The organism is Synechococcus sp. PCC 6716, assembly GCF_022570815.1.
GTDB lineage: Bacteria > Cyanobacteriota > Cyanobacteriia > Thermosynechococcales > Thermosynechococcaceae > Thermosynechococcus > Thermosynechococcus lividus.
Genome location: NZ_JAKLTU010000004.1, coordinates 1 through 82,609 on the forward strand (window position 1 = coordinate 1; position 82,609 = coordinate 82,609).

At 52.7% G+C, this 82,609-nt stretch carries 78 protein-coding genes, 1 tRNA gene, 4 pseudogenes and 1 CRISPR repeat array; of the genes and pseudogenes, 37 read left to right on the forward strand and 46 right to left on the reverse strand.

Going from position 1 to position 82,609, the window contains the following annotated elements; translation table 11 throughout:
* Positions 1-92 (reverse strand): annotated as a pseudogene (locus L5220_RS04150) (DNA-binding response regulator); the annotation flags it as partial.
* Positions 93-350: 258 nt separating this feature from the next.
* Between L5220_RS04150 and L5220_RS04155 the strand changes: the two are divergent.
* A complete protein-coding gene (locus tag L5220_RS04155) occupies positions 351-1,547 on the forward strand; it encodes an RNA-guided endonuclease InsQ/TnpB family protein (RefSeq protein WP_499571815.1) in 1,197 nt (398 codons plus the stop codon).
* Positions 1,548-1,971: 424 nt separating this feature from the next.
* Here the strand turns inward: L5220_RS04155 and L5220_RS04160 are convergent, their stop codons facing one another.
* Entirely contained in the window at positions 1,972-2,181 is a 210-nt protein-coding gene (locus L5220_RS04160) for a hypothetical protein (RefSeq protein WP_499571817.1), read from the reverse strand.
* A 376-nt stretch (positions 2,182-2,557) separates the two neighbouring features.
* Between L5220_RS04160 and L5220_RS04165 the strand changes: the two genes are divergently transcribed.
* The 3 genes from L5220_RS04165 to L5220_RS04175 are packed head-to-tail and all read left to right on the forward strand — an operon-like array spanning position 2,558 to position 4,754.
* Positions 2,558-3,256: an MBL fold metallo-hydrolase gene (locus L5220_RS04165; RefSeq protein ID WP_499571819.1), complete on the forward strand. Its 699-nt coding sequence runs from the start codon at positions 2,558-2,560 to the stop codon at positions 3,254-3,256.
* 49 nt (positions 3,257-3,305) lie between these two features.
* Entirely contained in the window at positions 3,306-3,833 is a 528-nt protein-coding gene (locus L5220_RS04170) for a rhodanese-like domain-containing protein (protein WP_099797820.1), read from the forward strand.
* A 3-nt stretch (positions 3,834-3,836) separates the two neighbouring features.
* On the forward strand, positions 3,837-4,754 hold the full coding sequence (locus L5220_RS04175) for a sulfite exporter TauE/SafE family protein (protein WP_499571821.1): 918 nt from the start codon (positions 3,837-3,839) through the stop codon (positions 4,752-4,754).
* Between the two features lie 478 nt (positions 4,755-5,232).
* Here the strand turns inward: L5220_RS04175 and atpA are convergent, their stop codons facing one another.
* The 9 genes from atpA to L5220_RS04220 all read right to left on the reverse strand — a co-directional run bounded on the left by atpA (position 5,233) and on the right by L5220_RS04220 (position 10,810).
* Positions 5,233-6,744 carry a F0F1 ATP synthase subunit alpha gene (gene atpA, locus L5220_RS04180; protein ID WP_448514712.1) on the reverse strand — a complete coding sequence of 504 codons (1,512 nt, stop codon included), beginning with the start codon at positions 6,742-6,744 and terminating at the stop codon, positions 5,233-5,235.
* Positions 6,745-6,793: 49 nt separating this feature from the next.
* Positions 6,794-7,348, reverse strand: coding sequence for an ATP synthase F1 subunit delta (gene atpH / locus L5220_RS04185; RefSeq protein ID WP_499499657.1), 555 nt, complete (start codon positions 7,346-7,348; stop codon positions 6,794-6,796).
* Complete coding sequence (locus L5220_RS04190) at positions 7,348-7,878, reverse strand: F0F1 ATP synthase subunit B (RefSeq protein ID WP_448514713.1); 531 nt, start codon at positions 7,876-7,878, stop codon at positions 7,348-7,350. Before L5220_RS04190 ends, atpH begins: the two co-directional genes overlap by 1 nt.
* Before the next feature lie 11 nt (positions 7,879-7,889).
* Positions 7,890-8,306, reverse strand: a complete 417-nt coding sequence (locus tag L5220_RS04195; protein ID WP_099799786.1) for a F0F1 ATP synthase subunit B' — start codon at positions 8,304-8,306, stop codon at positions 7,890-7,892.
* 70 nt (positions 8,307-8,376) lie between these two features.
* The gene (atpE, locus tag L5220_RS04200; RefSeq protein ID WP_009767951.1) at positions 8,377-8,625 is read right to left on the reverse strand and encodes an ATP synthase F0 subunit C; all 249 of its coding nucleotides are present in this window, start codon (positions 8,623-8,625) and stop codon (positions 8,377-8,379) included.
* A gap of 72 nt (positions 8,626-8,697) precedes the next feature.
* The gene (atpB, locus tag L5220_RS04205; protein ID WP_099797832.1) at positions 8,698-9,456 is read right to left on the reverse strand and encodes a F0F1 ATP synthase subunit A; all 759 of its coding nucleotides are present in this window, start codon (positions 9,454-9,456) and stop codon (positions 8,698-8,700) included.
* Between the two features lie 40 nt (positions 9,457-9,496).
* Positions 9,497-9,844: an ATP synthase subunit I gene (locus tag L5220_RS04210; protein WP_448514714.1), complete on the reverse strand. Its 348-nt coding sequence runs from the start codon at positions 9,842-9,844 to the stop codon at positions 9,497-9,499.
* A 148-nt stretch (positions 9,845-9,992) separates the two neighbouring features.
* Entirely contained in the window at positions 9,993-10,427 is a 435-nt protein-coding gene (locus L5220_RS04215; protein WP_499571825.1) for a Mini-ribonuclease 3, read from the reverse strand.
* A gap of 50 nt (positions 10,428-10,477) precedes the next feature.
* On the reverse strand, positions 10,478-10,810 hold the full coding sequence (locus L5220_RS04220; protein WP_227517495.1) for an STAS domain-containing protein: 333 nt from the start codon (positions 10,808-10,810) through the stop codon (positions 10,478-10,480).
* 326 nt (positions 10,811-11,136) lie between these two features.
* Here L5220_RS04220 and L5220_RS04225 point away from each other — a divergent pair, with 326 nt between their 5' ends.
* The 5 genes from L5220_RS04225 to L5220_RS04245 all read left to right on the forward strand — a co-directional run bounded on the left by L5220_RS04225 (position 11,137) and on the right by L5220_RS04245 (position 15,041).
* Positions 11,137-11,439 (forward strand): hypothetical protein, encoded by a 303-nt coding sequence (locus L5220_RS04225; protein ID WP_499571828.1) that lies wholly within the window; start codon positions 11,137-11,139, stop codon positions 11,437-11,439.
* A 56-nt stretch (positions 11,440-11,495) separates the two neighbouring features.
* The gene (locus L5220_RS04230; protein ID WP_448526964.1) at positions 11,496-12,911 is read left to right on the forward strand and encodes an FAD-binding domain-containing protein; all 1,416 of its coding nucleotides are present in this window, start codon (positions 11,496-11,498) and stop codon (positions 12,909-12,911) included.
* Between the two features lie 78 nt (positions 12,912-12,989).
* Positions 12,990-13,817 (forward strand): type I methionyl aminopeptidase, encoded by an 828-nt coding sequence (gene map, locus L5220_RS04235; protein WP_099797840.1) that lies wholly within the window; start codon positions 12,990-12,992, stop codon positions 13,815-13,817.
* A gap of 2 nt (positions 13,818-13,819) precedes the next feature.
* The gene (locus L5220_RS04240; RefSeq protein ID WP_448514718.1) at positions 13,820-14,377 is read left to right on the forward strand and encodes an NUDIX hydrolase; all 558 of its coding nucleotides are present in this window, start codon (positions 13,820-13,822) and stop codon (positions 14,375-14,377) included.
* A gap of 85 nt (positions 14,378-14,462) precedes the next feature.
* Complete coding sequence (locus tag L5220_RS04245; protein ID WP_499571831.1) at positions 14,463-15,041, forward strand: GerMN domain-containing protein; 579 nt, start codon at positions 14,463-14,465, stop codon at positions 15,039-15,041.
* Here the strand turns inward: L5220_RS04245 and L5220_RS04250 are convergent.
* From L5220_RS04250 to L5220_RS04295, 10 genes are all read right to left on the reverse strand, one after another.
* Positions 15,011-16,288, reverse strand: a complete 1,278-nt coding sequence (locus tag L5220_RS04250; protein ID WP_499571833.1) for an APC family permease — start codon at positions 16,286-16,288, stop codon at positions 15,011-15,013. The two genes, L5220_RS04245 and L5220_RS04250, sit on opposite strands and share 31 nt — an antisense overlap.
* A 3-nt stretch (positions 16,289-16,291) precedes the next feature.
* Positions 16,292-17,287 carry a DMT family transporter gene (locus L5220_RS04255; RefSeq protein ID WP_499571835.1) on the reverse strand — a complete coding sequence of 332 codons (996 nt, stop codon included), beginning with the start codon at positions 17,285-17,287 and terminating at the stop codon, positions 16,292-16,294.
* 63 nt (positions 17,288-17,350) lie between these two features.
* Positions 17,351-17,686, reverse strand: a complete 336-nt coding sequence (locus tag L5220_RS04260) for a PH domain-containing protein (RefSeq protein ID WP_448514721.1) — start codon at positions 17,684-17,686, stop codon at positions 17,351-17,353.
* A gap of 4 nt (positions 17,687-17,690) precedes the next feature.
* Entirely contained in the window at positions 17,691-18,662 is a 972-nt protein-coding gene (locus L5220_RS04265; RefSeq protein WP_448526961.1) for a heme o synthase, read from the reverse strand.
* 20 nt (positions 18,663-18,682) lie between these two features.
* The gene (locus L5220_RS04270) at positions 18,683-19,648 is read right to left on the reverse strand and encodes a COX15/CtaA family protein (RefSeq protein WP_499571839.1); all 966 of its coding nucleotides are present in this window, start codon (positions 19,646-19,648) and stop codon (positions 18,683-18,685) included.
* Positions 19,649-19,775: 127 nt separating this feature from the next.
* On the reverse strand, positions 19,776-20,390 hold the full coding sequence (locus tag L5220_RS04275) for a slr1353 family protein (RefSeq protein WP_499571841.1): 615 nt from the start codon (positions 20,388-20,390) through the stop codon (positions 19,776-19,778).
* A gap of 98 nt (positions 20,391-20,488) precedes the next feature.
* Entirely contained in the window at positions 20,489-22,690 is a 2,202-nt protein-coding gene (locus L5220_RS04280) for a transglycosylase domain-containing protein (protein WP_499571843.1), read from the reverse strand.
* Between the two features lie 105 nt (positions 22,691-22,795).
* Positions 22,796-23,158 carry a single-stranded DNA-binding protein gene (locus tag L5220_RS04285; protein WP_448514726.1) on the reverse strand — a complete coding sequence of 121 codons (363 nt, stop codon included), beginning with the start codon at positions 23,156-23,158 and terminating at the stop codon, positions 22,796-22,798.
* A gap of 24 nt (positions 23,159-23,182) precedes the next feature.
* Entirely contained in the window at positions 23,183-27,361 is a 4,179-nt protein-coding gene (locus L5220_RS04290; protein ID WP_499571846.1) for an EAL domain-containing protein, read from the reverse strand.
* A gap of 237 nt (positions 27,362-27,598) precedes the next feature.
* A complete protein-coding gene (locus tag L5220_RS04295; protein WP_448524540.1) occupies positions 27,599-28,117 on the reverse strand; it encodes a DNA recombination-mediator protein A in 519 nt (172 codons plus the stop codon).
* A 154-nt stretch (positions 28,118-28,271) separates the two neighbouring features.
* On the opposite strand from L5220_RS04295, the gene L5220_RS04300 reads away from it, so the two are divergent.
* The 8 genes from L5220_RS04300 to L5220_RS04335 all read left to right on the forward strand — a co-directional run bounded on the left by L5220_RS04300 (position 28,272) and on the right by L5220_RS04335 (position 37,347).
* Positions 28,272-30,503, forward strand: a complete 2,232-nt coding sequence (locus L5220_RS04300; protein WP_499571849.1) for a glycoside hydrolase family 57 protein — start codon at positions 28,272-28,274, stop codon at positions 30,501-30,503.
* Positions 30,504-30,641: 138 nt separating this feature from the next.
* Positions 30,642-31,799, forward strand: a complete 1,158-nt coding sequence (locus L5220_RS04305; protein WP_499571850.1) for a DegT/DnrJ/EryC1/StrS family aminotransferase — start codon at positions 30,642-30,644, stop codon at positions 31,797-31,799.
* Positions 31,800-31,862: 63 nt separating this feature from the next.
* Positions 31,863-32,927 (forward strand): UDP-2,4-diacetamido-2,4,6-trideoxy-beta-L-altropyranose hydrolase, encoded by a 1,065-nt coding sequence (gene pseG, locus L5220_RS04310; protein WP_499571854.1) that lies wholly within the window; start codon positions 31,863-31,865, stop codon positions 32,925-32,927.
* A gap of 3 nt (positions 32,928-32,930) precedes the next feature.
* On the forward strand, positions 32,931-33,581 hold the full coding sequence (locus L5220_RS04315; protein WP_499571856.1) for a formyltransferase family protein: 651 nt from the start codon (positions 32,931-32,933) through the stop codon (positions 33,579-33,581).
* A gap of 124 nt (positions 33,582-33,705) precedes the next feature.
* Positions 33,706-34,737, forward strand: coding sequence for a pseudaminic acid synthase (gene pseI / locus L5220_RS04320; protein ID WP_499571858.1), 1,032 nt, complete (start codon positions 33,706-33,708; stop codon positions 34,735-34,737).
* Positions 34,738-34,857: 120 nt separating this feature from the next.
* Complete coding sequence (locus tag L5220_RS04325) at positions 34,858-35,796, forward strand: META domain-containing protein (RefSeq protein ID WP_499571861.1); 939 nt, start codon at positions 34,858-34,860, stop codon at positions 35,794-35,796.
* Positions 35,797-35,831: 35 nt separating this feature from the next.
* Complete coding sequence (gene rlmB, locus L5220_RS04330; protein ID WP_499571864.1) at positions 35,832-36,764, forward strand: 23S rRNA (guanosine(2251)-2'-O)-methyltransferase RlmB; 933 nt, start codon at positions 35,832-35,834, stop codon at positions 36,762-36,764.
* A gap of 25 nt (positions 36,765-36,789) precedes the next feature.
* Complete coding sequence (locus L5220_RS04335; protein ID WP_499571866.1) at positions 36,790-37,347, forward strand: 5-formyltetrahydrofolate cyclo-ligase; 558 nt, start codon at positions 36,790-36,792, stop codon at positions 37,345-37,347.
* Between the two features lie 3 nt (positions 37,348-37,350).
* On the opposite strand, the gene L5220_RS04340 is transcribed toward L5220_RS04335, so the two are convergent.
* From L5220_RS04340 to L5220_RS04350, 3 genes are all read right to left on the reverse strand, one after another.
* Positions 37,351-38,637 (reverse strand): ABC transporter substrate-binding protein, encoded by a 1,287-nt coding sequence (locus L5220_RS04340; RefSeq protein ID WP_499571944.1) that lies wholly within the window; start codon positions 38,635-38,637, stop codon positions 37,351-37,353.
* 10 nt (positions 38,638-38,647) lie between these two features.
* A complete protein-coding gene (mscL, locus tag L5220_RS04345; RefSeq protein ID WP_499571868.1) occupies positions 38,648-39,064 on the reverse strand; it encodes a large conductance mechanosensitive channel protein MscL in 417 nt (138 codons plus the stop codon).
* 75 nt (positions 39,065-39,139) lie between these two features.
* Positions 39,140-39,793: an ATP-dependent Clp protease proteolytic subunit gene (locus L5220_RS04350; RefSeq protein ID WP_099797869.1), complete on the reverse strand. Its 654-nt coding sequence runs from the start codon at positions 39,791-39,793 to the stop codon at positions 39,140-39,142.
* Positions 39,794-40,051: 258 nt separating this feature from the next.
* Here L5220_RS04350 and L5220_RS04355 point away from each other — a divergent pair, with 258 nt between their 5' ends.
* From L5220_RS04355 to uppS, 4 genes are all read left to right on the forward strand, one after another.
* Positions 40,052-40,891, forward strand: coding sequence for a prohibitin family protein (locus tag L5220_RS04355; protein WP_499571870.1), 840 nt, complete (start codon positions 40,052-40,054; stop codon positions 40,889-40,891).
* 122 nt (positions 40,892-41,013) lie between these two features.
* Positions 41,014-42,369 (forward strand): diaminopimelate decarboxylase, encoded by a 1,356-nt coding sequence (gene lysA, locus L5220_RS04360; RefSeq protein ID WP_499571873.1) that lies wholly within the window; start codon positions 41,014-41,016, stop codon positions 42,367-42,369.
* A gap of 18 nt (positions 42,370-42,387) precedes the next feature.
* Positions 42,388-43,272 (forward strand): diadenylate cyclase CdaA, encoded by an 885-nt coding sequence (cdaA, locus tag L5220_RS04365; RefSeq protein WP_099797876.1) that lies wholly within the window; start codon positions 42,388-42,390, stop codon positions 43,270-43,272.
* A 22-nt stretch (positions 43,273-43,294) separates the two neighbouring features.
* The gene (gene uppS, locus L5220_RS04370; protein ID WP_499571879.1) at positions 43,295-44,044 is read left to right on the forward strand and encodes a polyprenyl diphosphate synthase; all 750 of its coding nucleotides are present in this window, start codon (positions 43,295-43,297) and stop codon (positions 44,042-44,044) included.
* A gap of 33 nt (positions 44,045-44,077) precedes the next feature.
* Positions 44,078-44,794: direct repeats of the CRISPR family, unit length 29 nt; unit sequence CGGTTCACCCCCACAAGCGTGGGGACAAC.
* Between the two features lie 16 nt (positions 44,795-44,810).
* On the opposite strand, the gene cas2e is transcribed toward uppS, so the two are convergent.
* The 12 genes from cas2e to L5220_RS04430 all read right to left on the reverse strand — a co-directional run bounded on the left by cas2e (position 44,811) and on the right by L5220_RS04430 (position 54,910).
* A complete protein-coding gene (gene cas2e / locus L5220_RS04375) occupies positions 44,811-45,086 on the reverse strand; it encodes a type I-E CRISPR-associated endoribonuclease Cas2e (protein WP_448515114.1) in 276 nt (91 codons plus the stop codon).
* A gap of 1 nt (position 45,087) precedes the next feature.
* Complete coding sequence (cas1e, locus tag L5220_RS04380; RefSeq protein ID WP_448526943.1) at positions 45,088-46,005, reverse strand: type I-E CRISPR-associated endonuclease Cas1e; 918 nt, start codon at positions 46,003-46,005, stop codon at positions 45,088-45,090.
* Positions 46,006-46,103: 98 nt separating this feature from the next.
* Positions 46,104-46,724: a type I-E CRISPR-associated protein Cas6/Cse3/CasE gene (gene cas6e / locus L5220_RS04385; RefSeq protein ID WP_448527320.1), complete on the reverse strand. Its 621-nt coding sequence runs from the start codon at positions 46,722-46,724 to the stop codon at positions 46,104-46,106.
* Positions 46,706-47,350, reverse strand: a complete 645-nt coding sequence (gene cas5e, locus L5220_RS04390; RefSeq protein ID WP_448527319.1) for a type I-E CRISPR-associated protein Cas5/CasD — start codon at positions 47,348-47,350, stop codon at positions 46,706-46,708. Before cas5e ends, cas6e begins: the two co-directional genes overlap by 19 nt.
* A 1-nt stretch (position 47,351) precedes the next feature.
* Complete coding sequence (gene cas7e / locus L5220_RS04395) at positions 47,352-48,488, reverse strand: type I-E CRISPR-associated protein Cas7/Cse4/CasC (RefSeq protein WP_448527318.1); 1,137 nt, start codon at positions 48,486-48,488, stop codon at positions 47,352-47,354.
* A gap of 116 nt (positions 48,489-48,604) precedes the next feature.
* Positions 48,605-48,814 carry a DUF2283 domain-containing protein gene (locus tag L5220_RS04400; protein WP_448527317.1) on the reverse strand — a complete coding sequence of 70 codons (210 nt, stop codon included), beginning with the start codon at positions 48,812-48,814 and terminating at the stop codon, positions 48,605-48,607.
* Positions 48,811-49,074, reverse strand: coding sequence for a DUF4258 domain-containing protein (locus tag L5220_RS04405; RefSeq protein ID WP_448527316.1), 264 nt, complete (start codon positions 49,072-49,074; stop codon positions 48,811-48,813). Before L5220_RS04405 ends, L5220_RS04400 begins: the two co-directional genes overlap by 4 nt.
* The gene (gene casB, locus L5220_RS04410; protein WP_499571885.1) at positions 49,071-49,622 is read right to left on the reverse strand and encodes a type I-E CRISPR-associated protein Cse2/CasB; all 552 of its coding nucleotides are present in this window, start codon (positions 49,620-49,622) and stop codon (positions 49,071-49,073) included. Before casB ends, L5220_RS04405 begins: the two co-directional genes overlap by 4 nt.
* A gap of 11 nt (positions 49,623-49,633) precedes the next feature.
* Positions 49,634-51,184 (reverse strand): type I-E CRISPR-associated protein Cse1/CasA, encoded by a 1,551-nt coding sequence (casA, locus tag L5220_RS04415; RefSeq protein WP_499571887.1) that lies wholly within the window; start codon positions 51,182-51,184, stop codon positions 49,634-49,636.
* A gap of 16 nt (positions 51,185-51,200) precedes the next feature.
* Positions 51,201-53,936, reverse strand: a complete 2,736-nt coding sequence (cas3, locus tag L5220_RS04420; RefSeq protein ID WP_499571890.1) for a CRISPR-associated helicase Cas3' — start codon at positions 53,934-53,936, stop codon at positions 51,201-51,203.
* Positions 53,933-54,226 (reverse strand): WYL domain-containing protein, encoded by a 294-nt coding sequence (locus tag L5220_RS04425; protein WP_499571892.1) that lies wholly within the window; start codon positions 54,224-54,226, stop codon positions 53,933-53,935. Before L5220_RS04425 ends, cas3 begins: the two co-directional genes overlap by 4 nt.
* A gap of 69 nt (positions 54,227-54,295) precedes the next feature.
* Complete coding sequence (locus L5220_RS04430; RefSeq protein WP_499571894.1) at positions 54,296-54,910, reverse strand: helix-turn-helix transcriptional regulator; 615 nt, start codon at positions 54,908-54,910, stop codon at positions 54,296-54,298.
* 150 nt (positions 54,911-55,060) lie between these two features.
* On the opposite strand from L5220_RS04430, the gene L5220_RS04435 reads away from it, so the two are divergent.
* Positions 55,061-55,336 carry a hypothetical protein gene (locus tag L5220_RS04435; RefSeq protein WP_499571896.1) on the forward strand — a complete coding sequence of 92 codons (276 nt, stop codon included), beginning with the start codon at positions 55,061-55,063 and terminating at the stop codon, positions 55,334-55,336.
* Between the two features lie 87 nt (positions 55,337-55,423).
* Here L5220_RS04435 and acnB read toward each other — a convergent pair whose 3' ends face one another.
* The gene (acnB, locus tag L5220_RS04440; protein WP_499571898.1) at positions 55,424-58,030 is read right to left on the reverse strand and encodes a bifunctional aconitate hydratase 2/2-methylisocitrate dehydratase; all 2,607 of its coding nucleotides are present in this window, start codon (positions 58,028-58,030) and stop codon (positions 55,424-55,426) included.
* A gap of 249 nt (positions 58,031-58,279) precedes the next feature.
* Here acnB and L5220_RS04445 point away from each other — a divergent pair, with 249 nt between their 5' ends.
* From L5220_RS04445 to L5220_RS04470, 6 genes are all read left to right on the forward strand, one after another.
* Positions 58,280-58,771 (forward strand): hypothetical protein, encoded by a 492-nt coding sequence (locus L5220_RS04445; protein ID WP_448527309.1) that lies wholly within the window; start codon positions 58,280-58,282, stop codon positions 58,769-58,771.
* A gap of 234 nt (positions 58,772-59,005) precedes the next feature.
* Positions 59,006-59,671, forward strand: coding sequence for a type II toxin-antitoxin system HicA family toxin (locus L5220_RS04450; RefSeq protein ID WP_499571902.1), 666 nt, complete (start codon positions 59,006-59,008; stop codon positions 59,669-59,671).
* 4 nt (positions 59,672-59,675) lie between these two features.
* Positions 59,676-60,020 (forward strand): hypothetical protein, encoded by a 345-nt coding sequence (locus L5220_RS04455; RefSeq protein WP_448514146.1) that lies wholly within the window; start codon positions 59,676-59,678, stop codon positions 60,018-60,020.
* Between the two features lie 277 nt (positions 60,021-60,297).
* A complete protein-coding gene (locus L5220_RS04460) occupies positions 60,298-61,500 on the forward strand; it encodes a sigma-70 family RNA polymerase sigma factor (RefSeq protein WP_499571905.1) in 1,203 nt (400 codons plus the stop codon).
* A 15-nt stretch (positions 61,501-61,515) separates the two neighbouring features.
* Positions 61,516-62,892, forward strand: coding sequence for a DUF1822 family protein (locus L5220_RS04465; RefSeq protein WP_499571907.1), 1,377 nt, complete (start codon positions 61,516-61,518; stop codon positions 62,890-62,892).
* A gap of 38 nt (positions 62,893-62,930) precedes the next feature.
* Positions 62,931-65,288 (forward strand): CHAT domain-containing protein, encoded by a 2,358-nt coding sequence (locus L5220_RS04470; RefSeq protein WP_499571909.1) that lies wholly within the window; start codon positions 62,931-62,933, stop codon positions 65,286-65,288.
* A 246-nt stretch (positions 65,289-65,534) separates the two neighbouring features.
* Here the strand turns inward: L5220_RS04470 and ald are convergent, their stop codons facing one another.
* The 4 genes and pseudogenes from ald to L5220_RS04490 form a co-directional block, all read right to left on the reverse strand.
* Positions 65,535-66,626: an alanine dehydrogenase gene (gene ald, locus L5220_RS04475; protein WP_499571913.1), complete on the reverse strand. Its 1,092-nt coding sequence runs from the start codon at positions 66,624-66,626 to the stop codon at positions 65,535-65,537.
* A gap of 4 nt (positions 66,627-66,630) precedes the next feature.
* Positions 66,631-67,491: a prephenate dehydratase gene (gene pheA, locus L5220_RS04480; protein WP_448527303.1), complete on the reverse strand. Its 861-nt coding sequence runs from the start codon at positions 67,489-67,491 to the stop codon at positions 66,631-66,633.
* On the reverse strand, positions 67,488-70,469 hold the full coding sequence (locus tag L5220_RS04485) for an ABC transporter ATP-binding protein/permease (RefSeq protein ID WP_499571916.1): 2,982 nt from the start codon (positions 70,467-70,469) through the stop codon (positions 67,488-67,490). Before L5220_RS04485 ends, pheA begins: the two co-directional genes overlap by 4 nt.
* Positions 70,470-70,692: 223 nt before the next feature.
* A pseudogene (locus L5220_RS04490) lies at positions 70,693-70,809 on the reverse strand (IS200/IS605 family transposase); the annotation flags it as partial.
* Positions 70,810-71,040: 231 nt separating this feature from the next.
* On the opposite strand from L5220_RS04490, the gene L5220_RS04495 reads away from it, so the two are divergent.
* The 6 genes from L5220_RS04495 (at position 71,041) to L5220_RS04520 (ending at position 76,728) form a co-directional block, all read left to right on the forward strand.
* Entirely contained in the window at positions 71,041-71,298 is a 258-nt protein-coding gene (locus L5220_RS04495; RefSeq protein WP_448514152.1) for an IS630 transposase-related protein, read from the forward strand.
* Positions 71,285-73,024: an Rqc2 family fibronectin-binding protein gene (locus L5220_RS04500; RefSeq protein ID WP_499571919.1), complete on the forward strand. Its 1,740-nt coding sequence runs from the start codon at positions 71,285-71,287 to the stop codon at positions 73,022-73,024. Before L5220_RS04495 ends, L5220_RS04500 begins: the two co-directional genes overlap by 14 nt.
* 102 nt (positions 73,025-73,126) lie before the next feature.
* Positions 73,127-73,375 (forward strand): hypothetical protein, encoded by a 249-nt coding sequence (locus tag L5220_RS04505; RefSeq protein ID WP_499571922.1) that lies wholly within the window; start codon positions 73,127-73,129, stop codon positions 73,373-73,375.
* A gap of 169 nt (positions 73,376-73,544) precedes the next feature.
* A complete protein-coding gene (locus L5220_RS04510; protein WP_499571947.1) occupies positions 73,545-73,895 on the forward strand; it encodes a zinc ribbon domain-containing protein in 351 nt (116 codons plus the stop codon).
* Between the two features lie 60 nt (positions 73,896-73,955).
* A complete protein-coding gene (locus L5220_RS04515; RefSeq protein WP_227517501.1) occupies positions 73,956-75,116 on the forward strand; it encodes an anion transporter in 1,161 nt (386 codons plus the stop codon).
* A gap of 304 nt (positions 75,117-75,420) precedes the next feature.
* Positions 75,421-76,728: an RNA-guided endonuclease InsQ/TnpB family protein gene (locus L5220_RS04520; RefSeq protein ID WP_499571926.1), complete on the forward strand. Its 1,308-nt coding sequence runs from the start codon at positions 75,421-75,423 to the stop codon at positions 76,726-76,728.
* An 80-nt stretch (positions 76,729-76,808) separates the two neighbouring features.
* Here L5220_RS04520 and L5220_RS04525 read toward each other — a convergent pair whose 3' ends face one another.
* Both L5220_RS04525 and L5220_RS04530 read right to left on the reverse strand, forming a co-directional pair.
* Positions 76,809-77,021, reverse strand: coding sequence for a DUF433 domain-containing protein (locus tag L5220_RS04525; RefSeq protein ID WP_499571930.1), 213 nt, complete (start codon positions 77,019-77,021; stop codon positions 76,809-76,811).
* 203 nt (positions 77,022-77,224) lie between these two features.
* A complete protein-coding gene (locus tag L5220_RS04530; protein WP_499571933.1) occupies positions 77,225-77,557 on the reverse strand; it encodes a hypothetical protein in 333 nt (110 codons plus the stop codon).
* Positions 77,558-77,744: 187 nt separating this feature from the next.
* Between L5220_RS04530 and L5220_RS04535 the strand changes: the two genes are divergently transcribed.
* From L5220_RS04535 to pgl, 3 genes are all read left to right on the forward strand, one after another.
* Positions 77,745-77,861, forward strand: coding sequence for a photosystem II reaction center protein I (locus L5220_RS04535; RefSeq protein WP_499571937.1), 117 nt, complete (start codon positions 77,745-77,747; stop codon positions 77,859-77,861).
* 65 nt (positions 77,862-77,926) lie between these two features.
* The gene (locus L5220_RS04540; RefSeq protein ID WP_499571939.1) at positions 77,927-79,885 is read left to right on the forward strand and encodes a DUF3769 domain-containing protein; all 1,959 of its coding nucleotides are present in this window, start codon (positions 77,927-77,929) and stop codon (positions 79,883-79,885) included.
* 14 nt (positions 79,886-79,899) lie between these two features.
* Entirely contained in the window at positions 79,900-80,631 is a 732-nt protein-coding gene (gene pgl / locus L5220_RS04545) for a 6-phosphogluconolactonase (RefSeq protein ID WP_499571941.1), read from the forward strand.
* Positions 80,632-80,637: 6 nt separating this feature from the next.
* Here pgl and L5220_RS04550 read toward each other — a convergent pair.
* The 3 genes and pseudogenes from L5220_RS04550 to L5220_RS04560 all read right to left on the reverse strand — a co-directional run bounded on the left by L5220_RS04550 (position 80,638) and on the right by L5220_RS04560 (position 82,527).
* Positions 80,638-80,719: transfer RNA gene (locus L5220_RS04550), tRNA-Leu, on the reverse strand.
* Between the two features lie 56 nt (positions 80,720-80,775).
* Positions 80,776-81,339 (reverse strand): annotated as a pseudogene (locus L5220_RS04555) (phosphate ABC transporter ATP-binding protein); the annotation flags it as partial.
* Between the two features lie 23 nt (positions 81,340-81,362).
* Positions 81,363-82,527: pseudogene (locus L5220_RS04560) on the reverse strand (ISL3 family transposase).
* Positions 82,528-82,609: the final 82 nt, after the last annotated feature.

Consider the following 82,609-nt stretch of genomic DNA (forward strand, 5'->3'; position numbering starts at 1 on the left):
TGCCGAAATGTGGTTAGAGCTTCCTCGCCATCAGCCGCCGTAACCACGGTGTAACCAATCATGGATAGGCGGGTTTCGAGGATGTGATGAATACTCCCTTCTCAAGAGGACAGGATTTACAGCAGTTTAAATGGGAATTTTTTGTACTCTATCATTTTTGTGCCAGCTCCAGAAAGCCCTCTAGCTCTTCCTGAGCGCCGATTTTAAGATTTTTCTACAAATGTCGCAAGAAGTCGATCTATTCTACCGCAGGTGAATCGTGGGATGAATGGCGACCCATAAATCAACGTGCGTAGCACATCCTCTTTGCTATCTGGTAGGATATTATCAGTAACATCTAAAGACGCTAAATGTTGCAAGCGTACAAGTTCAGAGCCTATCCAACCCACGAGCAGAAATTAGCCCTAGCCAAGAGCTTTGGCTGCTGCCGCTGGTACTGGAATTACTCGCTCAACTTGTGCCAAGAAACCTACAAATCAACTGGGAAAGGGTTGTCCCGCTCAGCTATTCAGGGATTACTCCCTGACCTGAAAAAGGAGCACCCGTGGCTGAAGGAGGCTTACTCTCAATGCTTGCAAGTCGTGGCTCTGAATTTGTCTACGGCTTACAAGAACTTTTTTGAAGGGAGAGCGAAGCTGCCGAGGTTCAAGTCCAAAAAAGGTCGTCAATCGATTACTTATCCTCAAAACGTCAAAGTAGAAGGAGATTACGTTAAACTCCCTGGAAACGTTGGGAAGTTATCCTGCCGTCAGCACCGAGAATTTGAGGGACAAATCAAATCGGCTACGGTTTCTCTCAATCCAGACGGGAAGTATTATGTGTCCCTTCTAGTTGATGATGGTCAAGAGCAACCTATTCCCAGTGCTGAGGGGAAAGCGATAGGAATTGACCTGGGGTTGACCCACTTCGCAATTACTAGCGATGGCTCGAAGTTCGACAACCCTCGGCATTTAGCCAAACATGCTCGTAACCTAAAGCGCAAACAGAAGAAGCTTTCTCGCAAACAGAAGGGAAGCAACAATCGAGATAAAGCTCGAAAGCGAGTCGCTCGCGTTCACCATAAAATAGCTCGCTGTCGTGAAGATTTTCTGCACAAGCTATCCCGCAAGATAGTCAACGAAAACCAAGTGATTGCTGTAGAAAATCTGCATGTGAAAGGGATGGTGCGAAATCCCAAGCTAGCCAAAGCGATTAGTGGTGCTGGCTGGGGGATGTTTTGTACCATGCTCAAGTACAAAGCTGAAAGAGCAGGGAAGATATATATCGAAGTCAATCGTTTCGTTCCTTCCTCAAAAACCTGTCATGTTTGCCTCAATCAAGTGGGTAACCTACCGCTTGATGTTCGCAATTGGACTTGTGATGTTTGTAATACAGAGCATGATAGGGATATAAATGCTGCAATCAACATAAGAAATGAAGCCTTGCGGGTATTGGAGTTAGGAACTAGCTCTACTGCCTTTGGGAGGGGACGTAAGACATCTGGTAAAACTTCGGTTTTGCTAGATGCTGTCCCCGTTGAACAAGGAAGCCGCTTATCTATCGCGTAGCGATGATGAGCGGTAGTTCACGCACCCTTTAGCATATAACTGCAAGAATCCTCTGCTTCAAATCGTTGATTGAAGCGTGAGATGAATTGCGGTAATAAACTGTGCAGTGTTGCTGAATGTGGCTATGAATTGCCCTCACCCTCGCCCTCTCCCAAAAGAGAGGGCGGCAAAAGACTCAAATCCGAAAATCATACGTCTATTCAGCAACGCCAACTGTGCTATAGTCCTCATCGTGTGGCAACGCCGCACACTAAACTAGTATATTGCCGGAAGAATGTCCTGCACCAGCTATCGCGTAGGATGGCTGACGAACGCCAAGTCATTGGTGTAGAGTCTTCCAAGCTGGCAACTTTAACACAGGCATTTCCCTTCCCTCTGTTGGGTAGGAAGCTGCTGTTGTAATCGTTGATTCAATAGCGGTAAGTCACGTGGGCGGTGTTTGATCGTTATTGGCGTGGGTTGGCAGCTTTAGGGGAGATAACCCCATGGGATTGGGGGTGGCCATGGGGAGGGGGGCATCACTGATGGTGACCCCTGCAGTGGCTCGTAAGCGTGCTCGCAGGAGTTGGCTGACGGCTTGGCGTTGAATGACATCTTGTTCCGTCAAGGATTGAACTGAAGGCTTAACGTCCATAGCTTGCCTGCGCTAAATTATTGGTTATGGTGGGATACCTAAGCTACGTTCACTCCCTACACGCAATTGCAGGACATTGTTGCATTGCTGTCCTGCATTTTTATCTGCTATTTTCAATTTTAAGGGCGATCGCCCCCTCGCTCATAGAGGTACTCTTGTTTTGCCGTCCTTTTGTTAGCTTCTGCTGACAATGTTACAGCTTCGACATTTCAGGTTCACATCGGGACGGTAGTTAGGTCTAGCTGCCATGGCCGCTTATGGGTTGGAGCGTCCCCTCTACGCCTTGACATTATTCAACTATTTGGTTATATAATCATATTAGTTATCCTTGCACAGGATCGCTTAAGATTTACCGAGGGTCTATAGGGAGTTGCACATGTTATTCCGGCAATTATTTGACCAAGCCACTTGGACCTATTCTTACCTGATTGCTGACCCAGCCACGAGCGAAGCAGCGCTGGTGGATAGTGTTTTGGAGCAGGTGGATCGGGACCTGTTGTTGATTGAGCAGTTGGGCTTAAAACTGCGCTATTGCTTAGAAACCCACGTTCATGCGGATCACATTACTGGTGCAGGAAAACTGCGAGAGCACACGGGCTGTCGTACCCTCGTCCCCCAAAATGCCAAGGTGGACTGTGCAGACGGTTTCTTGCAGGATCAAGAGACAATTTACGTCGGGGCTATTCCCATTCAGGCGCTCGCCACCCTTGGCCATACCGATAGTCATCTAGCCTTCTTGGTCAATGGCGACCACCTACTCACAGGAGACTCGCTGTTCATTCGCGGTTGTGGCCGCACCGATTTTCAAAGTGGCGATGCGGGTGCTCTCTACGATGCCGTTACCCAACGCCTCTTTAGCCTTGCAGACGACACCCTCGTCTATCCCGGCCATGATTATCGCGGCTTTACTGTGTCCACGATTGGTGAAGAGAAACGGTTTAACCCTCGCTTTGTTGGGCGCGATCGCCAGCAATTTATTGAATTTATGGCCAGTCTGAACCTACCCAACCCACAAAAAATGATGGAAGCTGTACCGGCCAATGAACGTTGTGGCTTAGCCGTTGCGGCGGTTTAGCCATCTAACTTGAACGTACGCTATCCGTTTTAAGAAATAGGAGGACATGATGACCATCACCCCTACGCCAACCCTCATCACCGCTGCGGAACTGCATCGGGCACTTGCCGATCGCGACCTGCTGCTGATTGATGTGCGTGAACCCAACGAGTACGCCAGTGGCCATATTCCCGGTGCCTTACTTTGCCCTCTGGCTGATGTCCAAGACCTTCACCTGCCTACCCTCAATATCCCCATTGTTCTCTATTGTCAGTCGGGTCGCCGCTCACACCTAGCGTGGGAAATACTCCAGGCCAAAGGGCTAAGCAACCTCAGGGAATTGCAGGGTGGCTTTCAGGCATGGCAGCAGGCGGGGTACGGTGGCAGTACTGCCCCCATCAGCCTCATGCGCCAAGTGCAAATTGTGGCTGGCAGCCTGATCCTTGTGGGGGTGATCGCTGGCTTTACGGTGAATCCCGGTTTCTTTCTCCTCTCAGGATTTGTCGGGGCTGGCCTACTGTTTGCAGGCATTACAAACACGTGCGCCTTGGCGCGGCTCCTTGCGCTTCTGCCCATGAATCGCCCGCGCAGGAAGTAGGCGATGTTAGGGTATTGGCTGGGGCATGGGTTAGCGATCGCCATCGGTCTGAGTTTAGGGCTTTTAGGGGGCGGTGGGTCTGTCTTGGCCTTGCCGGTTCTGGTCTATGTCATGGGTATTCCAACCAAGGTGGCGATCGCCATGACATTGGTGATCGTTGGCAGTGTCAGCCTCTTAGCGGCCATTCCCCAATGGCGACGGGGCTACGTAAATTTGCGATTAGCTCTTGTGTTTGGCTCCGCCACAATGCTTGGTGCCTACCTAGGGGCACGACTGGCTGCCCTGCCGTGGATTACCGACACCGTGCAGCTGTTACTCTTTGCCAGCACCATGATGATCGCTGCCTTTTTAATGATTCGGCGGCAGCAACGCTCCACCCCACCCGAATTGATGCCTCCAGAGGTCACCCTAGAAAGCCAACTCTATCGCCCGCCTGCCTGCAAATACTGCTGGCTTTGGCTGCCTACCGAGGGGCTAGGGGTAGGACTTCTCACCGGATTAGTTGGGGTGGGAGGTGGCTTTGCCATTGTGCCAGCCCTGGTGCTACTGGGTAAAATTCCTATGCGGCAGGCAATTGGCACATCGCTACTAATTATTGCAGCGAATTCTGTTGCTGGGGTATGGGGCTACTTAGGAACTGTAACACTCGATCCACGCCTGACGCTGACATTAACCCTTGCCGCAGCCCTTGGCTCCTTGCTAGGAAGCTACTGGGGACAGCGAGTCTCCACCCAAAAACTTCAACAAGCATTTGGTTACTTCTTAATTGCCATTGCTAGCGTAGTGATCCTCAAAACCCTGCTGTCGCCCCCTCAAGGGTCTTCTCGGGACGTGCCCCGCAGTAGCACCGCCGCAGCGTTGAGGGCAAGCAATCTCGCAGGGGCTGGCCATCAGAAGAAAGCGCACCCCCGTGTTGAGTAAACACACCGGTTTTGCTGAATGTGGCTATGAATTTCCTCATCCCCAACCCGTCTCCCTAGGGAGACCCTCATCCCCAACCCGTCTCCTTGGGGAGAAGGGAGCTAAGAGTCTTGTTCCCTCTCCTTTGGGAGAGGGCTAAGGTGAGGGCAGCAAAAGACTCAAACCCGAAAATCATACCTCTATTCAGCAACGCCAACACACCTAGTTGGCGTGCGGACGTCTCACTTCGTCGGGGAGCCAGTGCAAGACCCCTCTGCAAGCAGACACGGAATACTCTACCGTGGAGTTGTCTCAGATTCCGGCAGCGCCGTTTTATCGAATGTGAGCGAAAAMCCCCGCCGCAAGGGGGCGGGGAGGATGTCAGTATTGTCAGTCTGCAATTGGCACGGGGGTATCTGTATCCCGTACTGACTGCCTCTCGACGGTACAGTGCGGGGCGTATCTACCCCCGCACTCCCTCAGCTAATTGTGGAGGAACCTAGGCAGTAAAGCCTGCTTTATATTCGGCGATCGCCTCTTTGAGCAGAGCTTCTGCGGTTTCGTCGAGTTTTTGGCTACTGCGTACCGCTTCACCGTACTGTGGTTTACTCGTTGCCAAATAATCCCGCAGGCCAGCGACAAACTTAGCCACGGCTTCAACGGGAATATCGTCCAAATAGCCATTGGTGCCCGCATAGATGGTCGCAACTTGGTACTCCACCGGAATGGGCGAGTACTGGGGCTGCTTGAGGATTTCCCGTAACCGCTGACCCCGCGCCAGTTGATTCTGGGTTGCTTTATCTAAGTCAGAGGCAAATTGCGCAAAGGCTTGGAGTTCGTCAAACTGCGCAAGTTCTAGTTTGAGTTTGCCAGCCACCTGCTTCATTGCCTTAATTTGTGCTGCCGAACCCACCCGAGACACAGAAATACCCGCATTAATCGCAGGTCGCAAACCTGCATTAAACAGGTCAGACGACAAGAAAATCTGGCCATCGGTAATGGAAATCACGTTGGTGGGGATATAGGCAGACACGTCGCCCGCTTGGGTTTCCACAATTGGTAGTGCGGTCATACTGCCACCCCCTAGGGCGTCATTGAGTTTGGCGGCGCGCTCTAATAGACGAGAGTGGAGGTAGAACACATCCCCCGGATAGGCTTCGCGACCGGGGGGACGACGCAGTAACAATGACATTTGCCGGTAAGCCTGCGCTTGTTTCGAGAGATCATCGTAGATCACTAGGGTATGCTTGCCTTGATACATAAAGTACTCGGCAATGCTAGCGCCGGTGTAGGGGGCTAAGTACTGTAAGGCAGCAGGGTCACTGGCGTTGGCTGCGACAACAATGGTGTAGTCAAGCGCACCCCGTTCCCGCAGAACATTTACCACTTGGGCAACGCTGGAGGCCTTTTGGCCAATAGCGACATAGACACAGATCACGTCCTGACCTTTTTGGTTCAGGATCGTATCGATTGCCACGGCTGTTTTCCCAGTTTGGCGATCGCCAATGATTAACTCCCGCTGGCCACGACCGATGGGAATCATGGCATCAATGGCGGTAATGCCAGTTTGCAGGGGTTCGCAGACCGACTTCCGCTGCACAATCCCGGGGGCGGGGGACTCTAGCAAGCGGGTTGCGGTAGCGTGAATCTCGCCTTTGCCGTCAATGGGACGCATCAGGGCATCCACCACACGGCCAATGACGGCCTCACCCACTGGAATCGAGGCAATTTTACCGGTGGCACGAACCGTACTGCCTTCCTCAATGCCTAGGCCAGCCCCCATCAGCACCACCCCAACGTTATCTTCTTCGAGGTTGAGGGCGATACCCACCGTACCGTCTTCAAATTCCACTAGTTCTGAGGCCATCACTTTATCAAGGCCATAGACGCGGGCAATACCGTCGCCCACCTGTAGCACAGTACCCACGTTATCGACGTTGATCGACTGCTCGTACTGCTCAATTTGCTGACGAATAATGCTGCTGATTTCATCGGGTCTGATGCTTACCATAGGAATTGCTCTCAAGGGTTAGACAGTTTACAAAAAGGTACAAAAAGAGTTACACCGGTTGTGCCAAGCTGACACTTAAGCGCCGTAGCTGCCCACGCAGGCTGGCATCAAAAATTTGTGAGCCAACTTTAATCACCACACCACCAAGGAGTTCAGGGTCGATGGCGATCGCCAGTTCAACATCAGCGGCACCGGTCATGGTTTTTACCTTCTCCACAACTGCGTGGCGTTGCTGCTCCGTCAGTTCTACAGCACTGATCACTTCCGCCAAAACAATATTGCGGAGTTTGCGCAGCAGGGCGCGGTACTGCTGACAAATGGCAGCTAACAGATTAATGCGCCGCCGATCCACCAGCAGCATGAGGAAATTGAGAAAATAGCCATGTACCTTATCCACGGTCAGCTGCCGCAGGACGTTCTTTTTAGCATCAGGATTAATGAGCGGGTTGGCTAAAAACTCTTGCAGTTCCGCTGAGGCGGCCAGTAGGTCTAAAATCAAACCGCTATCCTGCTGAAACTGATCAGCGAGATTGTGCGACTGCGCCAAAGACAGTAGGGCTTCGGCGTAGGGTTCGACAAGTTCACCACGGATGGTGGTCTGCATCATTTGCCTCCTAGTAGGGCAATACTGCGATCAACAAGGGTGCGCTGAAGCTCGGCATCGTGACTCAAGCGCTCTTTGAGCTGCTGCTCCGCTTGAGCTAGGGCAAGGGCGGTAATGCGCTCACGGATCTCGGCGATCGCCCGCTCCGTTGCCGCACTGGTGTCTTGAGAGGCCGTTTGTTTCAAGCGCTCAATTTCCTGCTGTGCCTTGGCGATCAGTTCTTCTTTGGCTGCCTTGGCACGAACCAACGCCTCTTCGCGAATACGCGCTGCCTCCTCCTTTGCTTGGGCTAGCTTCTGCTGCTCCTGAGCCAAGCGAGCTGCTGCGGTGCGTTGGCGTTCTTCCGCCTCTGCAATCGCCGTTGCAATTTGTTGCTGGCGATCGCCAAGGGTTTTGCCCAGCAGACCACGACCAAAATAAACCAGTACCCCAATAATGATGGCAAGATTAATCACATTGGTTTCGAGCAAATTGGTGTTTAAGCCAAAATGCCCTACCTCTTCCGTTGCCATTAAAATTACTGCGTCCATGACCCAAACTCCTAGGCCAGTAACTTGGCTAACAACTGCTCACTCAAGCTGCTCACTTGACCTTCGAGCGCCTGCAGTGTCGCCTGCTTTTGCTGATCAATCTCTGCTTGAGCCTTCATTAACTCTGCCTGTAGGGCCTGCTGTGCTGCTGCAATTTCAGCCGTGGCAATTTTTTGTGCCTCTGCCCGTGCCTCTTCAATGATCGCTTGGGCTTCACGGCGGGTATATGCCAATTCCTGTTCGTACTGATTGGCTAGCTCGGTGGCCTGTTGCAGCCGCTCCTTGGCCTGTTGCAAATTGGTGCGGATGTACTCATCCCGATTGTCCAGTGCCTGACCCAACGGCTTATACAGCAGCGCATTCAAAATGACGGTCAAAATTAAAAACTGCACAGCCATCAAGGGTAGGGTGGCATCAAAATCAAACATCAGCCTCTCCAGAATGGGGCGGAACAAAAGGGGAAAGCGCACATAGCTCGCCTTCCCCACCATGGGCTATTTAGGATGCAAAGGGGTTAGCAAACAGCAGCACGAGAGCAATCACCAGACCGTAAATCGTCAGGGATTCCATAAAGGCAAGGGTCAGCAGCAATGTACCCCGAATTTTACCTTCCGCTTCTGGTTGCCGCGCAATACCTTCAACGGCTTGACCCGAGGCATTCCCTTGACCGATGCCAGGGCCTAGGGAGGCCAAACCAATAGCCAGAGCAGCAGCCAACACAGAAGCAGAAGCGACTAACGGATCCATAGTTTATTTCCTCAGACTGTAGTGGGACGAAACAAAATTTCCAAAAGATAACAATAGCAGGGTATGTACCCTTTAGGAGTGAGCCTCTTCGTGCTCTCCCCCATGCCCTTCCATTGCCTCACCAATGTAGGTGGCGGCCAATGTTGCAAAGACAAGGGCTTGGATGGCACTGGTGAATAACCCCAACGCCATGACCGGTAACGGCACAAACAGGGGAACAAGCAACACCAAGACCCCTACCACCAGTTCATCCGCCAAGATGTTGCCAAAAAGACGGAAGCTCAGGGAAAGAGGTTTTGTAAAATCTTCCAAAATGGCAATAGGAAGCAATACCGGTGTTGGCTCAATGTATTTAGTGAAATACTTTAGCCCCCGCTTCCGCAGCCCTGCGTAAAAGTAAGCCAAGGAGACCAACAACGCAAGGGCAACAGTGGTATTAATGTCATTGGTGGGTGCTGCCAATTCCCCTTCTGGTAACTCAATGAGTTTCCACGGCACCAGCGCCCCTGACCAGTTACAGACAAAAATGAACAGGAACAGTGTTCCCACAAAGGGAACCCAAGCACGGTATTCGTGTTCACCCATTTGGCTTTTGGTCAAGTCACGGATAAATTCAAGGGCATATTCCATGAGGTTTTGGATACCACTGGGAACCCGCTGAATATTCCGGGAGGCCGCAAGAGCCGCCACGATCAATATGCCCATCACAATCCATGTGGTGATGAACACTTGACCGTGAACCTTGAGGTTGCCAATATGCCAGTAGAAGTGATGACCCACCTCGAGTTTGGCAACGGGGAGAGAGGTCCAAAGGTGTATCAAAGGCATCATGCCTCCGCACGTAATGTTCTAAGCACAACAAAGCCAGTCGTTAGGGGGACGGTAAAACCGTACGAAACATATAGACCAGAATGGCGGCTTTGTAGGTCAAAAATCCCAAAAATACGGGAATAATGTGCAACTCGTGCCAGCGGGCAGCCAAAATAATGACCGCCACCACAACGAGAAGCTGTGTCTTTCCTAGCTTTTTCTGGTCATGTCCCAAGCGTTCCACATTGCGAGCAAGTAAGCGCAAATAAATCAGGCTGGCACTTGCTCCCAGTAAGTAGTTTAAGGCTGTGTTTAGGTCGTAGATGACCCAGACAGTCCCAAAGGCGATCGCCATCAATACCAAGCTTGTCGTGAATAATTCGCGACAGAGTTGGTAAAACTCCGCCATCGCTCCACCAGTTGCACTCTGGTTAGGAACAGTTGTTGAAGGGGAGGGCGCAGATGCCGAATGGGGAACCGTCACAGCAGCACGCGGAGCATCTTGAGATGCCTCAAACTGGCCACTAAGCATCCTATCACGCTGTGGTTACATTTCATTACAGCGATTCCGCTGCGGCTACCTCTGCCCGAATATGCTGCTCTAGCAGAGCTAAAACGTCTTGTAGTCGTTGCGGATCCGTGAGATAGAGATAGCCCAAGAGTGCTTCAAACCCCGTTGCTTGGCGATAGATTTTAGCGGGCACCCGTTTGGGGCCATCCGCCGCCGCATTGCGACCTTGGCGAAAGATCATCAGCTCTGCGGCGGTGCAGTGGGGCCACAGAATGTCCATGTAGCGAGCTTGGCTTTCAGCACGGACATGTGCCACGACTTGGTGGTGGTAGGCATTGATCCGTTGGGGGGGAGTCAAAAAGATAAAGCGAATAAACAGCTCATAGACCGCATCCCCAAAGTAAGCAAGGGCAGAAGGGGACAAGCGCTGAGCAGCAATTGCATCCGACGCAATGGGTAAAAAAGGGGCAGACGCCATCATAACCATGGGGCTGAGACATCGCCCCTGAGGACTGCAACCATAGAGCGACGTTACGAGGCAGAGGGTTGATCCGTAATCTGGGCGATCGCCGTGGCCAAATCTGGCTGGAGGGGCAGAAATTTTTCGAGCCGTACCATTTTTACGGTTTGGGTCACCCGTGGATTGGTGACAATCTGGAGTTGCCCTTGGTGCTCCTGTGCCTTTTTGGCTAGTTGGACAAGAACTCCCAAGCCTGAACTATCAAGAAATTCAATTTTCGAGAGGTCAAGGATAATGTTTGCTGGGCCATCGTCAAAGCACTTGGTAATGACTTTGCGGAAGGCAGACTCCGAGAAGGCATCGATGAGACCCGTCAGGCGGAAAACTTGGTAGTCATCACGCACCTCACGGGTTCCCCGTAAGCTTTGGGTTAGGGAAAGTGGTTCAGAAATGGGAGCCTCCTTAGCAAATAACTCAAGACAGAAAAATAAGAAGCCTGTGCTAAATATCTGTAGGCTCTAAAAAACATCAGAATCCTTGGGCACGTCCCAAGACTGGATCCTGCTTTCATGTTCCCCAGATATTCTGCGGCTAGGAATCGGGTTGAGCAACTAAGTATAGCTAAGTATAGGCAAAGCCGTTTGTCTTGTCCATTGCCTCAATAAAAATTTGAATTTGCAGCAGAGAGTCCTTTGGCAAAATTAGAAATACCCTTTTTAGGAGACCTGCGGTGAAACATTTTGCTGCCTTGCTAGGAGCCAGCAGCCTATGCCTTGGGGCGCTGCCCACTATAGCAAATACACCCAATACTTACCCACCAGAAGCGGTTGCTGCCTTTATGGCTGACTGTGAACCTAAGTTTGCGGCGCAAGCACCTGCCGGCTTTGGCGATCGCGGCGATCGCTACTGCACCTGCGTCATTAACCGCCTCCAAGAAACCATGCCCTATGAGCAGTTTCGTCAGCTTGACCCCAACGAGGAACCGCCAGAGCTGAAGGCGGCCACCCATAACTGCATTACCTCTATCTTTTAAGATGTTAAAGATGCCTTGACATCCTCCCCTTACTAAGGGGGTTGCCGGAGGTTTGGATGAGTTACCCCCTACATCTGTTTTGGCACCGCCGCGACCTGCGCCTTGCCGATAACTTAGGTTTGTACGCAGCGCGGCAGCACACCCCAACGGTGGTTGGAGTCTTCTGTTTTGACCCAGCACTGCTGCAAGGGCAAGATGTGGCCGCAGTGCGGGTGGCCTACTTGCTGGGGTGCCTACAGGCGCTCAAGGAAGCGTACCAGCAACGGGGAGGCTGTCTGCTCATGGTGCAGGGGGATCCGCGGCAAGTGATCCCAGAGGTGGCCACCACCTTAAAGGCCACAGCGGTACACTGGCACGAAGACGTGGAACCCTACGCCAGAGAGCGCGATCGCGCCGTTGCCGCCACCCTAAATGACCTTGGCATCGCCGTTCACCGCCAGTGGGATCAGCTATTGCACCCCCCCAGTGCTGTGCAAACCCAACAGGGACAGCCCTACACCGTCTATACCCCCTTTTGGCGCAATTGGTCAGCCCTGCCCAAAGCCGCTCCCGTGCCACCGCCACCAGACTTTGCCCCCCTAGAGGCCACCGAAATAGCGAGCATCCCCTTGCCCAGCACCCATGACTTAGGCTTTGACTGGTCGGGGGAGTTGATTTTAGCTCCAGGAGAAGCAGCAGCAGCCCAACAGCTCGCGCACTTTAGCCAGCACGCCATTTACGAATACGGTGAGCAGCGGAACTACCCCGGGCGACCCGGCACTGCCCTATTAAGCCCTGCCTTAAAATTTGGCGTGATCGGCATTCGCACCGTCTGGGCCGCCAGTGAAGCAGCCCTCGAGCACGCCCGTAGTGATGAAGCCCGTGCGAGTATTCGCACGTGGCAGCAGGAACTGGCCTGGCGGGAATTCTATCAGCACGCCCTCTACTGGTTTCCAGAGTTGGCCGAACGTCCCTATCGTCAAGGGTTTGCCAGCTTTCCGTGGGTAAATGACATATCACAGTTTGAGGCTTGGTGTCGCGGCGAGACCGGCTACCCGATAGTGGATGCCGCCATGCGCCAGTTGAACGAAACCGGTTGGATGCACAACCGCTGTCGCATGATTGTCGCCAGCTTTCTCACAAAGGACTTAATCATTAATCCACAGTGGGGGGAGCGGTATTTTATGCAGCGCCTCATCGATGGCGATTTAGCCGCAAACAATGGCGGCTGGCAGTGGAGTGCCTCCAGTGGCATGGATCCAAAGCCACTGCGCATTTTTAATCCCATGAGCCAAGCACAGAAATTTGACCCCGATGCCGACTATATCCGTCGGTGGCTACCGGAACTGCGCTCGGTTGACACGCCAGAGTTACTATCCGGGAGTATTTCTCCGTTGGAGCGTCATCGCTGTGGCTATCCGCCCCCCATCGTCGATCACCACGTGCAACAGCAACGCTTTAAGCAAATGTATCACGACCATTTCCGCCGCTGAGTTCCCTCGATTCCCTTGCGACCAGAACAGCGTTATCCTGAAAAGGAATCATTGTTCGGTTGCCCTTGGCTCACACTCATGAATATCCTTGGTAATCTGCTCACTCCCCCCACCACTCCCGTGCAAACCCGCCCCCGCCGTGGGATTGAAATTAAATCTAAGCGGGAAATTGACATTATGCGGCAAGCCTCACGGATTGTGGCTACCGTCTTGAAAGAAATTTCCGAGATCATCAAGCCCGGGATGACCACCGCCGATCTTGATGCCTATGCGGAGCAGCGAATTCGGGAGATGGGAGCTACCCCCAGTTTTAAGGGTTACCAAGGGTTTCCGGCTTCCATTTGCGCCTCAATTAATAATGAAGTGGTTCACGGTATCCCCAGCCCTCGCAAGGTAATCCGCAACGGCGATATTGTGAAAATCGATACCGGTGCTTACTACAATGGGTTCCATGGTGACTCCTGCATTACCATTGCCGTGGGTCAGGTGTCGGAGAGTGCCAGTAAATTAGTCAAAGTAGCCGAAGAAGCACTCTATCGGGGGATTGAGCAAGTCAAAGAAGGCAACTACCTGATGGATTTGGCGGGAGCCATTCAAGACTACGTGGAAGCCAATGGGTTTGTTGTGGTTGAGGATTTTACTGGCCATGGGGTAGGGCGCAATCTTCACGAAGAGCCGTCAGTGTTTAACTTTCGCACGAATGAATTGAAGAATGTGCGACTGCGCTCAGGGATGACCCTTGCCATTGAACCCATTGTGAACGCTGGGTCGAAGCAGGTGCGAATTTTGCAGGATCGCTGGACAGCGGTGACGGTGGACAATTCCCTGTCAGCCCAGTTTGAGCATACTGTCTTGGTAACCAAGACGGGCTATGAAATACTCACAGATCGCCAACTGGTAAGCTAAACATGAGTAACACCCACAGTCCCGCTGAGGTGCTCGAACGTCATTGTTTCTGCCGTAGTCGCAAGTTTACGTTTGAGGTCAACCAGTATCGTCTCCCCCACGGTGCAGTGGCAGTGATGGGAACGGTGCGGCATCCAGGGGGTGCTTTGGCGGTGCCTGTAGCCCCTAGTGGTCATCTGGTACTGGTGAAACAATACCGTTTTGCTACTGAGAAGTATCTCCTTGAATTTCCGGCTGGTACCGTAGAGGATCATGAAAATCCCTTTAAGACCATTGAGCGGGAAATACAAGAGGAAACGGGCTACCGTGCCCACCAGTGGCAACCCCTTGGCGAGTTTTACATTGCCCCTGGCTACTCCGATGAAGTCATCTACGCCTATTTGGCCACCGATCTTGAACCCTTAGCCACCCCTCCAGCGCAGGATGATGATGAGCGCATCGAAACTCTAGAGTTCAGTATTCCCGATTTTGAAGCGGCTATTCGCAGTGGGCAGGTGGTCGATGCCAAAACCATTACCAGTTTCTATTTAGCCCTGCCCTATTTATCTGCTAAGAGCTAAAGTATAGGGAACCGATACATCGATGCATTGCGTCCTAAGGTAGTTAGGTGCACTCCAGCAAGGAGACAAGCCAGTGATCTCGAAAGTGACTCGTTCCCGTCCTGCTCTAATTGTGCTAGCGGCAGTCGGCTTGGCCTCAGCAGGGACGGCAGTATGGCTCACCCTCAATCCACCACGGTTTGATGACCCACAGCCGCAACCCACCCCCACCGATGTTGCTCGACAGCAGGACACGCAAGTGTTTTGGCTGGTGAGTGAGGGAGATGCATTGGTATTGGTGCCAACGACAGTCCGCCTTGAGGGTGACCCAGCCCAACCAGAACTCTTGATCAAGTCCCGACTGGAGCGGTTATTTGCTGGGCCGGTCAATGCAGATGTGGCCACCAGTATTCCTGAAAATACGCGATTGAATCGCGTCGAGGTCAAGGCGGATGGAATTTATATTGATGTGTCAAGAGAGTTTACCCGTGGCGGTGGTAGCACCTCAATGCAAGGACGTTTAGGCCAAGTGATCTTTACTGCAACAGCGAATGATCCCGAGGCTCCTGTGTGGATTTCTGTGGCTGGAGAGCCGTTACGGGTTCTAGGGGGGGAGGGGCTGGAGGTAACCCAACCGATGACCCGCAAGCAGTTTCAAGCGGCGTTTCCTTTGCGCCGCCAATAGTGCCACGCCAAACCGATGACAATGAGGCCACTGCCGCTGCACCACACCACTGGCTCCACCCAAACGGTAAGCCCGCCACAGCCCACTAGCCCGACAATTGCTAACCAGCGGGGAAACTGGCGATCGCCCTCTGGCAGTTGTAGTGCAGCCCAGTTGGTAATGGCATAGTAAATCAAGACACTGAAGGCGCTAAACGACCAAGTGGTTTTGACATTGCCAAGGAGCACGAGCAGACAAATCCCCAAACTGACCGTCAGAATGGCCGCCGTGGGTCGAGCTCCCTCCAGACTAATCTGCGCCAATACCGCTGGTAAATCTCCCCGCCGTGCCATGGCCAACACCATCCGCGACAGGCCAAGGATCAGGTTGAGCAAAATACCGACCATGGCGGCAATGGCACCCACAGCAATGAAGGGACGCACCCATGGGACACCAAAACTAGTTACCAGTACCTCTAGGGGAGCCGCTTGCTGGTGGGCAGCCTGCCCTAACGCGGTTGACCCAACCCCAGCTAGGGCGACAACAGCAACAGCGCCGTAGAGCAGCATGACAAAGCCAATGGTCAGACCAATGGCGCGGGGAATCGTTTGCTGGGGGGCTTTTACTTCTTCGCCGAGGACGGTAATACGGGCATAGCCGCTGTAGGCCACAAACATCAGGGCGGTGGCTTGGAGGACATCCGGTAACCGCAAGGGATCCCAGCCTAGGGTTAATCCTACCCAAGCTTGGCGTTGGGCGTACTGCGCTGCCACAATCACAAAGGTCAATAAGCTTAAGAACGTGACGGTGAGAATGGCTAGATTGACGTGGCTGGAGCGGCGCACCCCTAAAATGACCACCCCAGTGAGCAGCCAAATTAAGGCGATGGCACCAACGACAGGCGCCGAATCATCGAGGTTGACTGCTGGCAGCACGCTTAACAGATAACCCATACACCCTAAGGCGGCAGTAGCGGCTGAGGCTGACTTGGCCACCAGAAACATCCAGCCCGCGGTGAACCCCAAGGCGGGGCTAAGGTAGCGATAGCCATACTCGTAGGTGCCGCCACTGAGGGGGTGGCTGGCCGCCAGTTGCGCGCTACTTAACCCATTGCACAATGCCAGTCCAGCCGCTAAGGCGAGGGCAACTAATACCCATGAGCCAGCGATGCCCGCTGCAATCCCGAGACTGACAAAAATACCCGTGCCGATCATGGAGCCAAGACCCGTGAGGATGGCTCCTGTGAGACCCAGTTCCCGTTTGAGCATGGTTTAGGAGTGATCCGATACGTTGACTGTAACGGTCTGTGAGGGGCGTAATTGTCTGGATAGGGGTAACTGCTGCCATTGGCTCCCGAGCACGTGGCGCTGATTAATGAGGTAGATGCTGATGAGGGTGAAACCAACCCCTAGCAATTGTAGCCGACTCAGGGTTTCGGCCAAGAGCAGATGGCCAAAGGTGAGGGCAAACACGGGGGTTAAAAAGGTGAGGGCACTCAGGCTGGTTAAGTTGCCTTGAGCCGCAAAGTAAAAGAACACACCGTAGGCAATGGCACTGCCAAATACGGTGGCATACCCTAAGTTGAGTACATCTCCAATGTGCAGGTTCAACCACGGTGCTGGCTGGTGTAGGCTGGCGATCGCCAACAGGGGTAGCCCCCCCAAGACCATATGCCAGCCGGTGGCCACAATCGGATCGACATGGCGTGCCACTGGCCGCATCAAAATCGTCCCCACTGCCATTGAGAGCGCCGCTAAGAGCATCCACAATTCGCCTCGCTGCCCCCAGTTGTGCCAAGAAATGGCGGCGAACGGTTGCGGCTGTTGTAGCAGGTGCAGCAGATCGTCCCCTAGGCCAATGCAGCTAATGCCCAGCACCCCTAGCCCTAATCCCAGCCAGCCCCACCCCCCGACGCGCTCAGCGTAGAGCCAGCGAGCAAGCAAGGCCACCGCCAAGGGTTGGGAGTCAATCATCACTGAGCCTAGCCCTGCCCCGGTCTTGGCTAAGCCAGTGGCTAAAAATCCCTGAAATAATAACCCATCGACTACTGCAAATACGAGAATCCAGCCCCATGCTTTAGGGGTACTTGGTTGCGGTTTCCCCAAGGCGATCGCTAAAAGGAGTACGAGCACTCCGGCGGGCACTAGTCGCMCCCCTGCCACAAAGAAGGGGGAGGTATGGGGCAGCACCTCTTTCATGGCCACCATTGCTGTTCCCCAGAAAAAGAAGGGGGAAATGAGGATGAAGCGTTGTAGCAGGGTGGTCACGGCAGTCTAGGGTAAATTGTTAAGGATTATTACGTTTTATTTACCTAGATTATACCGCCTGTTTCACATTGGTGCAGCAGTGGTGTGGGTTTGCAAAATGGCTAAGACCTGATCGACTGCGTCGGGGGTAATCACAACCTTGATGGGATGCCCATCATCAATCAAGATCCCCGTTGATTTTTGTGGGCGCCGGGGATCGAGGTGAAACCAGTGGGGCACTAACCCCATCCCCCAGATGCGCCATTTGCCTTCAACGCCTAGCTCAACGGTTTCAAAGTGGCGAATGGTAGTGTATTCGATCCGCTTATCGCCAAAGGGGAAGTAATACCAGTGAATGGTGAGGCCATGGCGATCGCACTCGATGTAGTCGTCGCGGTAGAGGCTTGCGGGGGTGTCCATGCAGTTAGCTCCAAGGCAACAAACAGGTCAAGGTCTGTAACTCGGTTGCAAGGCTCAGATCAAGCTGGGCTAGAAGCATCCGATCTAAGGCCATGGCACCACACAGGAGCATCATATACAAAATCGAAAATTTGAAGAGGGAGCGTGCCCGCTCTTTGTCACTGGGGACTTGGGTGAGGTGCCAAGCGCGATAGAGAAACCCCCCCCCTAGGGCGATCGCTGCTAGACCGTAGCCCCAGCCCACCACACCACAGGGATAGATCAGCAATAGGGAGGTTGGAACTAACGCAAGGGTATAGAGCAAAATTTGCCGTGCAGTGGTCGCGTCGCCATCGACCACCGGTAACATTGGCACGTTCACCCGGGCATAATCGTCTTGGATGAGCATGGCCAAGGGCCAAAAGTGGGGGGGAGTCCAGATAAAAATAATGGCAAAAAGCACCCACGCTGCCCAACTGAGTTCACCGGTGACGGCTGCCCAGCCCACAAGGGGGGGAATGGCACCAGCGGCACCGCCAATGACGATATTCTGAGGGGAAGAGCGCTTTAGCCAGTGGGTATAGACCCCCACATAAACCGCAATACCCGCCATGGCTAAGCACGCACTCAGGAGGTTTGCAAAGACGGCGAGGAGAATAAAGGCGATCGCCGCGAGGGTGAGGGCAAAAAGTAAGGCTTCTAGGGGCGACACCCGTCCCGATGGCAAGGGGCGATGGCGAGTACGCTCCATGATTGCATCAATATCGCGATCGTAGAGGCAGTTAATGGTGTTGGCGGCTCCCGCGGCACAGGCACCACTCAGCAAGGTGACAAGGAGTAACCACGGTGAGACAGTGCCTTCACTGGCCACCACCATAGCGGCAGCGGTGGTAATCAAAAACAGGAGGATTAAGCGGGGCTTGGTCAGTTGCCAATAATCTGCCAATAGACTTTGCCAAGCCCGAGGCGTGGTGGCTGTCAAGATCGTTTCTGGCATAGGGTCAGTCCTGTAGGGTGCTAGGGGGCGATCGCCCCATTGGCGGCAGAGTCAGCGCGATCGCGCCCGGCAAGGGTAGTCAAGGCCACCAGTAAGCCAAGGAGAGTTGCCCCAACAAGCTGGTGCGCTACGGTGAGCGGCGGCACCTGTAGCTTGAGTTGGAACGTTGCTACCCCTAAACCAATTTGAGCCGCAACAACAAACAGCAAGCTAAAACTTAGCTGCCGCAGTACAGTTGCCAAGGCGGGGCTACGCCATGCAACGGTCACCACGGCAAGAACGCTTAAGGTGGCCGGCGCAACCCCTAATAAGTGGCTATTGAGCACATGACACAGGCGATCGCCGTACAGGCACTGATGCACAGCCCATTGGGAAGACACCAGCCCGCCGAGGATGCTCTGGCCATAGACACACACCGTTGCAATGGCAGCGGTTAACCTGAGCCACCGCGATGTGCCGGTTCCCTGAAACGGCACCAGCCCCACCGTGATGCTGACCAACAGGCAAAAGAAAAGCAGCCCCGTGCCCAAGTGAGCCGTGACCACTTCAAACCGCAGCAGTTCTGTTACGGTCAAGCCACCGAGAATCCCCTGAAGCACCACAAGAGCAAGGGCGCTGGCCGCCGCATAGGGTAACCAACGGGGCAAGGCGTGCCGCCATGCAATGCTCAACCCCGCAAAGGCGATCGCCATCCCGCCCAAGCTCGTCGCTAGCAGACGATGAAACCACTCTAGGAAGACCTGTAGGTTCATTTGCTTTTGGGGAACCAAGGTGCCAAAACACAGGGGCCAATCGGGACAGGCCAGACCGGCATCCATAACGCGGGTGGCACTGCCAACGGCCATCAAAACGAGCGTAAAGAGACTCATCAGCAGCACGAGTCGCATTATCCATTGACGACGGTTGTCAAGCGCAACTAGCGAACTAGACTCTTGGAGATCAAAGCGCCCAAGCACTGATTTTTCCTCGACAGCAACATTCCCCATGGTAAAGAGGCTAAGGGCGGGATCAGGGGTGCGGTAAAAATCTATAGCTTTTCTTTAAGTTTCAACCAGAGTATAAATATTCTTTACGTATTGATTCTAGTTTGTTCTAGCATTGGCCTATATTGGCCTAAAACGAGGGTTCCCCAGGGCTGGGTTGGCGTTGCAAAAAGTGTAGGAAGTCGAGAAGTTCCTCATCACTCAGTTGTTGGCGCGATCGCTTGCCATAGCGCTCTAGCAAACACGCACGACCTTGGGCGTCCGTCCAGCCAAGGCGTTTCATCTCAACGGTGGTTTGGGCAATTTCATCGGCAAAGTCCACTGGTTCCTGTTTCGGAGCCACTTTCTCTGCGGCGGGTTTGTTGGTAGCCCTACCCCGCCGCGTAACGGGTGGAGGAGCAGGCTCTAACATCAGCTCTGAGGTCTCGTCCTCCGGCCATGGTGCTGCCCCTAAAGCAGCGCGTTGACTGGTGGGCAGGGGTGGAGATGGGTCTGCGGCAATTAACTCAGCTTGGGTTTGTAGGGGTAGGTGAATCCCCAGCAGTTGCAATGCCCGTTGCCGGGCGCTATCCTCTGCCTGCTCAAGGGTGGGGGCGGCGGCCATTCCCGTGGCCAGAACACTGCCCCCGACCAAGAGGGAGGTTTTGACAATAAAGAGGTCGTCATGAATTTGTAACAGTTCACTGACCAAGCTGCCTGTAGGATAGCGGCGATGGAATTCGCTCAGAGTATGCACATCCGCCATGGCGATCGCCTCTCAGCAATACCAGCAATCCCGTTCATCGTAGCTTATCTGGCTGTCGCTGCTAAGGGCAAGCAGGCAGAATTTTAGCAGTAGGCGCTTTACTGCAGCACTTGCCCCATATAGTCCCCCCACAGGGCAGCAGCTAGGCCACTACTCCCTTGGGTAGGGCTGTTATCGTCGTTGCCCAGCCAAATCCCCGTGAGAACATCTGCAGCAGGAACATAGCCAATAAACCACAGATCCCGCCCATCGTTGGTGGTGCCCGTTTTGCCTGCGACAGGCCAGCTCAGTGCTGCCGCGCGACCGGTGCCCCGACTCACGACAGCGGTCAATAGGTCGGTCATCTGGTTGGCGATCGCCATCTCGAGCACCGGCTGAGGTGCCTCTGTCTTGGCCTGATAGATCACCCGGCAGGTCTGCCAAGCGGTGGGGGTGGTACAGTCGCTGCCGTCGCGCACCTCAAGAATGGTGTGGGGAGGAATCCGCTTGCCAGCATTGGCGAGGACGGCAAAGGCACCACTCATCTCTAGGAGGGTAGTTTCGCTTTGCCCCAGCACTAAACCGGGTACCGCTTGCAGAGGGGTGCTCAGCCCCATCCGTTGCGCCAGTTGAATCGTGGGCTGTAGCCCGACCTCCTGAGCCAGCCGCAGGGCAATGGGGTTTTCTGAGAGGGCAAGGGCAGTGGCTAAATCCATGGCGCCTCCCCCGTGGCGGCAGCCCTCAAAGCGTTGCCCCTGCCAAAATACCGGCTCGCACGACAGGGTCTCGTGGGGCGATCGCCCCTGCCGCAGGGCTTCAGCAAAGACAAAAATTTTGAAGGTGGAGCCAGGTTGGCGCATCGCTAGGGTCGCGCGGTTAAACTGGCTTTTTTGGTAGTCAACCCCGCCCACAAGGGCACGGATCAGCCCCGTACTCGGTTCGAGGGTGAGGATTGCCCCTTGACTCACGCCGTAGCTGAGCGCAACCTCATTGATAAAGGTTTTGAGGCTGGCTTCGGCAGTGGCCTGCCAAGTGGGGTCTAATCCTGTCTGTACAATTAGGTTCCCTTCTTGGGCTAGGTCGTCACCCAATAGCCGATCCAACTCGTGGTACACCTGATCGGTGTAGTAGGGAGCACGCTGCGCCGCAAACACCTCCTTGGCTTTAGGGCTAAGTTCAATGCGCGATCGCCGGGCGCGATCGGCATCTTCCTTGCTCACCCGCCCCTGCTGTACCATCCGCAACAGAACCCGATTTCGATAATCCACTGCGGCATCGTAATCCCGCACGGGGTTAAAGCGGTTCGGTGCTGGCAAAATACCCACCAGTGTGGCCGCCTCATTAAGGGTGAGGTCTTTAGCGGACTTGCCAAAAAAGAACTGGGCAGCATCTTCAAAGCCGGTGTTCCCTACCCCCAAATACACCCGGTTCAGGTAGGTCAACAGTAATTCATCCTTGCTGTAAAAGGCCTCTAACTTCAGGGCGACGACCATTTCCCGCCACTTGCGCCCCAACGAGTCATCGGTGCCCACGTAAGAGCGAAAGAGGGTACGTGCCAATTGCTGTGAGAGGGTACTGGCTCCTTCCCGTAACTCACCACCGCGTACATTGGTGACAACTGCTCGCGCCAGACCGAGGGGATCCATCCCAAAGTGCCAATAATACCGCGAATCTTCGGAAGCAAGCACCCCATGGATCAGATAGGGGGAGAACTCCTTAAGGTAGCGCAGTTCTTGGTGAGGCCGACTCTCCACGGGATTCACCGGCTGCCCTTGGCGATCGAGGAGAATAATGGGGCCTTGCTCAATGGCTGGGATGGGATGCACAGAAACCTTCGCTGCTTCGGCAGTGATGATCCCCCCCGCCAGTAGGCTCACCCCCAGCAGACCGTACAGACTGTAGCACACCCCCTTTACCCAGCGAGGCGGTGGGTTCACAAACCGCAGGGTGACCCCATTTTGCAGTTCTGGCGGCCCTAGGGTCAGCACATCCCCATTGTGGAGCACATCCACCGCCATTTTCTGCCGCCCCCGGTATAGGCCATTGGTGGAGTCTAAATCCCGAATCTCAAAGMCCCCTGTGGGGGTCAACCGCCGCAGCTCGGCATGACAACCACTGACAATTTCACTGTCGATGAGAATATCGGCCTTGGTGCGACTGCGGCCAAGGATGTAGCGATCGCCCAAGAGGGGATACCTACGGTGTGCCCCGGCTCCCTCAACCCAGAGTTCCGTTTTGCGTGCAGTCTCCTGAACCGGTACTTGGCTCCAATCAAACCGTGCCTGTACCGTCTCTACCGCTTGGGTGAGAGTTTGCGTCATGGTATGCCACAGGTTACGGGGTGAGTTGCTCATAGCTGTGGTAAACGGTTGCCGAAGGAGGCACGTGCAACTTGCATAGACGTAGCCACCATGCCATCGTATCCCCTAGCGATCGGGCATATACCCAGAGGGCACCGCACTGAGATCGCTATCGCGCCTTGAACTCAGCAGCTCCATGCGATCAACCAAGATAACGGGGGTGGAGCGATCGACACCGGTGGTACGATCTTGCCAGCGATCAAACTTGAGGCTGCCTTTGATGCCAAGGAGGGTGCCTTTGCGAACGTAGTCGGCAGCAACTTGTGCCGTTTTACCCCAAATTTCCAAATTAAACCAGTCGGGTTGGTCGTCTTTGCTGGGACGGTTGACCGCCAAGGTGAGGCGGCATTTGACACTGCCGGATTCAAAGTAACGCACCTCCGGATCGCTCCCCACCCGGCCAACCAGATGCACAACGTTTAGACTCATGGCTCAGCCTCCGAATACGTCGCCTTAACACTCTATTCTAGGGGGTGCGGTCTGTACCCACTCAAGCAATTCCGCGTAGGGCATCGGTCTGGCGAAAATAAAACCTTGAATAACATCACACCCCAAAGCAGTAAGTTGCTCTAGTTGCGCGACTGTTTCCACCCCTTCGGCCACGATGGGTAACCCCAGTCCTTTTGCCAGATCAATGATGGCTTTGGTAATAGCTTGATCTTGGCGATCGCTGACAATATCTTCGACAAAGGAGCGATCAATCTTCAGACCCGTGATCGGAAAGTGTTTGAGATAGGTGAGGGAGGCATACCCCGTGCCAAAGTCGTCAAGGATAATGCCCACCCCAAGGGCGCGCAAATGACTGAGAATCTCTTGGGTGAGGTTGACGTTGTGAATGGCGGTTGATTCGGTAATTTCTAAGGTGAGCAGGTGCGGTGGCAACTGAGAGGCCGCAAGACTCTGCTGAATTTCCTCAAGCAGGTTTGGGTGCAAAAACTGCCGCGACGACAGGTTCACCGCAACCCCAACCCCTGCTAATCCTTGGCGTTGCCATGCTTGACAGTCATGACAGGCGCGGCGGAGCGCCCAGTCGCCAATGGGTAAAATTAAGCCATTTTCTTCTGCCATATTAATAAATTGCCTAGGGCCAAGTAACCCTTGCGTGGGATGCTGCCAACGCACAAGCGCTTCGATGTGGTGAATCTGTCGCCGTTTCAGATCAAGTTGGGGCTGATAGTAAAGGCACAGCTCTTCAAGGCTGAGGGCAGTGTGCAGGTCATTTTCAAGGCGCAGTAGGGCATGGGCGGCAGAGTTAAAGCTGTCGGTGTAGAACTGGTAGGTATTCCGTCCGGTTTCCTTGGCACGGTAGAGTGCCGTATCTGCATTCCGCAGCAGTAGATCGGGTGACTCGCCATGATCAGGGTACACAGCAATGCCAATACTGGTGGTGATGTGGAGATGGTGGCCATCTAAAATAAACTCGGGCTTGAGGGCGTGGAGAATTCGCTCGGCCACAATGGCTAAGTCATCACTGTGGTGTATCATCGGCAGCAGAATGGTAAATTCATCGCCCCCCCAGCGGGCAATGGTGTCAGTTTCCCGTAGGCAGTGCACTAGTCGCTCAGCCACCTGTTGCAGGAGTTGATCGCCAATGGCATGGCCAAGGGTATCGTTAATCACTTTGAAGCGGTCTAGATCCAGAAACATCACCCCCACCCGCTGCTGCGACCACCGGGATTCCGCTAAGGCAAGGGGGAGGCGATCGTCAAAGAGGGCGCGGTTCGGTAGCCCCGTCAGGAGATCGTGAAAGGCTTGGTAGTGAATCGTGCTTTCTGCGAGTTTGCGCTCGGTAATATCAACAACAGTGCCTTCAAAATAAGCAAGGTGACCGTTGTTATCGTAAACTGCCCGGGCATTTTCAGAGATCCAAATAATGCGGCCATCGCGACGATACACTTGGGACTCAAAGTCGGTAACAATACCGTTTTTCACAAGAGCTTGGACAAATTCGTCGCGTCGTCGGGCATCGACATACAGTTGATGGGCAATATCTGTCAGTTCAGCTTGCAGTTGCGCAGGTGATTCATAGCCATAGATGCGCGCTAGAGCCGGGTTAACGTTCAGGTAGTAACCATCGGGGGTGGACTGAAAGATGCCTTCGGTGGCATTTTCAAAAATACTGCGGTACTGGGCTTCAGCGCGACGGAGTTCTGCGTCCACCCGAATGCGATCGCTAATATTGCGGACAAAGGCCACGACTTCGTCATCCTGGAATGGCAACAGGCGGGCTTCAAAAAATTGCTCTTCTTGGGGGTAGGGAAGCGAGTAGGTCAGCGTCAACAGAGCGCGATCGCGCAGTACGTGACCGATGGCATCCTGAAATTGCTGCGCAACGGAGGTGGGCAGGAACTCAAACATCGAACGCCCCAGCAGTTCTGATTCAGGTACATACAGTTCGGCATGACTGCCCCCCTTGTAGTCCAAAATGGTTGTATCCGCCGCAATCCGAAAGTAGAGATCGGGATACACCGCAAAAATCGCTTCCATCTCTGCGGTGGCTTGCTGAAGCTGAGCGGCTGCTAGTTTGTTTTGGGTAATGTCTTCGACAGTACCTTCGTAGTAGCAGACCTGCCCTGCCTCATTGCGAACGACGCGGGCGTGCTCCGACACCCAAATAATGGAGCCATCCTTCCGATACACTTGGGATTCAAAGTTGCTCAGGGTGGGGTGCTGCTCCAGAGCTGTGATAAAGTCTTGCCGTCGCTGGGGGTCAACATAGACCTGAGTAGCAATGTGATGAATGGTATTGATGAGTTCATCGGGAGACGCATAGCCATACATGCGCGCCAAAGCAGGATTCACTGCCAAATAGCGACCCTCCGGCGTGGACTGAAACATTCCCTCCACGGCATTTTCAAAAATACTGCGGTATTGGCTTTCAGCGGCTCGCAGCGATCGCTCCGTTTCTTGGCGCTCCAGCACATTGGTAAAGGTGGCAGCCATCACCTCCATCAGGGGCAACAGGGTCTCTAAGTCCTGCCGCGCTTGCCTGACAAAATCTAAGCCCAGAAAACCAATGGTTTCAGAGCCACGGCGCAGGGCAACCACAATGAGGGACTGAATCCCTTGGGCATCTAAGCCAGCGCGATCGGGGAGATTCAGGGGCAGGCCTCTCACGTGCGGCCAAAGCACGTGCCCCTGGGTGTACAGTTGCTGAAAAAAGAGGGGGAAGTCCGTGCTGGCAACCCCTTGAAGAGTGTCTTGTTCAGGTTCGATGTCTGCTGCACACCACTCATAGGTATTCGAGAAGCTCCTTAGGGTTGGGGTGTCTCGCTCAAATAGATAGCTGCGATCGGCGGCAGTGATCTCCCCCAATAGACGCAAAACCTTGTGAATCCCTTCAGGGATGTTGGCCAAGGGCAGATTAATAAACTCGCTGGCAACGGTACTGATTAACTTTTCGTAGCGCAGTTGCTGTTCTAGATGCGCTTTGTGGGCTTTCAGGGCACGCTCAGCACGGATGCGCTCTAGTTCTGCGGTCAGGCGCACCCCAAAAATTTTCAGCAGCCCCTCAATGTAGGCGACCCGCTCAAGAGGCTGTGAGTGCATAATCGCCACCAACCCAAGGGTTTCGCCTAAGGAGTTGCGCAAGGGGATCCCAATGTAGGCGTCAACCCCAGCCGTGGCCAGCATCTTATCCTTAGGAAACAGGCGAGCGACCCCTTGGCTATAAAAACAGGTATCGGCGTGCAAAACGTTGGCACAGGGGGTATCAACTAGGGCATAGCTGAGGGGGGGGTGCAGTTCGCCATGGCAGCAGTAGGCAACTGTGGTGAGCCAATCATTATTTGGACCGCTGATCTCCCCAATCAGGACATGATCCACGCCCAACTGCTGGCTGAGGAATTGAGCCAGATGACAGACAAAATCACTGCCAACCCACTGATTCAGGCCAGCGATGGGTTGTTCGAGGGCGTACTCTAGCTCTTTCCAGAGGGTGATGTCGGCGATCGCCCCATCAATGGCAATCACGCGGCCAAGGCTATCCAGCACCGGTATGCCTTGCTCCCGCACCCAGCGTAGATGCCCATCCCGATGGTGAATGCGATACTCAATTTCGTAGGGGCTGGCATGGGCGATCGCCTGCTCAATGGTTGCCAGCACTTGAGGTAAATCTTGGGGATAGGTAATTTGATCCAGCCCCTGATCGCCACGGCTCAAGAAATCGGCGGGCGTATAGCCGGTTACGGCGAAGCACCCCTGACTCAGATAGGTGAGTTGCCAAGGTGGCGTACTCTCACAGGAAAAAATACATCCCAGCACTTGATCCAGCAACTGGTTCAATCGTGCCGGATTTTCATAAATAGGGCTACGACTTGTGTCCCTATCGAGCAGGCCAAGAATAAAACCAGTTGTAGTTCGCCCACTGTCTTCTGGCAGGGGGATAAAGCTGAAACAGAGATGGCGGTAACAGTGTTGAATGCTCACTTGCTGCTGCCAGCATTGGTTTAAGCAAGCCACTAGGCGCTCATCCTGCAGGAGGTCTGCCCTTGGCAGGTATTGCCCTAAAAGCTGCTGTGCAACTGCATTGACACTGAGCACCTGATAGCAAGGACGGGCTGCATCTACCCCTAGTAAAAGCATTCCTTGGCTACTAAAGCTAAAAATGCTCTCTAACAGCCGATTGTGCAACAACTCCCTCAACGTGCTGTTTATCGTTAGGAGAGGCATTGCAGCTGTACTGTCTTCAAACCTAGACGGCTGAGCCACAGTTGATTTAGTCTGATGATTTTACAGGGTATTATGCGTTAGTCTAGACGATACTGCCAATCATTGACTGTTAAACCGAAAACAGTTTGCACACTTGCTATGCCACCTAATTCCTTGGGGTGACCCCTGATCAATGAATCATCAGAATCAGCACAATAACTAATCAAAATAGAAAAGCGTTACCACCTTATGCTGTTCCTCTGCCAATTCACAGGTTTGCAGAAGGGTATGGCTATCGTGAAAGGCAAAACAGATCAGTTGTTGACAGCGGGAAACAATTTCTTGGTTACATAGCGCACTGGCTTCCCCCAAGGGAAGTTGATCATTCTCAGGTTTTTCAACCAAGTGCATCACCTTGTCAAGCTGTTGCCGCGACTCCCGCGGTTGTCGTTCTAGGCTCTGGGGCAGAATCACCGTCAATAGGTTCGGGTTTGCCCGCATGGCACCGCGAATCGCCGCTGCATTCGTTCCCATCGCACCGGAGGTCATCAGGCGGTTGCCTGCCAAAACCAATGCGTAACTCATCATTTCAATCAGATGCTGATGAGTAATGGGCACATGACGCGAACCTAAAAGGGCAATTCGCTTGGGACCGGCATTCTGGATAGTGGCTAATTCTTGTAAAAATTCGTCAATTTTTGGGGAATCTATGCCCGGAAGATCAGTCGCCTGGGTCAAGACGGTGTCTCATGTGCTACAGAACGAGGTTATTTTAGCACGTTAGAGCGACTTCTATCCTTTAGGGCGGGGAGTATGTCAAAGTGTGTAACAACTTGGCTAGAGGGCAAAATTCCCTGAAATACTAGAGGGTAGCGTTACCTAAGGTGCGTTTGTGGCGTATCCCTTACACATTGCCTTTGTTTGGCACCAGCATCAACCCCTCTACAAAAGTTGCCGTACAGGTCAGTATCTTCTGCCGTGGGTGCGCTTGCATGGCACTAAAGATTACCTAGATTTAATTCTAGTGCTAGCGAAGTATCCCCGCCTCAAGCAAACCGTCAATTTAGTACCTTCTCTGATTTTGCAAATAGAAGATTATGTCAATGGTGTGGCACTAGACCCGTACCTGACCGCCGCCCTCACCCCTGTCGAGCAACTCACGGATCAACAGCGGTGGTTTATCATTGAGCATTTTTTTGATGCCCACCACCGCACGATGATTGATCCCCATCCCCGCTATCGCGAACTCTACGAGCAACGGCAGACGGAAGGGGCAGTGTGGTGTTGGCAGCACTGGCACCCCCAAGACTATGGCGATCTGCTGGCATGGCACAATCTGGCATGGATTGATCCGTTCTATTGGCAGGAGGAAGAGGTGAGTCAGTGGTTTGCCCAAGGACGAAACTTCAGCCTCAGCGATCGCCAGCGGATCATTTCCAAACAGCGGGACATTCTGCGGCAAATTGTGCCTCAGCATCGCGCCTTGCAAGAGGTCGGTCAGATAGAGGTAACGACCACCCCCTACACACATCCCATCTTGCCCTTACTGGTGGATACCGATGCCGCAAAGGTGGCCGTTCCACAGATGACCCTGCCTCAGCACCGCTTTCAGTATCCCGACGATGTACCCCGGCACCTGCGGCGATCGCGAGTGCTCTACGAACACTATTTTGGGTGTGCCCCCCGTGGGTTGTGGCCCTCCGAAGAGGCCGTCAGCCCCGCCATTTTACCCGCTATCATTGAGCAGGGATTTGAGTGGATTTGCTCCGATGAAGCGGTCTTAGGTTGGACGACGGGTACCTACTTTCACCGCAATGAAGCAGGGGTGGTTCAAGAGGCGGCGGTTTTGTACCAACCCTATCGGCTCACCACCAGCAGTGGAGATTTGAACATTATCTTTCGTGATCACCGTCTCTCCGATTTAATTGGCTTTACCTACAGTGCCATGTCCCCTGAAACAGCAGCAGCAGACTTGATCCACCAGTTAGAGGGCATTCGGCAGCACCTGTTGGCTTACGAAGGAACCGGCGGCACTGCCCTTGAGCAACCGTGGCTAGTGACGATCGCCCTCGATGGCGAAAACTGCTGGGAGTACTATCCTCGCGATGGCTTACCCTTTCTGGAAACCCTTTACCAGTTACTCAGTGATCATCCGCACTTGCAGTGTGTCTCTGTAGCCGAATATTTGCAAACCCATCCGCCGCGAGCTGTGCTGGCGGGCGAATCGCTCCACAGTGGTTCATGGATTGACGGTAATTTCTGTACGTGGATTGGGGATCCGGTCAAAAACAAAGCCTGGGATTACTTGGCGGCGGCACGCCAAACCCTTGAACGCCATCCTGACGCAACAGAGCAGGCCAACCCAGCCGCGTGGGAAGCCCTCTTGGCGGCTGAAGGCTCTGATTGGTTTTGGTGGTTTGGTGAGGGGCATTCCTCCAATCACGATGCCATGTTCGATCAGCTATTTCGCGAACACTTAATTGCACTGTACGAGGCTCTTGGCGAGCCGGTGCCCCAGTACTTAAATGAGCCACTTGAAGTTCACGAAGCTAAGGATACTTATCCTCCCCAAGGGTTTATTCACCCGCAAATTGATGGGCGTGGCGACGAACAGGACTGGAACTTTGCGGGGCGGATTCATATTGGCGGCAACCGTGGCACAATGCACCGACAAACCCTGATCAACCGCCTCTGGTATGGTGTTGATCACCTTAACATCTATATGCGGCTGGATGCCCCTGCTCAAAAGCAGCCCTTTGGTACCGAGATTGGCACCGTCCACTTTTGCTGGTACTACCCCAATGTGGTGACCTATAATAGCTCGCTGTCCCTAAAGGAGTATCCTGACGAGCCACCCCTCAATTACTTGTATCACCACCAACTGGTCATTGACATTGAACGTCAATGTATTGAGTTTAGCGAGGCGATCGCCAACAACCAATGGCAGCCTCAGACCACCCATGCTCAATATGCTCTAGAGACGTGCCTCGAAGTTGCAATCCCTTGGGCGGATCTCCACCTCAAGCCAGACTGCGGTTTACACCTCCTAGTCATTTTGGCGCAGGACGGCTATTACCTTGATCATTTTCCCACCGAGCAATTGCTGTTTTTAACAACACCCTAGCCACTGGCTGCGCTTTGGTGAGAGGATGGTTGCAGCCTGTTTGAATCTAGCATTGCGCAACAGTATCTCACTATGTTCTCAACATATTCTCAACATATTTACATATTTAGGTCTCAACACGTACTTAATCACGAGTAAATGGATACCATTCCGATTCTTGATCTGAAGGCGCAGTACCAAAGCCTACAACCTGAGATTGATCGCGCCATTGCCCAAGTGCTAGCTTCCGGACAGTTTATCCTTGGACCTGAGGTTCATGCCTTTGAAGCCGAGGTGGCCGCTTATTTGGGGGTGCGTCATGCCGTTGCTGTGAATTCCGGTACCGATGCGCTGGTGATTGCGTTGCGTAGCCTCGGGATTGGCAGTGGTGATGAGGTGATTACCACCCCCTTTTCTTTTTTTGCCACAGCGGAGTCAATTAGCTTGGTGGGGGCACGCCCGGTCTTTGTGGATGTGAATTTGCGCTCCTTTAACCTTAACCCCGCTAATATTACCGCTGCGATTACTCCGCGCACCAAGGCCATCATGCCGGTACATTTGTTTGGCCGCCCTGCTGCCATGGGTGAGATCCACGAATTGGCACAGACGTACAAATTAGCCATTATTGAAGACTGTGCCCAATCCTTTGGTGCCCGCTATTGCCCCCCCTGCGACCAGTGCCAGTGTGCTGAATCAACCCAGGCATTGTTGGCCAATCGTTTGACCGGGGCGATCGGAACCATGGGGGCATTTTCATTTTTTCCTACCAAAAACTTAGGTGCCTATGGCGATGGCGGCTTAATTACCACCAATGATGATGAGCTGGCAGGACAGGCACGGATGCTGCGTGTCCATGGTTCGCGGCAACGCTACCACCATGAAACCCTAGGGTATAACTCGCGCTTAGATAGCGTGCAGGCAGCCATTTTGCGGGTGAAACTTCCCCATATTGATCGGTGGAACCAAGAACGGCGCCGGGTGGCAGCCACCTATAACCGCGAATTAGCCGGAATTGAGGGGTTAGTAACGCCTGAAATCGTCCCCGGTCATGTTTTTCATCAATACACGGTGCGCGTGCTCCATGGCGATCGCGATCGCCTAGCTGCTTTTCTCAAAGCCGCAGGCATTAGTTCAATGATTTACTATCCCATTCCCCAAGATCACTGCCCCATGTACAAGGGGCAATATCCGCCCAATCCCGTGAGCGATCGCCTTGCGGGGGAAGTCCTCAGCCTACCCATTTGGCCAGAGTTAAGCGATGCTACAATTGGCCACATTGCCGCAACTATCCGCGAGTTTTTTGCCACCTCCCGATAAACTCAGGGTCAACAACCATCAAGCTATACTATGCTTAGGGTGACTTAGGGCAGTTTGAGCTGTATGCTAATCCTCTTTCGCGTGGATTCTGCCACCATGATTGGCATCGGTCACCTCATGCGCTGTCTCACCTTGGCAGATGCCCTAAGGCGCAGAGGTGCAACCTGTGAATTTATTTGCCGTAACCACCCCCATAACAGTATCGATTTAGTTAGGCAGCAGGGCTTTAGGGTTTATGAACTACCCCAAGCCGCTGAACCCACCGCACCAGATGATTTAGGCGTGGGGGCGATCGCTGATGCGATTGACACCTGCCAAATCATTGAGCGGTGTCCCACAATCCCCGACTGGCTCATTGTGGATCATTACGGCATTGATCGGGAATGGGAGCTAAAACTCCGTCCATATGTTAAACGTATTTTTGCCATTGATGATTTAGCAAATCGTCCCCACGACTGTGACGTGTTGCTAGATCAAAATTACACTCATCACTGGGATCGTTATGAAGGTCTGGTACCTGAGAACTGTTGCCTTCTTTTAGGGCCTGAGTACGCACTATTACGACCAGAATTCCTCGCAGCACGCCAGAAAATAGAAGCAGAGGGACGACCAACCTTTGATCCTCGGAAAGTATTGGTCTTCTTTGGTGGGACTGATCCCCATAACTATACTGGCCAAGCCTTGAATATCTTAAAAGAGATAGGGGACTTTGCCCCAGAGGTCGTCATTGGCCAGCAAAACCCTCATCGGCTTGAAATTGCTAGCCAGATGCGAGCCTTTACCGATGGTCACTTGCATATTCAGACCAACACTATGGCACAGATCATGTGCCGTTGCTCATGGTATTTAGGGTCAGGGGGGTCAGTCACATGGGAGCGCATGTGCTTAGGACTCAGTGGAATTGTAGTAATAACTGCACTAAATCAAAGCATTTTTTCCAGTAGTTTGTCTCAAGATAACCTTCAGATAGTTGTCGAAGAATTGTCATTAACTGCAATCAAGGATGCATATGAGAACTACATTTTAAAAATACCCGTCTCAAATTGGCTAGAAAAATGCCTGAGTATTGTTAATATTAAAGGAAGTGAGCATATTTGCGGCAAAATAATGCATTTATTGAAGTATTAGCTTATGGATAAAGTTCTGAAAATATCAATACTATCTCAAGAAGAATCATGGATAAATCCTTTTTTGGAAGAATGGATCAATAGTTTGTCAAATAATTTTCAGGTAAATTTTGTGCATCAAGAGATTAGTTTGATGAGCGGAGATATTTTATTTATACTTTCCTATTGGCAAAAAGTGTCAACTAAAACACTTGAAAAATTTAGTTCATCTGTTGTTGTTCATGCAAGTGATTTGCCGAAAGGACGTGGTTGGTCTCCTGTTAGCTGGACAGTTTTAGAAGGTCATAATCAAATACCGATCGTTCTTTTTAAGGCAACTTCCCAAATTGATCAGGGTGAAATCTACCTAAAGGACTATATCTATTTAGAAGGACATGAGCTTATCAATGAAATAAGAGTCAAGCAAGCTCATAAAACAATTGATTTGTGTAATAGATTTATAAATGAATACCCAGAAATTCTGAATCATGGCAATCATCAGATTGGCACACCAAGTTATTTCCCAAGACGGACACCAAAAGATTCAGAATTAGATATAAATAAAAGCATTAAAGAACAATTTAATTTGCTGAGAATAGCGGATAATGACAATTATCCGGTTTTTTTTGATTATTTAGGCAAAAGATATATTATCAAAATATACAAGGAAAATTAAAACTGCCATTATACGATTTCGACTTTATTGTTTGGCATTGGCTTCATGATCAATGATAATGCAAAGGAAGATATAATTAAAAAATATAATTAATATTTTAATGGAACTTATTAGAGATTTAACAATGAACATTAAATCATCTATTTTAACCCAGCCATTCATTATTGCTGAATTATCTGGCAATCATAATCAATCTCTAGACAGAGCATTGGAAATTATTACATCTGTTGCACAATCAGGTGCACATGCGCTAAAAATTCAAACTTATACTGCTGATACAATGACTATAAAATCAGCTAAAGAAGGGTTTCAGATTACCGATCAAGCAAGTCTTTGGAAAAACCAATCCCTGTACGACCTCTACCAAAGGGCATACACGCCTTGGGAATGGCATCAACCGATATTTGAACGAGCGAAGGAGCTTGGGCTGATTGCGTTTAGCACCCCATTTGACTTAACGGCTGTTGACTTTCTGGAAAAGTTGAACTGCCCTATTTATAAAATCGCGTCTTTTGAAAATGCTGATTTACCCCTGATAAGGCGCGTGGCTGAAACTGGCAAGCCTGTAATTATGTCCACCGGTATGGCAACGCTGGCGGAGCTAGACGAGGCTGTGCGCACCATTCGCTCCACGGGTAACAATCAAATTGTGCTGCTGAAATGTACGAGTACCTATCCAGCAGACCCTACTGATTCTAACCTGCGTACAATTCCCCATTTGAAGGACTTATTTGGCTGCGAGGTGGGGCTATCGGATCACACGCTGGGGATTGGTGTGGCAGTGGCGGCAGTTGCGTTAGGTGCAACGGTTATTGAGAAGCACTTTACCCTCAGTCGGGCAGATGGTGGGGTGGATGCTGCCTTTAGTATGGAACCCCATGAGATGAAGTTACTGGTCGAAGAAACCCGCCGTGCGTATCAGGCGCTTGGTCACGTGCATTATGGCCCCACTGAGGCGGAGAAAAAATCGCTGGTCTATCGGCGATCGCTGTATTTTGTCAAAGATATGCTCCCAGGTGAGGAGATTACTCCTGAAGCCATTCGCTCGATTCGTCCTGGCTATGGCTTACCGCCAAAGTATTACGAGGTGCTCTTAGGTAAGCGGGTGAAGATGGCTATTGAGCGTGGCACGCCTGTTTCATGGGATGTTTTCTGACGGTTATGACGGTAGGGGAGCTTACTGACACTATTCACCGTCCTAAAATAGATAGCGTCTCTTCGAAACGATTAAGAGATGCTGTAATACTGAATTCTTCAAGGCTGGCACCCATACACGATGATGCTGCGATCTTCTCTTATTCTTGGTTCATTCCTTGCGCTGAGCGGGCTACCCTCAGTAGCTACGCCTCCCTCATGGCTCGATCAACCGCCACAACCTTGGAATCGTCAGGGTGAAGCGTTGCCAACCGCCAAGAGCACTGAGGGGTGGAGCCTGAATGCCAAACAGTGTGCTCAGGTGATCCGTGCCCCCCAATCACCGACGGAAAGAGCATTGCGCCAGCGGGGGTGGTACCTATTTGGGACAGCAGCTAAACATAACGCAGTAGAGATTGTGCTTGGGACTATTGGCTTTGATGGGATGTGTCGGCCAATGGGTTACCAAGCCTTTGTTTTTATGGATGGACGGTATGCAGGCACACTTTCCCCTGAGTTGATGAACGCTCGTAGTGATGGCTCCCTCGTGGGGAATATTAAGTTTACTGGCGATCGCACCGTTGAAGTGAAGTTTGCCCGCTATCGTGAAACCGACCCACTGTGCTGCCCCAGTCGCATGAGTAGGGTGACCTACCAACTGCGTAACGGCAGAACTCCGACCGTTATGGTGACCCGTATTACAACGGTACCCACCTCAGAGCCACGCTCAACCTCCTCTGTTGAGAAGCTCACCGGCCAGCGCTGGCAATTACGGCGGATTGGCACCGACCAGGAGGTGACCTTAGATAGTGTGTTTCTTGAGTTTGATGCGGCACAGCAGCGGGTGAGGGGCTTTAGTGGCTGCAATTATTTCAATGGCGGCTATCGCCTCACGGATCACGGCCTCACGTTTGGCGCGATCGCCAGTACTAAACGCGCCTGCCTAGAGGCACCGATTCAAACCATCGAGATGGCGTTCTACGAGGCATTGGGGCAAACAACCCGCTATCACCTTGCGGGTGATCAGTTGCATTTCTATGGGGGCGATCGCCTATTATTAACGTTCCAGCCAATACCCTAACGGTTGATTTCTCCTAAATATCTGAGACTCCCTTAATGACTGAAAAACCTCGACTGCGTAAACTGAACCGCCGTGACGAGCGTCCGCACAAAAGTAGTGGTAAACCCCGACCCCAGCGTCAACACCGGCCTAGCCAAGGAAAGCGGGTCGCGCCGAGCCGCCCCACCCGCCGTGAAGCCCCAGAGCCAGCAAACGATGCCCCCGAGTTACTCTACGGGCGGCATACTGTGCTTTCAGCGCTTGAAAGCGGTCGTCCTTGTAACCGCATTTGGGTCATTCCTGCCCTGCGCTACGATCCGCGCTTTCACCAACGGCTGAACGATGCGAAGCAGCAGGGAGCCGTGATTGATACCGTCACCCCTGAGCGGCTGGATCAACTCTGCCAGCGGGGTCGTCATCAAGGCATTGCGATTCAGGTGGCCGCCTACAGCTATTGGCAGTTGGACGACCTATTAGCAAAGGCACGTACCGCGCCTCATCCTGTTTTGCTCGCAGCAGATGGCATTACGGATCCGCAAAATCTCGGTGCCATGATTCGCACGGCGGAAGCCCTTGGGATGCAGGGAATGATTCTTCCCCAGCGCCGCGCTGTCGGTATTACTGCAACAGTGGCGAAAGCGGCCGCAGGCGCCCTAGATCATTTGCCAGTGGCGCGGGTGGTGAACTTAAATCAAGCGCTGGAAGCATTGAAGGCCGCCGGATATTGGCTCTATGGCCTTTCAGAACGAGGTTCTATCCCACTTTCAAAGGTCACATTTGATCGCCCCACGGTCTTTGTGGTGGGTGGCGAAGGCCAAGGGGTTAGCTTGCAAACCCAAAAGCACTGTGACCATCTTGTGGCCATTCCTCTTGCTGGACGCACCAACAGCCTCAATGCTGCCGTTGCTGTGGGAATTGCCCTTTACGAGGTGTGCCGTCAGCGATCGCCCGCCTGGGATTTAACAAAGGGGGATATTGCCAATCCCTAGGTAGCCATTGGACGAGGAGGGCACCGTGCAAAAAGCAATCCTGCGAAAACAGTTCCTGCACTGGCGCGAGCAGATGAGTAACAGTGAGTGGCAGGAGCGTAGTCATCGTCTCTGTCAGCACCTCTTGGCTCAGCCCCAGTTTCAAGCAGCAACCACTATCTTGACCTATGTCCCCCATCGACGGGAACCCGATGTGCGCTCCCTCTGGAGTATTCCGAAGCGGTGGGGACTGCCACGGGTGGTTGGTAACACCTTGGTGTGGCACGAGCTTGCCAGCCCTGATGCGGCGCTACAAGTCGGACGCTACGGCATTCTAGAACCAGCAGCAACATGGCCGCCCATTGATCCCTCAACGGTGGAGTTGTGCTTAGTGCCTGCCATTGCCTGCGATCGCCGGGGGTATCGCTTGGGGTACGGTGCCGGTTTYTTTGACCGCCTCTTTGCGGATCCCCTGTGGCAGGCCATTCCCCGCTGGGGGATTGTGTTTGCCGCCACCGATCAGGTGTCATTTCCAGTAGAGGCGTGGGATCATCCCCTCACAGCAGTATGCAGCGAAGAGGGGCTACGGTTGACCAACCTATGAACCTTAGGACAAGCGGCTATTCCACGCGGTGGCCGCATCATTAAGAGCCTGATCAATTGTTTTGCGCTCCAGCAGAACGGCTTGCAAGTTTTCGTAGAGCAGCCGTTGCAGTTGCTTAATATCGCGCACTGGTGGAATCAGGACTTGTGCCTGCGACATCTGCGCCGCACTCACCGCCCGGGCACGCTCCACGGGTGTGGCTGTCTCCCCCACCGACTGAAAGTAGGGATCCTCTAAGGCCGCTTGGGTGGAGGGCAACACATTAGCAGCTTTGGCAAACGCCAGTTGATTCTCGTTATTTGTAACAAACAGCGCAAATTCAACGGCAAGATCAGGATGCTGGGTTTGCCGAGGCACGAGCAGGTTCATGACCGCAACATTTTTTTTACCCGTCTCCCCCGTCAGTTGGGGAGCAGGGGCAGAAACGGCGGCAATCGTTGGGGCATTGGTGGCAATGGTATTTAAGAACTCTGGGCTGGTCATTAGCAGTGCTGTTTGCCCTGACTGGTACAGTTCAATTCCCTGACGATGGCCCTCGGTCAGCACTTGCGGCGGCAGCAATCCCTGACGGTACAAATCCACCCAGTACTGAAATGCGGCGCGCCCCTCAGGACTATTAAATGCTGCCCGTCCCTCGTCATCCACTAAGGTTACCCCCATCTGTACCATCGACTCCATGAGTTCGGCAGAGTCTTCCGGCACCATAGTGATAAAGAAGGCGTATTTCCCCGTTTTTTCTTTAACTGCTTTGGCAACGGTGGCGAGTTCCGCGTAGGTTTGGGGTGGTGTTTCCACGCCCGCCGCCTTGAGGAGGTCTTGGTTATAGATAGTGATCCGTGAGGTTAAGTACCAAGGCACGGCAAAACTCTGGCCATCGAGGGTGGTGGCCTCCCAAATTTTGGGTAAGTAGCTCTGCCGCACCGCTGCGGGCACGTAGTCATTAAGGTTCAGCCATGCATTCCGTGCTGCCAATTGCGAGGCAAAGTCAGGGTTGAGGTTAACCACATCTGGTGCTGTACGAGCAGAAACGGCGGTTAAAATCTTGCTTTGCATTGCCGTCCATGGCACATCCACCCAGCGTACCTTAACCCCAGAGTGTTGGGCTTCAAACTTAGCAATCAGGGTGTTGAAGTAATCGGTGAACTTCGGCTGGAGTTGCATGGTCCAGAACTCAATCTGGGTACCATTCGTGGCTGGTGGTGAAACGCAACTAGGCAGCAGGGCTAAACACAGCCCTAAGAGGAGCCAACAGCACCACCGGAGCCAACGGGGCGATCGCCAAACCAACATGTAAATCTCCTCAAAGGGGCGGTAACTCAGCGGTGCAGGTACGACAGCGCGTTGCCGCAAGGGGAACCTGCTCTAAACAGTACGGACACTGCCGTTGTTCCGAGGACGGGGGTGTTTTGGGTAAGACGGGCAGCAGACGTCTCAAAATAACAAACAGACTCAGAGCAATGATCACAAAATCAAGCACGTTGCCCAAAAAGCTGCCAATTTTAATCCCGCTTCCAACGGTCATCYCCCGCCAATGACCACCTGGAATGAGCGGGTTGAGCAAGGGCATGAGCACATCTTGAACAAAGGACGAGATAACTCGGCCAAAGGCTCCACCAATCACCACCGCGATCGCCAGATCAATCACGTTGCCTTTGAGAGCAAACGCCCAAAAGTCTTGCCAAAACTGCTGTGCTTTGCGACGGCTGCTGCGAGCCATTAGAACCTCTTCGTGCACACCCATAGGCTAGCGGGTTGATGGCTAGTATGCAATTTCTGGGTGTATCCTAGGCAATTAGCTGAGTGTTGCTGGCAGCTTTGGTGCGGCTTCCGGCTCCAAAATCCGGTCAATAATACCGTACTCCTTCGCTGCATAAGGGGTCATGTATAGCAGCCGATCCATGTCGCGGCTAATGCGTTCTGGGGGCTGCCCCGTATTTTGCGCCAAGATCTGAATCATTGTTTCCTTATTGGCCAGAACCTCTCGGGCACGAATTTGAATGTCTGAGGCTTGGCCTTGGGCATAGCTTTTCATCTGGTGAAGCACGATGGTGGCGTGGGGCAAGCTAGCGCGACACCCCTTTGTTCCTGCCGAGAGGAGCATGGCTGCCATCCCCATCGCTTGACCAATGCAAATCGTATGCACTGGCGGCTTAATGTAGCGTAACGTATCACAGATAGCAAAGGCTTCAGTTTCAAAACCAATCGGTTCACCATCGTAGCGGGAGGTTCCCGTGGAATTGATGTAGATGCGAATGGGCTTTTCGGGGTCGTCGTACTGCAAGTACAGTAGCTCAGCAATAATCAGTTCCGTTACCGCTGGTACTAAGGGCATCCCCAGATAAACAATGCGCTCTTTCAACAGTAACGACGGCAAATCAGGCGGCGGTGTTCGGTAGTAGGCATCACCGTAGTAAGCCGCTTGGGCAGCAGTAATGGGCAACCGCATAGGACGTTCAGCGAATGACAGACTACCTGTACTCTAGCAAGATTATTGCCCGTTAGATCGGCAGTATCCGTTTAGCTAGCTTGCCAGCCATTGTGGACGGTCTAGGCTGAGCCTGCCGTAGGCATAGGCTGCCATCTGCTAGAATTGGCACATCACCTGCCGACGAGCCTTGCAGGATCGCCATGACTAGACTCTGAGTGCAGATATGGGATCGATAGAGCATTGCGATCCGGTTTTCCCAATTGTCCTGAAAGCTATATGAATCAACTGCTCAACTCTCGCCTGATGTCTGCTGTCCTAATTGTGGCGGGGGTGATCTTCGTTTTTCTGCTCAATGCAGTGGTGGTCATTAACCCCGGTCAAGCAGGGGTCTTAAGTATTCTCGGGAAGGCTCAAGATGGCCCGCTGTTGGAAGGGTTGCACTGGAAACCCCCCTTCATTGCCGCGGTGGATATTTACGATGTTACGGTGCAAAAATTTGAAGTTCCTGCCAAAAGTGCCACAAAAGACCTACAGGATATTACCGCCAGTTTTGCCATTAATTTTCGTCTCGATCCTTTAGCCGTTGTGGAGGTTCGCCGCACCCAAGGGACTCTTGAGAATATTGTTACCAAAATCATTGCCCCGCAAACTCAAGAAGCATTCAAAATTGCTGCTGCTCGCCGCACCGCTGAAGAAGCTATTACAAAACGCGATGAACTGAAGGATGACTTTGATACGGCTCTTAGCGATCGCCTTGCCAAATACAACATCATTGTCCTTGACACCAGTGTGGTGAATCTGGACTTTTCTAACGAATTTTCTAAGGCCGTAGAAGACAAACAAATTGCTGAGCAGCGGGCGCAACGGGCCGTCTATGTCGCCCAAGAAGCCGCCCAGCAAGCCCAAGCCGAAATTAACCGCGCTCAAGGCAAAGCAGAAGCTCAGCGCCTATTAGCTGAAACCTTGAAGGCAGCAGGGGGGCAACTGGTTCTGCAAAAAGAAGCCATTGAAGCGTGGCGAGAGGGCGGTGCCCAAGTGCCAGAGGTGCTTGTTATCAATGGCGAGGGTGGCACACCACCCTTCTTCTTGAACCTGGCACCCTCCCAGTCAAAGTAGGATGGCAGCCGCGAGAGATTTTGAAGCGACAATATTTTTAGGGTGAGCGATCGCCCAAATCCCGCCTAAAATTGAGAGGAGTAGCTCGCTCCTAACCGTTAGATTTCTGTCAACATTCAGCCATGACTCCAGCCTTTGCCCCCCTTTCACCAAATCAGCAAATTTTGCCACTTACTGCCGAAACTAATTCTCGAGGACATCTTGTCATTGGTGGCTGTGATGTTGTTGAACTTGTTGCCCAGTTTGGCTCCCCCCTCTACATCCTTGACGAGATAACCTTTCGCACCGCTTGTCGCCAGTACGTCGATACCGTCCAGCACAGCTATGGGGGTGACACCCTAGTACTATATGCCTCCAAAGCGTGGAACTCCTTAGCAACCTGCGCCCTTGCCCATAGCGAAGGGTTAGGCATTGATGTGGCCTCTGGGGGTGAACTTTACACCGCCTTGGCGGCGGGTGTGCCTGCCTCCAAGATTTACTTCCACGGTAACAACAAATCCCCTCAAGAATTGCTCTACGCCCTTGAAGTGAACTGTACCATTGTGGCGGACAATTGGTTGGAGTTAGAACGATTGGCTGCCTATGCCGAAGAGCACGATCTGGGAATGCCGCCCCGGGTGATGCTGCGACTGACGCCGGGGATTGAGTGCCACACCCATGAGTATATCCGCACGGGGCATCTTGACAGTAAATTTGGTTTTGATCCCCAGCAATTTCCTGAGCTGCTCCGGTTTGCCCGCGCCCATCCTGAACTTGACTGGGTTGGAATCCATGCTCATATTGGGTCGCAGATCTTTGAGCAGCAACCCCACCTTGATTTGTGCATCGTTCTGGTGGAGTGGCTCCAAGCAGCGCGGGAGGCTATGCTGCCCATGCGGGAACTGAACGTAGGGGGCGGTCTAGGTATTCGCTATGTTGAAACCGATAATCCACCGGCGATCGCCCCGTGGAGCAAAGCCATTAGCCATCACCTCAGCCATGCCTGTCGCGATCGCAACCTTGCCTTGCCAAAACTCATTTGTGAACCGGGGCGCTCCATTGTTGGGCCAGCCGCCGTTACCGCCTACACAGTCGGCAGTCGCAAAACCATTCCTGGGCGACGTACCTACATTGCTGTCGATGGGGGCATGTCTGACAACCCCCGCCCCATTACCTACCAAGCGCAGTACACCGCCCTGTGCGCCAATCGCATGACTGCCGCTGCCACTGACACTGTCTGCATTGCTGGCAAGCACTGCGAATCCGGCGACATTTTGCTGCCAGCCGCCACCTTACCCCCCCTGCAACCCAACGATATCCTTGTTATTGCCAGCACCGGTGCCTATAACTACAGCATGGCCTCTAACTACAACCGCCTAACGCGGCCAGCAGCAGTACTGGTGTGTGAAGGCGAGGCGAATCTAATTTCGCAACGGGAAACCTACGCAGATCTTACGGCTCACGATGTTTTACCCCTACGCCTGACACCCACCACCTAGGAGGACGAGAGTACTTGGATGATTGTCCTCACCCTTGGCCTCCTTGGAACCCTACCGTGGCCACTGGTTTCCTCAGAAACACAAACCCGCTTAAAAATGCTTGTGGATGTGGTGTTGGTGTTGGCCTTAACCTACACTATTTTACGGGTCATTGCAGAGCGGCGGACGCTGTGGATGGTACGTGGCTTTATCTTCCTCATTTTTGCTGCATCCCTGAGTCGGGCGCTTGAACTTAACTTTCTCACCTTTGTCCTGAATAATCTGGTCGTGGGGTCAGCGGTGGCGCTAGCAGTGATTCTCCAATCGGAAATCCGTATTTTCCTAGAGCAGTTAGGGCGGGGGCAGTTTTTTGGCCAACCAAGGGTGGAGTCAACCCTGACCAATGATGCTGTGGATCTAGTGGTTGCTGCGGTGAAAGAACTCTCTCAGGATCGCACAGGCGCGTTAATTCTCCTAGAAACCCACACCCAGCTCAGCCCCCAAGACTTTACCCATGCTGGCATTCCCTTGCAGGCTCGCCTCTCTCCCGAACTCATTACCTCAATTTTTCAGGTGAACTCGCCCCTACACGATGGCGCTATTTGGGTACGCGGCAGTGAAGTGGTGGCGGCCAAGCTCATTTTGCCCTTGTCAGAGCGCACGGGGCCATGGCAGTTGGGTACCCGTCACCGTGCCGCCTTGGGCATTACCGAGCGTATTAGTCACTGCGTTTGCGTTGTCGTCTCTGAGGAGACAGGCTCAATTTCCCTTGCCTTTAAGGGAGACCTTCAGCGTCCCCTCACAAGCAGTAAACTAGGGGAGTTGCTGCGTCAGTACGTGCAGGAGGAAACGGCGGGAACTTCCAAGCCAAGTCAGCGTCACCGCAGCTTAAAATTCTGGAAAATGGTTTGGCCTCTCCGCTAATTTGAGCCTATTGGATGTGCCCATGACCCTACAGCCCCATTCCCTGATCACACTACCGGATGATCTTGATCCCGATCGCCTTCCTCGCCATGTCGCTGTCATTATGGACGGGAATGGTCGCTGGGCACGGCAACGGCACTTACCCCGGATTATGGGGCATCAGCGGGGGGTAGATACCCTCAAGGACTTGCTGCGCTGCTGCAAAGACTGGGGGATCGAGGCCTTAACCGCCTACGCCTTTTCAACGGAAAACTGGGGTCGCCCTCTACCGGAAGTCGATTTTTTAATGACCCTCTTTGAGCGGGTGCTGCGGCGGGAACTCCCAGAAATGGTCGAAGAAGGGGTACAAATCCACTTTGTGGGAGATTTAACCTGTTTACCCCCCTCGCTGCAAGCGGAAATTGAGCGGGCGATGTCGGCGACGGCTCATAATCAAAAGATCAAGTTTGTGGTAGCCACGAACTATGGCGGCCGGCGGGAAATTATCCAAGCCTGTCGCTCCCTCGCAGCAAAGGTTAAAGCAGGGGTACTAGATCCAGCGGACATTGATGAGGTGCTCTTTGAGCGGCATTTGTACACTGGGGGATTACCGGATCCCGATTTGCTGATTCGCACCAGTGGCGAAATGCGGGTGAGCAACTTTTTGCTGTGGCAGGTGGCCTACGCGGAAATTTACGTGACCAACACCCTCTGGCCCGATTTTGACCGAGCCGCCTTCCATGAGGCACTCCGGAACTTTCAGCAACGCCAGCGCCGCTTTGGGCGACTATAAAAGACTATAAATAAAATAATATAAATAAAAAAATGGTTCACCCCCACAAGCGTGGGGACAACATTCGGGCACGCCAATGCTTAGCGTTCCGTTGACGGTTCACCCCCACAAGCGTGGGGACAACCTGCGTTGGTGTTGATTTACCCTCCGTTCAACGTGGTTCACCCCCACAAGCGTGGGGACAACGCCGCGGCGATCGCCAACTTGATTGATTATTGGCCGGTTCACCCCCACAAGCGTGGGGACAACGGTAATCAGGGTTGTCGAGTTTTGCCCTGATTTCCGGTTCACCCCCACAAGCGTGGGGACAACATTCGGGCACGCCAATGCTTAGCGTTCCGTTGACGGTTCACCCCCACAAGCGTGGGGACAACSKGCGTTGGTGTTGATTTACCCTCCGTTCAACGTGGTTCACCCCCACAAGCGTGGGGACAACGCCGCGGCGATCGCCAACTTGATTGATTATTGGCCGGTTCACCCCCACAAGCGTGGGGACAACGGCAAAACAACACGCAATTGCTTATTTGGATTACGGTTCACCCCCACAAGCGTGGGGACAACCCTTTAGGCACAAACGACACGCTGCATATTTTCGCGGTTCACCCCCACAAGCGTGGGGACAACTGGTACAACGCGCGTCATTACGCATCCAGCGACACGGTTCACCCCCACAAGCGTGGGGACAACGCTCTGCAAACCAGTCGTAGCGCAGGTTGTGATACGGTTCACCCCCACAAGCGTGGGGACAACACTTCCATTATTGCCACTATGACTGGGTTTTGACAAGGATAACCCCGTCTATGTCTTCTAAGGTTCTGGAAGGCACACCAAAGATCTTCGCTCCAAACCCTTGTTCCGTGTTTTGAGCGTAAATCATGACGGCAGAACCTTTGCCGATTTTGCGCTCAATCAGGTTCCATAACTCTTCCCGCACTAGGGCAGAAACCCGACCGGTGAATACCCCACTCTTTATCTCAAAAAGCCATCGGCTCAGTTCCCCTCGAAGAGCAGGTTTAACGTTTTCCAAAATAATAACAATCACCTCATCCCTCCGAAATAGACCAGTTTTTGCCGCCTTCTACAGAATCAAGCACATCATCCCAAAGTAAGCAGAGCGGTTGTTCTGAGTCGTCACTGGAGCCAAATTCAAGAACCGAGTCAATGTCTTGAACCAAGCGAGGCATAAGCCGAGTACTCGTGAAGCGTTCTCGGCATTTGCGGCGGATAACGCTATCGAACTCTGAGGGGCGCGCTTCAGCAGTTCCTTCAAAGGCTGCCGGAATTGTAGTTTCGCCTTTGTATAAGTCGGCAATGTCATAAACAAACGAAAGGGGCTTGCCGGTGTGAATAAACCCCAGAGCTGGAGCATATCCCACGGATTCAATGGCCGCTTGGCACACTGCATAGAGGTAAGTGTTTGCTAAGGACAAGGCCTTATTGATGGGGTCTGCCGCGTTCCAGTCATTTTGCTTATAGTTGCGCCCCGTCCACTCGATGCCAGTTTCCTTACTCCAATGTTGATAGAGGGTTCTGACCCGCACTCCCTCGTGCCCCCTAATTTGCTGAAGGGATAGGTCGTCACTCAGGGGTTGCTGAAACCGAAACATATACATCCGCCGCACGGTAGCTAACCGCTGGATTGGGTCAGCCCAAAGAGAAATTTGGTGAAGAAGGCGATGGGTGTTGTTGGCTCCTGATCGCCCGGTCGCATAAAAGCGAGAAAGATTTTCGCCCACCCACTGAATGTTACAGATATTATCAGCGAGCGCCTTGATCGCGGCATGGGTAATTGATGTTCCAGGCCCTAGCAAGAGTGTGCCGATGGCTGCACAGGGAATTAAGTACTTGCTCTCTTCCTTGAAGACGATAATTGCTTGCTGCTCTTGTTCGATGCGGCAGTGCTCGAAGTACAAGAAACTGATGCGATCGCGGTTTTTGGGTAATGTGCGTAAGGTAGCCATAGCTAAAGCTGATTATGGGGTAAGGAATGGGGAAAGTAGGATGGAACAAACATCCTAGAAAAATAAAAAGTAGATGAAGACGAGTTTCAGCGTTTGCGCTAGCTTACTCGCGCCAAGGACAGTAACCCACACCCGTAGGATTTACCTCTTCCTAGCCCGCGTTGGACGGTCACAACAAACTGATCGGGGGCGGTAACTTCTAAAACACCCTGAAAGAGGGCTGTGGTCATACGAATGGGGGCGACCCCCTTTTCCTTGATGCCAAAGACGTTGGGGGATGGGATGGCATCGGCACTGTGGAGCCGAAATCCACAGCGATCGCCTTGGCGCTTGAGCCATGCCAGTTGCTCAGAGCGGCGATACAAGCCAACGGTTTTCTTGGTTTGGTGGTCTCGTTTGCTGGGGTTGGCTCGCAGACGAAACTGAAAGACGCGACCTAATGTGAACTGGTCGGCTCCTAGGTTGATGGGTTTCACCCGATGATCGTGCAGGTATCCTGCCGGTAGCTTTGACCAATCAGGCTCAATCGCAGACTGTACCAGCACCACATCACTATCGGGTTCGTGACGGAACAGGATATGCCAGTCTTGACGGGGGCGATCGCAGTTTTCCTCATCAGGAAAGGCTTGCATGATGCGCTGATGAAACCTATGCGCATTGCTCAAGTCTTGGTAGATTTGCAATTGCCGACGATTCAAAATTAACTGGGAAAGGTACATATAGCCTCCGGTCGGTAGTAGGTTGTGCTGACAATGCGGCGACCAAAGCGGCGGCGTTGCCAGTCGAGGGGAACATCTTGGCGGATATCAGTGCCATCGTTGGTCTCGATCACCAGTCGCAGTGACGCTGGTGGTTCTTTACGTCCCCGATGCTCATAGACATGGTTTTGCAGAGCAGGTAGTAAGGGTTCATCAACAATGCCAATGCAAATGGGATGGCTAGGAATAAAGCTCTTACGACCAAGATAGAGTTGCCAGCGGGGCAGTCGGAGGGCAGCATCTAGCACAGTGAGTTGCTCAAGGTCTCCCTCTAGCCCTACCAGATAGTCGCCATCGGCCACGTAGTAGCGATCGCTCAGGGTCGTATGGGCCTTATTCCTATCCCGCATGTTGTCTTGCACCGTGTGGTAATCCCGTTGCAGCACTCCTTCTTTGTTGACCCGCACCCCCATTTTGAGGGCGGTGAGGTCAGCCACAGGCTCCCAACGGGGTCGACCAAGGGCAGCACAGAGCAACCCAATCACGGCGGATTTGGTGGGTTCGCGGCGACTATCGCGATGGCCAAACTGACTATGGTCACCCCAACTCATCATCGGTGCTCTTAGCCGCATGAGAAGCGTTGGCATTTTACTTGCCTCCATTGCTGAGGGCGGCTGCTAGGGCTTCTTTCAGCAGCGTGTCCACCGAGTCTCGTTTGACATCGGCCAGTGTTTCAAGCTGTGCAGCCAAACTCGTGCGGGTGACAATGCCCTTGTAAACTACACCGGTTTCGCCATACATTTTGCTGAGGTCAGCCCAGTGAGTATCTAGGGCTTTGACGGTATTTTCCAGTAGGCTCTTGCCGTTCTTAGGCGAGATGGGGTCTTCAAAGGCATCCACGAGGGAAACCGGTTGCCCTTGGCGCACGACGGCCATCACCACGGCGGGGCGGGTGTGGGCGGCAAAGCTGTTTTGGTGGCCGGAAGGGATGGCATGAACAAAGGCATCGGCAAAGGCGTTGATGATGGCATTAAGGTGATCCGTACTACCCAAGTTCTGCTTTAGTTGCTCGGTATCTAGGGTGGCAAAGCGGTAATAGGTAGAGCTGTTGTAGCCCGTCTCACCCATGTGGTCAGCGCCGGTTTCGTCATCCCCGCCCAAATCATCCACGGCAGTGAAGAAATCGAATTCCTGTTGCAGGGTGTTGACGCTGATGGCGTGGGCTATTTGCACCGCTGCGTCCACATTGACGGTGGGCAACGAGGCCATCATCCGTCCAAAAAGCGCCACATCGCCCGGTTTGCCAGTTTCTACTAGGGCTTTTTCGATGGCCTTGGTAATCTCTTTGGGCAGTTCAGGCTTGTCTCCAGCCAAGCCGGGTTGAATATCCGCCCAATTGTTGACGAGGATGTTGGCGATCGCAGCCAGTTCCGTCTGTCCCAAAAACAGAATTGTTTTGGTTTTACTTGGCTTTTTCGGATCCTCCTCTGCACCCAAGAATTTCAAAGCTAACTTGGCGGCCAATGCAGCTTGTTGTTCAGGAATTTTGGTTTGGGTTAGTAAGGATTTCAGATTAGGTAACCACGAGCGAGAACGATTGGCAAACTGGCTAGGACTCACCTCTGAATATTTCTGATAATACAGTCGCACTGCCCGCTTTTGGCACTGGCTAGAGATGCGGGCACGGGGACGACCGCCAAAAATCGTGGATTTGGGCATCCCATTTTCATCCCGGTTTAAGTTGGCGGGGGGAAAGCTTTGAATCAAATGCAGTTCAAGTTTCATGAGAACCTCCTTTAGGAAATAAAAGATTTAACTAACAAGTCCAAACAATAATAAAGTTCATCTTTTTCGATGACGACAGAGAGTTGATACATTGTTTTTCCTCCTGATTTTTGCGATTAATGAGGTGCGGGTTTTGCAATCATGTAGCTAACAAATTGAGGATCATCGACACGCTGAGAGGCATCTAATACCTCTAGGCCGACGACATTGCCCTGGTCATCAAAGTCGAAAATAATCCCTGATACATCTTCATCACTTTCGCTAATGGTCGTATCTCTAAATAAAATTCTCAGTACATCAACCTCTGGGTCGTAAATAATTTTCATGACATCCTCCAGTATTTTTGAATTTTGCTAGTTCGATAGACTGTGATTACAACCGATGGCGAGATAGTTTCATCTACAAAGACTCGCAGAAGATATTGCTTTTCGCCATCAAAACGGATTCTAGATTGGTAAATTGTGCGCCGATTTCGCCCTAGCAAGATCTGCTCCCGCTGCGAAAGTACTGCTTCTACCTGTTCTCGGGCAATGCCCCGGCGCTGCATTTCTTCCAAAGCGTGGGCTGTAAATCTAACCTGACTCACGACTCAGGCTCGTCAGCTATACTAGGTGGTGCTGCCCGCCAGAAGGTTTTGGCCCACTGGTCTTGGATAAATTGATCAGGATGATCCCAGAAACAGAGATCGGCTATGAGTTGGGGATAGTAGATGGGAATTTTCTTGTCCTTTTTACTTTTAATCTGTCGCACCAACGCTGTCATCGGAGATTGGATATTAGCAAGATCGGTATCTAGCAAGGCTTTAAATCGCCGTTCTGGGCCTTTAGATTGACTGCTGTTGTGTAAGTCTAGGCAGCTTTGGGCAAAATTGCGGGGGGCTGGCTCAAAATCTTGATCATGGTAAATCGAGAGGCAGGCCACAAAAATCCAGATATCCTGTTGCCGCTCGTGGATACCTTCCAAATAGGGCAGTGTAAAGGGATAAACCTTGCGCAGATGGTGGTGTTCACCGGAGAGTGCCCGTTTGAAAGCGGCTTTGGCACCGGTATCATTTTTGATGCGATCGCTAATTTCCTGTAGGAATTTCGTTTCTCGTTCTAGTCGATTACGGGTTGGGGTCTGGGTTTTGGTCATGAATTAGGCTCCTAATTAGCAACTTTTTCCTTTTTCTTGGCGGCGGTTTTGGCTTTCTTGGCTGCTTTCTCCTCTGGGCTAGCCCGCAGATCAGCTAGTTTCCGCTCTAGGGCATGCAGGGCAGCGGCTCTGGCTTGGTAGTTACGAATGGATGCAATCGACTCGGTAAAGGCATTGCGGGCAGCGGTTTGCACCGTCTGCGTCCACGCGGGCAATTCTTTGAAGCCGTAGCGGGTGATGCCATCGGCTCCGGTTTGGCTGTCTCGGGGGAGGGCATCGAGCAGGTTTAGAAAGGCGCGATCGAGGGTCGCCCAGTAGCGAGATTCCCCATCGAGGGCACTGGCCAAACTACCTGCCTCCCCATACTGGAGGACGTCTGCTAGGGCGAAGTAGGGGCTACCCTTGAAGGAGCGGAAGATTTGTTGATGTTCTTCGGCGATCGCGATCGCTTTCTTCAGCACCGTCGCCAATTCTGTATCCGTCACATATTGAATGGGTGCCGAAAACTGCTCCCAACTCCAGCCTAAAGGCTTGGCCTTATCGGCACTGAGGCCAGAAATTTGGAAGGTCACGACATCATCAGCCAAGTCCTCTGCTTTCAGATCAGCGAGCCAATCCACAATGCGGGGGCGATGTTGCGTTTCTGCCGTGAGTAAAAACGCATCCGCATTGCGCCACAACTGCTTACTGAGAGACAACCGCACGGGCTTGTTGTCACGGTAGGCAACTCCACATTCCCACTGCTGGGGTGAGACCTTATCGGGCAAAGCATTTCCCATCGTGATTGCCAACTGGCTGACCTTACCGTTTTGGGCAAACAGCCGTAATCGTCGCCACGGAAAGGTGAGGTAGCTGATGTAGCCATGGGGGGTTGCTTCCTTGGGTTTGCCGCCATAGCCCGTCTCCCAAGCGGGCAGATCCTCTCCGGTGACCACACTGGGTATTTCGGCTGTGGGGTCGTAGCGCATCAGGTTAAACAACAGGGTTTGCTTCAAGGTGCTGCCCCGCACTAAGACATTAGCAACGTTGATTGTTGGTGTATTCACTGCTGAGCGGTTACCGCTGGATTGACCGACGTAAAAGGCGCGCAGGCTGGTGATATCCACACCTTGAAGTCGCACTAGCAACCGAGCGGATTGGGGTAGAGAGAGGCTATAGCCGCTCCACTCGTGCTCATGGGAAAATACCTCAGAGGTACTCATCGTATGGATAGCGTAGATGGGAACGGCTTTATCTAGCGGCAAGATTGGGTCTTGCATGAAGGGATAATCCGGGTCGAGTAGGTCAAAGCGATCGCGCCATTGGTTGAGGTAGGCGATCGCCCCCTGGCCGTTATCGTCACAAATCTCTTGCCAGTGGTCTTCATTGCGCGGCCCTTGGTAAGCGCGATGCAAAATCGCCAATAAAAAGCGATAGAGCGCCAGAGTGGTTGGTGGATTATCTCCCTGTATTTCCTGTAGGGTGTCCCAAGTTTGGAATAGCGCTATCAGGGAAATCTCTTTGATCTGGAAATCGGGTGTCATCACCGGAATCCAAGGTTCATCAAGCAAATTAAATGACATTTGTAAAAACCCTCCTCTAGTTTTCTGAATCTTTCTCAATCAGCACCCCCAACAAGGGATGCAACGTCAGTCGCCAATCCTGCACCCTCGCAACGCCCTGAGCATTGACCTCCACATAACGGCAGTTGCGCAGTAGAGCCGAAGTCCAAGTTTTGGGGTTATCCTGAGCGGTCAGTGCTTTTACCAGTTCCTTTTTAGACAGGCGAGTGCTGTAGCTCAGTAGCTTGCGAATCATGGCCAAGTTAGGCTTAGCGGTCAGGTCTACCTGTTCTTGAGTGCCCGGAAAGACCAGTCCAGTCTCAGTGCATTGCAGAAAGACGGTCACTACAGAGGGTTCACCGAGGCGGGTGGCGGCGGCGATCGCACTTTCGTCGTCTTCCTTTTTCCGGTAAGTAAACTGATCGGGCTTAACGTTAGCATGGGGCGGCGGAATCTTGACTTCATGGGCGCGGGTCTTTTTGGCTTCCTCCTCCTCGGTTTTGTACGTTTCCAGAGACGTTTGCCAGTCCTCCGCATGGATTGGCTCAAGATCTGCTGGAATAGCCATGTCTAGGTGATAGACCGACTCAATGAGGGCATCAGTTTCTTCGGGCAGGGTGAGGCTATGGCGTTGCCGTAGAGCCAGCCAAGTTCGCAGCAGAATGTGGCGATCGTAGACATAGCGGCTGTCCCCAAACTCGACGGTGTCCTTAGCGGTTAAGGTCGGCTCAACAATCCACAGGGTTGGAGTTCCGAGGGATGCCGGTCGCCCATTGCGGGAATGGCGATGCAGCCGCCCAGATCTCTGTAACAGCAGGTCAATCGGTGCAATGTCGCTAATCATCAGGTCAAAGTCCACATCTAGGCTTTGCTCAATCACCTGAGTGGCCACCAGCACAAATCGATGGGGGCGATGGTCAGTCCTTTTGCCAAATTTTTCTAGGCAGTCCTTTTCGATTCGCTCCCGATCCTTGAACAGAAAACGGCCATGGAATAGACCTAGTTCTTCGGGTGCAAAGTGCGCTTGCAGCCGTTGGTAAACTGCTTGGGCACGGTTTACTGTGGAGCAAATCACCGCCGCACAGCCACCCTCATAGCTGAGCACCTGGTGCAGTTCTGCGGGCCATTCGTCGTCGCTGGCCCAGCGAATCGCTAAGGCCCGGCGAACGTGGTCTGAGGCGGCAAAGGTCTGGGCTACGGTTGTTCTATTGGAGAAAGCGGTAATCCGAGGGTAGGGAGCCTCTGGTAGAGGCGGAACGGGCTGATTGCACCCCGTGGCGTAGGCGGTGAGCAAGCGTTGGCGGGTGGTGGCAGGTAGGGTCGCAGAGAGGGCAATCACTGGAGAACCCAGCACCGCTGCCCATTCCAGAAATCGCTCTAGCAGGGTACTGGTGTAGAGGTCATAGGCGTGAATCTCATCCAAAATAATGGTGCGCCCGGCTAAGCCAAAGAGGCGGACGAATTGGTGGCGCGATCGCACCACCCCCATTAAGCCCTGATCCAGCGTGCCCACCCCGTAAGTACTGAGTAAGGTGCGTTTCCGCGCCGTGTGCCACTCACTGGCAAACMCCCCCCGCCCCTCCTCGTCATAGACCTGATCCAGCCGACAGACGGTTTCTTGGTACTCGCCTTTTAGTGCCGCTGCACTATGACTGAGGGTAAGGTTCACCACCTCATCGGGGTAACGCTTTTGCAAAAACGCCCGCACTCGCTCAAACATAGCGTTACTGGTGGCTTGGGTGGGCAGGCCGATGTAGAAGCCCCCTGCTTGGGTCTGGTGTTGCAGACAATCCGCGAGGTACAGCGCCACTTCCGTTTTGCCTTCCCCCATCGAGGCTTCCACCATCACTAGACACTGCGCTGTCAGAGTCTCCGTGAGCTGCATTGCGGCATCCTGGAGAGGACGCGGATCAGTGATGAAGGAGAACAGTTCGGTAAACGCCAAAGGCTTTCCGGTTTCCAGTTGTCTCCAGCCCTGGGCTTTGAGGGCTTTCTTTGCTTTTTCGGCTAACCCTACCTGATAGGTTTCAAACGGCTCATCATTCGCATAGGGAAAGCCCACTTTCTCGTCTGGATTTGAGGCAATCCAGTCAGATACAGTGGTGAGTCCTGCCAAAATCATGGCGGCAGCATTATCGCATTGGCTGGGCAGATCTTCGGGAGTGAGTTGCACAAAGCCTTGAAGCTGCTGAAAGATGCTGAGGCTGTGCTGTCGCCATACGCTACGTTCATCGGTGCCAGCGATCGCACTATCCAAATCATCAATCTCTTTCTGGGCCGGGAAAAACCCGTGGTGCCCACCGACGATAGTACCGAGTTTCCGCGCCAATCGCTTGGCATGGCGCTCAGACAAATCTCGACCGACTCCAATATCAATAAGAAAATTTGGCAGCGTTGCCGCGGTTACTGTTCCATGAGGAGCATTCTGAGGTTTTTGCCGCTCACGGGGTAGAGAAGACCAGCAATCGTAAAGAGTTTCTCCCGCCAGAAGTTTGCCAACTTCACTCACTTGAAACTGAAAGGCAGGGCTGACTTTGCCCAAGTCATGGCTACCCGCCATAAAGCCACAAAATCGCACTAAAGATTCATCGTCCGGCAAGCCCAAGCCATTGGCAAGGCGCTGACGCGCAAGCGGACTGAGGTAAGTTCTGACAATTTCCATTGCTACTGCTGCTGTATCTGCCAAATGACAAATCACTGGATGGTACTTGGGTTGCCCATCCTGCCGCAGTTCTCCTTGGCCTGTCTTGGCCCAAAACTTTGGCTGACTCATTCCCCGGCCTCTTCGTTAGCATAGCGATCGCTCATGGCCTGTATCTCCTCCTTCACCATCTTCACCAACGCCGGTGGCTTCAGCACCCGTGCCCCTCTGCCATAAAACAACACCCACCGTTTCACTTCATTCAGTCCCCGCGCCACAAACCGCAGCGTTAGCGATCCATCGGCGTGTTCCTCAATTTGCTGCGTTGGATGCCAGCGGCGTTCACGAATGTAGGGCGCAGTGGGCGGATCAAACCAGATAACCATTTCTTGGGGGACACCCCCCACCTCATACTGAAACACCGATGCAAAATGAGCCTCGCGGTCAAAGGTGGGGTCAACCTCAAACTGCTGATCCAGCAGCTGGATGGCCTAAATTCTGTCAACGCGGAACCAGCGCACCTCTTGCCGCTGATGGCACCAGCCCGTCAGGTAGGGATTACTGCGTGAAAAATGGAGGATGTAGGGATCGACCTCGCGCTCTGACACAGGTTTGCCGGGGGTAGCATAGCGCATCCACACCCGCCGCTTATGCTTGCATGCTTGTTCCAACGTCTGCCAAATAGTTGGGTCTAAGTAAACCTCTGCACCTGAGCGAACCATCACCGAATCATCGACAATATTTTGTAAATCTATCCAAGTTTTTTCAGGTAAACGTTGAGCAAGCTGACGAATCGCTGACTCAAGCTGATCTCGATACGCTGAACCACTATACGATGCCAGCATTCTGGCACCTAAGGTGAGGGCAAAGAACTCTCCTTGAGATAAGGGAATAAAGGGTAAACGCCAGTTTGGATCTGTGTAGTGAAATCCTTTTTTGGCAGTCCAACTGATGGGGGCATCAAAGCGATCGCGCATAAATGCGATGTCATTACGAATTGTGCGCTCTCCCATACCAACTTCAGTTGCCAAAATTCCTGTAGTACAGCGCTTGCCTGAGCGAATGAGTTCGTCAATTTTGAGCAGTTGCTCTAGTTGCCGAGACATAAGTTTTTGTAACTTTATAAACCTATAAAAACAATAGCAACCTTACCTGGCAAAATAGTTGCCGCCTCAAAAAAACACAATAAATTTATGGTTAAGTTTTTTTATCGAAGTGTAGGCAAACGGTAGCAGAGCAGGGGAGCATGTCACTTTTTGAGAGAAAAGGCGGGTCAAGGTGCCCATTCAAAAGCCTATGACTTTGTAGGTATTGCTGAATGTGGCTATGAATTGCCCTCATTCCCAACCCTTCTTGCTAAGGAGAAGGGAGCTAAGAGTCTTGTTCCCTCTCCTTTGGGTGAGGGCGGCAAAAGACTCAAACCCGAAAATCATACGTCTATTCAGCAATGCCGCTTTGTAAACTTCAACAATTTTCGGGAAAGGTTGTTAGCACGAGTGTTGAATTTGGTAAAGAAAGACAGAAAAAAGTAGCCAAGCTGCGATGATTTGGCTACAAGTAAAACAAACTATAGCGATTCTTGCGCCTGTTTTATTATCAACTGAGCAAGAGATACCTGACTACCCTCCAACGCTCGCCATGAGTTTCTCCTCTTCAGCTATGGAAATTAAGCGACCTTGGTTTTCGTAGTCAGGAATTTGATCAAAGTAGAGGTAGCGGTATATATCAGCAGCTAGCGGATCAATTTTACGGGTAACAATCTCTAAGTATTCCTCACGAGTGGGGATGCGCCCCAACAGTGCGCAGACTGCCGCCAGTTCTGCTGAGCCTAAATAGACCCTTGCCCCCTTGCCCATCCGGTTATTGAAATTGCGGGTTGAGGTAGAAAATACCGTCGTATTATCTGCAACCCGCGCTTGGTTCCCCATACACAGCGAGCAACCGGGCATTTCCATCCGTGCCCCTGCTGCTGCAAAAATACCATAGTAGCCTTCTTCCCGGAGTTGCTGCTCATCCATACGAGTGGGGGGCGCAATCCATAGGCGTACCTTGACTGCCCCTTCTCCTTCCAGCACCTTGGCAGCAGCGCGATAGTGGCCAATATTGGTCATGCAAGAGCCAATAAAGACTTCCTGAACAGGGTCACCCGCACACTCGGACAAGGTTTTAATATTGTCCGGGTCGTTCGGGGCAGCCACTAATGGCTCACGAATTTGATCAAGATACACCTCAATCACATCGGCATACTCTGCATCTGGATCCGCCGCGAGGAGGGTGGGGTTAGCTAACCACTCTTCCATCCGTTTCACCCGCCGCAAAATTGTCCGCGGATCGCTGTACCCCCGCGCCACCATGTTTTTCAAAAGCACAATATTCGAGCGCAAGTAGGTGGCCACAGTTTCTTCGCTGAGTTTAATGGTGCAACCCGCCGCCGATCGCTCCGCGGTGGCATCGGTGAGTTCAAAGGCCTGCTCCAGTTGCAAATCTGGCAAGCCCTCCATTTCCAAAATCCGCCCAGAAAAGACGTTTTTTTTGTTTTCCTTGGCAACAGTGAGCTTACCCTGCTGAATTGCTACGTAAGGAATGGCATTGACAATATCTCGCAAGGTTACCCCCGGTTGCAACTGCCCCTTAAAGCGCACTAGCACCGATTCGGGCATATCTAGGGGCATCACCCCCAAGGCTGCGGCAAAGGCCACCAAGCCAGACCCCGCAGGGAAGGAGATCCCCAAGGGAAAGCGCGTGTGGGAGTCACCTCCGGTGCCCACCGTATCCGGCAGGAGCATCCGGTTGAGCCACGAATGGATAATGCCATCTCCCGGACGTAGGGAGACACCGCCCCGCGAGTGGATAAAGTCCGGTAGTTCTTTGTGGGTTTTGATGTCCACCGGTTTAGGATAAGCAGCGGTGTGGCAGAAGCTTTGCATGACGAGATCGGCACCAAACCCCAGACAGGCTAGCTCTTTTAGCTCGTCGCGGGTCATGGGGCCTGTGGTATCCTGAGACCCCACTGTGGTTATCACCGGCTCGCAATAGGTGCCAGGGCGGACACCGGGTAGCCCACAGGCTTTGCCAACAATTTTTTGAGCCAAGGTGTAGCCCTTCGTACTCTCTATGGGGGCAGCAGGACGGGTAAAGAGGGGGCTGGGGTCGAGTCCGAGGGCTGCTCGCGCTTTATCAGTGAGGGTGCGGCCAATCAGCAGGGGAATGCGTCCCCCCGCCCGGACTTCATCGCGCAGGGTATCGGGCTTCAGGGAAAAGGTGCTGATCACGTCACCCGCTGCATTTGTGATTTCGCCCTTGTAGGGATAAATCGTAATCACATCTCCCATGGCCATAGCGGTGACATCGCACTCAATGGGCAAGGCACCAGAGTCTTCCATGGTGTTAAAGAAGATGGGGGCAATTTTGCCACCCAAACAAACTCCCCCAGTGCGCTTGTTAGGGACGTAGGGAATATCGCGGCCAATGTGCCAGATAACCGAGTTGGTGGCAGATTTACGCGAGGAGCCGGTACCGACCACATCTCCAACGTAGGCTAGGGGGTAGCCTTTTTGTTTGAGGTCAGCAATAATCTGCAATGCGCCCGGTAAGCGGTTTTCGAGCATGACGGTGGCGTGCAGGGGAATATCGGGACGGGTGGTAGCGTGGGGGGCAGGGGATAGATCATCGGTATTGGTTTCACCAGGTACCTTGAAGACGGTGACGGTAATGGCCTCTGGCAGTTCGGGACGGCGGGTAAACCAGTCGCCATTAGCCCATGATTCCATGACGTGACGGGCATGGGCATTGCCCTGCTGCATCAGGTCTTGAACATCATGGAAGGCATCATAGACCAAGAGGGTCTGACTGAGCGCCTGCGCGGCGGCGGCAGCTAATTCACTGTTTTCATGACCCAAGAGGGCAATTAACGACTGTACGTTATAGCCCCCCAGCATTGTGCCAAGGAGTTCAACGGCAGCAATGGGTGAAATTAAGGGACTGTGGAGTTCGCCGTTGGCGATCGCCGTTAGAAAGCCTGCCTTAATGTAAGCTGCTTCATCAACCCCGGGAGGAACGCGATCGCGCAGTAGATGGATAAGATAGTCTTCTTCTCCTTGAGGAGGCTGTTGTAGTAGATCACAGACCGCTGATACCTGTGCTGCCGTTAGGGGTAGCGGTGGAATTCCAAGGGCGGCACGTTCATCAGTATGCTGGCGGTATTGATTCAGTACAGTTGTGTCCACAGTCCTGTGACCTCGATAAACGGCAAGCAGATGCCTAGGAGTCTGCTCCTTAAGAGTTTAGATCTAGATTATAGATTTGGCGACTCGCTCCTATACATTATCCAGTGAGCCTAACCCAGTAAACTTATGAAAAAACAATCATTGATCAGTACTTTAACCATTGTGGTAGCAATCTGCCTGAGCCAGCCAGCTCGGGCAGACTCACCAATCACATCAACCCCTTTTCATGAAGCCTACGGGGATATAGAGATGATTGCTCTGGCGGCTCGCAGCGGACAACTGGATTTGGAAATGGCGGAATGGCTCTCTTCAGACGAGGTTCCCCTAGATCAAAAAGCGGCGCTGGTAAATGCGCTTTCTTGGGATATTGACGGCAAGGATAATGCTCAACGCTATCGGGGCTATTTGGCGCTCAAGTATGGCCGCGACACCCTTGATCTGCAACTGTTGAGTGCTGGGGAATTGATGGTGTTGGGCTACCTGAGTGTGATGGACAACTACCGTGAACCAGAGCGGGGGATCGCCTACCTCACTGCTGCCCAAGGGCGAGAACCCCGCAGTTACACGATGGCGATCGTGCGGGGTCTAATTTTGGCGCAGATGCAGTTTGGTGGCGATTGGTGTGCTCTTTGGACGAGTGTGGCGGAGGTAGAGTTAGATCGCTCTCTGGTCCGGGATCTACGACCCCAAGCCCGACACATTATTTTTGATTATATGCACTTGTACCGTCAGTACTGCTAAGCCTTGAGGGGACGCGGGGAACGCTGAGAGGAGGCGATAAACATTTTTTTTCATACGTGGCGATCGCGCTGTATAAGAGCCAAAACTGCCTAGGAAACCTGAATAAGGGACTCTAGTTGAGGACATTAGCATATGAGGGATGACCACCAACAGGACGCTCTCCTCACACAGTTAGCGGCTGTGAGGCTAAAGCGGGACACCGTTCAAGCTACTCTCAGAACCCACCCAAGAGTGATGTCTAAACAGGATATCATCCGTCAAGCACAGGAGTGGGGTTGGCAAGTTACCAACCGTGGCAAGGGTCGGCACCCCACAAAAGCAGTTCGCGGAAACCTAAAGATCAGCATTCCTGGCCATGGCGACAGTGACGAGTTACAGACAGGACTTGTTCATCAACTCCTCAAACAACTATCAGAACCGATTTTGACGGAACTAAACTGCAAGGAACACCAATATAGCCAACAGCTAATCGACCTGCTCTTGGCAGGGAATCCGTATAATGGTTCGTTTCAAGAGTTTAGGATCAAGCAAGAATTAGAGTTCTATCGTGAGCTCGCCCAAGCTCAACAAGACGAGATTCAACGCTTAGAAATGCAAATTCAAGAGTCAGAGGAAGCCGCCCTCGAACTGTGTAGCAACCTAGAGTACGATAACCAAACACTAGTCGCTAAAGTCAAAACCCTTGCCGAAGAACGAGTGCAGCTAGAGTGGTTTTTTGAGCAAGTTCTCTCTGCGCTCAAACAGATTCAATTTCATGTCGGTAAACTTGAGAGCATTGTTAACCTGATCCCTGGGTCAGTGTGGATCAAGCATCGACTACAACGGCAGATTGACCATATCAAGCGTATTTTTGACGCTAACAACTTAGCTGCTGCCCCTCTTCAATTGCCTCGGGAGTAAGGTTATGGGTCTGATTGAAAATCTTGAAACGGCTATCGGTGCTTCGCGCCGCAATTATGCTGAACTTCTTAGCCTCACCAGCGAACTCATTACTGAGCGGCAACAGCGGGGACAACACTCTTGGCGATCGCTCAGTTCCCAACCATGGACTGCTGCTAAATTGCAAAAAGCGTTTCCGTCATTTCAAGCTGCCCGGGCGTACTTTTATCAACGCTATGGCATAAAAGCTAAGGGGTGGCAGACATTGGCAGAGCGGGTGAATACGGTGGAGGCAGCACTGGTTCACTTAGGGTTGGCAATTCGCGAAACGCCAGAAGCAAGAGCGATCGCTCCGCTGTGCGATTCCTGATACGGTCTTTAGTACCCTAAAGGCTTGCCCTAAGCCTACTCAGGCTGATAGTAACGCTGTGCTCCCGCTCTGTCAGTCGTCTAGTTTAGTAACGCAGATTTCTTAGGTTCTGAACATTTCTGGGGCAGAGACCTGCATAGGCTGAGGCATATTTCTTGGATAAGCATGTAGCAGGACTAGAGGGATAAGGTATGCGTCTCAGCTAAAAAGCTTGAATAGCAGACTGTTTAGCTCCGCCAATTGTTGACTCCTGAGTGAGAACGGAAGAGAGCAACCAATGACTTTACTACGTTCCGATAATGAACAATTGTTTACGTTTATTGCCCTGCAAGATGGCGATCGCCCCAAGTGGCATCGCGATAAGCAGACGGCACGCTACTTGCAACAACAGGGACACTGCTTAGACGCTCCCTATCAAACAGCCCTTCAGCTGTTGAATCGGTTGCAAACAGACCCGCACCATCCTGAAGCCTGCTATTGGGTGAGGGTGCTGTACTGCTACTTACAGGAGTGTGTGTGGCAGGTGTCGCAGCGATTAGCTGACCATCGACATGGCTATGGCTACAGCCGCGAGGATTATTTCCAAACAGGGTGTTCTCTCCTGTGGCAAGCCCCCCTCACGGTGCTACAGGGATTCGACCCCACAAAAGGGCACCTTCTCAGCTTTGTTTCTCGGCGTCTGTATGACCGGGTGTATGAGGTTTACTATGGTGCGCGTCAGTCGGATTGGGGGCTGTTGCGCAGGGCAAGCACTAGGCGGCTGAGGCAGGCGTTAACCCTCAGTGGTTACCCCGATCGCCACCGCTGCCTCATTGTTTTTCTTGTGGTCTGCTGGCAGCAGTTGACCACTGGCTCAGTAGCTCCAGATTCCCAGACCTTGGCACAGATCAGTCGCACCTACACCCAGTCTCAGCCCCAATCCCCCCCTCTAGGGGAGCGCGATATTGAGGGGTACCTCCAGCAGGCCATTCAAGCCCTGCGCCATTATCACACTCCTCTTGGTCACCGCATCAGCCTAGGAGAAGAGGGGGTGGAGGACATTGCCACTGCCAGCCCCACCCCTTGGGAGGCGTTGCTCAACCAAGAACAGCAGGAGTTGTTGCTTAAAATTACAACAACCCTTGCAGCAGCCTTAGCTGCCCTTGACGACACCAAGCGCCGCATTGTTTGTCTGTACTATTGCGAGCAAGTCAGCCAAGGGGAGATTGCCAGACAGCTTGGGCTACCGGGTCAACATACGGTATCTCGGTTGCTTGAGAGGACGCGAAGCTCCCTCGCAAAAGACTTACTCACAGCGTTTGGGCAGCCATCCCCGAGCAGCGCCTCCCTCAGGGAAGTGGGCATCCTGATTAATGGATGGTTGCAGGGATGCTATAGAACTCCTTTGCTGGTTGCTCCCTGTCAATCTTGCTGTAGGGTTGAGCAAGGGGGACACCAGTTTGTTGCTTCAACGTATGCCTACCCGTTACGTAGGACTTGAGTATTCATTTAGGTAATGACCATGATACTGCGCTCTGCTTCATTTCCCTTTTTGCCAGAGGTACCTCTGATAGAACACATCGACATAGGTGCCCTAGCTGCCAGCGATCGCCAGTGGATTAACCGCATCAAGAACGCAGCACGAGCACACTGTCGCGGTCGGGTTTACCTCAATGCACTCGCCTACGTGGCCGTCAGAAACTGGTTTCGCACCATGGGGATTGAGGCACAGCCCAAGGTACCCGTTGATGAAATTGAATTGCCCTGCTTTTGGGAATTTGTTAATGGTAGCGCCCTAGACACCCCCATGGGGCGAGTGGTGATTCTGCCCGATGACATCACTGATCTAGAGGAATGGGTCGTTCCTCGGGAGTGGCTCGATATTCCGGCATGGCGACCCGATTACTTTATTGGCGTGCAGGTGCTGACCGATCAAGAGCTAAGCAAGATTAACCTCTGGGGCTATGCCTACGCCAGTGAGGTGGCCAAAGATACTTACGATCCACTGCTGCGCACCTACCGTATTGATCGCCAGCAAATGGTTGAAGATGTGGCTCTACTGCTATCCCTGCCGGCGCAAGAACCACGACCTCTTTCCTTGCCAGACCCCGAACTTGTCTCGGCAGATCTCATCCACGCGATCGCCAGCGGTGAGATCGTCTTACCGCGCTTCGTCCTCTCCCTTGACCAGTGGGCACAGCTATTGAGCCAGCCACAACACCGTTTAAGCCTTTTCTTGGCATGTCATCCGCAGCGGTTGGGGTTGTGGTTGCGGGCGCGAGAATACCTAATCCGCGATTGCCTGCAAGCCACTTGGCAGGAATTGACAGACATATTGCCCCCCAGCCTTGATCGTCGATTGGGGCATGTGCGCGCGGCTGAATTGCCCAGCATTGACCCCGACTCTCGCGAGGCGATCGCCGCCCAACAACAGTTACGACAGATTAAAACCAACCTCAACGATCCTGCAAGCAAAGCCGCACTGAAATCATTGATCATGCATCCCCCGAGCGAAGATATCCGCTGGCAAGCCGCAGAATTACTCCATGATCACACTGACCCCGACCCGACCGCTGGCTCGTGGAAAGTGCGCAAAGTTGATCTTGGCATTGCCCTAGATGGCACCACCCTTGCCCTGACCATGGCGGTTTTACCACGGGATGCCACCTCAGCACACTTATTTGTGCGGGTCACCCCCCTCAGTGCCGATGCGTTTCTTCCTGCGGGGTTAAGTTTAGAAATTATGACCGAAACGGGCGATCGCTTTGCCCGCTTAACCAGCCGTGCCGAAGATCAAGTCGTGCAGTACAAATTCTGGGGAGACATCGGCGAAGCCTTTGGCATCATCCTTGAGTATGGCGGTGCTAGAATCACAGAGAGTTTTGTTGTTTAACAATTCTCCTCCTGTTCTCAAGCATCTCCCCGATTGCTATGATGCAGCACGTCTGTATAGAACTCGACACTCCACCGCTAGCTGACCAAAGCTTTGAAGGACGATTACTCTTGGGTTTAGAAGGCCAACTGGATGCCCAAGGCGTGTTTCCAGTAGTCTTCCAGCCCCTCCAGTTAGTGAAGACAGCCTACGAGGAATGGGTGGGTGCCTATAGGGAGTGTGCCAAAGCCACCCGCTTGGGTGCAGTGGGGAACCAAATTACCAATATTTCTAGTCCGTTACCCCACTTGCTGCAAGACGTAAGAGCAAAATACCACATCTTTGTCGAGCGTCTGCAACGCTGGCTCAACGAGACCCGCGTCAATGATCTATCAAGTCATGGGGATGTCAGTTCATCGTGCTTTGGCTTGGCTAATTATCTGTTTAATCCCTTTGGCGAATCCCGGCACCTGTTCGTCCAAACCCCCACCCTTGAGCTATGGCGGTATCCGTGGCATGAGTGGTTTCGCATTCGCAATCATCTGGAGCTTGAAGTGGTGTTCATGCCGCGCTTTTATCGACCCTTGCAAAACCCCCATCACAAGTATCCAAGAGTTCGCATCCTAGCCATTTTTGGCAAAGAGCATGGTCTGAACCTCAGCGGTGATTTCTCAGCCCTTCGGGCGCTGCCAAATGTAGAGCTTCACTCCTTAGTGACTCCCAGCCTAGGAGACCTCGTCCACCTGTGGCAGGAACCATGGGACATTCTGTTCTACGCGGGGCATAGCGGGAATGGCGCTATTGATGTGGACTCTCGCCTAGAGATTCAACAGATCCGCGACACCCTTCAGTATGCTGCCCAGCAGGGATTACAGCTTGGTATTTTTAACTCCTGTGAAAGTATTGATATTGCCCAACAACTCGTGCAACTGGGGGTTCCCCACGTCATTGGGATGCGGGAAGTGATTCCCGATCTTGTTGCGCAGCGATTTTTACAGTATTTTCTCAGCAATTTTCAAAGGGGTGCCGATCTCTATACGGCAGTGGCACAGGCGCGATCGCAACTGCGGGAACTCGTGCACATCGAGGAACACTTACCCGGAACAGCGTCATTGCCCCTCATTTGTCGCCATCCCCAAGCTCGCCCCCTGACGTGGGCACACCTCCAACAGGGCAGCCGTACCACTATTGCTATCTCCCCCGATAGCTCATCGTCCCTGCACCAGCTCCCAGATCTCCTATTTTGGTGCCGCTTACAGCTCGATCTTGCTCAGCAAGAGTTTGCATGGCTAGAAACCAGTTATTTCAACTACCAAACAGCCCAGTCCCTGCAATATCAGCAGTCCCTGCAAAATGTTGTTCACTGGGCCTGTGGTGTGCTGCGTACCTTTGGCTCGTTTGAAACGTCCCCGCAGTTACGGTTTTTCTTTGCCGCCTTGCAACTCGATGCAGAGGCCACCCTAGAGCAGGTGGCGGCTCAGCGGGCTATCCCCTACCTCCAACACCTAGCTACTAAAGAGCACGGGCTACATCGCACCCAAGCAGCCATCTTGATCATGCAGCAACAACCAAACGACGCTCATCTTCAGCAGGCATTGCAAACGTTTGAACAGGGGTTATTGCAAAAAACGCCAGACATCGAGCTAAGACAGGGGTTAGTGGAACAGCTACAACAGTTCTTGGTTCAAGTGCCGCCGCCACTGGTGCAAACTGCTTGGAACAGTACCCAAGGGCGTACTTTAGCAAAACTCCTCTGCCAACTGGCAAACAACACTCAAGAGCCAAACGGCCTGCGCCTTGCTGCTGCAACAACTATGGGCTTGGCGGGAGATTCCTTGGCGCAGCAAGCAACCGAGATAGCACTGACCATACTACGGCACTCGTCCTCCCTTGAAGATGTGATTGCCGCTAGCCGTTGCCTCCAGCGCCTCAATGCCCATCTAGCAGAGGTGGAGTCGCGCCTCCTGCGCTTCCTTGACTGGGCAACGGTACACTCTCATCAGGTTGCTCTGTGCCGGGCACTTGGTGTGGTGCACCCCGGTCACACCAGAGCCATTCAAACCCTAGAGACGCTGATTCGGCAGCAGATCTACGATACGGATACCTTACTGATGGCAGTGGCCGCCTTACAGCGGATTGCTCCTGAGCATTCCTTACCCCACGAAACCCTTTCAACTTTCGTAACCAGGGCGACGGCCATCAAGGATGCAGTCGATTTTTATCAGGGACTTAGCCTCATGAAGGCGCTCAAGTATCCCATTGCGCCCTATCTCAGTGCGGCAGTGGTGCGCTGGATGCGGGAGGAAATTCATGCGATGGAAGCTCGTCAAGAACCTTACCTCCACGCTCCCTATACGGTTCTCTGGTACTGTATCCAACATTTATTGTTTGGGGAAATTGCAAAAGAATTGCAATAATTTAGTGCCAGCACTTATCCCTTCCCTTGGCGGGTATGCTTAGAATTCAAAGAAAAARGGGTCGTCTCAACGACTGACCCCGCCTGCCGATTCCTCAGAGAGGAGAACACTGATATTCAATCTAAGATAGATGAGAAAAAATGTCAATAATTTTCAATAGAAGATTCTAATTGCCTTGGCCATGGTGGTCAACACTCTGCGCTGGCTTCCTGAAAGCCTATCGAGCAAGGGTCTCCCGGGAGTACGTTAAAGGTCAGGAAACACCTGCCGAACATCGGGATGCACTAACCGATGGTGCTGAATGGCTAGCCCCTTGGCTAAGGCAGGAGACAGGTCAAGGGCGCGATCGCCATGATCAGCCAAGCGGAGAATGTAGGGCAGCGTGCTGTTCATCAGTGCTTGGGTGGCTGTCCACGGCACGGCACCGGGCATATTGGGCACCCCGTAGTGGACAACCCCGAAGGCGGTGTAGGTGGGGTCAGAGTGGGTGGTGGGGCGCAGGGTTTCTACGCACCCCCCTTGATCCACCGCCACATCCACAATCACGGCTCCCGGGCGCATGGTCTGTACGAGCGCCTTTGGCACTAAACAGGGCGGACGTTGACCGGGCACCAGCACCGCACCAATCACTAGATCTGCGTGGGGCAGTAAGGCCGCAATTTGATGAGAGGTGCTATAGAGGTACTCCAGCCGTGCGCCAAAGAGGGTTTCAAGATACTTGAGCCGCTCTAGGTTAATATCCAGAATGCTCACCTGCGCCCCCAGCCCGATCGCCATCCGAGCCGCTTCGGTACCAACAATGCCACCCCCTAAAATCACCACCCGTCCAGGGGAGACACCGGGAATGCCGCTGAGTAAGACTCCTCGCCCGCCCTGGGGACGCTCTAGGAACCGTGCCCCAAACTGTACCGCCAAGCGCCCAGCAATCATACTCATGGGGGTGAGTAGCGGAAAACTGCGTTGATGGTGATAATTTTCTTCAACGCTTTCGTAGGCAATGGCGGTGACCCCCGATTGCACCAGTGCCACGGTCAATTCGCGACTGGCGGCTAAATGTAGATAGGTAAACAGGTATTGGCCAGATCTCAGGTAGCGGTACTCAGAGGGCAGGGGTTCCTTGACCTTGACGACTAGCTCTGCATCCCATGCTTGTTGAGCGGTCTCCACCACCGTTGCCCCAGCGGCTTGGTAGCTCTCATCGCTAAACCCAGACCCCACCCCAGCACCCGTTTCAATACGAACCTCATGTCCGCGCTCTCGTAGGGCTTGCACCCCCGCCGGCGTGAGACCAACACGAAATTCTTGGTCTTTGCGTTCTTTAGGGACACCAATCTGCATGAAATCAGGACACTCCTAGCGGTAAAAATTGGTAACTGCCAAAAATTTTAAGTACATCAGTAACCGCAGTAAGGGCTTCTAGGCACTCAGCGACGATGGCAGGTTGGCCATTGACTTCAAGATCCACAAAAAACAGGTAGTCTCCGAGGGCGCGCTTACTGGGGCGAGATTCAATGCGGCTGAGGTTAATCTGGCGATCGCTAAAAAGTTGCAGAACCTTGAGCAGTGCCCCCGGTTGGTTGGCCTTGAGGCTAAAGGCAATGGAGGTGTGGGTGCTGCTGGTGGTCGGCCAGCCATTGCCCTGTTGACGGCTAACCACCCAAAAGCGGGTGCAGTTGTCCGCTAGGTCTTGAATGTTGGTAGCCACAATGGGCAGTTGATGCAATTGGGCCGCCCGAACCGAGGCGATCGCCCCCACGGTAGCCGATTGCGCCACGTACTGCAAGCCATCGGCGGTAGAGGCGACCGGACACTGCTGGGCATGGGGCAGCATGTGTTGCAGCCAGCGCTGACATTGGCCTAGGGCTTGGGGGTGGGAATAGACAGTACGAATCTCCTCAAGCCGAGGGGTCTGCGCCACAAAGGCATGGAGAATGGGCAGGTCAAAGGCGTACTGGATGTGCAGTTTATCTAAGCGCCAGAGGGAATCTAGCGTACTATTGACACTCCCCTCAACGGAGTTTTCACTGGGCACCAGCGCCAGATCCAACTGGGCGATCGCCAGCGCCTCTAGGCAGCCAGCAATGGTCGAGAAGGGTACCAAGTCTATGGGCTCACCCTGCTGCCACTGGGCATAGCGCTGAGCCGCTTCTTCACTGTAGGTACCCACTGGGCCTAAATAGCCGAGTCGTTGCCGTTGCGTCACAGAATATCCTTGCGTTTTTGAAACCACCCCACCAACCCCAGCATTACGGCAATAATACCGCCTAGGCGCAGGTTATTGACGAGAACATTGGCCGTAAACGTCTGCCTCTGTAAGCTCCAAAAGCGATCAATCAGGGCTTCACCACTGGCGATCGCCCGCCCCCGATTTTCTTTCCACTCAGCAAACTGATCTTGCCAGCGATCCATAGCCGCCTGATAGTCCTTCACTTTCTGGTTGTAGGCTTCAACCCGATCCCGATAGGCTTGGTCAAAATCAACGATCGAGTTGGGTAACCCTGGCGCATCGCCCGGCTCGGGGGGCTGGGGTGGTTCCGGCTCATCAACGGCAGGGTGGTACTCTTTGCGCACCCCCGGAAAATTACAGCGACTAAAGAGATTGTCATCAAAGCAAGGGCAGGTTTCTAAGACAGCAGCACTCAGTTTCTCCCGTTGCGCCTTAGGTTCCTGCCAACAGTGATCAGCGGCTACATCCCGGCCAAACCCCATGAGGGAGACCACATTGGCATAGCTCCAGCGGGTCAGGGTGACATCGCTGAGAAAATTGCCCACCACCCCCAAATCCTTCAGGGGAATAATGGCGCCCGCAAAGGTAATCTGGGGCACTAAAAACAAAATAGTGAGTAAAGGAGCCACCGTTTGCGTTGGCGAGAGGGCAGAGACTAACAAGCCCATCACCATCCCGCCAAAGGTGGAGAGGAATAACGTCAGGTATAGGCCAGCGATCGCCCCCCAACCCAGGCTCATGCGCACTGCCATGAACTTGAGCCCCARAAAAACCGCCGCTTGGTAAAGGGCTAACACAACAGCCGGTGCAAGTTTAGAAAGGATATAGGGCCACAGCCCTAGCCCCACCATCCGCTCGCGGCGATAGATTTCCACTTCTTTGACAATCTCGCGCATCGTTGCCAAGCTGCCCACCATTACGGCAATCAGGACAGTGACAAACGCCATCGTAAAGGCTTGCCCGGCATCCCCCTGCTCTGGATCCAAGATGGTGGGTTTCCAGAGGACAAAATCCAAGGCACCCAGCAGAGGGGCTAAGGATAGCATTAGAATCAGCGCCGCCTTATCCTGGCGCACAATGGCTAAGTTGCGCTGGGTCAGAATCCACCACTGTCGCCATGGTGCCACCTGAGGAACCGTGGGTGCTTGCCGCTGTTGCTGGATCTGCCGCGTTGCAGCGGTATCGATGTTGAGGGGACGTTGGCGATCGGCCACATAGGTTTGATAGAGGTGGGACTGACGATACCGTTGCTGCCACAGTTCGGGGTTGGGTTCGCTGTCAATTTTTAGATAAATTTCGTCAAAGTCTTGCACATCAAAGTAACTAAGCGCCTGATCCGGTGGGCCAAAGTAGGCAAGGTGTCCGCCCCGCGCCAAAAACACCACCAAATCGCAGAGCATCACATTCTTGGTAGCATGGGTAATCAGTAAAATCGTCCGCCCTTGGTCAGCCAGTTGCCGCAGTAGGCGCATCATTTGAGTTTCTGTTCCCGGATCGAGGCCGGAGGTGGCCTCATCAAGGAAAAAGAGGCTGGGGCGGGTGAGTAATTCAACCCCAATGGAAACCCGCTTGCGCTGTCCCCCACTCAACTGTTTGACGAGCACGTGTCGGCGGGCGGTCAACTCCAATTCTGAGAGCACTCGACGCACCTGCTCTTGGCGCTCTTTTTCTGTAAAGTCCGCTGGTAGTCGCAGACGTGCCGCATAGTCCAAGGCTTGGGTCACCGTCAGTTCGGAATGAATAATGTCATCTTGAGGGACATAGCCAATTTGGGTGCGATAGGTGCCAAAGTAACGGTACAGGTCATTGCCATTCACCAGTACGGTGCCGCCAGTAGCCGGGCGAAAGCCATTGAGGGCATCCAGAAGGGTGGATTTGCCTGCCCCACTACCGCCGACAATTGCCACAAACTCCCGGGGCAAAATCGACAGGGAAATATCCTGCAACAGCTTTGCTCCCTTGGGGGTGGTTTTACTAAGGTGAATGGCATCGAGGCGGAGGTTGCCACTGTCGTTGTGGGGAACAATGGTTTCATCCGGCGTAAACACCGAACTATAGGGGCCAATGCGAATCAGTGCGCCGGTGGGCAAGGGGTAGGGTTTGCGGGGGTCAAGGCGGCGATTGTTAACGTAGGTGCCATTGGCCGACTCTAAATCCATAATGTGCCACTGGCCATCCTCTAGGTAGAGGCGGGCATGGAACCGCGAGACCACCSGATGATCTAAAACCATATCGTTGGCAGGATCTCGACCAATACGAATGGTCTGGCGATCGCGCAGTTGCAGGGGGCGCGTATGCTCAACCACTTGGGTGGCAGGCATGAGCAAATAGGTCAGCCGCAGAGATTCACCGATGTGGAGCACATCCCCCGGACTCAGAAGGTGCTCGCTCACCGTGGCACCGCGCCAGTGCAGGCCGTTTTTACTCCCTAGATCAGTGATTTTGTAGTGCTCGCCGCTGCGCACGAGCTTGGCATGGTGAAAGGAAACAAAATGATAGTCAATGGCAATATCCGCTTGTGGATCCCGCCCTAAAATCAGTTCGTCTTTGAGGAGGGGAAACTCTTGCAGCCACTGGGGGGTTGCCACTTGCAAAATTGGCGTGCTGGGTGCCCCCATCACCACCGTGCCCGGTAGCGCGGTGGTGGCCACGGCCGCCGGGGAAAAGATGATCTGGAAGTTGCCAATTTGGATGCGATCGCCCTCCTTGAGTACCACCGGCGTGCGGGGACGCAGCTTTACCCCATTGACAACGGTGCCGCTGACACTGCCCAAGTCGGCAATAGTGTATCCCCCGTCGCTGGGGAGAATAGCTGCATGGTGGCGGGAGATCCCTTCCCCCACAAGGATGACGTGGTTTTGGGGATCGGTGCCGATAACGAGGCGATCGCTCCCCAGTTGAATCTGTTGCGTCGTACCATCAGCGGCCTGAAGTTCAAGGATTGGCGAAGCCATAAAAAGCCATATAGGTGATGTTGTTGAGAATTTCCTATATTTTGGCACCGTGTTGGCCAACTCACAGGGGAGCACCTCACTATCGAGCGGCGCTGTTTTAGCCACCTAAGCGGGACGCCCCGCGCTCTACCTGTAGCTCACGTCCCAAAGGGTCAGGTGAGCATCGGGATGAAAGCGCGTTCATCAAGGGGTTCGATGCCCCGCAGATGAACCAACTCCTATGGTACGAGTCAGGTGCAGTCTGGCTCTCACTATATCGCTTCAGTACGGAAACCGTTACGCCACCACAAGAAGCCACAAAGTGCGACTCATGCCAGAGTACATCTTGGTTCTTCCGAAACGGTGGTGAAAATTGTGTAATAAGATACTTTTACAGCGGTTTGCATCACTAACTGGTACAGCAGCAGTGAGCAAAGTAGTTCTTCAACATCTCAGAATATTGTTTCTGTAAGAATTGTCCCATATCGTTGCGGAAACTACTGTAAGGTGGGTACTACCCCCTCGTAACCCACTAAAGGCTATTAAGCTAATATAGGAAATGCAGTGCTTACAGATTAAGGTAGAGCAGCCCATGCCAAGGCATTCATTAGATTTACGGCTCAGGGTTGTGGCAGCTTCTCAAGCAGGTGGAACATCCATCCACCAGGTAACAAGTTGGTTCAAGAGGGGTCAGAGAACCACTTATCAATGGGTTCAACGGGATTTAACAAGGAAGCCGTTTATCTATCCCGTAGCGATGATGAGCGGTAGTTCGCCCCTAAAGAACGTCGGAACTCAACGAAAAGCGGCAGCATTGGTATTTTGGAGTGTTGGCTGTGCAACCTGTTGATCTCACTACCCTGCGTGCCATCTGTACTAGTTTACAGGGCACGTTACCCGCACGACTAGAAACGGTTTATCAGCGCGATCGCCACACCCTTGCCCTTGCTCTGCGCACTCTCAAGCAGCAGTACTGGTTAACACTGAGTTGGCATCCCCAAGCAGCGCGGATTTGCTTTGAACCGCCACCCCCTCGCCAACCCGATACCTTCACCTTTAGTCAGCAGCTGCACCATCAACTCAGCCGCTTGGCCTTAGTGAAGATTGACTTGCTCCATGACTGGGAGCGGGTTGTGGATTTGCAGTTTGCCCAACGCCCCCAAGACCCGATTCAGTGGCACCTTTATGTGGAAATCATGGGCAAGTACAGCAATGTGATTCTGGTCAACACTGCTGGGGAGATTATTACGGCGGCGCATCAAGTCAGCGCTCACCAATCTCGTCTTCGCCCCATTCTCACCGGTGCCCCCTACGTCCCGCCGCCGCCGCTGACAGCCGCTATCCCCACGGTTGAGGATTCCTTTGAGCACTGGCAAAGCCAAGTTAGTCTCATTCCGGGAGCGGTACGGCAACAACTCCTAAAGGCCTACCGCGGCCTCAGTCCTGCCCTTGTTCAACATCTACTTGAGGATGCGGGCATACACCATACCCTACACACCCATGAGTTAACCGCTCAACAGTGGCATCATCTCTTTGAGCACTGGCAGCATTGGCTAGAGTGTTTGCAGCAGCAGCGCTTTGTGCCTCAGGTAACCCCTCGGGGCTATCGGGTCACCCCTGCCCTCAACCAGACGGTGGCTCATGCCGTGCCACTCCATGAGCTGTTAGCCACCTACTATGGTCAAGCCCTTGCCCAGCAAGAGACCCAACAGTTACAGCAGCAACTGCGCCAGACTGTGCAGCAGCATCGTCAAAAAGTATTAGCCAAGGTTCAGGAGTTTCAGCGTCGTTTAGCCGAGGCTACCGAGGGCGATCGCCACCGCTATGTAGCCGATCTCCTCATCGCCTATGGTTACCTATGGCAGCCTGGAATGCAGTCGCTCACCGTCACCGACTTTGAGACCAATACCCCCATCACCATCCCCCTATCTCCTGAAAAAACTGCCATCCAAACTGCCCAAGACTTGTACAAACAGCACCAAAAACTCAAACGTGCCCAGCAACACCTCACCCCCCTGTTAGCCGCAGCACAGGCCGAACTCGCCTACCTTGATCAAGTCCAGACCACCTTGGATGCCGCCCACACTCTTGATCTGCTAGACGAAATTCGCGATGAACTTATTCAGCAGGGTTATCTCAAATGCCCCACCTACTACCGTCCACCCCAAACCCCTAGCCCGTACCTGCGCTACACTACCCCCAGCGGCTATACCGTTTTTGTGGGGCGCAATAATCGCCAGAACGATGACTTGACGTTACGGGTGGCCAGTCCCTATGACTGGTGGTTTCACAGCCAAGAAATTCCGGGCAGCCATGTGATTCTGCGTCTTGAAGCTGGGGACTTACCTAGTGAAAAAGATATTCAGGCGGCAGCGGATATTGCTGCTTACCACAGCCAAGCGCGGGAAAGCGCCCAAGTTCCCGTGGTCTATACCCTGCGTAAACATGTGCAAAAACCGAAGGGCGCCAGCCCCGGAATGGTGATTTATGATCAGGCCACCGTTGTGTGGGGGGTGCCTCACCACTTGTCATCCTCCACTGTCGTGAAGGACAGGGATAGGGATATCCTAGGCTGACTGCATTAAGCAATCTCCTGACGGGTAAGGAGATCATTAGAAAATACCGTCCAGCACAGTCTTTGATGACTGTAACCGAAGTTGGTTCAGAGGGTAGCGACCTTGACCACTGGATTTTTATCCCAGATTTGGGTAGATAAAATGCTCGTCTGCGACGCCAAGTTGCAAGGAACTAAAGACCAGTATGAGCGGCTCGATCAAGCGCTGCGGACGGGTCTTTTTGTTCGTAACAAAGCGCTTCGCTACTGGATGGACGGGCAGGGCAAACGCACGGCTGACCTCAACAAATACTGCCGAGTTTTAGCCAAAGAGTATCCTTGGGCGAAAAAACTCAACTCGCTGGCAGAATGAGCGTGGTCAGCGATTTCTCGCTTCGATAACAACTGCAAGCAAAAAGTTAAGGGCAAAACGGGATGCCCAAACTCGTGCCTCGGTGGAGTGCAAAACCAGCAGTTGGCGAAATTTATTTAACGATGTCAACGATGTCGTGGCGTATGAGGACGTGCAAATCAGAAACGTGGTGAAGACCCATCAGGTAGCCAAGTCGATTGTTGATGCAGCGTGGTATCAATTCCGCCAGTGGCTGGACTATTTCGGGACCGTATTTGGGGTAGTAACTGTCGCTGTCCCATCTCAGTACAGCTCCCAGACATGCTCGTGTTGCGGCCATTTGGTTAAGATGTCCCTCAGCACTCGTCCTCATTTGTGCCAGTGCGGAACTGTTCTGGACAGAGAATCCAACGCAGCTATCAACATTTTTCTGGAGACAGAGGTTGAGCACGTCACCTCGTTGCAGCAGGAACCTTCATCGGCGACGATGGAATCCTCTTCCTTCGCTGCGCTCAGGACGGGGAGGATGTCAAACCCTTAATCAACCCTGAAGTAGGCCATGATACACACGTCCAGTTGGATTCAATCGACAGTTTTAGGAGTGAGTTACCTAGCATTTGGGGTTGGCTCTATCCCTGGCTGGCAAATGAATCGTGCCACTATTGCTCTGGTCAGTGCAGCGGTTCTAATTGGCCTAGGTACCCTCACCCTAGATGAGGCGTGGCAGGCGATTGATGCAAATACCATCGTGTTTTTGCTCAGTATGATGGTGGTGAATGCCTACCTATCCTATGCCGGTTTTTTTAATCTGGCGTTGTTGTACGTGCTACGGTTTACCCGGAGTCCGTTGGGCTTACTGGGATTGTTAACGGTGGGGACGGGGGTGTTGTCGGCGTTTTTCTTAAATGACACCTTGGCGTTAGTGAGTACACCGCTGACGGTGCAGTTGACGCGATCGCTGAAATTAAACCCTGTACCCTACCTGTTGGCGATCGCCGGTGCCACCAATATCGGTTCAGTCGCAACCCTCAGCGGCAATCCACAAAATATTCTGGTGGGGTCATTTTCGGGCATTCCCTACAATGAGTTTGCCCTAGCCTTAGCGCCGGTAGCCATTCTTGGCCTAGGGTTACAGGTTGGGCTGCTGTGGTTGCTCTATCCAGAGGTGCGATCGCTCCAGCCCTGTCCACCGCCTTCGCTGCCACGCTTGCGCACCTATCGACCCGTGTTGATCAAAACCCTAATTGTCACAGGTTTATTACTGACTGCCTTTATCATCGGCTTACCCCTAGCAGAGTCGGCTTTTTTAGCCGCTGCTGCCTTACTCGTCACCCGACGCATTAAACCCCAACGCGTGTTGCAACAGGTGGACTGGTCCTTACTAGTGATGTTTTCCGGCTTGTTTATCCTCACCCGCTGTGTACAAGAATTGGATCTATTAGCGGGGTTAACGCCTTGGATTACCCATCCGGCGGGGCTGCTGGTGGTGACGGTGATTGTCTCAAATTTGATTTCTAATGTGCCAGCAGTGCTGCTTTTGCAGGGGGGAATCCCACCGGACGCGACCCAAAGCTGGCTGCTACTGGCGGCGGGATCTACCCTAGCCGGTAATCTGACGCTGTTCGGAGCGGTGGCCAATCTTATTACGGTTGAGGCGGCAACTACCGCAGGCTGTCGTCTTTCTTTTTGGCAACATCTGCGGTTTGGGTTACCACTGACCGCCATGACCCTGATGCTAACCTATGGGTGGTTGGTGTGGTAAGTCCTGTGCCTATGATTGTGATTGAGGATGTTGATGGCCATGGAAGACTGAGGTTCATTGGGCTTATAGAAACCGGAGGGTTCGGGAACCGGATAAAACCTCGCTCGTTCCCGACGGGGATACAGAACGGTTCCCGCGCCTACGGCAGTAGGCAGAATCAGTCTTGACATTCTTCTCCAGACAAAGTGATGTCCTGACTGATACGTGCAATGACGAGTCGATTTTAGCTGTATGCCATCTTCTCTCATACGGTTGCTATTCACGTAAATCGGCATCTATAATAACTGCATGCCATCTTAACCCAATGATGTTTTTAGCCGTCCAAAAAGATAGTTTTCAACCTGACAAGCAGCTTGCTCAGTTGCTTACTGAGTTAGCGCGTCTTGCCAACAATCTCTACAACCAAGGCGTGTATGAGTCTCGGCAATACTTCTTTGAACAAGGACGGAAACCGTTCAAGGTTCTGAAGTATGTCAACCTCTACGCAAAACTGAAGGAGAGTGAAAACCGGAAGCTGTTACATTCTCAGGCTGCACAGCAAGTGTTGAAATCTGTGAATGAGGCGTTCAAAAGCTTCAAATCACTCTCAAAACTGTTCAAACTGGGGCAGTTCGACCATGAACCAAAATTGCCGCGATACCGCACCAAAGGTGGGTTGTATCAAGTCGTATTCACGGGGCAATCCCTGAAAGTAGAGAAAGGCTTGATTCGAGTTCCTTTGGGCAACGGTGGAAAAGCTGCATTTGGAAGAGATGCGTTCTACATCCCGCTACCAGAACGATTAAAGGATGTGCAGATCCGAGAACTGCGATTCATTCCGACGAATGGGCAGTGGGTTGTTGAGTATGTTCACTTCACGATGGACAAGACTGCTCAATGCTGCAAATTGTGTCCTGAGAACGTTTTAGCGCTTGACCCAGGACTGAATAACCTCTTGACCGGCGTGACAAATACTGGACTTGCCTTTGTGCTGGATGGTAGAGGGTTGAAATCTCGAAACCAATGGTTCAATAAGCAGGTTGCCAAATTCAAATCGATTCTGACTCATGGCAAGCCATCCATGAAGGGCGCGACCTCGAAGCGAATCCAACTTAATACCCATAAGCGAAATTGCTACGTGCGAGACTACATCAACAAAACAGCACGGTGGGTCGTCAACTTCTGCTTGGAAAACGACATCGATACGATCATCTACGGTCGAAACAACGGGCAGAAAGATGAAATCAATTTGGGTGCAAAAACGAATCAGGAGTTCGTGCAAATTCCGCACTACAAGCTGTTTGGACGAATTAAGCAGCTTTGTTTAATTTTCGGGATTCGATTAGTCGAAACCGAAGAATCGTATACGTCTCAAGCCTCGTTTTTCGATAATGACTTCTTGCCTACGTTCGGTGAAAAACCTGAAGGGTGGAAGGCATCAGGAAAACGAATTCTTAGAGGTCTGTACCGAACTGCTCAAGGATGGCTCATCAATGCAGACTGTAATGGAGCCTGCAACATCATGAGAAAGGTAAGCACAAAGCTCAATATCGAGTTGAGTGGAGTGTGTAGAGGGGCTGTGGCAGCCCCTTCTAAGGTCAAGTTAGAGCAGATTGGTTTTGCTCTAGCCTAACTCAGAGAAGCCTCGCCGTTCCACGGCGGGGAGTGTCACGCCCGTCTCTATACGCAGCAATTCCAAGATTGACAAAACCTTCATGGGGTGCGTCGGGGTAATTCTCGTTCCCGAGCGGATTCGGCTGCGTATCTCAAAGCTTCTTGGATATCCTCCGGCTCAAGATCAGGGTAGGCACCTAGAATTTCGGCGGCGGTCATGCCATCGGCAACCATGCCGACGATGGTGGCGACTGGAATGCGCAAATTTCTGAGACAGGGAATACCCTCCATTTGGTTTGAGGTGGTGGTCATGCAGGTAAATGGCATGGGATAGCTAATGCTGATTGATGTAGAAAATTGGGCTATAGCGTTGGATAAAGTGGGTCTCGCTCAAGATGGTTTGATCTTGATCTGCACACTACACTCTCCTATACTGAGATGGGACAGCGACAGTTACCACCCCAAATACGGTTCCGAAATAGTCCAGCCACTGGCGGAATTGATACCACGCTGCATCAACGAACGATCGACTTGGTTACCTGATGGGTCTTCATCACGTTTCTGATTTGCACGTCCTCATACGCCACGACATCGTTAAATGGATTTCGCCAACCGCTGGTTTTGTACTCCACCGAGTCACGAGTTTGTAGGCGCTTAAAGCGCGGGAATCTCTTTTTGCCCTTAACTTTTTGCTTGCAGTTGTTATAGAACCGAGAAATCGCTGACCACGCTCGTTCCGCCATCGCTTGTCGTGCCAGCGAGTTGAGTGTTTTCGCCCAAGGATACTCTTTGGCTAAAACTCGGCAGTATTTGTTGAGGTCAGCCGTGCGTTTGCCTTGCCCGTCCATCCAGTAGCGAAGCGCTTTGTTACGAAATTTTTGGCTTGCCTACGCCTTTTTAAGTCTCATTGTGTTGCACAGGATTGCCCAGAGGAACGTTGTGAAAGCGAACTGGCGCCGCTTCAGGGGGTTTGTGCAAAAGCGGTTCCGCAATCCCGTATGATCAAAAGTTGACGCTTCGAGAAATATCTACGCCATGGAAACCCTCAAAATCACTGTTTATATCGTGGTCACGTTCTTTATCTTGCTCTTTGTCTTTGGCTTCCTGTCTGGGGATCCCGCCCGTAATCCCAAACGCAAAGATCTAGAGTAACCCTCGCCAAAGGGGGGGAACATCGGGTAACGTATCAAGGCAGTAACCATGAGGAATCTTGACCCTTGTTTTGGCTGCCAGTATTTGCAAGTCTTCCCCCCCCGTTACTCAATCAACCGGCGGATATTACGGAGGTCACTGGGGTAGCTCAAGCAGATCTGCTCGGGGTGCCGGTTGTTCCAGACCTGAGCGTCTCCGTTCCACCAACGGTCAACCCAACTGCGGATTTCACTGCGCCATTACGTTTAGCCGAGGCTGATGCAGATACTGCCGTTGTCCGAGATCAACCCCTTGAGGTTACCGCCGATCGCCAAGAATTTGATCTGCTGCGTCGTCTCTTTAGTGCCATTGGCAATGTTTTATTGCGTTTTCGGCAAGCCGAGCTAAGTGCCGATCGTATTCAAACCGACCTGACGTCGCAAATTTTAGTGGCGGAAGGTAATGTCACAATTACGCGGGGCGATCAGGTGCTGCGGGGCGATCGCCTCGAGTATAATTTGCAACTTGATCAAGGGCTGATAACTAATGCCAGTGGCGTTGTCAATGCCGCCCGCGTCAATCAAGATTTAGACATCAGCCGCAGCGCTGACCCATCCAACTTGCCTGGGTTTAGTGACAGTGAACGACGGACTCTCCAAGCAGAGGTCACCGATGCGCTAGATCGGTTGCGCTTTGAAGCCGATCGGCTGGAATTTGATGGTCGCCGTTGGTACGCCACGAATCTCCGCGTTACTAACGATCCCTTTAGTCCACCAGAATTAGAAGTGCGGGCACAGGAGGCCACCGCACAACCCATCAACCCCGACGAAACACTCTTAACCCTACGACGAGGACGGGTGGTGTTTGATCAGCGAGTGGCCTTACCCATTGTCCTACGACAATTTGTGGTTGGCCGTCCCTACGAAATTTTACCCCTAGAATTTGGCTATGATGAGCAGGATCGCGGCGGGGKGTTCTTAATCTACCGTTACGCCGCCATTAATACCCGCAACACCACGCTGACGCTGTTGCCCTCTATCTATCTGCAGCGCATTCTCAGTAATAATTTTGCCCTTACCCGTGCCAATAGCTATGGAGCGGCCATGGAACTCAGCCATCGGTTTAGTCCCCAAACCCGTATCCGTGGCTATGGGTTTTTAACGACCCTAGACCCTGCTGACTGGCCTCGCACCTCGCGAGCGATCGCCCAACTACGCCACAGCATCAACAGCCAAAATCTTTTTAATGTTTCGGCGATTTATCGCCAACGCATTTTCAATGGCTCCTTGGGCGAGCAGGAACTCAAAAGTAGTTTTGGCGGCACGTTTACTTCCCCCGGCATTCCCTTGGGCCATGGTCTCACCCTCAGCTATCTTCTTGGTGGCCAGTATGTCACTGCCGCCAGTGATTTGGCCTCCTTACCCCCAGAACCCACCCTCGGTCGGCTGCAAGCAGGAGCTAACCTGAATTGGGTTACCCCCCTCTGGCAGGGGACGCCATTGCCCCCCACCCAAACCGAAGGATTGCGCTACACCCCTCGCCCTGTACAGCCCTTTTTGCAGTTCTACACAAACGTTGGTGGCGTGGCCAACTACTATACCAACGGCAGTACCCAGCCCGCCCTGATCACGGGCGCCGGGTTTCGGGGACAGTTTGGCCACTTGTCTCGCAACTGGTTTGACTACACTAGCTTTGATCTGGGGTTTACCCAGACCTTTAATGATCAGTCGTCCCCCTACCTGTTTGATCGGATTGCTGACTTTAGCGTTGTCAATGTGGGTCTGTTGCAACAACTATACGGGCCGGTGCGAGCAGGGGCACAAATGCAAATTAACGTTGATACCGGTGCTGTCTTTAATACGAATATTCTAGTGGAGTATAGTCGCCGCACCTATGGGGTGGTGGTACGCTATAACCTCGATCGCCAAATTGCCGCCATTCTCTTCCGCATCAATGGGTTTAACTGGCAGGGCAATGCCGATCCCTTCTCTAGTCCCGTCCTTGGTACTGCTGAGGATGGCGTTATCCGCCCCGATTTACCCTAGTCCCCCCATGGTTTATGAACACACCACGCATTCAGATCTTCCCCACCTTACAGGCACTCACTGCTGCTGCAATTGATACTGTTCTTGAGCAGGCGGCAGCAGCAATTAGCAAGCGGGGGTGCTTCACAATTGCCCTAGCGGGAGGTAACACCCCCAAACCCCTGTATGAAGGATTGGCCAAGGCGAACACCCCTTGGGCGCAATGGCAAATCTTTTGGGGCGATGAACGCTACGTCCCCCACGATCACCCCGACAGTAATGCGGGTATGGCCATGGCCACGTGGCTTAAGCACATTGACATTCCAACCGCAAATATTCACCCGATGCCAACGGATGAGCCAGACCCAGCCGTGGCGGCTGACCGCTATGAAGCAACCTTACAGCAGGTGTTGGCTCCTGCAACGGGCACCATTCCCTCGTTAGATCTCATCCTTTTAGGGATGGGGCCGGATGGCCATACGGCTTCCTTGTTTCCACACACTGCCGCGTTGCAGGTACGCGATCGCCTTGTTACCGTGGGGGATAAGGATGGGCAACCGCGCCTAACCTTGACCGTACCGTTTATTAACCAAGCGCGGTACATCCTCTTTCTGGTGACTGGAGCGAATAAACAAACCGCCCTTCGTCACATCCTTAGCCGCACTGGTGACCCGCACACCTATCCAGCTATGCTGATCGAGGGACAGTGTACATGGTTCCTAGATCAGGCTGCCGCAGAGGGAGTGGTTAAGCAGCAAAGCATATAAACTGTATGGGCGAGGTCAGACTCGAACTGACATGGGGAAACCCCGCTACATTTTGAGTGTAGTGCGTCTACCATTTCGCCACTCGCCCTCGGACTTATTACTATAGCACGCTTGGCGCAGCATTCTTGTGCAGTTGGTTGCACATCAACCAAAGCGCCCACTCACATAGTCCATCGTTGCTTGCTCTTTCGGACTGTTAAAGATGACGCTGGTAGCATCACACTCCACAAGGTAGCCTACTCGATTCCCCTTAGCAGTGGCCTCAGCATTGAAAAAGGCGGTGCGATCGCTCACCCGAGTTGCCTGCTGCATATTGTGGGTAACAATCACAATGGTATAGTTCTGCTTTAGTTCGTGAATCAGCTCCTCTACTTTGAGGGTGGAGATGGGGTCAAGCGCAGAGCAAGGTTCATCCATGAGAATTACCTCTGGGCGGGTGGCGATCGTCCGGGCAATACACAGCCGCTGTTGTTGCCCGCCGGAGAGCGATAGACCACTTTCCTTGAGTTTGTCCTTGACTTCATCCCACAACGCCGCTTGGCGCAGAGACGTTTCTACAAGCTCGTCTAGGTCTCCTTTATACTTATTGACCCGTGCGCCAAAAACCACATTATCGTAGATAGATTTCGGGAATGGGTTCGGCTTTTGAAACACCATGCCAACCCGCCGCCGCACTTCAACTGGATCAACTGTTTTATCGTAAAGATCTGGCTCTATCGTCCGAGTTATGCTTAATCAATAGCTAAATGCCAGCAAATTAAGCAACGTAACTGAAAATTGTCAAAGTTCCTGAACCCATAACCTGACCGCTTGATCAGCTTCAATTTATTGTTAATACCTTCGACAACACCACTATTTGTGTGATTATCAAAATAGGCAGTGACTTCACCAAACCACCGACAAATTGTTCTTACGCTCTCTTGAAAAGAATCCTGAGCTTGAGCTAACCAATCGAGCAATTGAAAGGTTCCATCTTTCCAATCTTTTGCTGGCTCAAAGATGGCTCTAAACGATTCCTTCTCCTGATGCATTCGAGCCAGACTTGGCACTACTTCTCGAATTTCTTCTAGTTTTGCTTTTTGCTTCTGAGTTAGATTTTCCTCCGGCTTGAGTAACGCATATTTACTTTGTTTGAGCGCGGCTGCAATCCGGGCTTTCTGGACTTCATTTACCGTCTGCTCATTCGCTTTACAAATACTTTGTCGAGCCTTATCCAATTCCTGATTCACAATTTTTATAACATGAAATCGGTCGGCAACCACCGTAGCATTAGGTAGAAGTTTATGAACCAAACTTTTATAGTTTCCAGATAGGTCAATGCTCACCTCAATAATCTGATTGAGTACTGCTGCTCCCCATGCCTCAAGCACTTGCCTCACATCTTCCTGCTTGCGAGAAGGGGCAAGGGGAATTCACCGCTCTAAATCGACCAAGACGACTATGTAATCTCCTTGTCCTTTACCTAAGGAAATCTCATCTATACCTAATCGTTTTACTGAACTCACATCGACGTGGAGTTTTTTGACTGACATACTGTACTATTGACCATACTTCTTCATCAGTGAGACCATTTGAAATTGCAACATTATGAATGTTGCTGTGCAAAACCTGTTGCACGATTGACTGAGCAAATCGATCCGTTTGCTTGCGACGATTGCCGATGAAATCGAGCGTTTCACTGAATGGCTTACCACAAGTTCGACACTTAAACTGGCGACGATTGATCTTAAGAAATACGGTTCGTCCACTGATGCTTAAATCTCGCACTAGATGCCAATGATTCTGGTGTAAATGACAACTTTTTTGTTGGCAACGTGTGCAAATCGCCTCGGTTGTCTTTGCTTCCACTATAAGAATCAATTCTCCCGCAACATCGGTATAATCTTCAACCTCAATTCCAGGTAGGTTTAGTAGATCAGTTAGAAGTAGCTACATATCTCAGTTTTCGTATAGCATGTTACATTGGCATACCAAGTCC

What these genes read in the sequence shown, in the direction of transcription:
- L5220_RS04155 (WP_499571815.1), top strand. Translation starts at nt 351, where the DNA reads ATGTTGCAAGCGTACAAGTTCAGAGCCTATCCAACCCACGAGCAGAAA.
- L5220_RS04160 (WP_499571817.1), bottom strand. Translation starts at nt 2,181, where the DNA reads ATGGACGTTAAGCCTTCAGTTCAATCCTTGACGGAACAAGATGTCATT.
- L5220_RS04165 (WP_499571819.1), top strand. Translation starts at nt 2,558, where the DNA reads ATGTTATTCCGGCAATTATTTGACCAAGCCACTTGGACCTATTCTTAC.
- L5220_RS04170 (WP_099797820.1), top strand. Translation starts at nt 3,306, where the DNA reads ATGACCATCACCCCTACGCCAACCCTCATCACCGCTGCGGAACTGCAT.
- L5220_RS04175 (WP_499571821.1), top strand. Translation starts at nt 3,837, where the DNA reads ATGTTAGGGTATTGGCTGGGGCATGGGTTAGCGATCGCCATCGGTCTG.
- atpA (WP_448514712.1), bottom strand. Translation starts at nt 6,744, where the DNA reads ATGGTAAGCATCAGACCCGATGAAATCAGCAGCATTATTCGTCAGCAA.
- atpH (WP_499499657.1), bottom strand. Translation starts at nt 7,348, where the DNA reads ATGCAGACCACCATCCGTGGTGAACTTGTCGAACCCTACGCCGAAGCC.
- L5220_RS04190 (WP_448514713.1), bottom strand. Translation starts at nt 7,878, where the DNA reads ATGGACGCAGTAATTTTAATGGCAACGGAAGAGGTAGGGCATTTTGGC.
- L5220_RS04195 (WP_099799786.1), bottom strand. Translation starts at nt 8,306, where the DNA reads ATGTTTGATTTTGATGCCACCCTACCCTTGATGGCTGTGCAGTTTTTA.
- atpE (WP_009767951.1), bottom strand. Translation starts at nt 8,625, where the DNA reads ATGGATCCGTTAGTCGCTTCTGCTTCTGTGTTGGCTGCTGCTCTGGCT.
- atpB (WP_099797832.1), bottom strand. Translation starts at nt 9,456, where the DNA reads ATGATGCCTTTGATACACCTTTGGACCTCTCTCCCCGTTGCCAAACTC.
- L5220_RS04210 (WP_448514714.1), bottom strand. Translation starts at nt 9,844, where the DNA reads ATGGCGGAGTTTTACCAACTCTGTCGCGAATTATTCACGACAAGCTTG.
- L5220_RS04215 (WP_499571825.1), bottom strand. Translation starts at nt 10,427, where the DNA reads ATGATGGCGTCTGCCCCTTTTTTACCCATTGCGTCGGATGCAATTGCT.
- L5220_RS04230 (WP_448526964.1), top strand. Translation starts at nt 11,496, where the DNA reads ATGAGTTACCCCCTACATCTGTTTTGGCACCGCCGCGACCTGCGCCTT.
- map (WP_099797840.1), top strand. Translation starts at nt 12,990, where the DNA reads ATGAATATCCTTGGTAATCTGCTCACTCCCCCCACCACTCCCGTGCAA.
- L5220_RS04240 (WP_448514718.1), top strand. Translation starts at nt 13,820, where the DNA reads ATGAGTAACACCCACAGTCCCGCTGAGGTGCTCGAACGTCATTGTTTC.
- L5220_RS04250 (WP_499571833.1), bottom strand. Translation starts at nt 16,288, where the DNA reads ATGCTCAAACGGGAACTGGGTCTCACAGGAGCCATCCTCACGGGTCTT.
- L5220_RS04260 (WP_448514721.1), bottom strand. Translation starts at nt 17,686, where the DNA reads ATGGACACCCCCGCAAGCCTCTACCGCGACGACTACATCGAGTGCGAT.
- L5220_RS04265 (WP_448526961.1), bottom strand. Translation starts at nt 18,662, where the DNA reads ATGCCAGAAACGATCTTGACAGCCACCACGCCTCGGGCTTGGCAAAGT.
- L5220_RS04270 (WP_499571839.1), bottom strand. Translation starts at nt 19,648, where the DNA reads ATGGGGAATGTTGCTGTCGAGGAAAAATCAGTGCTTGGGCGCTTTGAT.
- L5220_RS04275 (WP_499571841.1), bottom strand. Translation starts at nt 20,390, where the DNA reads ATGGCGGATGTGCATACTCTGAGCGAATTCCATCGCCGCTATCCTACA.
- L5220_RS04285 (WP_448514726.1), bottom strand. Translation starts at nt 23,158, where the DNA reads ATGAGTCTAAACGTTGTGCATCTGGTTGGCCGGGTGGGGAGCGATCCG.
- L5220_RS04305 (WP_499571850.1), top strand. Translation starts at nt 30,642, where the DNA reads ATGGATACCATTCCGATTCTTGATCTGAAGGCGCAGTACCAAAGCCTA.
- pseG (WP_499571854.1), top strand. Translation starts at nt 31,863, where the DNA reads ATGCTAATCCTCTTTCGCGTGGATTCTGCCACCATGATTGGCATCGGT.
- L5220_RS04315 (WP_499571856.1), top strand. Translation starts at nt 32,931, where the DNA reads ATGGATAAAGTTCTGAAAATATCAATACTATCTCAAGAAGAATCATGG.
- pseI (WP_499571858.1), top strand. Translation starts at nt 33,706, where the DNA reads ATGAACATTAAATCATCTATTTTAACCCAGCCATTCATTATTGCTGAA.
- L5220_RS04325 (WP_499571861.1), top strand. Translation starts at nt 34,858, where the DNA reads ATGATGCTGCGATCTTCTCTTATTCTTGGTTCATTCCTTGCGCTGAGC.
- rlmB (WP_499571864.1), top strand. Translation starts at nt 35,832, where the DNA reads ATGACTGAAAAACCTCGACTGCGTAAACTGAACCGCCGTGACGAGCGT.
- L5220_RS04340 (WP_499571944.1), bottom strand. Translation starts at nt 38,637, where the DNA reads ATGTTGGTTTGGCGATCGCCCCGTTGGCTCCGGTGGTGCTGTTGGCTC.
- L5220_RS04350 (WP_099797869.1), bottom strand. Translation starts at nt 39,793, where the DNA reads ATGCGGTTGCCCATTACTGCTGCCCAAGCGGCTTACTACGGTGATGCC.
- L5220_RS04355 (WP_499571870.1), top strand. Translation starts at nt 40,052, where the DNA reads ATGAATCAACTGCTCAACTCTCGCCTGATGTCTGCTGTCCTAATTGTG.
- lysA (WP_499571873.1), top strand. Translation starts at nt 41,014, where the DNA reads ATGACTCCAGCCTTTGCCCCCCTTTCACCAAATCAGCAAATTTTGCCA.
- cdaA (WP_099797876.1), top strand. Translation starts at nt 42,388, where the DNA reads ATGATTGTCCTCACCCTTGGCCTCCTTGGAACCCTACCGTGGCCACTG.
- uppS (WP_499571879.1), top strand. Translation starts at nt 43,295, where the DNA reads ATGACCCTACAGCCCCATTCCCTGATCACACTACCGGATGATCTTGAT.
- cas1e (WP_448526943.1), bottom strand. Translation starts at nt 46,005, where the DNA reads ATGGCTACCTTACGCACATTACCCAAAAACCGCGATCGCATCAGTTTC.
- cas6e (WP_448527320.1), bottom strand. Translation starts at nt 46,724, where the DNA reads ATGTACCTTTCCCAGTTAATTTTGAATCGTCGGCAATTGCAAATCTAC.
- cas5e (WP_448527319.1), bottom strand. Translation starts at nt 47,350, where the DNA reads ATGCCAACGCTTCTCATGCGGCTAAGAGCACCGATGATGAGTTGGGGT.
- cas7e (WP_448527318.1), bottom strand. Translation starts at nt 48,488, where the DNA reads ATGAAACTTGAACTGCATTTGATTCAAAGCTTTCCCCCCGCCAACTTA.
- L5220_RS04400 (WP_448527317.1), bottom strand. Translation starts at nt 48,814, where the DNA reads ATGAAAATTATTTACGACCCAGAGGTTGATGTACTGAGAATTTTATTT.
- casB (WP_499571885.1), bottom strand. Translation starts at nt 49,622, where the DNA reads ATGACCAAAACCCAGACCCCAACCCGTAATCGACTAGAACGAGAAACG.
- casA (WP_499571887.1), bottom strand. Translation starts at nt 51,184, where the DNA reads ATGTCATTTAATTTGCTTGATGAACCTTGGATTCCGGTGATGACACCC.
- L5220_RS04430 (WP_499571894.1), bottom strand. Translation starts at nt 54,910, where the DNA reads ATGTCTCGGCAACTAGAGCAACTGCTCAAAATTGACGAACTCATTCGC.
- L5220_RS04445 (WP_448527309.1), top strand. Translation starts at nt 58,280, where the DNA reads ATGATTGCTCTGGCGGCTCGCAGCGGACAACTGGATTTGGAAATGGCG.
- L5220_RS04450 (WP_499571902.1), top strand. Translation starts at nt 59,006, where the DNA reads ATGTCTAAACAGGATATCATCCGTCAAGCACAGGAGTGGGGTTGGCAA.
- L5220_RS04455 (WP_448514146.1), top strand. Translation starts at nt 59,676, where the DNA reads ATGGGTCTGATTGAAAATCTTGAAACGGCTATCGGTGCTTCGCGCCGC.
- L5220_RS04460 (WP_499571905.1), top strand. Translation starts at nt 60,298, where the DNA reads ATGACTTTACTACGTTCCGATAATGAACAATTGTTTACGTTTATTGCC.
- L5220_RS04465 (WP_499571907.1), top strand. Translation starts at nt 61,516, where the DNA reads ATGACCATGATACTGCGCTCTGCTTCATTTCCCTTTTTGCCAGAGGTA.
- L5220_RS04470 (WP_499571909.1), top strand. Translation starts at nt 62,931, where the DNA reads ATGATGCAGCACGTCTGTATAGAACTCGACACTCCACCGCTAGCTGAC.
- ald (WP_499571913.1), bottom strand. Translation starts at nt 66,626, where the DNA reads ATGCAGATTGGTGTCCCTAAAGAACGCAAAGACCAAGAATTTCGTGTT.
- L5220_RS04495 (WP_448514152.1), top strand. Translation starts at nt 71,041, where the DNA reads ATGCCAAGGCATTCATTAGATTTACGGCTCAGGGTTGTGGCAGCTTCT.
- L5220_RS04520 (WP_499571926.1), top strand. Translation starts at nt 75,421, where the DNA reads ATGATGTTTTTAGCCGTCCAAAAAGATAGTTTTCAACCTGACAAGCAG.
- L5220_RS04525 (WP_499571930.1), bottom strand. Translation starts at nt 77,021, where the DNA reads ATGACCACCACCTCAAACCAAATGGAGGGTATTCCCTGTCTCAGAAAT.
- L5220_RS04530 (WP_499571933.1), bottom strand. Translation starts at nt 77,557, where the DNA reads ATGGACGGGCAAGGCAAACGCACGGCTGACCTCAACAAATACTGCCGA.
- L5220_RS04535 (WP_499571937.1), top strand. Translation starts at nt 77,745, where the DNA reads ATGGAAACCCTCAAAATCACTGTTTATATCGTGGTCACGTTCTTTATC.
- pgl (WP_499571941.1), top strand. Translation starts at nt 79,900, where the DNA reads ATGAACACACCACGCATTCAGATCTTCCCCACCTTACAGGCACTCACT.